The sequence below is a fragment of the Acidovorax sp. NN32 genome, assembly GCF_057597245.1.
Genome location: NZ_CP199679.1, coordinates 5,098,865 through 5,214,207 on the forward strand (window position 1 = coordinate 5,098,865; position 115,343 = coordinate 5,214,207).

The following is a 115,343-nucleotide window of genomic DNA, read 5'->3' on the forward strand; positions in this document are numbered from 1 at the left end:
CTTCAATTCCATCACCGATGACGATGGTGTCGTCCGATCTCTCCCATTGCTGGCGGAGCATCAGGGAAATTACTACGAATCCTTGGCCTTGGCGATGTACCGTACCCTGCTCGACCAGCCGGAAATCCATCCCCACTACGCCCATGCCAATCCAGAAGGGAAGCACGACATACTCCAGAGCATCGTGCTACGCCAGGATGGCCGCGATTTCGCGCTACCGGTGGACACACGGCTTGCAACCTTGATCCCCTTCCGCGGCCCTGGTGATGTAAATGGCGGGTCATTCCGCTACGTGTCCGCGTCAGACGTTCTGGAGGGCAAACTGCCAGCCAACAACCTGCAAGGACAATTGGTTCTGGTGGGCTCGACAACCCCCGGTCTGCTCGACCTGCGCGTAACCCCCGTAGGCCGAACCTATCCCGGCGTGGAAACCCACGCCAATATGCTGTCCGCCTTTCTCGATGGCAAAAGCATCGTGCGACCCGACTACGCGGTGGGCTTTGACGCTGCACAGCTGCTCTGTGCAGGTGTTTTGCTGGCCGTCGCCCTGCCCGCGCTGTCAGCCACCTCCGCGGTGCTTCTCAGCCTGGGGGTGGTTGCAGCGCTGGCAGGCCTCAACCTGTGGCTTTATCTCGCCCAAGGCTTGGCAATGCCACTGGCGACGGTAATCGTGATGGCGGTACTGGCATTCGCGCTCAACATGGTCTACGGCTACTTTGTGGAAAGCCGATCCAAGCGGGAACTGGCTGCGCTGTTTGGCACCTACGTGCCACCCGAGCTGGTGGACGAGATGGTCAAGCAGCCCGAAAACTACAGCATGCAGGCCACCAGCCGCGAACTGACCGTCATGTTCTGCGACATGCGGGGGTTCACCGCCATGTCGGAGCAGATGGAGCCCCTGCAGCTGCAAGCCCTGCTCAACGACGTGTTCAGCCAGCTGACCCACATCATTCGCAGCCACAGAGGCACCATCGACAAGTACATGGGGGACTGCGTCATGGCGTTTTGGGGAGCGCCGGTGCCCACCGCAGAACACGCGCAACTGGCAGTGCAGGCAGCGCTGGACATGGAGCGTGCGGTTGAGCAGATCAACCTGTTGCACCGAGAGCGCGGGCTCCCCGAGATTGGTATCGGGATTGGCCTGAATACCGGCACCATGTGCGTGGGCGACATGGGTTCGGACATCCGACGCAGTTACACGGTCATTGGTGACGCGGTCAACTTGGGATCACGCCTGGAAGGCTTGTCCAAACACTATGGCGTGCGCACCGTGGTGAGTGAATCCACCCATGCCCAGGCACCGGATTTCATCTGGCAAGAGCTGGACCTGGTGCGCGTCAAGGGCAAAGCCCAGGCTGTGGCTATCTATTCGCCAGTTGCCCCGCTACAGACCGGGATGCCGTACAAAGTGGACGAATTGTCCATATGGAAACACTTCCTGGAGGCCTATCGCGCCCAGGACTGGGCACAATGCGGCAAACTGCTGGTGAACTTACAGCAAACTGCCGCGCCCTCCGCCCTCTACGAACTGTATGCCGCCCGAGTACAAACCTTGCAAGGGCAGAGCGTTAACCCCGGATGGGACGGCGCCACCAATTTCGACACCAAATAGACAGGTTGGCCCATGAAGGTTCGTGTGCTGGGTTGCTCCGGAGCCATCGCCAAAGATTGCCGGACCACTTCGTTCCTTATCGACGACAACATTTTGGTCGATGCCGGTACAGGCGTGGGCGACCTCACACTGGACGAGATGCGCAAGATCGACCACGTGTTTCTCACGCATTCACACCTGGACCACATTGCAGCGCTGCCGCTGATGCTCGATGCCGTGTCGTCGCTTCGCCAAGCCCCTGTACACATTCACGCTTTGCCGCCGACCATTGAGGTGCTGCGCACACACATCTTCAACAATATCATCTGGCCCGACTTCTCGTGCATCCCGTCGGCAGACTATCCATTCATGCGGTTTTGTCCGCTCAATGTGGGCGAACAATGCACCACCGCTGGAGTGGTCGTGGAGGCCCTTCCGGCCGTCCACACCGTGCCCGCCGTGGGCTACGCCGTTCAGGGACTCAAAGGATGGTGGGTCTTCAGCGGCGACACTGAACGAAACCCGGCCTTCTGGGAGCGTGTGAACCAGCTGCCCATTTCCATGCTCGTCATGGAAACCGCATTCAGCGAACGTGAAAGCGCACTGGCCCGGCGTAGCTTGCACCTGTCGCCACAGACGCTGCTGGCAGAACTGCGCTTGTGCGAACAGCTGGGCTGTCAGGTGTACATCACCCACACCAAGCCGGCTGAAACGGAAGTCATCATGGGCGAGATACGCAAGCTGCTCGCAGACGAGGCCGCCAAACCTTCGGACGAGAGTTCCCCATTCAGCATTCAGTGGTTACAGGCAGGGCAGGAATTCACCTTGTAGCCAGCGTTGTTCGCGCCACCGCCCTCTCGTGTGCCGCTCTGCATCAATGACAAATCCCGCACAGCTTGCAACCAAATATGCACTTAGCGACAGTCGTGACGGGACAAAAATGTCACTTATGGTCTGCTGCAGCCGGATATTGACGCATGTAACCATACAGCGAGCCGGGTTCATGAAGGGTAGAGACCGGTGCCTGCAGGAGCATCCAGCTGGCACGAGAAATGCTGTATCCAGATCACACCTGGAGAATTCTTCTGCAGGTTGTTAATTGCAATCGACCTCCAAGGAGTTTCTTATGAAGCGTAATCTGCAAAAGGGTTTCACACTCATCGAACTGATGATCGTTGTAGCCATCATCGGTATTCTGGCTGCCGTGGCGCTGCCTGCGTACCAAGACTACACCATCCGCGCCAAGGTTTCTGAAGGCCTGAGCTTGGCATCGGCCGCGAAGACGGCAGTTGCGGAAACATTTGCGAATACCACGCAAGGTACTATTGAAGCCTATGGAGGCGTCGGTCCGATTACCGCTCCCGCGCTTGGCAACACAACGTATGGGTATCAATATACCGCCGGCACCAATGTGGCGACGATTGCGATTGCGGAAACTGCCGTCGCTGCGCCCACAGCAACTTCTGGTCGGATCACCATTACTTATGCCGGCACCCTTGGCACCACTTTGGGCAACCCACTGGTGCTGACCCCCGGCTCTGGCACAGTCACCAATTCCGCCGTGCCGTCTGCCGTTTTGGTATCAGGTGCTCCAGTTGTGTGGGGTTGCGGCATTGCTGCCACCGCATCTTTTAAGTATGTTCCGGCAAACTGCCGCTTTAACAATCTCTAATATTGACGAGATGAGAGAGGCCGCCTTGTGCGGCCTTTTTTTTGGCGAAACACATTTGAATGCCGCTGTACTTTCATTCGTCACTCATTCAAGTCAAGTGCTACTTCGGCTGTATGGAGGAAGAAGGCATGAAAAAGCACCTTCAATCGGGATTCACTTTGATCGAGTTAATGATCGTGGTAGCCATCATCGGCATTTTGGCGGCGGTGGCTCTGCCCATGTATCAAGACTACACCATTCGTGCCCGGGTGACGGAAGGCCTTAGCCTGGCAGGCACGGCCAAGACGGCGGTGGTGGATTCGTTCTTTACAGTGCCGAGCGGTGGCATCTTGCCCTACCCCGGCACGGGTGCCCCGGTGGCGGGCAGTTATGGTTTCCAATACACCCCGGGTACACATGTCACCTCGATTGCCATTGGCGCCATCGCCGATGTCGCCGCGCCCGTATTGCCCGAAGGCCGCATTACGATCAGCTTTGGGGGTGGCGTGGGTTCAGTATTGGGGACTCCGCTGGTTCTGACCCCCGGCAGCGGTACGGTGAGTAACGCGGGGGTCCCTGCTGCGCCGCTAGCCGCAAGAGCTCCTGTAGTGTGGGGTTGTGGAGTGGCCTTGACGTCCGCCTTCCGCTACGTGCCGGCCAATTGCCGCTATCCCCTCTGATATGCGGCTGTGGTTTATAGGGGTTTGCATTCTTTACGTTTGATGTTGGCCTATTTTTCTCCAATGCGTATCCGCTACCGGGCGGCCTTGAAGGCTGCGGCCACACACTTGCTCGTGACCATCTTGGTAGCGACGCTGGCCGCAGTTCTGGTTTTTTATGTTTGGTATCCCTGGCCGTTCTATGAAATCGTGTCAGGCCGTGAACTGTTTTGGTTGGTAATAGGGGTGGACGTGGTGTGCGGACCGTTGCTGACCCTGGTGTTGTGGAATCCAGCTAAGTCGGCAAAAGAACTGACCCTAGACATGTCACTAGTCGGTTTGGTGCAGGTTGCAGCGCTGACCTACGGAATGAGCACCGTGACGGACACCCGGCCAGTACGCTTGGTGTTCGAGGTGGACCGGATCCGCTTGGTTTCGGCGTCGGAAATCAACCCCGCCCAGTTGGAGCTTGCAGTCAAGGGCCTTCATAAGCTCCCCTGGACGGGGCCAGTACTCGTAGGCATCCGGCAACCCAAAGACAATCAGGAGATGATGGAAAGCATCGACCTGTCACTGAAAGGGCTGGAGCCTTCGCTGCGGCCGGACTGGTGGCAAACATATGATCTGTCGGTTCCGGAAGTGCTGAAGGCGGGGCGTTCAATAGCCGTCTTGAGAGCAAATCGTCCAGCAGATGCAGAACGAATAGACGCTGCAGTACGAGCCGCTAAATCCCCTGAGTCCGATCTGCTCTGGCTGCCGCTGACAGCGGGGCGTAGCTCTGATTGGGTAGTTTTGCTTCACAAAGCATCTGCCTTGCCCGTGTCTTACGCCCGCGTTGATGGATTTTTCTGATGGCGCGAATGCCTCGGTAACAACTCAGCCCGCCACGCCAACCACAAAACTCCCCGATTTCCCGCCATGCTTTTCCACCACGCGCACATCGTGGATGGACATGCCCCGGTCAACGGCCTTGCACATGTCATAGATGGTGAGCAAGGCTACCTGGACCGCGGTCAGGGCTTCCATCTCCACGCCGGTGGGACCCACAGTTTCTACCGTAGCAGAGCAAAATATGCCGATAGCGCCCACCTGACGGGTGCTAGTCGCTTCAAATTCAATAGCCACGCGGGTGAGCGCCAACGGATGACACAACGGAATCAAATCACTCGTCCTTTTGGCCGCCATGATTCCTGCAATGCGTGCAATTCCCAGCACGTCGCCTTTTTTGGCAGTCCCAGATTCGATCAAGGCCAAGGTTTCCGGCTGCATCTCTATGCGGCCGGTGGCGACGGCCACGCGGTGGGTGGCGGCCTTGGCGCCAACGTCCACCATGTGGGCTTGGCCTTGGGCATCGAAGTGGGTGAGGGGTGAGGCGGGGGTGGACATGGACAATGGAGCGAAACGTTTTTGGGGCGAAGGCATCATAAGGCGTTAGCCGTACAGGGCAACGCATGTGCATGGCCCTGAGGGTGGACAAAGGACCTTCGTGCAAAAATTTCAACAAAAATGGCTTGTAGCGCTTGTTCAGAAAGCGCTAATAGCTATAATTTTTATAGCAAACAGCATTTTGTACGCACCAGTGGCGAGTGCCCAGACGGCCTTGCCCACCCTCGGCGACCCCAGCGACCTCACCACCAGCGCCGAGCGCCGCCTGGGTGACCGCATCATCCGCGAACTCTACAGAGACCCCGACTACATCGACGACCCTGTCATTGCCGACTATGTGCAAGGTATCTGGCGCCCTTTGATGGCTGCCGCCAAGGCGCGTGGGGAGCTCTCGCCGGAGCTGGATGAGCGCTTCGCGTGGGAGATCCTGCTGGGGCGCGACCGCACGGTGAACGCGTTTGCGTTGCCGGGCGGCTATCTGGGCGTGCACCTTGGCCTGATTGGGGTCGTTACCACCCGCGACGAGCTGGCCTCGGTGCTGGCCCACGAGCTCAGCCACGTCACCCAGCGCCACATCTCGCGCCTCATCACCCAGCAAAGCAAGCAGACGCCCCTGCTGCTGGGGGCGATGATTCTGGGCGCGCTGGCGGCCAGCAAGAATCCGGGCGCTACGCAGGCGCTGGTGGTGGGGGGGCAGGCGCTGGCCATGCAGAACCAGCTGAACTTTTCGCGCGACATGGAGCGCGAGGCGGACCGTATTGGCTATGGCCTGATGGCCCCCGCTGGGTTTGCACCGCAGGGCTTTGTCAGCATGTTCGACAAGCTCCAGCAGGCCAACCGGCTCAACGACAACGGTTCGTGGCCATATCTGCGCAGCCACCCGCTGACCACCGAGCGCATGGCAGACATGCATTCGCGCCTTCCGCCCGGAGAGGCCGCCGCAGCGGCCACAGTGCCATCGACTCTGGAACACGCCATGGTTGCAGCGCGTGCCCGGGTATTGGCCAACCCCGGCGTGGACACCTTGCGCCAGTGGATTGCCGAGCCGCAAGGTTCCGGTTTTGCAGCCCTGCCCGCCTCCCGGCGTGTGGGCGTGCTGTACGCGGCTGCGCTGGGCAGCAACCAGCTTCGGGACGCTGCAGGTGCCCGCACTGCCGCAAAGAAGCTGGCGGACCTGGTGCGCAATGATGCCGCTGCCCACCGGCTTGCAAAGCTGCTCGCCGCGGAGATCGAACTGGCAGCAGGCGACGCTGCGGCCGCAGTCAACGCGCTGGCTGCCGATGCGAACAACACCAGCAGCAGCAACCGGCGCCCTGAACTGGTTTTGCGCTCACAGGCCTTGCTGCGCGCTGGGCGCGCTGGTGAAGGAACCAGCGCCCTGCAAACCTGGGTGGCCACGCACCCCCGGGATGCGACGGCGTGGCAGCTTTTAGCATCCACCTGGCAGGCTCAAGGCCAAGCCCTGCGCGCAGTGCGCGCCGAGGCAGAGGCCCACGCCGCACGCTATGACTATGCGGCTGCGGTAGACCGCTTCAAGGCGGGCCAGGATCTGGCACGGCGGGGTGGACCGCAGGTGGACCACATTGAGGCGTCCATCATCGACACCCGGCTGCGCGCGGTGGAGTCACTTCTTCGCGAACAGGCCGCCGAGCGCTGATTCAATCAGCACACCCAGCAGCGAATAGATCAGCGACCCAAGCAGTGCCGCGCCGAAGCCATTGACGTGGAACCCGTCCAGTACGCTGGCGGCGGCCCAGAACATGAGCGCGTTGATGACGAAGAGAAAAAGGCCGACGGTGACGATGGTGACCGGCAGCGTCAGCACCACCAGCACCGGCCGCAACACCACGTTGAACAGGCCAATGACAAAGGCCGCGATCAGCGCGGAGGTGAAGCTCTGCACTTCCACACCGCTGTAGACATAGGCCACAAACAGCAGCGATGCAGCGCTGAGAAGCCATTTCAGGAGGAGTTTCATGGCCGGAGAATAGCACCGGCCGAGGGAACCAAGAAATGCGCAAAACGGGAGCCAAGCCCCTGGCAGTCAGCCCCCGCGCTGACTGCCTATTCGAAAGCCAGCATCCACAACGCTCCGCAACCCGTGAGCAGGCTGCCCAGCGTTCCTGGCATTGGCGACCAGCCTTTGTCCGGGCGCACAGGCGCAGGCTCCTGTGCCAAATCCGTCTTGGGCCGGCGCGCATCTACCACCTGGGCCACGGAGGCGCCTGCAGCCTGCAACTGATCGGTCAGCTCCGCCAGCGGCCCCTTGGCCAGTACGGTGGTCACTCTGTCCGTGGGCACCCGCAGCACGGGAAGGATCTGGGCAAACAGCTTGTCAGCCCACTTGGCGCGCCAGTTTTCACGGGCGCTGTGGCTCACCCACTTGCTGATGCGATGGGTCATCCGTGGCGCGCAGGCCACCAGCACCCATTGTGTTCTGGCAGCCGCGTCGCGCGCGAACAAAGGTGCCAGCACCTGCTGCGCATAAACCGCGTCGTCCACATACACGATGACTCTGTCCATACCGACTCCCATTGAGGACCAAGGACAAAAGGGGGCATAGAGCCCCCTTTTGCAATGGTCGGTTCCGTATGTCTGCCTTTAGCCCTGCTGCTCGGCAGGTGCCGCCGCCGCGCGGCGCGCAACGATGATCTTGCCAGCCAGCAGAACCAGCAGCGCACCCGCCACGCTGGCACCGTACTTGATCATGTCTGTCTGTGGCAGTTTCAGCATCCACTGCCACTTGTCGGGGTTCGAGAAAGCAGGGTCCGTCACCAGCATACCGCCAGCGATCCAGCCCAGCAGCATGCCGCCCGCCGTGATGATCATCGGGAAACGCTCCATGAGCTTGATGACCAGCTGGCTGCCCCAGACGATGATCGGGATGGAGATCAGAAGGCCCAGTACGACCAGCAGGAACTGGTGCTCGCCCGCGTTCTGCGCAGCGCCCGCAATGGCGATCACGTTGTCCACGCTCATCACCAGGTCGGCCACGATGATGGTCTTGATGGCGGCCAGCAGCTTGTCGCTACCTTGCACGTCGCCGTGGCCCTCTTCATCAGGAGCCAACAGTTTGACGCCAATCCACACCAGCAACAGCGCGCCCACGAACTTGAGGAACGGCAGCGCCAGCAGGGTCATCGCAAAGGCGATCAGGATCACACGCAGAACAATGGCCCCGGCAGTGCCCCAGATGATGCCCTTGGTACGCTGGGCCGGAGGCAGCTTGCGGCAGGCCAGCGCGATGACCACCGCGTTGTCGCCGCCCAGCAAGATGTCGATGATGATGATCTGGCCGAGTGCGAGCCAGAATTCGGGCGAAGCCAAAAAGTCCATAAATTCCTCAGTATCAATACACGCGAAGGGGGAGTTCGCCGCCACTGTAGCGCCGAGTCCACCCAAGGGATAAAGGGCCTGCGGTCGGGGGATCAAGGACTGCCCTGACAGGGCAAGCAACGAAAGGACGGCCTTGATCAGCCCCAGCGGGCCCATCAAAGGTCTTGCTCAGCCCGGCGCCCTTGCGGTATGCGCTGAACCCGGACCGCCGGAAGCGATGTTTCGCTTCGTACTGACGACGGTTCCGATGCCTCGCGCCCCCACGCACCAAAATTTGGCAATGCCGGAATGCAAGTCGGGAGCTACTCCCCTTCGAAGCGTCGATTGGAACATCGCCCGCACGGTCGCGCAAGGGCAGCACGATTGTGGTTATTGCGTACACGCCCCTCTAAGGCTGCCAAAAAGGGGCCGAAGCTCCCTGCAAAACACCTTTGCCAGGGTTGCCTTGTCCACGCGGCTATGATCCAGCCCCTTCGCTCAAACCTCCATGGCCGCCATCCACATCACCGACATCGAAGCTGCCATCAACCACTGGCGCAGCCGGGTGCCTTCGCCCGACGGAGTCTCCCTGGCCCCGGAGATCCGCGCGCTGGCAGAGGTCTATGCGCAGATGGTGTTTCGGCGCGAGGACGTGGTGGAAGAAGACCGCCTGCCCCCGGATGCCCTGGATGCCTGGCATGCCTGGTACGGCACCACGCCCGACACGCCCTGTATCGCCATCTGCTCCACCAGCCAGGGCGACGACCTGTGCAAGGGGTGTGGGCGCACGTTTGACGAAGTGCAGTTCTGGCCCGCGATGGGCCCTGCCGAAAAACGCGCGGTGTGGCGACGCATCACGCTGGAGCACTCTGCGTGGCGGTTCAACCGCTATGCAGAACGGGCGGCCGAAGGGGTTTCCAAAGCGCCGGCGCCAGCGGGCGCGGCGTAACCCGCTCCTTTTCTTTTCAACACGTCGCCCCGCCTCGCAAGCTGCAAACATACGGGGGCTGTACGCCCGGCGGTCAAACGGCTATGGTGGGCCCATGCTGCGCCTCACCCAAGCCCCGAACATCGCCATCGCCACGTTGTGGGCGGACTTGTTGTGCGAAGCGGGCATGACGGCCTCCGTGCAGCGCCAGTATCTGGGTGCCGCGGCGGGGCACCTGCCGCCGGACCAGTGCCTGCCCGAAATCTGGCTGGACTACGACGAACACGCCACCCGCGCACGCGCGCTGCTGCAGGAGCTTCAGGATTTGCCACAGCGCCGCTGGGCATGCCAGTGCGGCGAGACGGTCGAAGGCGGATTCGAGCAGTGCTGGCAGTGTGGCGCGCTCATGCCACGAGACTGAGTCAGAAACTACCAAATTGATAGCTGTTAGCGCTTATCCATCAAGCGCCAGAGGCCATTTTGACCAGTATTCCAGTCACTTCCAGCGCACGGGCTCCACATGCACACTGCCCTGCGTGCTGCTCAGGGTGATCGCGCCTTCCTGCACCGTAGCCTGCAGTTGCATACTGCGCTCGGCCAGCTGCGCCAGTGCCTGGGATGCCTCCGTGGGGATGCGCCAGACCTGCAGCTTTTCCAGGCGTGACAGTTTGGTCTCGATGCCTTTCCACCAGATCTCTGCGGCGTGGTTGAAGCAGTAGACGATCACAGAATCGGCCTTGCTGCAGGCCTTGGTGAGCGGCTTGTCTTCGGGCTGGCCCACCTCAATCCACACGCGCTTGCGGCCGGTAAAGTCGGTGAGCGAGGCATCCGGGTCATCCGGGTCCGACAGACCCGCACCAAATGCCAGCGTGGCGTCGCCGTTGCAGAGGTCGTTGAGCTGGTGCGCCTGGATGGCCAAAGCAGCCAGCCGGACCATCATGCGCTCGTCGGTCTCGCTGGGGTGGCGCGCCAGCGTGAGGGCGTGGTCAGCGTAATAGCCGTGGTCGATGTCGGCGATCTGGAGGTTCGCCTTGAAGATGGTGGATTTGATGGCCATGCAGCCTCACTACTAAATAGATAGCTGCCAGCGCTTTATCTACAAGCGCTGGAGGCCAGAAAGGCTATAAATCTGCAGGCTAGACGCGCCGTGCGAGTTCGGCGGCTTTGCCCACATAGCTGCCGGGCGTCATGGCCAGAAGGCGGTCTTTTTCGGCCTGGGGGATTTCCAGCGAGGCGATCAGGCCGTGCAGCGCCTCGGCCGTCACGGTCTTGCCGCGCGTGACTTCCTTGAGCTTTTCGTAAGCGCCCTGCACACCAAAGCGTCGCATCACCGTCTGGATGGGCTCGGCCAGCACTTCCCACGAAGCATCCAGGTCTTCGGCCAGCGCTTCTTCGTTCAGCTCCAGCTTGTTCAGGCCGGTCAACAGAGAGGCATAGGCCAGCGCCGCGTAGCCCAGGGCCACGCCCATGTTGCGCAGCACGGTGCTGTCGGTCAGATCCCGCTGCCAGCGGCTGATGGGCAGCTTTTCAGACAGGTGCTTGAGCAGCGCGTTGGCCAGGCCCAGATTGCCTTCGGCGTTTTCAAAGTCAATCGGGTTGACCTTGTGCGGCATGGTGCTGGAACCAATCTCGCCCGCCTTCAGGCGCTGCTTGAAGTAGCCCAGGCTCACGTAGCCCCAGATGTCGCGCGAGAGGTCGATCAGGATGGTGTTGGCGCGGGCCACGGCATCGAACAGCTCGGCCATGTAGTCGTGCGGCTCGATCTGGATCGAGTACGGCTGGAAGGTCAGGCCCAGGCCCAGCGGTTCGGGCGTTTCGATGACCTTCTTGCTGAAGGCTTCCCAGTCAAACTCAGGCCAGGCGGACAGGTGGGCGTTGTAGTTGCCCACGGCGCCGTTCATCTTGCCCATGATCTTGACGGCGGCGATCTTCTCGCAGGCCGTTTGCAGGCGCATCACCACGTTGGCCATTTCCTTGCCCACGGTGGTGGGGCTGGCGGTCTGGCCGTGGGTGCGGCTAAGCATGGGCACGTCGGCAAAGGCGTGCGACATTTCGCGCAGCTTGAGCACGATGCGGTCCAGGCCCGGCAGGATGACCTGGTCGCGGCCCGAACGCAGCTGCAGCGCGTGGCTGGTGTTGTTGATGTCTTCGCTGGTGCAGGCAAAGTGCACAAATTCGGAGGCCTTTTCCAGCTCGGGGCGCGCCTCGAACTTGCTCTTGATCCAGTATTCGACGGCTTTGACGTCGTGGTTTGTTGTTTTTTCGATCTCTTTGATGGCGGCGGCGTCAGCTTCGGAGAAGTTCTTGATCAGGCCGAGCAGATAGGCGCGGGCGCCCGTGGTCAGGGGCTTGAACTCGGCAAAACCGGCATCCGACAGGGCAATGAACCAGGCCACTTCCACCTGCACACGGCGGTGCATGTAGCCGTGTTCGCTCATGATGGGGCGCAGGGCGGCAAGTTTGCTGGCGTAACGGCCGTCAAGCGGCGACAGGGCGGTAATGGTGGACAGGCTCATGGCGCGCCATTGTAGGCGTGGTGTGTAAGCGCCACGCAGCCGTCAGCTTGCGGGCGGGCAGCTGCCGATAGAATCAATCTCGAATCGTTCAGCCTATCCCGCGCCCTGGAAGACACACCATGAAATTGATCGGAGCCACCGCCAGCCCCTACGTACGCAAGGTACGTATCGTGATGGCCGAGAAAAAGCTCGACTACCAGTTCGTGCAAGAAAACGTCTGGGCAGACGACACCCATATTTCCACCTCCAACCCCTTGGGCAAAGTGCCCTGCTTGGTAATGGAAGGCGGCGAGGCCGTTTTTGACTCCCGCGTGATCGTCGAATACCTCGACACCCTGTCGCCCGTGGGCAAGCTGATCCCGTCGCAGGGCCGCGAACGCGCCGAGGTCAAGACCTGGGAGGCACTGGCCGATGGTGTGATGGATGCCGCCATCCTGGCCCGCCTGGAAGCCACCTGGGCCCACCGCAAGGACAGCGAGCGCAGCCAGGCCTGGATCGACCGCCAGCTGATCAAGGTGAACGACGGCCTCAAGTCCATGAGCCAGGGCCTGGGCGACAAGCCGTATTGCAGCGGCATCCACCTCAGTCTGTCGGACATCGCCGTGGGCTGCGCCCTGGGCTGGCTGGAATTCCGCTTCCCCGACATCGCCTGGCGCAGCGAGTACCCCAACCTGGGCAAGCTGCTCGACAAGCTGATGCTGCGCCCGAGCTTCGCCGATACCAAGCCGTCCTGAGCGGCCAGCGAGAGCGGGCGTTGGTTTTTTGAACCCCCTGCGCCTGGCTTGCCGTATGCTTGGGCGCTTATGAACGAAATGGTTCAAAACCCTCCGAAACCCGGCGATGTGCGGGCCACCCGCCAGCGCGCGGCGCGCGAGGCCGCCACCACGCCCGGAGCGGACAGGGTGCGCGTCAACGACCCCGACCGCACGATGGCCAACATCCTGCAGGTAGCCACGGCAGAGTTTGCGGACAAGGGCCTGGCCGGGGCACGCATCGACGAGATCGCGGCACTGACCAGCACCAGCAAGCGCATGATCTACTACTACTTCGGTAGCAAGGAAGGTCTGTATGTCGCGGTGCTGGAGGAGGCCTACCGCCGCATCCGGCGCATCGAATCGGAGCTGCACCTGGAAGACCTGGCGCCCGAGCAGGCCCTGCGCACGCTGGTGGGCTTCACGGTGGACTACCAGCTCGCCAACCCCGACTTCATCCGCCTGGTGATGAACGAGAACATGCACCGGGGCGAGTACATCACCAAGTCGGCCACGATCCAGGAACTGAACATCCCCGTCATCCATGCCGTGCGCGATGTGTACCAGCGTGGCGTGGCGGCGGGTGTGTTCCGCCCCGACGTGGACCCGGTGGACCTGCACATGTCCATCTCGGCCCTGTGCTTTTTCAACGAGGCCAACCGCCACACCTTTGGCGCAATTTTCAAGCGCTCCCTCGACACCCCCGCCGCCACGGCGCAACGCCGTGAATCGATCATCGAGATGATCGTGCGCTTTCTGCGGCCCTGACCTTCCCGGCCCTGGCGCGCACACCGGCCCGCGTCAAAAAGCTCCTCATCAGCACCCTGCGCGCGCGCCGTGCATGGCTGCGTGCTGCCATGACAAACCATGCAGGGTTTGCACCTAGATCAAATACTAACCAGTTCGTACAAAATTCTTCCAGCGTTTCAATACAACGACTGGAGACACCATGTTTGCACTGGCCGACCGCGTGCTGCGGGGATACACCCGCGTGCTGGATGTACTGGCTGGCCTGTGCCTGGCGGTGATGGTGGTGCTGGTGTTTGGCAACGTGGTGCTGCGCTACACCCTGAACTCCGGCATCACGGTGTCGGAAGAACTCTCGCGCTGGCTGTTTGTGTGGCTGACCTTCATGGGCGCCGTGGTGGCGCTGCGCGAACACGGCCACCTGGGCACGGATGCGCTGGTGTCGCGCCTGCCCGCTGTGGGCAAGAAGGCCTGCCTGGTGCTGGCGCAGCTCGCCATGCTGTATGTGTCGTGGTTACTGCTCAGTGGCAGCTGGGCCCAGATGCTTATCAACTGGGAGACCGAAGCCCCGGTCACCGGCGCCTCGGTGGGCATCTTCTACGCCAGTGGCGTGCTGATGGGCGGGTCGGGGATTGCCATCCTGCTGCACGACCTGCTGCGCACGCTGTTCGTTCCGCTGGCTGAGCACGAGCTGGTCATGGTGCAGGAGAGCGAAGAACTGGCGGCCCTGGCGCACCGCCCTGCGGGCACCGATGCATCCCACGAAGCGCCCGGCAGCCACCGCCCCTGAACCCTCCGCACAGGCTCTCCACCATGACCGTCACCATCTTCCTCGGCTCCCTGCTGCTCGCCATGGCGATCGGCATTCCCATCGCGTTTGCGCTGCTCATCAGCGGCGTGGCGCTGATGTGGCATTTGGACCTGTTCGACGCGCAGATCCTGGCGCAGAACGTGATCAACGGCGCCGACAGCTTTCCGCTGCTGGCCGTGCCCTTCTTCATGCTGGCGGGCGAGATCATGAATGTGGGCGGCCTGTCCAAGCGCATCGTGAAGCTGGCGCTCACGCTGGTCGGCCATGTGCCCGGCGGCTTGGGTTATGTGGCCATCATGGCGGCGGTGATCCTGGCCGCCGTATCGGGCTCGGCCGTGGCCGATGCTGCAGCGCTGGCCTCCCTGCTGCTGCCCATGATGGTGGCTGCGGGCCACAACAAGGAACGCTCGGCCGGGCTCATTGCGTCGGCCGGCATCATCGCCCCGGTGATCCCGCCGTCCATCGGTTTCGTGATCTTTGGCGTGGCGGCCAACGTGTCTATCAGCAAGCTGTTTCTGGCAGGCATCGTGCCGGGCATCCTGCTGGGCTTGGCGCTGGCCCTCACCTGGTGGTGGCTCGTGCGGCGCGAAGATGTGGCGCCCCCAAAGCGGGCCACCCGTGCCGAACTGGCCGTGGCCCTGCGCGAAGCCGTGTGGGCGCTGGGCCTGCCCATCATCATCCTGGTGGGGCTGCGCATGGGTGTCTTCACCCCCACCGAAGCCGCCGTGGTGGCCGCCGTGTATGCGCTGTTCGTGTCCATGGTGGTCTACCGCGAGCTGAGCTGGCGACAGCTGGCCGACATCTTCCGCGCCTCGGCCCGCACCAGCGCGGTGGTGATGTTCCTGGTGGCTGCCGCCATGGTGTCCGCCTGGCTGATCACGGTGGCCGACCTGCCCTCCAAGGTCATCGGCATGCTGGAGCCCTTCATGGGCAACCCAACGCTGCTGCTGATCGCCATCATGCTGTTGGTCATGGTGGTGGGCACGGCCATGGACATGACGCCCACCATCCTCATCCTTACGCCCGTGCTGATGCCGGTGGTCAAGGCCGCAGGCATCGACCCGGTGTACTTCGGCGTGCTCTTCATCATCAACAACGCCATCGGGCTCATCACCCCACCTGTGGGCACGGTGCTCAACGTGGTGGCTGGGGTGGGGCGCATGTCCATGTCGCAGGTCACACGCGGCGTCACGCCCTTCATGCTGGCCCAGCTGGCCGTGATGTTCCTGCTGGTGCTGTTCCCCTCCATCGTCATGGTGCCGCTGCGCTGGTTGAGTGGTTGACCCCAGTCTGCGCCCCGGCCCTTTTCTTTCCGCTCCGTTTCTGCCCCGCCTAAAACCCAAGGAGACATTTCCATGAAGCTGCTCAAAACCCTGCTCGCCACCGCCCTCGTTGCCGCGTCGCTGCTGCCCGCTGCACACGCCCAGGAGCGCACCATCAAGTTTGCCTTCCAGAACCAGAAGGACCACCCCCAGGCCCAGGGCGCGCAAAAGTTTGCCGACCTCGTGGCGGCCAAGACCAACGGCCGCATTGCCGTCAAGCTCTTCCCCGGTGGCACGCTGGGCGGTGACCTGCAGACCGTGTCGGCCCTGCAGGGCGGCACGGTGGAGATGACCGTGCTCAACGCCGGCATCCTGGCCGCGCAGTCCAAGGAATTCGGCATCTACGACTTCCCGTTCCTGTTCGCGTCCCCGCAAGAGGCCGATGCCGTGACCGATGGCCCCTTCGGCAAGAAGCTGCTCGACAAGCTGCAGGCCAAGAACCTGGTGGGCCTGGGCTACTGGGAGCTGGGTTTCCGCAACCTCACCAACAGCAAGCGCCCAATTACCAAAGCCGAAGACATCGCAGGCCTCAAGATCCGCGTGATCCAGTCGCCGATCTACATCGACCTCTTCAACGCGCTGGGCGCCAATGCCGTGCCCATGCCTTTCCCCGAGCTGTACACCGCCATGGAACAGAAGGCCGTGGACGGCCAGGAGAACCCGTTCTCCACCATCCTGTCGTCCAAGTTTGCCGAGGTGCAGAAGTACCTCACCGTCACGCGCCACATGTACAACCCCCAGGCCGTGATCGTGAGCAAGAAGTTCTGGGACAGCCTGAACCCCGCTGACCAGAAGGCGCTGAACGACGCGATGGCCGAAGCCACCACCTTCCAGCGCGGCGTGTCGCGTGTTCAGGCCAACGTGGCACTTGACGACCTCAAGAAGGCGGGCATGCAGGTGTCCGAGTTCTCGCCTGCCGAGCTGGACAAGCTGCGCGCCAAGGTGAAACCCGTCGTTGAAAAACACAGCGAGAAGGTGGGCGCCGAGACCGTGCAAGAGGTCTATTCCACGCTGGCCAAACTGCGCGGCGGCAAGTAAGCAACCGCTGCAACCCCTGCGCTGCCGTGCGGTGAACACACCACCAACCCGGCAGCGCGCTCACCCCGCATTCCGCCCGCCCCATGAGCCTCCAGCTCCTCGATCCCCCGGTCATCCCCACCACGTCCACCATGTCTTCCACTAGCCCCCGCAAGGTGCTGATCGGGCTGATCGGCGCCGGCATCCAGAAGTCGCTGTCGCCGGCCCTGCACGAGGAAGAGGCGCGCCACCACGGCATGCGTCTGCACTACCAGCTCATCGACCTGGACCGCTCTGCTTCGTCGGCGGAGCATCTGCCCACGCTGTTGTCTGCGGCGCGCATCATGGGCTATGCGGGCTGCAACGTGACCTACCCCTGCAAGCAGGCCGTGATCCCTCACCTCGACAGCCTGTCCGAGGAAGCGCGCGCCATGGGCGCAGTGAACACGGTGGTCATCCGCGACGGACAACTGGTAGGGCACAACACCGATGGATCGGGCTGGGCCTGGGGCTTTACCCGCGCACTGCCCGGCGCTGACCTGCGCCGCGTGGTACTGCTGGGCGCGGGCGGCGCAGGCGCTGCCATTGCACACGCAGTGCTGCGCCTGGGTGCACAGCATCTGAGCATCGTCGATGCACAACCTGAACGCGCCGCACAACTGGCAGCCGACGTGAATGCGCTCTACGGAGCCCGTGCCGAAGCCTCCGACATCCAATCGGCCATGGCGCAGGCCACCGGCCTGATCCACGCGACGCCCACGGGCATGGACAAGCTGCCGGGCCTGCCGCTGGATGTGGGCCTGCTGCGCCCCGCCATGTGGGTGTCCGAAGTCGTGTATTTCCCGCTCGACACCGCCCTGGTGCAGGCCGCGCGCGCGCTGGGCTGCCGGGTATCGGACGGCGGCGGCATGGCCGTGGGCCAGGCCGTGGGGGCGTTTGAGCTGTTCACAGGCGAAACCCCAGACGCTGCCCGCATGGACGCACATTTCCGCCGCCTGGTCAGCGCCCGCTGACCCATTCAGCGCACGACAACACAAGGAGCTGAACCCATGAGCACCCCGATGGTGGCCACCCGCGAAGCGCTAGGCGACATGCCCAACCCCCTGGGCCTGCAGGGCATCGAGTTCATTGAGTACGCCACCAGCCGGCCGCAGGCGCTGGGTCAGGCGCTGGAGCGCATGGGTTTTCAGCCCGTGGCACGCCACCGCTCGCGCGAGGTGCTGCTGTACCGCCAGGGTGACATGAACATCATCGTCAACGCGCACCAGGACACCGAACGCACCGGCGTGCATGCGCCGCCCGCACTCACGGAAACACCGGTGCTGGCCGCCATCGCCTTCCGCGTGGGCAACGCAGCCGCAGCATTTCGCCGCGTGCTGGAACTGGGCGCGTGGGCCGTGCACACCGAGGTCGAGGTGATGGAGCTGAACATCCCCGCCATCCACGGCGTGGGCGCGAGCCGCATCTACTTTGTGGACCGCTGGAAGGAGTTCTCGATCTACGACGTGGACTTTGTGCCCATCCCCACCGTCAACCCGCGCCCGCCCGCGCTGCAGGGCCTGCACCTGTTTGGCGTGGTGCAGTACATCGGCCTGGGCCGCGCAGCAGACTGGATTCACTTCTACGCGGAGTTGTTCGGCTTTGCCGAGCTGGCACCCGACCAGTCGTTTGGCGTGCTCACCCATGGCCGCATCCTGGCCAGCCCCTGCGGCACGCTGCACTGGCAGCTGATTGAACCGCTGGTCGATGCGCTGGATGCCGACCCCGAGGAGCTGCTGCAGCGCGTGGCCTTTGGCACACCCGACGTGCTGGCCACGGTGCAAGCGCTGCGTGCGCGCGGCGTGGAGTTTGTCGAGTCGCCCACGGGCGTGCACACCGGCACGCGCGGTGCATTGACGCGTGCCGATGCGGCCTCGCCCAGCTTCGAGCTGGTGCGCAGCGCCCGCTGAGCCAGGAGACCGCCCATGCGCCAATCCACCATGCAACGCAACGTCGCTGATTTCGGCATGGACACCATCAGCCTGGCGGGCCCACTGGAGGCCAAGCTGGCCGCCGTGAAAGCCGCCGGCTTCGGCCAGATCATGCTGGCCGCGCGCGACATCGTGGGCCACCCTGAGGGCATCGAAGCCGCTGTGGACGCGGTGCGCAACAGCGGCCTGCGCGTGACGGGCTTTCAGGTGTTGCGCGACTTCGAGGGCCTGTCGGGCCACCTGCACAGCTACAAGGTGGACATTGCCAAGCAGATGATCCTGATGGCGCGCGACCTGGGCGCGCCCGTGCTGCTGGCCTGCAGCTCCACCTCATCCCACGCCACGGCCGATGCCGAGGCGATTGCGCGCGACCTGCGCAAGCTTGCGCTGCTGGCGCTGCCCCATGGCATCCGTGTGGCGTTTGAAGGCCTCTCGTGGGGCCGCCACATCAACGAAGTGCACCAGGCCTGGGCCGCAGTGGAGCAGGCCGATTGCCCCAACCTCGGTCTTGCGATCGATTCGTACCACCAGTTCGCCACCAGCACGCCGCTCTCGGCCTTGGAAGATGTGGACCCCGAGAAGATCTATCTGGTGCAGCTGTCAGACTTCATGTGGCAGGAGACCCGCACGGTGCAGGAGCGCATCGACACGGCCCGGCACTTTCGCGTGTTTCCTGGCGAAGGCGTGCACAGCCAGGCGCTGGCCGAGCTGGTGCGCACGCTCGATGGCATGGGCTACCAGGGCGACTACAGCTTCGAGGTCTTCAACGACGACTACCAGCAGCTACCCCTGCCCTATGTGGCACAGCGGGCGTGGAACAGTGCGCTGTGGCTGGCGGAGGGGGTGCTGCAGCGCGCCGTGCCGCTGCCCGGACACCCGCGCATCAAGACCCTGGCGTGACCAACGCGTCAAAGCGTCAGCGGCCAACGATCAGCTGTTGGCGCGTTTCTTGAGCCAGCGCATCAGCGCGCCCACCACGGGCAGTTTTTCGTACAGTTCTTCGGCGGCGTCCCAATAGTCGCGGTGCAAGCTCACCAGGCCTTGTTCGTCCAGCACCAGGTGCGAGGCGCCGCGCACCGTCTGCGTCACGCCCTTGTGGAAGTCCTTGAAGGCGAACAGGAAGTCCCAGGTCAAAAAGCACTGCTGCCCCTGCACCACGCGGCCCGTGACCACAAAACGCGGCTGCTCCAGTGCCTCGAACATGTGGGCAAAGATGCCCTGGATGGCGGTTACGCCCACGACCTCGTTGAACGGATCCTTGAAGCGCGCCTGGGGTGCGTAGAACTGCCCGATGGTCGCCACATCGGCGGGTGAGAGGTTTTCAAAGAACGCAATGACGCGCATAACGGCTTCTTCCGTAGCGATCGTGGTTTCCGGTGGGTGCATACCGTTCAAAGACCTGTGAATTTGCGAACCGCCGGAAAGTACCACCGATACGGCAGCACGCGCAGCAGTTTCATCACCCGCGTGAAGCGCTTGGGAAAGTGGATGTCGAAATGCCCCCGCTCCCAGCCCTGCACGATGGCAGCTGCCGCAGCTTCGGGTGAGATGAGGGCCGGCATGGTGAAGTCGTTGCCCGCCGTGAGCGGCGTGGCCACAAAGCCCGGGTTGATCACGCTCACGCCCATGCCCAGGTCATGCAGGTCCAGGTAGAGCGCCTCGGCCAGGTTGATGAGCGCCGCCTTGGTCGGCCCATAGGCCAGGCTCTTGGGCAGCCCCCGAAAGCCCGCCACGCTGCTGATCAGGCTCACATGGCCCGGGCGCCCGGCCTGCGCTGCGGTCAGCATGGCGGGCAACACGCCAGCCAGCACATGCAGCACGCCGTTGTAGTTGATCTGCTCGTGGCGCAGCATCACGTCCAGGTCGAAGTCGGTGGCGCGCATGTCGCGGTAGTAGCCCGCGCAATAGCACACCATGTCGGGAACACCACCCGCCAGCACCTGCGCGGCGGCGGCCTGCACCTGTGCCGGTTCGGCGGTGTCAAAAGCCAGCGCCGTGCTGCCGGGGTGCTGCCGGGCAAAGGCGTTCAGCGCATCACCACTGCGCGCCGACACGATGACCTGCGCGCCGCGCGCATGCAGCGCAGCCGCTGTGGCCCGGCCAATGCCGCTGCTGGCCCCGATGAGCCAGGCCCGGCGGCCATGCCAGTCGCGCAGGGGTGGGTTGAGGCTCATGGTGCGCGTTTGGTGAAGGACAGGGTGATCTCGCCCAAGCGCACGCCGAACTTGCTCATGGTGGCGCGGTTGAGCATCACGCGGTCGTCAATGAGGTACATCCAGTCGTCCAGGTCCACGTTGTAGACCTTGCCATCCACGGGCAGCGCCAGCGTGTAGTTCCAGCGGAAGGCGTTGCCACGCGTCTGGCCGTTGGCCGTGCCCACCACATCGTCGGCGGTGCCGGTGTAGCGGCCGTCGGCATGCTTCGTCAGCCGCCAGATGCGGCGCTGCGTGGTGCCGTCGGAGTAGGTGAAGGCTTCGTCGAGCACGCCCTCGTTGCCTTTCCAGCTGCAGTCCATGACCACGGTGAAGCGCTTGACGATCTGGCCGCTGCGGTCCTGGAAGATGCCGTAGGCGTCGATCTTGCCGTTGAAATACTGGGCCAGGTCCAGCACCGGTTTTTCGCTGGCGTAGCCATCGAGGTTCTGGCTGGCGCAGCCAGACAGCACCATAGGTGCGGCCACAGCGGCCGAAAGGAGGAGACGTCTTTGCATCATGGTGGTGGGCCTTGGTCGGTTCGAATTCAGACAGTCGCCGCGCCACGCGGGCGGCGCAGGATGAGGAGATAGAGCGCGGCCGCAGCGGTGAACTTGAGCACGCAGGGCAGCACTGCATAGGCCAGGCCGAGGGTCTGCAAACCGTCATCGCTGCGCGTTCCGGGGCTGTAGCCCAGCCATCCCAGCAGGGGCAGCGCCAGGCCTGCCGCCAGTGCCAGGTTGAGCTTGGTGGCAAAGTTCCACCAGCCAAAGTACGCGCCCTCGTGCTGGCCGCTGTCGCCCTCGGCGGCAATCACGCCAGCCAGCAAGGCGCTGGGCAGGGCCAGATCGGTGCCCAGGGCCACGCCGGACAGCGCACAGACGACGAGGAACGGCACCACATCACCCGCGCCCAGAAACGCAGTCCACACAAACACGGCAATCGCCAGCAGCATGCCCGCCAACCAGGTGCGCGCCAGGCCCCAGCGCGCCACGGCACGCAGCCACAGCGGGATGGACAGCGCAGCGCACACGAAATAGGCCGCGAGGAACATGGGCTCCTGCGCGGTTGGGGCCTGCAGCCGGTCCTGAATAAAAAACAGCACCAGCGTGGCCGGTATGGCGCTGGCAATGCCGTTGAGCATGAACACCGCCAGCAGGCGGCGGAAGGCAGGGCGGCCCCAGGGCCGCCACAGGCTGGCGCGCTGCGGGGGGCGGTACACACCGGCCACGGCGACACCCGCATGCGCTGCGGGGCGCGGGGCTCTGGTCCAGGCCCACCAGCCTAGCAGCAGGGTGATGGCAAACACACTGAGCATCACCGGCAGGCCCAGCAGCGCGGGCAGCACCGATGCCAGTACCACGCCGACCAGTGCAGCACCCTCGCGCCAGGCCACGATGCGGCCACGCTGCAGCTCATCACCGCCCAGGCGTGCGCCCCAGGACTGGTGTGCGATGCTGAGCTGGCTGTAGGCGGTGTAAGTGATGAGCAATGCCACCAGCGCCCAGGCGACCAGCGCATCGGCCCCGCGCACCAAGGGAAAGAACAGGCTGCTCAGCCCCAGTGCCAGCACCGCCGCCGACACCGCGCCCACCGCCAGCACGGCGCGCACCGAGCGGCCAAACAGGTGGTCGGCCAGGCGACCCAGCAGCGGGTCGGTGAACGCATCGAACAGCCGCGCGGCCAGTAGCACAGCGCCCAGCGTGGCCAGTGGCATGCCGAACTCGCGCGCGTAGTGGTTGGGCAGCAGCACATACAGCGGCAGCGCCACAAACGCCAGCGGCAAGCCCAGCAGCCCATAGGCCAGGCCTGCGCTGGCGCGGATGGGCTGCGTGGAGGTCATGGTTGGCCTGCAGTGCGGGTGGCGGCCAGCAATTCCTGGCGCAGCCCGGGTTCGGAGGTCTGCGGAGACAGCCAGATGCCAAAGAACAGGCGCGAGAACTCGGCGTCCGGCACCTCACCGACGACACGCCCCGCCATCTTGAACACCGCACCCACGCCCGGCTGGTGAATGCCCAGCAGGCGGTCGCCCGACTTCACATCCGGCAACGCGGCCTGCAGCGCCTGCTGCCAGCGCGTGGCCTGTTGGGGCGTGAAGCTGCCCACGCGGCGCATCTCTTCCAGTGAGCGTTTGGCGATGGCCTCGGCCGTGAAGTCGCGGTGGTAGGTCAGCTCCAGCGCCAGCGGCTGGGCGCCGTAGTTGTCTGCGTCAAAGCCGGGCTGCACCCACAGGCGGGCGCGGTAGATCTCGAAGCCCAGAAACCGGAGCACGCCCTGGCCCGCCAGGCGCACGCCTGACAGGGGCGTGGCGGTGGCCGACTCTGCCGCCTGGGCCATTGGCACGGCCTGCGCGATAGCGGAATTTGAATGAAAAAAGGCTCCAGCGCTTATCCATAAAGCGGTAATAGCTATGTTTTTCATAGCATTCAATCCTTCGCCAGCGTGTACTGCACCAGGTCGATGTTGCTCATCGCAAATGCCGCTTCGCAGTACGCCAGGTAGAACTCCCAGATGTGCAGGAAGCGCTGGTCAAACCCCAGCTGCAGGATTTGCGTGCGCTGCGCCAGAAAGCGCTCGCGCCAGCGCTTGAGGGTTTCGGCGTAGTCCTGGCCAAACGCAAACTCGTCGACCACGCGCAGGCCTGCCGCCTCGGCCTCTCGGCGGAACTCGCGCGGACACGGCAGGCAGCCTCCGGGGAAGATGTACTGCTGGATGAAATCCGTGGAACTGATGTAGCGCTCGAACAGGCTGTCGTCGATCACGATGCTCTGGATGCAGGCCTTGCCACCTGGCTTGAGCAGGCGGTTCACCGACTGGAAGTAGGTGGGCCAGTATTCGCGGCCCACGGCCTCGACCATCTCGATGGAGCAGATGGCGTCGTACGGGCCGTCCTGGATGTCACGGTAGTCCTGCAGGCGCAGGTCGGCGTGCTCGGCCACCCCCTGCTGTGCCATGCGCTTTTGCGCGAATGCGAGCTGCTCGGTGGAGAGTGTCACTCCCGTCAGGTGGGCGCCGAATTCCACGGTCGCCATCTCGGCCAGCGCGCCCCAGCCACAGCCAATTTCCAGCACCCGGGAATTTGGCTGCACCCCCGCCATGCGCAGCGCGCGGCGCACCTTGGCGTGCTGGGCTTTGCGCATGTCGCCGCCTGCATCGCCCTCGAACCAGGCGGACGAATAGTTCATCGTGTCGTCCAGCCAGAGTTCGTAGAACGCGTTGCCCAGGTCGTAGTGGGCGTGGATGTTCTTCTGGCTGTTGGCGCGTGTGTTGCGGTTGAGCAGGTGTTTGATGCGATACAGCAGACGCCCGGCCCAGGTGCCGTAGATCACGCCTTCCACCTGCTGGCGGTTGGCGATGAAGAGCTTGAGCAGGTCGGTGAGGTGCGGCGTGGTCCAGTCGCCCGCGATGTAGCTCTCGGCAAAGCCGATGTCGCCCGACCGGAGTGCGGCACTGCACACGTTCCAGTTCTTGAGCGTGATGGCCGCCGAGGGGCCATCACCGTGGCCGAAGTGCTGCAGCGTGCCGTCGGGCAGCTGCACCGTGAGGTGGCCATGCTGCAGACGCTGCAGCAGCTTGAGCGCCGTGCGGGCGGCAGCGGGGGTGCCTGCGGGCAGGGCCAGGGCGGTGCGGGGGGCGGTGGTGGAGTTCATGGCGGCGTTCTCGTTCGTCATGGAATTCAGCGGGTCACGATGGATGCAGGCGCCTCGGGCTTGCGGTGGAAACGCACGCGCTTGAGCCACAGCTGCAGCGCGTGCCAGTGAATGCGGGCAATGATGGCCAGCGTCATCGCGGGGTAGCCCCAGAGCGCCTGGCGCAGGGTTTGGGGGGTGATGGGCTGGAGGGTGCCGCTCACGCTGGTCTGGATGAGCGGGCCGGTGTCGTCGTCGTGGTCGATGCGCACCACGGTGCGGCCTGCATCCTGTGCGCCGACCTCGGTGCGCATGAAGCGGAAGCGGTAGCCGCCGCTCACCTCACAAAATGGCGACACATGGAACACCTTGCGCGCCTTCTGTTCCACACCGTACTGCGGCGCATCCAGCAGGTAGCAGTGGCGCTCGCCAAAGGTGTTGTTGACCTCCACCACGATGGCGCGCAGGTGGCCGTCGGCACGGTGGCAGTACCAGAAGCTCACGGGCTTGAAGGTGTAGCCCAGCACGCGCGGATAGCAGTGCAACCAGACCTCGCCCGTGGCGTCGGTGACGCCTTCGGTGCGCAGCAGCTCATCGAGCCAAGCCAGCGCACCGCCCTGCGCGGCACTGCGGCCGTCGCCGTGGTCCATGTCATGGAAGCTGATGGCGCCACGCCGGTTCACCGCCAGCGCGCTGCCCAGGCCGGGCAGGCTGCGCATGGGCAGCATCAGAAAAAACGTGGGGTAGGCGAACGCATGCCGCCGGGGCCGCAGCCGCGTGTGGCGCACCTGGCCGAAGCCAATGAGGGGCGCTGCGGGTGGGGCCGGGGCGTGGCTCACGCAGCCTCCGCCAAAGGCGCTGGCAGGGCCGCACACAGTTGCTCGGCCACGGCTAGGCCGGATTTCAGCCCGTCTTCGTGGAAGCCGTAGCCCGTCCAGGCACCGCAGAACCAGGTGTGCTGCTGCCCTTGCAGCTTGCCCACCTGCTGCTGCGCGCGGATGGCGGCCATGTCGAACACCGGGTGGGCGTATTCGTAGCTGCCGATCACTTGTTCGGGTGCAATGTCGCGCACCGGGTTGAGCGACACCACCACCGGCTGGGCAAAGGGCACGGGCTGCAGCTGGTTGATGAGGTAGTGCAGGCACACGCGGGCCGACTCGCGGCTGCGCTGCGGGGCACGTTCGTAGTTCCACGCGGCCCAGGCAGCGCGGCGCTCGGGCAGTACGGACGTATCGGTGTGCAGCACGGCGCGGTTGGCCTGGTAGCGAATGGAACCCAGCACCGCGCGCTCGTGCGGCGTGGGCTGTGCCAGCAGGGCGAGCGACTGGTCCGAATGGGTGGCCAGCACCACCTTGTCAAAGTGTTCGGTGTGGCCTGCGGTCACCACGCGCACCCCGGCGGCGTCACGCTCGATGCGGCGCACGGGGGTGTTCAGGCGCTTGTCGGCGATGCCCGCCACGATCTTGTCCACGTAGTGGCGAGCACCGCCAGACACCGTCCACCACTGCGGGCGGTTGCTCACCTGGATGAGGCCGTGGTTGTGGCAGAACCGGATCATGGTGGCCACGGGGAATTTCAGCATCTGGTCGGTGGGACAGCTCCAGATGCAACCCAGCATGGGCAAGAAGTACCAGTCGCGGAACGCGTCGCCAAAGCGGTGCTCGCGCAAGAAGTCTCCCAGGGGCTGCATCAGCGCGGCCTCGGCCTGCTTTTCGGCAATGCGCGTGCAAAGCTTGTTGAAGCGCAGCAGGTCGCGCAGCATGCCCAGAAAGCGCGGGTTGACCAGGTTGGAGCGCTGGGCAAACACGGTGCTGAGGTTGGTGCCGCTCCATTCCAGCGCGCGGCCGCCGCCAGGGCCGCTCAGGGCGCCCGGCACCTGCACCGAGAACGACATGTCGGATTTGGCGGTCTCCACGCCCAACTCGGCCAGCAGGCGGATCAGGTGCGGGTAGGTGCGCTCGTTGAACACCAGAAAGCCGGTGTCCACCCCGTGGGTGACGGGGGTACCCGAGGCATCGGGTAGCGTGACATCGACGGTGTGGGTGTGCCCGCCGAAGTAGTCGCCAGCCTCAAACAGTGTGATGTCCGCCTGGCCGCGCAGCTGGTGCGCGACCGAGAGCCCCGAGATGCCGGAGCCGATGATGGCGATTTTCATGACCGGCTCCCTCTGGCCGGTGCACGGAATAAAAAGGTTGCGAAGCGTCCCGAAACGAATAAGAGAGGGAGGGAGGAGAAGCGCTCCAGGAGGTCAGTCGGAACCCGGGGGCCCGAAAGGCTTCGCAACGTTAAAACTGTACGCTGCGCAATCGTCTTGCGCAATGGATAGAGTGGGGTCACGCTGGCGAAGTTCCAGAGGCTCACTGTATTTTTTTTCAAGAAATGTAAAGAAGTCATGGCGGTCACCGGGGCACAGGCTGGTTCAGCTGTTGTTCGATGGCCCGCACCAGGCCTTTGTTGTCTGGGGCGGTCAGGCTGGAGTAGCTGTCCACCAGCTTGCCGTCGCGGCCTAGCAGGTATTTATGGAAGTTCCAGCGCGGCGCTGTGCCCGACAGCTGCGCCAGTTGCTGGAACAACGGCGAAGCCTCGGGGCCCTTCACGCTGCTCTTGGCAAACATCGGAAATTTCACGCCGAACGTGTTTTCGCAGAAGTCAGCAATCTCCTTGTTGCTGCCTTTTTCCTGGGCAAAGTCGTTGGACGGGAAGCCCAGCACCACCAGGCCCTTGTCTTTGTAGCGGGCGTACAGCTCCTCCAACCCCTTGTACTGGCCCGTAAAGCCACAGAAGCTGGCCGTGTTCACCACCAGCACCACTTTGCCGCTGTACTGGCACAGCGACTGAGGCTTTTCGTCCTGCAACCTCGCAAACGTGTGCTGCAGCGTGGCCGGGCAGCTTTCGGAACCCGCCGCGCGGACCGGGGGGGCATAGCCGACCGCCACTGCGACCAGCAGCAGAAGGCTGGCGGCCGAAAGAAAGCGTCTGTTAGAGGTGTTCATAGGACTTGGGATCGCAGTGGATATGGGCAATTTAACCATTCCATCATTTTTTGTCCACATGAGTTTTTATTTGGACTGATTGGTTTACGGGAATGCGAACCGCTCGGATTCAAAGTCCTGCAAAAGAAAGGGGTATTGCGGGCGCGCACGGGAACGGGGCGACAGGCGTCGCACGGCTGAAGGTTTGCCGTCGTGGTGGCAAGAGAGGGAGAATTCTGGGCACAAGCTGCCCGCCAGTGGCGCTGGGCGCCGTTGGGTGGCGTGGGCCTGTGCCAGCCCACCCGCTGCAGGTGGGGGGATGCGCCCGCAGCCCGGCGCGGGGTCAGACCAGGTTGAGCAGGCGGTCCAGCGAGAGCTTGACTCTCACGTCCTTGAAAGCCACCACGCCCGTGACCTTCCAGGGGGGCATGCCGGTGTCACGCGGAATGGGCTCGCCCGTGGGCATGCCGTCACGGTTGGTCACCACCGCCACCTTGGGCGTGGTGGCCGTGGTGCCCCGGCGAACGACCACGCCCACCTCCTGGCTGGCCAGCCGCACGAAGGCCCCGGGCGGGTATACACCCAGGGTCTTGACGAGCGCGGCACCAGCCTCGTCCACTTGGTGCTCTTCGTCGTAGTAGCTGGCCTGCATGGCCGCCGTGACGGGCATGGGCAACCGGGCCGCGCGAGGTGCCATGCGGGCGCCAAAAATGTCGGCACGCTGCAGCAGGCGGGCCATTTGCTGGGGTTCCGTCTTCTTGGCCAGCGGGCCGGGGGTGCGGTGGTGGTGGCAGCGCACCGCCTCCAGCCACACCGGGTCGGCCACGCCAAGCGTGCGCAGCAGCGCCTCGGAACGCTCCGCGTGGCTCTCGACCGCCGCAATCTGCTGGGCGGTGAGCGGATGGGTCTGCTGGGCCAGCTGGTCCTGCAGCTCGGACATGGCTATGTTCATGGAGAGCGCCGCGTGGCCCAGCTGCTGCACGCGGGAGGCGGGCCAGCGCAGCATCTCGCGCGCCACCACCATGCACACACAGCACACCAGCATCGAATGCGTGGCGCTGTACATGCGCGTTTCCTGCGCAGACAGGTAAATCAGGCCCAGCAGCGTCGCGTCGGGCGTCTGCTCGCAGTGGCGGGCCAGCTCGTCGTGCAGCGTCTGGAAGCGCCCGCCAAAATCAGCGGGCGAAGGTGCACGCAGCAACTGCGTGGCACGCAACTGCAGTTCGGGCCAGTCAGGCAGCGTCTTGCCAGTGCGGCCCCGCCCTCCTGCGTCGTCGGCCGCCGTCATCTTCATCGCGGCAATTTCACCCAGGTTGGTGTCGGCGATCAGCATGCGCTGCAATTGCGCGAGGTAGGCCCGGTGGCTGTCACCGGACTCATCGGTATCCACACACAGTTGCCGCCCCCGGCCCACCATCTTGGCCAGCTCTTCCCGAGTACGGATGACATAGCCTTTTTGCGCCAGCAACACGCCATCAGCACCCCGCAGCACAAACGGCAGAGGGTGGCCCAGCTGGATGGATTCGATGTTCAGGCTGACGAGGTTCATGGTGGTCGTTACATTATCTAACGGCCACACGCCCGGCTAAGCCGGGGCAACCCCGGGGATTGCCTGCTTTTTCAAGCAACCACCGGTCTCCATCATCCCGCTGGGGGTGTAGCGGGCGCCTCTGGGGCGGGCACGGGGTGGGCACCTCGCAAGCGCCGCAGCATGCGACCAAACCACTGCCCCAGATCATCCACCCCCGTGAACACGGCGGGGATGACCAGCAGGCTCAGCAGCGTGGACGTGATCAGCCCGCCAATCACCGCCACCGCCATGGGCGAGCGAAAGCTGGCATCCGCCGCACCAATGCCCAGCGCAATCGGCATCATCCCCGCGCCCATGGCCAGCGTGGTCATGATGATGGGCCGTGCGCGCTTGTGGCAAGCGTCGATCAGTGCCTCAAAGCGCGTCATGCCATGCTCGCGCCGCGCCAGGATCGCGTATTCCACCAGCAGGATGGAGTTCTTGGTGGCAATGCCCATGAGCATGATCAGCCCGATGAGCGAGGGCATCGAGAAGCTCTTTTGCGCGATCAGCAGGCCCACGAACGCCCCGCCCAGCGACAGCGGCAGCGCCGCCAGGATGGTCACCGGGTGGAGGAAGTCCTTGAACAGCAGCACCAGCACGATGTAGATGCACAACACCCCGGTCAGCATGGCCAGGCCGAAGCTCGCGAACAGCTCGCCCATCATCTCGGCATCGCCAATGGTGATCTGGCGCACGCCCGGCGGCAGGTTCTGGATGGAGGGCAGCGCTTCGACCGCCTTCGTCACGTCGCCCAGCGGCTGGCCTGACAACTCGATCTCAAAGTTGACATTGCGCGCGCGGTCATACCGGTCCACCACGGCCGGTCCGCCGCTGAACTCCAGCGTGGCCACCTGGCCCAGCATCACCGGGCCTTTGCTGCCCGGCACCGACAGGCGCTCCAGCAGCGACAGGTCCTTGCGCGCGTCGTCCTGCAGCTTGACCACGATGGGCACCTGGCGCGAGGCCAGGTTGAGCTTGGGCAGCGACACGTCGTAGTCGCCCACGGTCGCAATGCGCAGCGTTTCGGCAATGGCGCTGCTGGTCACCCCCAGGTCGGCGGCGCGCGCAAAGTCCGGGCGCACCGCGATCTCGGAGCGCACCAGGCTGGCGGTGGAAGAGATGCTGCCCAGGCCCGGGATGGTGCGCAGGTCCTTCTCGACCGCCAGCGCGGCCGAGGTCAGCGCCTGCGGGTCGTCGCCCGAGAGCACCAGCACGTACTTCTCGCCAGAGCCCCCCAGGCCCACCTTGCTGCGCACGCCCGGCAGCGTCTCCAGCGCTGCACGGATCTGGTTCTCGATGCCCTGCTTGCGCGGCCGGTCGCCGCGCTCGGCCAGCAAGATGGTGAGCGTGGCCTTGCGCGTTTCGGCATTGGCGCTGCCCATGAACGGATCGCCACCGGCCGAGCCCCCACCGATGGTGGTGTACACGCTTTGCACATGGTCCACCTTGGCGATGCGCTGGCGCGCATCCTCGGCCACGGCGCGGGTCTGGGCCAGCGTGGCGCCAGGTGGCAGCTCCAGGTAGACCTGGGTCTGCGAGTTGTCATCGGCCGGGATGAAGCCCGTGGGCAGCAGCGGGATCAGCGCCAGCGAACCGATGAAAAACGCTGCCGTGGCAATGAAGGTCATCCAGCGGTGTTTGATGCACCAGGCCGCCCAGCGCAGGTACACCGTCATCCAGCGCGGGTCCTTGTGCGTATCCACGATGGGTTTGAGGATGTAGGCCGCCATCATGGGTGTCAGCACCCGCGCCACCACCAGGCTGGCAAAGACCGCCAGCGACGCCGTCCAGCCGAACTGCTTGAAGAACTTGCCCGCAATGCCGCTCATGAACGCGGTTGGCAAAAACACCGCAATCAGTGTGAACGTGGTGGCCACCACGGCCAGGCCAATTTCGTCGGCCGCCTCCATGGCCGCCTGGTAGGGCGTCTTGCCCATGCGCAGGTGGCGCACGATGTTCTCCACTTCCACGATGGCGTCATCCACCAAAATGCCCACCACCAGCGACAGCGCCAGCAGCGTGATCACGTTGATCGAGAAGCCCAGCCAGTGCATGCCGATGAACGCCGGGATCACCGACAGCGGCAGCGCCACAGCCGACACGAACGTGGCGCGCCAGTCGCGCAAAAAGAGCCACACCACCAGCACGGCCAGCAACGCGCCTTCGTACAGCAGGTGCATGGAGCCGTCGTATTCCTCCTGCACAGGCTGCACAAAGTTGAAAGCTTCGGTGATCTCCAGATCGGGGTGCTGTGCGCGAATTTCCTTGAGGGCCGCCTGCACCGCAGAGCCGACTTCCACCTCGCTCGCGCCCTTGCTGCGCGCAACCTCGAAGCCCACCACGGGCTTACCGTTGAGCAGGGCCAGTGCGCGCGGCTCGGCAATCGTGTCTGTCACCGTGGCCACCTGATCGAGCCGCACATGGCGGCCGTCGGACAGTGCCAGCGTGAGCCCTGCGAGCTCCTGCGCCGACTGCACCGTGGCCAGGGTGCGTACAGGCTGTTCGCTGCCGCCCAGGTCGGTGCGGCCACCGGCACTTTCGGTCTGCACCAGCCGCAGCTGGCGCGAGACATCGGCCGCCGTAGCGTTCAACGCCTGCAGCTTGACCGGGTCCAGCAACACATGCACCTCACGCTGCACACCGCCCACGCGGTTGACCGCGCCCACACCCCGCACCGTGAGCAGCTTCTTGGCCACGGCATCGTCCACAAACCAGGACAGCGCCTCGTCGTCCATGCGGGTGGAGGCGATGGTGAACGCGAGCACCGGCTGCGCGGCCAGGTCCATCTTGGTCACGATGGGGTCGCGCACGTCGCCAGGCAGGTCACCGCGCACGCGGGCCACGGCAGAGCGCACGTCGTCAAGCGCTTCCTGCGTGGGCTTTTCCAGGCGGAACTCGGCCGTGATGGTGGCGCCACCGTCCTGCACCTTGGTGTAGATGTGCTTCAGGTCTTGCAGCGTGGCGATGCTGTTTTCAATCTTGCGCGCCACATCGTTTTCGAGCTGCGCGGGCGAGGCGCCGGGCAGCGCCACGGTCACGGAGATCGTGGGCAGGTCAATGTCCGGAAAGTTCTGCACCTTCATGGCGTTGAACGACAGCAGGCCGCCGAAGGTCAGCAGCACAAACAGCATCAGCGCCGGTATGGGGTTCTTGATCGACCAGGTGGATACATTCATGTCGAATGCTCCTCAATTGATAGCTGCTTGCGCTTTATTGGTAAGCGCTAGAGCCATTTTTTGCTTGAAATCCGGAGCTTGCGAGGTGCTGCTGGCGGGCGGCGTGCTCACCACCCGCACCAGGTCACCGTCGTTCAGGAAGCCAGCGCCACGCACCGCTACCGAGGCATTCGCGTCCAGACCCGAGAGCACCTCGACCCGGTCAGCCACGCGGCGGCCCGTCTGCACCTTGCGCATTTGCACACGCTGCTCGGCACCCACCACAAACACGTACGAGAAGCCGTCGCGCACCACCAGCGCCTCTTGTGGCACGGTGAGTGCATCGCTGGCGCCCAGCGCGAACTCACCACGCGCGAACATGCCCGCACGGAAGTCTGTGTTCAGGGGTAGATCAACGTACACCAGCGCATTACGCGTCTGCGGGTCCACCGTCGGCGCAATCATGCGCACCGTGCCTTCTGCCACCGCACCACTGGCCGCCGTCACGCTGACCTTGGCGCCCGGCGCAATCCGGCGCAGCTCGGTAGACGTGACTTCGGCGCGCCATTCGAGGCGCCCCTTGCGCACCATGCGGAACAGCTCGGTGCCCGCGCCCACCACCGCGCCCACGGTGGCCGTGCGGGCCGAGATCACGCCGCTGTCGGGCGCCACCACCTGGGTGTACTTGAGACGCAACTGCTGTGCGTTCAGCGTGGCCTTGGCCGCCTCCACGCGAGCCTGCGCGGTCTTCTCGGCCGTTGTGTACTGCTGGATCTGCTGCTGGCTCAAGGCGCCCGTGGCCTGCAGCGAGCGGGCCCGGTCGGCATTGGCAGCGGCTTCGGCCGCATTGGCCTGGGCTTCGAGCAGGCTGGCTCGGACCTGGGCCACATCGGCCTGTACGGTTTCGGCAGAGAAAGTTGCCAGCACCTGGCCGGCCTTGACCACGTCGCCCACATTCACACGCACGTCGGTCAGGCGCAGACCGTTGCTCTCGGCGCCAATGCTGGCCTCCTGCCAGGCGGCGACGTTGCCATTGGCCGCCAGGCGCAGCGGCACCGAGGTGCGCTGGGGTTGGGCCGTGCTCACGGTGAGCGCGGGGCGGGGCTGGCTGGCCTTGGGCTCATCGGCGGCGCGCGATGCGCTGGAGAACACCAGGGCGCCACCGGTGGCCAGTGCGCAGGCAGCGATGACGGCGAAGGCCGTGAGAGAAATCTTGAAACCTTGCGTTTGCATTGTGTGTATCCGTTCATCCAGTCGGTGTCAGGAGAAAGGGTGAGCGATCAGCCCACCCCCCCGGTTTTTCATTCAGCGTGCGGCGGTAGCCGCAGCAGAAGGGGAGGCTGCCGTGGTGGTGGTCTGCCCGTCCCATCCACCGCCAGCGGCGCGGTACAGCGCAACCCAGGCGGCCTGGCGTTCATGCTGCAGCGCGATCAGCGCGTTCTCGGCCGCCAAGGACGTGCGCCGCGCGTCTTCCAGCTCCACCAGACTCGCCAGGCCGCCGCGCCAGCGCGCTTCGGTGGCATCGAAAGATGTGCGATAGCCCGCAGCCGCCGTTCGCGCGCTGGTGCTGCGCTCGGCCGTGCTCTGCAGCCGCACCAGCGCCTGTTCGACCTCGCTCACGGCCTGGCGCACCTTGGCGCGGTAGAGCGCGGCGGCTTCGTCATAGCGCGCCTGCGCCGAGTCCACCTGCGCGCCGCGCCGGCCACCATCGAACAGCGGCACGCTGAGCGCCAGCGGGCCGATGGTCCAGGTGTTCAGGTCGGTGGTCACGCCACCGCTGCGCACCCACGCCGTGCCCACCGAGCCGCTGAGAGACAGGCGCGGGTAACGCTGGGCCTGGGCGCTGCCCACTTCGGCACTGGCAGCGGCGACTTCGCGCTCGGCGTTGTACACATCAGGGCGCTGGGCCAGCACCTGGGCGGGTAGCGTGGCGACGGCGAACAGGGTGTCGGGGGCTGCGGCGGCAGGCGTGGACAGGCGCGACCGCAGCGCCGACTCCTCCCACCCGGTCAGTGCCACCAGGGTCTTGACCTCCACGTCGCACTGCATGCGCTGCTGCGATGCACGCGCCTGCGCTTCGGCGGCACTGGCACGGGCCAGGGCAGCCGTGGCGGGCGCCGTGAAGCCGGCGCGTTCGCTAAGACCTGACAGGCGCGAGGTTTCGCCACGCGACTGCGCATCGCGCTCGGCCACGCGCAGCTGCTCCAGGCAGGTGCGCAGGCTGCTCGTCTGCTGCGCCACCTCGGCGGCCACGCTCACGCGCGCCTCGTGCCACAGCGCCTGTGCGCCCGCCAGCCGCTCATCGGCAGCGGTCTTGGTCGCGCGGTTCGCACCAAAAAGGTCAATCTCCCAGCTCGCCTGCAGCCCGGCCTGCGCCGTGGTCGCGATGCCTGCAAGCTGTTCGTTGAAACCCCGGCTGGCGCTGGCCTGCGCATCGAGCGACGGCAGCAGGGCGGCGCGGCTGGCCACCTGCGTGGCCCGGGCCTGCGCAATGCGGGATTGGGCCTGCGCCACACCGGGGCTGACGGCCTGGGCCGCGTCGATCAACTCCACAAGCAGCGGGTCGCCCAGCTGCGTCCACCATCGGGTCAGATCCCCCAGCGAGCCCTGGTGCGGCAAGGGCGCCTGCCACGCCACAGGCGGAGTGGTGGGCACTTGGGCGGGGGGCGCTGTGATGGCACAGGCGCCCAGGGCCAGGGGCAGGCAGGTGGCCCAGAAGAATCGGGTCTTGCTCAAAGTCATGCGTTGGATTCCTTGTGCGAATTCCGTGAAGTACTGCGGCGCGCGGGCTGTTGTACGGCCTGCCGCCTGGCGATCTCGCCCTGCACCATGCTCAGGGCGTAACCGGTCAGCCGGTCCACCCATTCGTCCACAGCCCCAGACCCCGCCAGCTGCGGTGCAATAGCCTGCAGCGGGTCGCGCTGGGTCCACATCTGCATAACCAGCCCGGCCAGCGAGAAGGCGAGGCGATGCATGTCGTCGTCCGCTGCGGCCACGCCCATGTGGCGGCACAGCACCTGGACCAGCGCCAGATGGGGGGCCCGGCACTCGCGCTCGATGAGCTCGGGCCACACATGGGTGGGGTCCAGCAGCTCGCGCACATGCAAGCGCAGCGACTGGGTCACAAGGTCATCGTGCTTGAGCGGCTCCAGAAAGCCACCGAAGTAGGCGGCCAGCGCCTGCTGCAAGGTCAGCGCAGGGTCGGCAAACACCGGGATGAGGTCGCTGCCGCTGCCGAAGGGCTCGTAGAACGTGGCTGTGTAGAGGCGCGCCTTGTCGCCAAAATGGTAGGCGATCGCCGCCACGTTGGTGCCGGCGGCTTCGGCAATGGCACGCACCGAGGTCTGCGCAAAGCCCCGCTCGGAAAACAGCTGCAGCGCGGCGCGCAGCAGGCGCACGCGCGTGTCTTCTCCGTCACTGCGGGCGGTGCGCTGGGCTGCGGGAATGAAATGGGCGCCGAAACTCATGGCACCGGATTACACACCAGAATTCAAACAATCGTTTGAATTAGCGATGCCACGCGGAAAATTCAGCCCGCAAAAATGCAACAAAACGTCACACCTTGGTGCGACTCAACCGAACACGGACCTCCACAGGGCCAGCACCGCATCGCGCTCGGCCTGCAGTGCGGGGGGGGCAACCTGGGTGGGCGCCTCGTCCAGGCGCGCCACGTGTTGCACGCGCCGCAGTTCGCGGTACGCATCCGCAGCCGCCACACCCACGCCAGGGGGCAACAGCCCCACCTGCTCGGCGCGCTGCAGCAGCGCGATGTTGCCCACATTGCCCACCAGCTCCGGGTGGTTTGCAGACTGCGAGAGCACCAGGTATTGAACGGCAAACTCCGCATCCACCATGCCGCCCGGACTGTGTTTCACATCGAACTGCCCGTCGCGCGTGGGGTGCGCTGCGCGCACACGCTCGCGCATGGCCACGATCTCCTCACGCAGGGCGGCAGCGTCGCGTTCGGAGGTGATGACAGCCTCGCGCACGGCATCGAAGCGCGCCTGCAAGGCCTCGCTGCCCATCACAAACCGCGCGCGTGTCATGGCCTGGTGCTCCCAGGTCCACGCGGTGTTGCTGCCCCGGCGCTGCTGGTAGTTGGCGTAGGCCTCGAAGCTCGTGACCAGCAGACCTGAGCTGCCATTGGGCCGCAACGCAGTGTCGATCTCGTACAGATCGCCTTCACCCGTCTTCACGGTGAGCCAGTTGATGAGCTTGCGCACAAAGGCCGCGTAGACCTCGGGGGCGCGTTCGTCGTCGTCATCGAACACAAAGACGATGTCCAGATCGCTGCCGTAGCCCAGTTCCTTGCCGCCCAGCTTGCCGTAGCCAATGATGGCGAATTGCGGGCTCTCGCGGTGGCGCGTCTTGAGCCGGCTCCAGCACCACTGGGCCGTGATGCGCAGCACGCTGTCGGCCAGGGCGGACAGGTCATCCGCCACCTGCTCGACGGTGATGCGCCGCTCCACGTCGCGCGCGAGGGTGCGGAAGGTTTCCGCGTGCTGGGCACGGCGCAGCAGGTTGAGCAAGGTTTCGTCATCGTCCTCGCCCGTGGACTGCAGCGACGCGAGCCGCACGGCCAGTTCGCGCTCGAAGTCGGCCACCACAAAACGTTCGGCGAGCAGCGAATCCCCCACCAGTTCATCGATGACACCGGGGTGCTGCAGCAGGTAGCGGGCGGGCCACTTGGCCGCGCCCAGCAAGTGCAGCAATTGCTCGTGCACAGAGGGGCGCTCCAGCAGCAGCGCCAGATAGCTCTCGCGGCGCAGCAGCGGCTCCAGCCAGTTGGCAAGGCGCAGGGCGGCCTCTTCGGTGACGCGGCCTTCCTTGAGCCACTGTGCGGTGCGTTGCACCAGCCGGAACAGGCGGGCACGGGCTTCGTCGCGCAGCCCCGCCACGCGCGGGTGGTTGCGCCATTCGGCAACGCGCTCGCGAAATCCGGGCGGCAACTGCTCCAGCAGCGTGTCGAATTCGGGGGGGGCTGCTGCCGCAGCGCGGGGGCCGCCACAGCCTCCGCCATTGCACTGCTTCTTGCCCGCCCCGCCCAGCAGGGTGTCGAATTCCTGGGCCACCAGTTCACGGTGTGCGTCCAGCTCGTGCAGGAAGGCGCAGCAATCGGGATACCCCAGGGTGTGCGCGATCCACGCAAGATCGTCATCGCGCGTGGGCAGCACATGGGTCTGCTGGTCATCCAGGTACTGGATGCGGTGCTCCACACGGCGCAAGAAGACGTAGGCCCGCGCGAGCGCATCAGCCGTTTCCTGCGGCATCAGACCCGCCTGGGACAGGCGTGTGAGCGCATCAAGCGTGGGGCGGCGGCGCAACTCGGGGAACTGGCCGCCCCGCACCACCTGCAGCAGCTGAACCGTGAACTCGATCTCACGAATGCCGCCGCGCGAGAGCTTGACGTCGTTGGCGCGCTCCGGGTGGCCCGCGCTGCGCTTGGCGGCATGGTCCCGGATCTGGCGGTGCAGCACCCGCAGCGCATCGAACACGCTGTAGTCCAGGTAGCGGCGGAACACAAAGGGCAGCACCACACCGCGCAGCGCCTGAACCTCAGGACTGGCAATGCAATCACGCGGTGCCACCACCCGGCTCTTGAGCCAGGCAAAACGCTCCCACTCGCGCCCATGCAGCTGCAGGTATTCCTCCAGCGCCGACAACGAGACCGAAGGCGGGCCAGAGTTGCCATTGGGCCGCAGCGCCAGGTCCACGCGGAACACAAATCCGTGTTCGGTGGTGTCGCCCACCAGGCTGTAGATGGCCTTGACCGCACGTGCAAAGTATTCGTGGTTCGAGATGCGCCCCCGGCCATCAGCCGTGCCCGCCGTTTCGCCATCGTGCTCGTACACGTAGATCAGGTCGATGTCGCTGGAGACGTTCAGTTCGCGGGCACCGAGCTTGCCCATACCGATGATCCACAGCTGCACGGGCTGGCCGTCCGGCCCGCGCGGCGCGCCGTGGCGCTCGTCCAGCTCCTGGCGGGCGTGTTGGCAGGCCCTGTCCAGCGCCAGCTCGGCCAGCTCGGTGACCGCGCTGGTAATGTCCGCCAGCGGCGCCTGCGCCTCGCAGTCCATCTGGATCAGCCGCTCCATGACCAGCTGGCGCAGCATCCGGAGCGCGGTGCCCGTGTCACAACCGCGTGCGCGCAGCGCGTCGTAGGCCTGCTCCATGCTGGGCCACCGGGGAACACCGGGCGGCAGGAGCAGCAGGTCAGCCTCGTAGCGGCGATGCAGGCGCTGATAGAAACGCGAGTGCGCGGCCCCGTGAACAAAGGTCGCGGAGGGATTGCAGGGGGATTCAGGATACTGGATCGACATGGCAGCCGCAGCGCAACGCTGCGTACATAAGAACACTGGTTTGTAGTGAACCCGCGCTAAGCCTGCGGGTCATAATTCCTGCCACATTCAATCCCACCATGATCGATCCCACCACGCACCCCACCCGCCTGCTGAAAATTGTGGCAGGTCTCGCGCGGTGGTCACTGGGCTTGCTGCTGGCCTTCTGGCTGCTGCTGACCATCGCGTGGGGGGCCCTTCATGGCTGGATTGTGCCGCGAATCGGTGATTTCCGCCCACAGCTGGAGGCGCATGCCGCACGGGCGCTGGGGGTTCCTGTCCAGATCGGTGCCATCGCGGCGCACACCGAAGGCCTGATCCCTTCCATTGAACTCTCGGATGTCACCCTGCTGGACGCTGCCGGCCGCTCTGCCCTGCGCCTTCCACGGGTGGTGGTGGCGCTGTCGCCGCGCTCCCTGCTCAAGGGCGGGTTCGAGCAGCTGTACATCGAAGAGCCCGAGCTGGATGTGCGCCGCACTGCGGACGGCCGCATCCAGGTGGCGGGTCTGGATTTCTCCCAGCAGCAGGGCGAGGACAACGCCGCCGCCGACTGGCTGTTTTCACAGGGCGAGGTGTTCATCCGGGGTGGCACGGTGCGCTGGACGGATGAGCAGCGCGGCGCCCCGGAGCTTGCGCTGGAGAAGGTGGACCTGCTCTTGCGCAACGGCAACTGGCACCATCACATGCGGCTGGATGCCACGCCGCCCGAAGCCTGGGGAGACCGCTTCACGGTGACGGGGCTGTTCCGCGCCCCCTTGCTGCGCGCGCGCGACGGCAACTGGAAACACTGGAATGGGCAGGTCTTCGCCGACTTTTCCCGGGTGGACGTCTCGCGGCTGCGCCACCATGCCGATGTGGGCGTGGAGATCGCACAGGGCCGGGGCGCGCTGCGAGCCTGGGCCGATGTGCAGCGCGGGCAGATTGTGGGCGGCACAGCCGACCTGGCGCTGGCCGATGTCAATGCCACACTGGGTGCAGGCTTACAGGCGCTGGTGCTGCCGTCCATTCAGGGGCGGCTGGGTGGACGCCGACTGAACGGGGGGTTCGAATTCTCGACCCAGGCGCTGCAATTCAAGACGGACGATGGTCTCACCTGGCCCGGAGGCAACGTCCGGCTTGTGCACACGGCAGCGGCCGGCAAGGCACCCGCGCAAGGCGAGTTCCGCGCCGACCGCCTGGACCTGGCTGCCCTGGCGCAGGTCGCCAGCCGCCTGCCCCTGGGCGCCACGGCACATGAGGCCGTGCGCACCTATTCACCCCACGGGCTCGTGGACGAGATCCAGGCCACCTGGAAAGGCCCTCTCGAAAACCTGCAGCAGTATCAAGTACGCGGGCGCATTCGCGGATTGGCGCTGGCAGGCGACACCCCCGCCAGCGCTTCCACCCAACTGGGCCTGCGGGGTGCCACGGTGGACATCGACATGACCCAGGCGGGCGGCAAGGCAGCGCTGACCATTGCCTCCGGCGCGCTGGTGCTGCCCGGCGTGTTCGAAGACCCGGTGCTGCCGCTGGACCGGCTCAGCGCCGATGTGCGCTGGCAACTCGATGGCGACCGCATCGCCGTGCAGGCCACCGACGTGCAGTTTGCCAATGCCGACGCCCAGGGCGAGGCCCGGGCCACTTGGCATACCAGCGATGCGGGCAAGGTGGCACACCGCTCTCGCTTTCCGGGGGTGCTGGACCTCACAGGCACCCTGAACCGGGCGGACGGGACCCGTGTGCACCGCTACCTGCCGCTGTCCATCCCCCAGGAGTCGCGCCACTATGTGCGCGACGCCGTGGTGGCGGGCAGCGCGAGCAACGTGCAGTTCCGCGTCAAGGGGGATCTGCACCACCTGCCTTTCGACGACCCCAAACAAGGCGAATTTCGCATCGCAGCCCGCGTGAAGGATGTCACCTACGCCTACGTCCCCACGCAGCTGCAACCGGCCAATACGTTGCCGTGGCCTGCATTGACGGAGCTGGCGGGAGAGCTGATCTTTGAACGCTCCTCCATGCAGGTGCGCGGCGCCAGTGGCAGTTTTGCGGGACGCCCGGGCCTGCGCCTGTCGAAGGTGGATGCCAAGATTCCAGACCTCTCCCATACCGTGGTGGGTGTCAGTGCCGATGCCCGGGGGCCGCTGACCGAGCTGCTCACGCTCATGAACACGTCGCCTTTGGGCCGGATGACCGGCAATGCACTGGAGCAGGCCAGCGGCACCGGCAACGCAGATTTCAAGTTGCGCCTGACTTTGCCGATCAGCGACATCGAAAAATCCAAGGTCCAGGGCAGCGTCACGCTGGCGGGCAACGAACTGCGCATTACCCCCGACACCCCGACGCTGAGCCGGGTGCGGGGCGTGGTGCAGTTCACCGAAGGCGGTTTTTCGCTCAATACCGTGCAGGCCCAGGCACTGGGCGGCGCTGTCCGGCTGGAGGGCGGCATGCGCGCTCTGCCCTCCAATGCCCCGGCCACCGAATCGGCTGTGCAGCTTCGCGCACAGGGCACCGCCACGGCCGAAGGGCTGCAGCAGGCACCACAGCTGGGCATGCTCTCGCAGCTGGCGCGCCGCGCCACGGGCAGCACCGCGTATTCCATGGCGCTCGCGTTTCGCCGTGGCGTGCCGGAGGTGCAGGTCACCACCAGCCTGCAGGGGCTGGCGCTGGCGCTGCCCGCCCCGCTGGGCAAGACGGCCGAAGGCAGCCTGCCACTGCGGTTTGAAACCCAGGTGGCCCGCGAATCGCTGGTGGGCCTTACGCAGGCTGGAAATGGCACCGAAGCCCCGCCTTTGCGCGATCAGATCACGCTGGACCTGGGCGCACTGGGCTCGGCCACTTACATTCGGGATCTGGGCGGGCCCCAGGCCCGGGTGCTGCGCGGTGCCATCGGCATCGGCCTGTCGGGCGGGGAATCCGCCCCGGTGCCCGCGCAGGGTGTGGCGGCCAACATCAGCCAGGGCAAGCTCGATGTGGATGCCTGGGAAGACGTGCTGACCCAGGCAACCGGCAGCGAACCCGCTGCACGCCCCGCAACCGCACCCGGATCGCAAGGCTCAACGGGGACGCCCAGCACGGCGCAGGACTACCTGCCCACCACACTGGCCTTGCGCGCCCGCGAACTCACGTTGCAGGGTCGCACCCTGCACAACATCGTGGCCGGCGCGCTGCGGGACGGCACCACCTGGCGTGCCAACCTCGACGCCACGGAACTCAACGGCTATCTGGAATACCGCCAGCCAGGCGGCGCCGAACACCCCAATGGGCGCTTGTTTGCGCGGCTCTCGCGCGTGAACATGCCCCAGAGCGACGTCACCCAGGTCGAGGCCCTGCTGGACGAGCAGCCCGGCGCCCTGCCCGCGCTGGACATCGTGGTGGATGACTTTGAACTGCGCGGCAAACGCCTCGGGCGTGTGGAGATAGAAGCGCAGAACCGGGGCGGAGATGGCACGCAGCGCGAATGGCGCCTCTCCAAATTCAATATCCTCGCGCCCGAGGCGAACTTCACAGCCAACGGCAACTGGGCGGTGCTGAACGCCGCAGGTGTGGGGCCCCGCACGCCGGAGCGGCGCACGGTGCTCAACTTCAAGCTGGACATCCGCGACTCGGGCGACCTGCTGGGCCGCATGGGCATGGCCAATGTGGTCCGGCGTGGCAAGGGCCGCATGGAAGGGCAGGTGGCCTGGATCGGCGCGCCGTTCAGCCCTGACTACCGCAGCATGACCGGGCAGATCAACCTGAACGTGGAGTCCGGCCAGTTCCTCAAGGCCGACCCGGGCCTGGCCAAGCTGCTGGGCGTGCTGAGCCTGCAATCGCTGCCACGCCGCCTGACGCTCGACTTCCGCGACGTGTTCAGCGAGGGTTTTGCGTTCGACTTTGTCCGGGGCGATGTGCGCATCGAGCAGGGCGTGGCCACCACGAACAATCTGCAGATGAAGGGCGTCAACGCCGCCGTGCTGATGGAGGGCAGCGCCAACATCGACCAGGAAACCCAGGACCTGCGCGTGGTGGTGGTGCCCGAGATCAACGCCATGACCGCGTCCCTGGTGGCCACAGCCATCAACCCGGTCATTGGGCTGGGCAGCTTCCTGGCCCAGGTATTTCTGCGCGGCCCGCTGATCGAGGCGGCCACGCAGGAGTTCCGCATCGATGGCACCTGGACGGACCCCCGCGTGGTGCGCGTGGCCCGCCGCAACCGCGAGGCAGGCCCTGCAACCGGCACGCCCACACGCCCCAGCGCACCCCGCACCGGAGAACCGTTATGATGAAAGTTGCTGCGATCCAGATGGTGTCCTGCACCCGGCTCGACGACAATCTGCGCGCTGCACGCGCCCTGCTGGAGCAGGCCGCCAGCGCAGGTGCCGAGCTGGCCGTGCTGCCCGAATACTTCTGCGTGATGGGCCACAAGGACACCGACAAGCTCGCCCTGCGCGAAGCACCGGGCGAGGGCCGTATCCAGCACTTTCTGGCCAGCGCGGCACGCGAGCTGCAGATGTGGATTGTGGGGGGCACCTTGCCGCTGGTGGCCACCACACCCGACCGCGTGCGCAACACCACCCTGGTGTTCAACCCCGCTGGCGACTGCGTGGCACGCTACGACAAGATTCACCTTTTCTACTTTGACAACGGGCGCGAGCAGTTCCACGAAGGCCGGGTCATCGAAGCGGGCAACACCCCCGTGCAGTTCGAGTTGCCATCGCGCGACGGCCACTGCTGGCGCGTGGGCCTCTCGGTGTGCTACGACCTGCGCTTTCCCGAGCTGTACCGCGCCCACGCCAGCGCGGGTGCAGACCTGCTGCTCGTGCCCAGCGCGTTCACCCACACCACCGGTCAGGCGCACTGGGAGCTGCTGCTGCGCGCCCGCGCCGTGGAAAACCTGGCGTATGTGCTGGCGCCGGCACAGGGCGGTGTGCACGAAAATGGGCGGCACACCTGGGGCCACAGCATGCTGGTGGACCCGTGGGGCACCGTGCTCGCCCAGCAGGAGCAGCTGGCGGGCGTGGTGTCGGGTGTGGTTGACCCGCAGCGTCTGCGCGACGTTCGCCTTCAGTTGCCCGCCTTGTCGCACCGCGTCCTGTGAAGATCCCGCAGCAGCGCACACTCTTCAGACGCTGGCGCGGCGCATGGCGGCGCTGGTCGCTGTGGACCCTGCTGGTAGCCCTGGTTATCTCCATGCTCGCCACCATGGTGTGGCTTGCGGGGCGCTACGAGGCCAGTCAGGTGCAGTCGCGCCTGGAGCGTGACACGGCCGACGCGGTGTCCGACATCCGCGTGGCGCTTACGCGCAACCTGCAAAGCCTGCAGGCCCTGCACGCGGGCGACCCGGGCCAGCTGGCCTGGGAGGTCGATGCAGCCGAGCTGCTGCGCAACCGGCGGGAGCTGGTGCGCATCGAGTGGCGCGATGCCGACCTGCGGGTACGCACCCATGCCCAGTCGCCCTACCGCCCCGTGGCCTGGGACGCCCGGCTGCGCGAGGGTAACCAGTCCGACGCCGCCATTGCCTGTGCCAACGCACGCCGCCTGAGCAGCCCAGCCTATTCAAGCAGCTACTTTCAGCCCCACGGCGACGGGCTGGGCTCGGAGATGATGGAGCTGTGCCTGCCGCTCACCTCGGGCGGGCGCAGCACGGGTTTCCTGGTGGTCACGTATTCGCTGCAGGACGTGCTGATCAACCTAGTGGCGCACAACCTCACCCGCAGCCAGGAGGCCTCGTTCACCGAGGCCGACGGCACCCGGCTGGCCGTGCTGGGCGCCGCGCGCCGCGGCTCGCGCATGTTCACGGCCACGCACCTGCTGGATCTACCTGGCAGCACCCTGGTGCTGCGCATGGACACCTGGCACAGCGCGCCCAGCCTGTTCCCCAATGTGCTGACCGCGCTGGTCACCGCCATGTCGATTGCGCTGGTCACCGTGATGGTGGTGCTGGTGCGCGACAACCGCAGGCGCCTGCGCGCCGAGCGCGACCTGGCCGACGCGCTGGCGTTTCGCAAGGCCATGGAGGACTCGCTGGTCACAGGCCTGCGCGCCCGCGATCTGGAAGGCCGCATCACCTATGTCAACCCGGCCTTCTGCGCCATGGTGGGGTTCAGCGCCCCGGAGCTGCTGGGCCAAAGCGTGACCGCGCCCTACTGGCCCCCCGAGCGGGTGGAGGAGTATCGCCAGCGCCAGGCCATCCGCTTTGCGGGCACTATGCCGCCGCGCGAGGGTTTCGAGTCCGAATTCATGCGCAAGGACGGCACCCGCTTCCCTGTGCTGATCATCGAGGCCCCGCTCATCAACGCCCAGGGTCTGCACACGGGCTGGATGAGCGCGTTCCTCGACATCAGCGAGCAGCGGCGGGTGGAAGAGCTGTCGCGGGCGTCACAAGAGCGGCTGCAGGCCACCGCCCGCCTGGCCACCGTGGGCGAAATGGCCTCGCTGCTGAGCCACGAACTCAATCAGCCCCTGGCCGCCATTTCCAGCTATGCCACCGGCTCCATCAACCTGCTGGAGGCGCCCACACCGGCAGAGCAGGGCGCAGGCGCCGCTGCCCATGCCGAGCAGCTGCAGGATGTGCGCATGGCCATGCAACATATTGCGCGGCAAGCCGAGCGCGCAGGCAAGGTGATCAAGAGCGTCCACGACTTTGTGCGCCGCCGCGACCAGGCGCGCGAAGCGGTGTACGCGCAGCAGTTGCTTGATGCCATCCTGCCACTGGTGAGCCTGCAGGCACGCAAGCTGGGGGTGCGCGTGAACACCTCGCTGGAGCCCCACCTGCCCCCCGTGTTGTGCGACCGCACCATGGTCGAGCAGGTGCTGCTCAACCTGGCGCGCAATGCCATGCAGGCCATGGACGACCCCGCCCTACCCGCGCGCATTCTGGACATTCGGGTGCGGCGTGCGGCGTCAAACCAGCACAGCGGCTGGATCGAGTTTGCGGTGACCGACCTGGGATCGGGCATTCCCCAGGACGTAGCCGAAAGGCTTTTCACCCCGTTTTTCACCACCCGCCCCGAGGGCATGGGTCTGGGGCTGAGCATGTGCCGCACGGTGATCGAGCAGCATGGCGGTTTTCTCGGATTTGTGCCCCATGAACCGCGTGGTACGGTGTTTACCTTCACGCTACCAGCAACAAGCCCCTGAACGGCTACGCGCAGGAAGGGGAACGCCGCCAGCGCGGCGGGGCGGCCCTTGCTCGGCGGCCCCCGCCCAGGCCGTGCCAGTTGCCGCGACTGCGCGTAACCGACAATCCACCAGATAACCGAGTTGAACCATGGAGCCCACCACCAACGCCACCGTGTACATCGTGGACGACGACGCCAGCGTGCGCGAAGCGCTGGCGTGGCTGTTGCGTTCGCGCAGGCTATTCAGCGAGTCCTTTGAGAGTGCCGAGGCCTTTGACGCCATGCTCTCAAGCCGGCCCGCGCAGCGCCAGCCCTGCTGCCTGCTGCTGGACGTGCGCATGCCCGGCATGAGCGGCCTGGCGCTGTTCGACCTGCTGGCGGTGCGCGGTGACCTGGCCACCATGCCGGTGATCTTCCTGACCGGCCACGCGGACGTGCCCACTGCCGTGGACACCGTCAAGCGGGGCGCGTTTGATTTCTGCGAAAAGCCGTTTTCCGACAACGCGCTGGTAGACCGTGTTGAGCAGGCGCTGGCCAAATCGGCCGAGCGCCTGGCGCAACTGCGTGAGCGCAGCGACCTGCAGGTGCGCCTGCGCGATCTGACGGACCGCGAGCGCGATGTGATGGACCTTGTGGTAGCGGGCCTGCCCAACAAGCTGATTGCTGACCAACTCGATATCAGCGTACGCACGGTGGAGGTGCACCGCTCACGCGTGTTCGACAAGATGCAGGTCAAGTCGGCCGTGGAGCTGGCCAACCTGCTGCGCACAGAGAAGTAGGGCTCTGCGCGCCCACCCCACGCCCTCTCGGGCGTGGTTGCTTACCCGCGTGGGCGCTCGCCCACAAAGATCTCCACGCGCCGATTGCGCGCCCGGCCGTCGGCCGACTCGTTCGTGGCGATGGGATACCGCTCCCCCATTCCATCGATGGCGATGCGGCGCCCGTCCACGCCCCGCCCCGTGAGATAGCTGCGCGTGCTGGCAGCCCGGTCCATCGAGAGCGGGTTGTTGATGGCGTCGCTGCCGGTGTTGTCGGTGTGGCCGACGATGCGGACATCAGTGTTGGGGTTGTTGCGCAGCCCGGCAGCGAACTGGTCGAGCACGGGCGCGAAATTGGGCTGGATGTCCGAACGGCCCACGGCAAACGAAATGTCGCTGGGGATGTTGAGCATGAGCTGGTTGTCGGCGGTCTGCGTCACGCCGATGCCGGTGCCTCGCGTGGCCTGCTCCATCTCGCGCTTCTGGCGCTCCATGTTCTGCGACCAGATGTAGGTGCCCAGGGCCCCCACACCGGCACCTACCACTGCCCCGGTGCCAGCGCTGCCGCCGGTGGCCGAACCGATGACGGCGCCTGCCAGCGCGCCCACGCCGGCCCCGGTGGCGGTACGGCGCTGGGTGTCGTCCATGCTGGCACAGCCAGTGGCCAGAACGATGACGGCGGTGGCGCCGAGAAGAATGTGTTTGCGCATGGTGGTGCTCCTTGAAAGATTCAACGGAGCTGGGCGCTTCGGGACTTCCGATCGCGTGCCGCATGGCCTGTGGTGGGCCTAGGCCTCGGGTGCGCCCAGCTCATCGCCATCGTGGCTGCAGCCGGGCCGGGGCACCATCGGCACAGCGGCACCCTGGCTGTAGGACGAAGCCGCCTGGGCACGCTGCACGCGCGCAGGCAAGGTCATTGCGCCGGAGGTGGTGGGGGAGCTGCCTCGGGGGATGCCGCTGGCGGTAGAGGCAAAGGCTCCTGCGGCGGCGGCTGCAGCTCGCCACCCTTGCGGCCCGAGAACATCGTCCACCAGACGATGGCCACCAGCAACACCAGCGCCAGCAGCGCTTCAAGCAAAATCAGCCCCATGAAATTGACACTCCTGCGCGTTGCTTTGACGGCGCTGATTGTAGGAACGCTGGCCGCCTGCTCCACGCCCCCTGCCCCAAGCCCCTCCCGCCCAGGGGCCATCCCCGCGCCACCACCGCCCAGCACCGTGGTGCTGCCCGGCGACACCGGCCCGCTGCCGCCACCGATGTCACAGCCCAAAAGCCGCTGGATTCCCGTGCGCTGGGCCGAGCTGCCGGGCTTTGCCGACGATGCGTTGCACGAGGCCTGGAACGCCTGGATCAAGAGCTGCGAACGCCCCCAGCCCCCCTTCACCGCGCTGTGCAGCGAAGTGCGCCAGCTCAGCATTGCCACCGCCGACGAGCAACGCGCGTGGCTCATCGCCCGCATGCAGCCCTACCGCGTTGAAGCAACCGACGGCAACCCCGAAGGCCTGCTCACCGCGTACTACGAGCCGATGATGGAGGCCACCCGCCAGCCAGGCAATGGGTTTACCGTGCCCATCTACCGCGTACCAACCAGCCTTGGGGCCCGCAAGCCCTGGTACACGCGCCAGCAGATCGAGACCCTGCCGGAAGCGCAGGCCGCGCTCGCGGGCCGCGCCATCGCCTGGCTGCGCGACCCGGTGGAATCGATGGTGCTGCACATCCAGGGCTCGGGCCGCCTGCGCATCGCCGAGGCAGACGGCACGGTGTCGCTGGTGCGCGTGGCTTACGCGGGCACCAACGACCAGCCCTACCAGAGCATCGGCCGCTGGCTGCTCGACCAGGGCTACACCCGCGACGCCACCTGGCCCGGCATCCGCGCCTGGCTGGCCGCCAACCCCCAGCGCACCAATGAGCTGATGTGGACCAACCCGCGCTACGTGTTCTTTCGCGAGGAGCCTCTGAACCCGCTGGACGCAGGCTTCGGCCCGCGCGGCGCCCAGGGTGTACCGCTCACCCCCGGCCGCTCCATCGCCGTGGACCGCCAGAGCATCCCGTACGGCACACCCGTCTGGCTGGCCTCCAGCGGCCCGCAGGTACAGCTCAACCGCATGGTGCTGGCGCAGGACACGGGCAGCGCCATCCTGGGGGCGGTGCGTGCAGACTTCTTCACGGGCTGGGGCCCGGAAGCGGGCGACATCGCCGGGCGCCTGAAGCAGAACCTGCGGCTTTGGGCGTTATGGCCCCGATGATTTTGAATTATTTTGGGCTCTTCTAGCGAATGCTAGTGATGACCCTTTAATCGCGCCCCATGGCCCTGATCTTTAAGGTACGACGCCTTTGCGTCTGCCCCAGGAGAAGGCCATGCGACAGCAGCAAATGACGCGCTTGATCCACAGCTTGCCCCAGCTGACGCACCACCAGCGCCAGCAACTGGCAAGCTCCCTGCAGGTGCTGCTCGATCACAGTCAAGCCATCGCCGTTGTAGAAGCGCACAGCGGCGTTTCCCGGGCTTGCCCGCATTGCAACAGTTCCCTGCTCGTCAAGAACGGCTCGGCCAATGGGCTTCAACGCTTCAAGTGCCGCCATTGCGCGCGCACCTTCAACGCCTTGACTGGCACACCGCTGGCGCGTTTGCATCTGCGGAACAAGTGGATGGGTCAGACACAAGCTTTGGGCGAAGGCCTCTCGCTCAATCAGGTGGCCCAGCGCCTGGGCGTGGCACAAAGCACCGCTTTTTGCTGGCGTCACCGCTTCCTGGCCTGCCCAAGCAACCAGCAGGCTCGCCAGCTTGTGGGCATTGCCGAGACCGATGAGTCCTACTTCCTGGTCTCCTGCAAGGGTCAAAGAGGCTTGCTGCGCCGCCCTCGCCGACGGGGCGGTAAGGCGCTGGCTGGCTGCAAGGGTTCGGAGTACACACCCGTACTGATGGCGCGAGACCGTGCAGGAGCAACGGTCAACCTCGTCCTGGAGACGAACCAAGCTGTGAGTGTGCAAGCCGCACTCAAGCCCTTGTTGCCGCTGGACACCATCCTGTGCACTGATGGCAGCGTCACTCTGGCCAGCGCAGCGCGGGCACTGGGCGTGCAGCACCAGGCGGTGAACGTAAGCCGAGGTAGACGAGTGAGAGGGCCCTGGCACGTGCAGAACGTCAATGCCTATGTCAGCAGGCTGCGCGGGTGGATGCAGCGCTTCAAGGGAGTGGCAACGAAATACCTCGATTCGTACCTGGGGTGGTTCAGGTTGTTAGACCGATCAGGCCCGATGGGTCCACAACCCGCCCTGGTGCTGGGTGCGGCCATGGGGAATCAAGACGTCGCTAGAAGAGCCTTATTTTGGCTGCTAGCGCTTATTGAATAAGCGCTAGCAGCTATTAAATTAATAGCAACTTTACCAAATGCAACTGCACTCGGGCGCCCAGTGGTTGGCCGCCGGGTTCACGGGCATGGCACCCTCGCCGCTTCGGTTTCTACCCGCTGGGCCGCAGCCGCCGCCGCGAACGCCATGGCCGGGGGCACGGTCACGGTGCGCAGCTGATCGCCCGTGATGCGGTACTCGTACTCGCGCGTCGAGCCCACCATCTCCGTCCTGAAAGTGCTGCCCGCCATGGTGGCCGCATACACCTGGGGGCGAACTACCTGGTAGCGGTAGGTGGTGGTGGCTGTCCCTCTGGCGGTCTTGCAGGTCGATTCGAACTGATCTTCCTTGAACTGCAGGGTGCAGCGGCCGGAAGTGTCTTCGGCCTTTTCGCCATCGGGGGTGGTCAACACGATTTTGGCGGCGCGCCAGCAGCCGAGCAGGGAAGGGTCGGCAACAGCGGCACGGGCCCATGGGGCTGCGAGGGCGAGGCAAAGGCACAAGGAACGTATGAGGCGATTCATGCGAAGTCTCCACGGGCTGCGGTGTTCGCACCCTCAGCAAGGTACGCCCCCATGTCGGACATCGCGCTGTGCTCCAGAATCCCAATGGACACATCCACACCAGCCGCCTTCAGAATTTCAATTCCTGCGCCAGCATTGCGCGTGTCGGGGTCCTGCATGGCCACAACGACACGCTTGACACCACGAGACACCAGCGCCTTGGCGCAAGAAGGAGTACGGCCGTGAAACGAACACGGCTCCAGCGTGACATAGGCTGTCACGCTGGCCAGATTGCCAGGCACCTGGGACAGTGCCATGGCCTCGGCGTGGTGCTGCCCGGGTGGCTGGGTAAACCCGCTCGCAATCACCGCACCGTCCCTCACGAACACACAGCCTACAGGCGGATTGGGTAGACACGCGGGCAGCGCCTTGCGCCCCTCTGCCAGGGCGAGGCGCATGAAATCTTCGTCGGATGCGGACATGGTGAGCATGTGTTCGATAGGGGGCGCTACCCTTGGCATCGGGGCGATGCCGCATATTGTGATTCATGCATGCTGCAATGCGCGTTCATGGGGGCTCAGGGGTGCCCCCGCTTTCAGCGCATGGCGATGAGGCCGGGAATGTCGAATCGCACTGCGTTTTTCTAGAAATTCCCGGGACGGTGCAGTTGTGGATGGCGTGGCCACGCTGGCATGTGACATCTGACCCTTTATCCGAAGACCTTTCCCCAACAGCAATCGCTATACGCCACGGTGGGATGACCGCCAAAGCAAGGGCGCACACAGGCTGTACCACGATCAGGTTTTTGTGACGCGTTGTAAGAGGCAGTAGTGGAGCGAAGCGACGTCGCCACCCACATCGCCCCGCGCGCGAACGTTGCAAACCCACATCTGAACGGCCATCCCTGCGGCCAAGTGCATTTACAGATGACTACAAAGTCAACGGCACCACTACCAGATTGGCCCTTGAGAATCTGCGCTCGTCTTCGGCAGGTAGTGGCTCACTGGGCGACCAAGGGCCTATCGCCGCCGTAACACTTCAGCCGGCCAAGAACCGCGCGAAGCGCACGGATGGCACAAAGCCGCCGCTTTTGACAGCGGAGTGCAGGGGCGCCGAACCTGCCAGGCCTGCGTCGGCATGGGCTTCATTGCGGTGCCATGGTGGCGCCATGGCGAGGGCAGTTGTTCTGTTCCAGCGCCGAAGACAGGGAGGAAGGTCTGTGCCCCGGCGCAGATCGTATTTTTTATTCACATAGAGAGGATCGCAGCATGCGACACAGTATTTTGAAGAGCGTTTTGGGGATGAGCTTGGGTTTGGTGATGGCTGCTGGTGCGCATGCTGAACTGCTCAATATCAGCACGAACGCAGTGCAATCGCAGAACACGCCGACAGCAGCGTGCACGATTGTGGGCAAGGGTGGCAAGACGATGCCCGATGGCCGCAAAGTGTTTGTCGTCCTGGCAGAAGGAAAAGCCGTCGATTCCAACCCCACGCTGGTGATCCGATTCAGTGATGGCGGCGTGGTGAGCAATGATGATTGGAATTCCACGTCTATTAACGTCGACGGCAAACCCTTCAACGCGCAGGTTGCAGGATGGTTGGGCCGCAATGCTGGGCGCGAAAGCGATGCCGGCACGGTGATAGTGGCTCCCGCGGGAGTGTGGTTTTGCGTCACTTCGCGTGAAGTTTCTGGCGGCGATGCGCTGCGCCCGGTGTCAGTCTCCGTGACCGACGTCACGGAAAGGGATGTGAACGCGAAGTCGAATGCCGTGGATGCAGATGCTGGTTTGCGCTCGGGGGGCTGGGCAGGCTCGTCCCGCCAATAGAGCTACTGCTGAGGGCGGGTTTCGGAGCCATTGATGCTCCACTTCGAAGGGAACGCCGTGGTGCGTTCCCTTTTTTTTAGGTGCAGCGATGACTGCGCAAGCTTATGTGGACTGGCTGCAAAGGGAGGTCCCTCATTGCTCCACCGACCACCGCGTCACGCGCGGCGGTGCATCGCCCACATGGAAGGCCAGCTTGCGGTCGCGCAGCGCCACGTCGGACGCCGTCACGCGGTCGAAGCGCCGCAGGTGCTCCGTCCACGACTCGTCCTCGATGCGCTCCACGTAACGCGCAGGCTGGGCGATGTCGTGCAGCAGCTGCCAGCCCAGGGCGCCCTGGCGCAGGCGGCTCCTGCGGCTTTCCTGCATCACGGCGCGGAATTCAGCGGCGCGGGCGGGGTCGATGAAGTATTCGATGGTGACCACCAGGTGCCCTGATCCGGGCGGTGTGTCGGCCACGGGCGCCTTGAAGGCGCGCGAGGGGCTCAGGTCCTCCTCCATGCTGCGGTCGGCCACCAGGCGCTGCACCAGCAGCATGGCCACCACGCCGGTGGCAGCGGCAATGCCCAGGCTCACATGCACATCGGTGACCGTGGCCACCTGGCCCCACACGGCGGCGCCCAGCGCGGTGGAGCCCATGATGGCCATCTGGTAGATGGACATGCCGCGCGCGCGCACCCAGTTGGGCAGCGCGAGCTGGGCCGACACCGACAGCGAGTTGGCCGTGGTGATCCACGCCATGCCCGCCACGAACATCGCGGGCACGGCCACGTACACATTGGGCGCCACGGCCATCACGCCTGTGGCGGCGGCCTGCAGCGCCGTGCCGCGTATCACCAGCACATCGCGCGCCATGGCCTGGCGCAGGCGCGGCAAGAACATGGCCGCCGTGATGGCGCCCGCGCCCATGCTGGCCAGCAGCAGCGTGAAGGTGCCCGCGCCGCCGCCTTCGAGCCCCTTGGCCAGCAGCGGCAGCAGGGCCAGCAGCGCGGTGGCGTGCAGAAAGAAGATGGAGATGCGCCACAGCACGGCCCGCATGCGCGGCGACTGGCGCACGAACTGCAGGCCCACGCGCATGGCGCTGGTCAGCTTTTCGCGCCCCAGCGGGCTGGGCGTGTGCACCCGCTTCCAGCGCATGATGACCAGGCCCGAGACGATGGACAGCACGGCGTTGAGCACAAACACCCAGGCGCTGCCCGCGCTGGCGATGATGGCGCCCGCCAGCAGCGGACCGATGATGCGCGAGGCGTTCATAGCCACGCCGTTGAGGGCCAGCGCGGCCGGCAGCTGCGGGCGGCTGACCAGTTCGGGCACGATGGCCGCAAACACCGGCCAGCGCATGGCCAGGCCGATGCCGTTGGCAAAGGTGAGCGCCAGCAGCAGCGGCGCCGTCATGCCTCCGGCCAGGATGGCCACACACAGCACCAGCGCCACGACCGCGACCCAGAACTGCGTGGCGATGAAGTAACGGCGCCGGTCCAGGATGTCGGCCAGCGCACCGCTGGGCAGGCCCAGCAGGAACACGGGCAGCGTGGAAGCGGTCTGCACCAGCGCCACCAGCACGGGCGAGGTGGTTAGCGTGGTCATGAGCCAGGCGGCCGCCACGTCGTTCATCCACATGCAGGTGTTGGCCGCCACCCAGGTGAGCCAGAGCATGCGGAACACGGGCACCGACAAGGGCGCAAACGGTGAGAGCGAAGCCGCCTGGTTCAGCGCTGCGCTGTCCCCCAACTGGGCGGCGACGGACTCTTCGGTGCCATGCGCCAGATCCGCACGCGCGGCACGGTCTGCAGCCGCATCGCTTTGCGGCGGGGCGCCCGGGCTCAGGTCCGGGGCATCAGGGGAGGGCGGGGGCGCAACGCTGCGCGTGCTTTCGTGGGACGGCAATGGCGGCATGTCTGCGCATTGTGCGACGGTTGGCGCGGCTGTGGTGGCTCAGCGCCAAATAGCCCACTGCGGGCCTGCGCCAAACGGGCCATCACCGGCGCCGCGCTTCGTCATGGGGCATCGGTCGGCGCAGCCGGGGCCTGGTGGCCCGCCTGTTTGGTTTGCCGCAGCAACAGCCAGGCCATGAGCCCGAGTGCCGCAACGCCCACCAGCAGCACACCCCACAACACGGCGCTGCGCGTGGAGATGCCGCCGCTGGCCGCCGCAGCGGGCACCAGCGCGCCGTCTGCGGGCTTGCCGCCGGTGATGTCGGCCCGGGCCACATCTGCCAGCGCCACGGGCAGCTGGTTCTCTTGCGCGGGCTGGTAGCCCGGCACCAGGCTGGCCAGGGGCAGGAAGGCGCTGGCCGCCGCCGTGGCCCCGGGCAGCCCCGCCGCCAGCGTGAAGGGCCCCTGCCCGCTGGCCAGGAACACCAGCTGCGCGGGCTCGAACTGCAGCGCCAAAGCGGGCGCGACAGCAAAACCGGGGGTCTTGGGGTCGGCTTCGATCTTGATCTCGCGCACCGAGGCGCCGCCCAGCTCCACGGGCCCGCTGGACTGTTCCTTGCCGCCGGTTGCCATCTTGTAGACCACGGCACTGGCCAGTGGCGACCAGGGCTGCTCGCGGTGGTTGCGGCCCAGCACGCGCACCGGAATCAGCACATTGCTGCCGGGCGGCGTGATGGCGAGCGCGGCGACCGGTGTGGCAAACGGCAGCGCAAACACCAGTTCACGCGGGTTGGCCAGGGCGGGCGTGACCATGCTGGCGCTGACGCGCTCGCGCGGGCCCGTGCTGCGCGAAGTGGCCAGCGTGGCGCCGCGCAGGGTCACAGCAGCGTCGCCCCAGGTCACGCGCAGGTAGTGGCCCTTCAGGTCGGCGCGCTGCAGGTCGACCTGCTCGTTGCCCAGGCGGCCCGGTGCCGTGGGCGCCGCCGCAGCGTCGGCACGGTAAAGCACGGTCTCGGCCAGTGGCTGCCAATGTTTGAGGTCCTTGCTGGCCTGCACCCGGAACGTCACGGGCTGGCCCGCAGGCAGATCCACGTCCAGGGCCATGCGGGCCACGGGCAGCTGCACATTCCGCGCGTCGAGCAGCGCGCCGCGCACGGCTTGCGGAGTGGCGGGGCCTGCCGTGGTGGTCGTGACGGCCGTGTCGATCTGCACCACACGCTGGCCCTGGCGCTCCTCGATGCGCAGCGACAGGCCTTCCAGCCCGGCCGTGCCTGTGCTCGCGGCGCCCAGGATGGGATAGGCGGGCAAGGTCACCGACTCCTCGGGCGCGCTGGCCGCCGCCACACCGGCCAGTGCCATGGGCACAGGCTGGCCCGCGCCGTTGAAGAGGCGCACATCGGCATAGCCCGGGCTTTGCAGGCGCACCAGCACCTCGGCGGGCAGCATCACGCGCTGCAGCGGCGCATCGGCCGCGAGCGTGACGGGAATGCGGATGGCGTAGGCCGCAGGGCTGTTGGCATCGGCCGCCGCCTGGGCCACGCCGGTGCACAGGGACAGGGCGGCAGCGGCCAGCACCAGGGGCAGGTTCATGGCGACAGGCTTCTTCATGGCAGTGTTTCTGGTTGCGATGGCGCCAGCGGTGGCGCGGCAGGCTCCGCAGGGGCGTCCGCCTTGGGTAGCGATTTGGGTGGCGACTTCGGAGGTAAAGGCGCAAAGTAGCCCACCACCAGCATCAGCACACCCACGGCGATGAAGGCAATGATGCGCTCGGCCCCCCCCGCGTTGGACAGATCGATCAGCAGCAGCTTGACCACCACCACGCCCAGCAGGCCCGCGCCCACCAGCCACAGCGGCCGCTGCACGCGGCGGTGTGCCAGCACCATCAGGCTGAGCGCCAGCAGCGTCCACAGGATGGCGTAGCCGGTCTGCACCACAAAGCTGTTGAACAGCGCAGAAGCATCCCAGCGCACGCCAAAGAAGTGGTGGGCCACGCGCAGCCACACGGTGTTGATCACGATGAACGCGAGCAGCGCCAAGGCCACCAGCGCATGGCGCCCGGTGACCCCGCCCGAGCGGGCCGGGGGCGGCAGCGCTGCGAGCAGCACCCGGCGCCAGAACACCAGGCCGCCCAGCGCAAGCGCCAGGGTCAGGTCGGTGGGGTTGAGCAGCGGGATGTAAGGCAGCGGCGCCGTGTGTCCGGACGAATGCACGGCGGCCAGCAGCGCGCCCCCGAACACCAGCACCGCAAGGGGCAGGGCCGCCAACCAGTAGTAAGCCTCGGCATGGGGGTTCAGCGGCCAGGGCAGCGCCGCGCGTGCCTCAGGCTGGTTGCCACGGCCCGCCCACAGCGCGAGCAGCATCAGCACCGCAATCGCGCTGACCAGCAGGACCACACCGGCCCACGAGGTGCGCCACAGCTCGGCCTTGCCGATGCCGGACCACAGGCAGTCGGCCAGCAGCAAGGTCACCAGCCAGGCCGTGGCGGCGTGGAACCAGCCGAAGCGCGACGCGCTTTGGGCGGACGGGCCCTCAGCGTCCGCCGCCTGCCAGCGATCGGTCTGCCACAGCATCCACCCATGCAGCGCCAGCACGATGGGCCACACGGCCCAGGCGGGGGTGCTCAACACACGGTGGCCGTCCACCACCTGCGCCACGAACCCCAGCGCCAGCACGCCGATGGTGGCGCGCGCAGGCCAGGTGGCCACGGCCCAGCGCGTGCGCAGGCCAAGCACCATCGACAGCGCGGCGCTCAGCACCACGGCCAGCATGCCCAGCAGTTCGGCAACGCGGTCCGAGAACACCGGGACGGGCCACTGATTCGCCTCGGTGGCGGGCACGCTGCGCGTGATCTCCAGCCACCAGGCCAGACACCAGAAGACAAAGCCGTAGAGGTAGGCCGGGTTGGGCAGCAGCACCTCCACCCTGGCATAGCCCTGGGCCCAGGCCGATCCGCTGTGTGGCAGCGGCTGGCGCAGCCTCCAGGCCAGCAGCAGCGCAGGCAGCGCAATCAGCATCGCACCCAGGAAGGCCGGGTTGGCCAGCGGCAGGGGCGAGACCTGCAGGCCACCACCGTCCACGCCGCCCATGAACGCCAGCATGGCCACGACCTGCAGCACCAGGCCGAAGGCACGCGGCATCCAGCGGGCCTGGCGCGTGCCGACCCAGAAGGCGCCCGCGCCTTCGAGCGCCCACACCGCCGAGGTCCACTGCACATCCAGCGCGAGCGGCACGGCCAGCGTGGCAAAGCCCACGCCGATGGCGATGAAACATTCGGTGAGCAGGCGCCAGCTCGCTTGCGCGCGGCGCACCAGCACGGTCGCGGTCAGCAGGTAAACCGCCGCAAAGGCCAGCGCCGAGAACGCCGCACCCAGCTCAAACGGCTGCACCAGCCCGGCCTGCAGGCCAAAGCCCACGAGCGGCGTGCCGAAGACCAGCATGCTGTCCACCGTCTTGCCCAGCTTCGTCGGCGTGTTGCGGGCATAGAGGATGGCGGTGACGAGGTAGATCAGCACAAAGCCAGCGAGGAAGGGCTGTGTGCTGGCGTAGTGATCGGGCACATATTTGAGCGCCCCCCAGGCCGTGGCCACGCCAAAGGTGGCGACAAAACCCACCACGTTGAGCACGCGCCAGGAGCGCTTGTGGGCGATGAAAAGAATGGCCAGATTGAGCAACGTGTAGTAGCTGAACAGGCCCACGTGGCTGCCCTGGCCGGTGGACAGCAGGATGGGTGCCGCAAAGCCCCCGGCGAACGCCGCCACCGCGAGCGCGCGCGAATCCTGCAGCAGCGCCAGCGCACAACTGGCGGCGCAGACCGCGATCATCAGCCCGAAGGCCCAGAGCGGCGGCAGCAGCCCATAGAGCCGGAAGGCCGCAAACACGGTGAGGTACATCACCGCCACACCGCCGCCCTGCAGGGCCAGCGCAAAGCCGGGCTTGTCGGTGCGCTTGCGGAAACCCACCCCCAGCAGCGCAATGCCCACCGCTGCCACCGCCGCCAGGCGGAACTCGACCGGCAGCAGCCCGGCCGAGGCGGCGTAGCGTGCGAGGAAGGACAGGCCGATGAAAAGGATCACCAGGCCCACACGCACGATGGTGTTGCCGCCCAGGAGCCAGTTCTTGGCCGCGAGCACGGCCAGCTCGATGGGGTTGGGCTGCGCGGGCTGGGCTGTTGTCTTGCGGGGCGCGGCAGGCGCGTCCGTGCGGTTGGCCACCGGGGCCGACGAAGGGACGCGCGGCAGGCCTTGGGGCGTGAGTTCGCCGGCCCAAAAAGCGTCGTCCGCATCCCGAGGATCGTCGCTGGTGGTGGGTGGTGGAGGGGGTGCGTGTGGCACAGGCCGTTGCGGCACGGGCGCTGCCGCCACAGGCTGGTCTTCGGCAACCGCCGCCGCCTGCGGTGCCCGCGTGGGCTGGGCAGTGGCCTTGGTGGCGTGCGCCTGCAGCTCGGTGCGGATGGCAGAGCGGATCGCCCAGCGCAGCGACAGCCCGGCGAAAAAGCCCAGAATGCCGCCCACAAACGGCCCGAAGTCGCCGTAGCCGCCGAACCACGAGCCCAGCACCGCGCCCCAGAAAATGCCCCAGATGATCATGCCGCCCTCGCCCTCTTTTTTGGGCTCCGGTCGACAGGCCATGGGGCTGTGCGCGAAAGGAGCCGTCGTATTGGTAGACCCACCGGCAACCGCTCGCGCAGCGACCTTGCGAACCAACACCCCGGTCAGGGACACGAGGTGCAGGGCCTTGCAGGCGCGTGGCGGAGAGGGTGCGTGCGGCAGCTTGGCAGCCCCGCTGTGGTTCCGCAGGCTTATACAGCACACCCTGCGCAGGAACCATTCCCTAACGCCTTGTTACCTCGCAGGGCGCCCAGCCACATCAAGCCCCTCGCCCCGGGGCGGGGGGTTGTGCTGCCCGGATTTGAGGCAAAAACAGGCCTCTGCGCCCGTCCATCAATCCATAGCAGCTATTAATTTAGTAGCAATTATCCTTTGACCCGCGCCAGGTGCGTGAGCGGCAGCGCCCCGCTGGCCTTCACCTCGCCCAGCGAGAAGCTGGTGTGCATGTCTTTCACATTAGGCAAGTTCAGCAGCACATCGCGCGCAAACTGCGAAAAGCTGTCCAGGTCGCGCGCCACCACCTGCAGCTCGAAGGTGCCGGTGCCGCTGATGTAGTGGCAGGACACGACCTCGGGGATCTGGCGGATGGCCTCTTCCATCTTGCGCGTGAGGTTGCCCGTGCTGCGGTCGGCATCGAGCCGCACAAAGGCCAGCACCCCCAGGCCAATCTTGTGCCGGTCGATCTCGGCACGGTAGCCCTTGATGAAGCCTTGCTCTTCCAGCGCCCGCACGCGGCGCCAGCAGGGCGCGGCCGACAGGCCCACGCGCTGGGCCAGCTCGGCGTTCGTCAGGCGGGCGTCAGCCTGCAGTTCGTTGAGGATGGCGATATCGAATTTGTCGAGAGTGTTCACAAAATGGCAGCAATGAGAAAGATCCTTTCTCAGAATAGCCTAAACACGGCACAGAACGCAAAGACATATCAGCGGCGCAGACATACACTTCTCTCCACACTGGAGTCGCGGCCCTAAACGGGCGGATGGACTCTGCCCCCCACCGGCCCACAAGGCGCGGACCCCACAAAAAAGCCATTGGAGACATAGCCATGAATGCCCCACTCCCAGAATCCGTCCGCAAGGCGCTGGAAACCGTCACGCTTGACGACAAGTATTCCCTGGACCACGGCCGGGCCTTCATGAGCGGGGTGCAGGCCCTGGTGCGCCTGCCCATGCTGCAGCGCCAGCGCGACGCGGCGGCGGGGCTGAATACGGCGGGTTTCATCAGCGGCTACCGGGGCTCCCCGCTGGGCACGTATGACCAGGCGCTGTGGGCAGCCAAGAAGCACCTGGCGGCCAACAACATCGTCTTCCAACCCGGTGTGAACGAAGAGCTGGGCGCCACGGCCGTCTGGGGCACGCAGCAGCTGGACCTGTACCCGCAGAGCAAGAAGTTCGACGGCGTCTTCGGCATCTGGTACGGCAAGGGCCCGGGCGTGGACCGCTGCTCGGACGTGTTCAAGCACGCCAACATGGCGGGCACCGCCAAGCACGGCGGCGTGATTGCGATTGCGGGCGACGACCACATCAGCAAGAGCAGCACGGCCGCGCACCAGAGCGACCACATCTTCAAGGCCTGCGGCACGCCGGTGTTTTTCCCGAGCAGCGTGCAAGAGATCCTGGACATGGGCCTGCACGCCTTTGCCATGAGCCGCTTCTCGGGCGTGTGGTCGGGCATGAAGACCATCCAGGAGGTGGTGGAGTCCTCCAGCAGCATCAACATCGACCCGGACCGCGTGAAGATCGTGATGCCCGAGGACTTCGTGATGCCGCCCGGCGGCCTGCATATCCGCTGGCCCGATGCGCCGCTGGAGCAGGAAGCGCGTCTCATGGACTACAAGTGGTACGCGGCCCTGGCCTATGTGCGCGCCAACAAGCTCAACTACAACGTCATCGAAGGCCCGAACGACCGCTTCGGCATCATCGCCAGCGGCAAGGCCTACAACGACACGCGCCAGGCCCTGGTGGACCTGGGTCTGGACGACGACACCTGCCGCCAGCTCGGCATCCGCGTGCACAAGGTCAACGTGGTCTGGCCGCTCGAAGCCACCATCACGCGCGACTTCGCGCAGGGCCTGCAAGAGATCCTGGTGGTGGAAGAAAAACGCCAGGTCATCGAATACCAGCTGAAAGAAGAGCTGTACAACTGGCGCGCCGACGTGCGTCCCAACGTGCTGGGCAAGTTCGACGAGCCCGAGGGCGATGCGACGGGCGGCGAATGGTCCATGCCCAACCCCAGCCAGAACTGGCTGCTGCGCGCCAAGGCCGACCTGACGCCGGCCATCATCGCCAAGGCCATCGCCAAGCGCCTCAAGAAGCTCGGTGTGCCCAGCGACATCATTGCGCGCATGGAAACCCGCATCGCCGTCATCGAGGCCAGCGAGCGCGGCATGGCCGAGCTCAAGGTGGACACCGGCGAGCGTGCCCCGTGGTTCTGCAGCGGCTGCCCGCACAACACCAGCACCCGCGTGCCCGAGGGTTCGCGCGCCGTGGCCGGCATCGGTTGCCACTACATGGCCAACTGGATGCCCGACCGCAACACCTCCACCTTCACGCAGATGGGCGGCGAGGGCGTGACCTGGGTGGGCCAGGCACCGTTCACCACCGACCAGCACGTGTTTGCCAACCTGGGCGACGGCACCTACTTCCACAGCGGGCTGCTGGCCATCCGCCAGAGCATTGCGGCGGGCACCAGCATCACCTACAAGGTGCTCTACAACGACGCCGTGGCCATGACCGGCGGCCAGCAGGTGGGCGAGCGGCCTGAGGGCCATTCGGTGCTGCAGATCATGAACAGCCTGAAGTCCGAGGGCGTGGTCAAGCTCATCATCGTGACCGACGAGCCGCAGAAGTACGACGGAGTACCGCTGGCCGAGGGCGTGACGGTGCACCACCGCGACGAGCTCGACACGCTGCAGCGCCAGTTCCGCGAGATCAAGGGCTGCACGGTCATCATCTACGACCAGACCTGCGCGACCGAAAAGCGCCGCCGCCGCAAGCGCGGCACCCTGGCCACGCCCGACAAGACCGTGGTCATCAACGAGCTGGTGTGCGAGGGCTGCGGCGATTGCTCGACCAAGTCCAACTGCCTCTCCGTCGAGCCCGTGGAGACGGAATTTGGCCGCAAGCGCCGCATCAACCAGAGCACCTGCAACAAGGACTACTCGTGCGTCAACGGCTTCTGCCCCAGTTTCGTCACGGTGGAGGGCGGCAAGCTCAAGAAGCCCAAGAAGGAAAAGAAAGGCGACCTGTCGGCGCTGCCGTCCATTCCTGAACCCGTGCTGCCGGTGGCGGAAGCGGCCTGGGGCATCGTGGTCGGCGGCGTGGGCGGCACGGGCGTGATCACCATCGGCTCGCTGCTGGGCATGGCGGCGCACCTGGATGGCAAGGGCGTCATCACGCAGGACGCTGGCGGCCTGGCACAAAAGGGTGGCGCCACCTGGAGCCACATCCAGATCGCCAACCGCCCCGAAGCCATCTACACCACCAAGGTCGATACGGCCAAGGCGGACCTGGTGATCGGCTGCGACTCCATCGTGGCGGCGCACAAGTACACACTGGCTGTGATGCAACCGGGTCGCACCTTCGTGGCGCTGAACACGCACGGCACGCCCACGGCGGCCTTCGTGACCAACCCGGACTGGCAGTTCCCCGGTGCCAATTGCGACAGCGCGATTGCTGCGGCGGTCGGCGCAGGCGGTGTGGGCAGCTTTGACGCCGAGCAGGTGGCCACCCAGCTGCTGGGCGACAGCATCTACACCAACCCGCTGATGCTGGGCTACGCCTGGCAAAAGGGCCGCGTGCCGCTGACGTTGGCATCGCTGATGCGCGCCATGGAACTCAACGGCGTGCAGGTGGACAACAACAAGGCCGCGTTTGAATGGGGCCGCCGCTGCGCGCACGATCTGGCGTCGGTGCAGGCGCTGTTCCAGGCTGCGCAGGTGATCCAGTTTGTGAAGAAGCCCTCGCTGACCGAGATGATCGCCAAGCGTGTCGAATTCCTCACTGGCTACCAGAACACGGCCTACGCGGCCGAGTACCACGCGTTTGTCGAAAAGGTGAAGGCGACCGAATCGCGGCTGGACGTCGGCACCCGCCTGAGCGAAGCCGTGGCCCGCTACCTGTTCAAGCTCATGGCGTACAAGGACGAGTACGAAGTGGCGCGCCTGCACACCGACCAGGCTTTCACGGACAAGATCGCCAACATGTTCGAAGGCGACTACAAGCTGGTGCACCACCTGGCACCACCCATGACGGCCAAGAAGAACGACAAGGGCGAACTCGTCAAGCAGCCCTTCGGCCCCTGGATGCGCAGCGCTTTTGGCCTGCTGGCCAAGATGAAGGGCCTGCGCGGCACGGCGCTGGACGTGTTCGGCAAGACCGAGGAGCGCCGCATGGAGCGCGCGCTGATCGTGGAATACCGCGCCTGCATCGACGAACTGCTGGCCACGCTGAATGCGGACAACCTGGCCCTGGCCGTGGAGATCGCCCGCATCCCCGAAGAGATCCGGGGCTATGGCCACGTGAAGGAGCGCCACCTGAAAGCGGCACGCCCCAAATGGGACGGCCTGATGGCCCAGTGGCGCAGCGGCAAGGCGACCGAGCCCCGGCGCCAAGCGGCCTGACACACGGCCCGCAGCGGCCGTTTGGGGCGGAGAGCCCGCGCCTGGCGCGGGCTTTTTGCTATTAATTGATGAGCTATAAATGCATAACCATCAAGCCCTAGCAGCCATTTTTACCCAAATAACTGTCAATCCATCCCCTGCGCCGCCTGGCGCGGCAAACACCCGCTGCCGCCTTGGGTCTTCCTCCTGGGGACACAGGCGGGGCGCCGCATACAATGCCCTGTTCTGCCCTGACAGGCGCTTTGGCGCTTGCCTCTGGCGGGTTGTGTGAATTTTGAACATCCGTTGTGGAGTCCAGTCCGTGTTTATTTCTTCCGCTTTTGCCCAAACCGCACCCGCAGCAGCCGCTGGCGGCGGCGACATGATGTCCACGCTCACGGGCATGCTGCCCCTGGTGCTGATGTTTGTGGTGCTGTACTTCGTCATGATCCGCCCCCAGATGAAGCGCCAGAAGGAACACCGCGCCATGATCGAAGCCATTGCCAAGGGCGATGAAGTGGCCACCGCAGGCGGCATCGTCGGCAAGGTCACGCGCCTGTCCGAAGGTTTCCTGCACATCGAGATCGCCAGCGGCGTGGAAGTGCAGCTGCAGCGCAGCGCCGTGGTTCAGGTGCTTCCCAAGGGTTCGGTGAAGTGAGGATCAACCCCCTGAGCGGCTGCGCCGCTTCCCCTTTCTCTCGCGCTGCGCGCGGGAAGGGGGACGACGCCAGTGGCCTGGCAACGCCAGTTCCACGGTGTCCGCTGGCATGAGGGGATCGGCGCACACAGCGCCTGAAATACTGAGATAAGAGCGCGATCATGAACCGTTATCCGGTCTGGAAGTACGCGATCCTGGTGATCGTGCTGCTGGTGGGGGTGTTGTACACCCTGCCCAATTTCTTCGGCGAGGCACCTGCCGTGCAGGTTTCGTCGGCCAAAGCCACCGTCAAGGTGGACACCGCCGTGCAGCAGCGGGTGGAAGAGGCGCTCAAGGCGGCTGGCGTCACGCCAGACTTCGTGGAACTGGAAGGCAACTCGGTGCGCGCGCGTTTCGATGCGCCCGACACGCAGCTCAAGGCCAAGGACGCGATCCAGAAGGCCCTGGTACCCGACGCCAGCGATCCCTCGTACATCGTGGCGCTGAACCTGGTGTCCCGCTCGCCCGTCTGGCTCAAATCCCTGCACGCCAACCCCATGTACCTGGGCCTGGACCTGCGCGGCGGCGTGCACTTCATGCTGCAGGTGGACATGCAGGCGGCCTTGACCAAAAAAGCCGAGTCGTACGCAGGCGACATCCGCACCGCACTGCGCGACAAGAGCATTCGCCACGGTGGCATCAGCCGCGAAGGGCAGAACATCGACATCAAGGTGCGCGACGAAGCCACGATGACTGCAGCCCGCAACCTGATTGCGGACCAGTTCCCCGACCTCCAGGTCACCGGCACGCCCGAGGGCACTGAGTTCAAGCTGCGCGTTGCCATCAAGCCCGAAGCCACGCGCAAGGTGCAGGAGCAGGCGCTCAAGCAGAACATGGTCACGCTGCACAACCGGATCAACGAACTGGGCGTGGCCGAACCCGTGATCCAGCAGCAGGGTCTGGACCGCATCGTGGTGCAGCTGCCCGGTGTGCAGGACACGGCCAAGGCCAAGGACATCCTGGGCCGCACCGCCACGCTGGAAGTTCGCCTGGTGGACGAGGGCACCGAAGCCCGCGCCGCCGAGACTGGCCGTGGCCCCGTGCCGTTCGGCTCGGAACGCTATCTGGAACGCAGCGGCCAGCCGGTCATCGTCAAGAAACAGGTGATCTTGACCGGTGAGAACCTGACCGATGCCCAGCCGGGCTTTGACGGCCAGACGCAGGAACCCACTGTGAACCTCACGCTGGACGCCAAGGGTGCGCGCATCTTCAAGGACATCACGCGCGAGAACGTCGGCAAGCGCATGGCCATCGTGCTGTTTGAAAAGGGCAAGGGCGAAGTGGTGACCGCGCCAGTGATCCGCACCGAAATCGGCGGTGGGCGCGTGCAGATTTCGGGCCGCATGACCACGGCCGAAGCCAACGACACCGCGCTGCTGCTGCGCGCCGGTTCGCTGGCGGCGCCCATGGAAATCATCGAAGAATTCACCATCGGCCCCAGCCTGGGCGCCGACAACATCGAGCGCGGCATCAACAGCGTGGTCTGGGGCCTGATCGCGATCGCCATCTTCATGTGCGCCTATTACATGCTGTTTGGCGTGTTCTCCAGCATTGCGCTGGGCGTGAACGTGCTGCTGCTGGTGGCGGTTCTGTCGATGCTGCAAGCCACACTCACATTGCCGGGCATTGCCGCCATGGCCCTCGCGATTGGGGTGGCCATTGACTCGAACGTGCTGATCAATGAACGCATCCGCGAGGAGCTGCGCTCGGGTGTCTCGCCACAGGCGGCCATCCATACGGGCTACGAGCGTGCCTGGGCGACGATTCTCGACTCCAACGTGACGACGCTGATTGCAGGCCTGGCCCTGCTGGCCTTTGGCTCCGGCCCGGTGCGCGGTTTTGCCGTGGTGCATTGCATCGGCATCCTGACCAGCATGTTCTCGGCCGTGTTTTTCTCGCGGGGCCTGGTGAACCTGTGGTACGGCCGCCAGAAGAAGCTCAAGAGCGTGTCGATCGGTACGGTCTGGAAGCCAGATACCGACACCGCCGTGGCCAAGACGAACTAAAGGACAACGGCCATGGAATTCTTCCGCATCAAAAAAGATATCCCCTTCATGAAGCACGCGTTGATCTTCAACGCGATCTCCTTCATCACCTTTGCCCTCGCAGTGTTCTTCTTGCTGACCCGTGGCCTGCACCTGTCGGTGGAGTTCACCGGCGGTACGGTCATGGAAGTGGCCTACAGCCAGCCCGCCGAACTGGCCAAGGTCCGCGAGACGGTTTCCGGCCTGGGCTATCCGGACGTGCAGGTGCAGAACTTCGGCACCGCCCGCGACGTGATGATCCGGCTGCCCGTGCAAAAGGGCGTCACATCCGCGCAGCAAAGCGAGCAGGTACTGGGCGCGCTCAAGGCCGCTGACCCCGAGGTCACGCTGCGCCGCACCGAGTTCGTCGGCCCGCAGGTGGGTGAGGAACTGGTGCACGGCGGCCTTATGGCGCTGGCCATGGTGGTCGTGGGCATCGTGATCTACCTGGCCTTCCGCTTCGAGTGGAAGTTCGGGGTCGCCGCCATCATTGCCAACCTGCATGACGTGGTGATCATCCTGGGCTTCTTCGCGTTCTTTCAGTGGGAGTTCTCGCTGTCGGTGCTGGCTGCTGTGCTGGCCGTGCTGGGATACTCGGTCAACGAGTCGGTCGTGATCTTCGACCGGATCCGCGAGGCCTTCCGCAAGTACCGCAAGATGAGCACGCACGAGGTGATCGACCACGCCATCACGAGCACGATGAGCCGCACCATCATCACCCACGCTTCGACCGAGGCCATGGTGCTGTCGATGTTCTTCTTTGGCGGCCCCAGCCTGCACTACTTTGCGCTGGCGCTGACGATCGGCATCCTGTTCGGCATCTACTCGTCCGTGTTCGTGGCAGCCGCCATCGCCATGTGGCTGGGCGTAAAACGCGAGGACCTTGTCAAGCCCGTCAGAAAAGATGGGGATCCGAATGATCCCCATGCCGGAGCCACCGTCTGACCCGCTAATATCTGCCCATGCAGCCCACGCCCTCTTCCGTTCCGCAGCGCCGCCTGGCCCGCCAGGCGCGCCAGCGGTTCGTAGAGGGCATCTGTGCAGGGCTCCCGGACCTGGACAAGACGGTCCTGGACCTCCTGACAACGCTGATGACCCAGACGGGCACGGCGCGCGAAATGCAGTCGCACCGCGATGCCTGGATGCGGTATCAACAGCACCACGCAGCCTGGACAGATCGCACTGGCAAGGCCTGGCGCGATGCGTTGGCCCCCCATAGCAGCACCACCCGGGGTGCCCTGGCAGCCAATGGCGCAAACCCCCAGTTCGAACTGTTGAGCGACGACGTGGTGGAAAACAAGATCCTGGCTTCACGCATGGCCCTGACGGTCAGCGAACAGGTGAGCCAGCAGTTCGACACACTGCGCCAGCGCACCCAGTCGCTGGAAGGCCAGGAACTCGACAGCAGCGATATCCTCCGTCCGGAAGCCGTGTGCCTGCTGCTGGTCGAGCAGTGGGTGGAGGCCGGACTGCCCCGCACCGACCTGCAGACCGTGGTGGACCCGCTGCAGCGGGAACTGGCCAACTTGCTCCAGAAACAGTACCAGGCCGTCAACGTGTTCTATGTGGAACAGGGTGTGACGCCACAGGCGGACCTGAAGTCCCGCGTGCGGCGCACGGCAGGGGGGGCGATCACCGGCAGCGGTGGGAGCAACGACTCCGGGGCCGGAGGCCTGGCCTCCCAGGCCCTGGCCCAGACCCGGGATGCCATGGCGGCAGCGCGCGGGGGCATGATGCCCCCCCAAGGCGGTCGGCCCATGCCCCAGCATCCGTCCCGCATGCCCCCGCCGGGCTACCCGCAGCACGGAATGCCCACTGCGTTTGCCACCGGCATGACTCCGCTGGCACGCGCCCGCCAGCGCGCCCACGGTGTGATGGGGCAACTGCGCAGGCTGCTCACACAGCCCGCCACCGGCTTCGACATGGTCAATGCCCCACCAGCGTCTGCGGCGCTGGCCCATGCACTGACCGCCCACCGTGTGCACGCCGACACGTACTACAGCGGTGTCGCCACCCTGATGGAAGACTACAGCCCTGCGGCCGTGGTCCAGTTGGCAGGGGCCGTGCGCGAACGCTCGACCGAACTCAAGAAAAAGGCCTCGACGGCCGGTGAAAAAGCCATCATCGAGGTGGTGGCCCTGATGTTCCAGAGCATCCTGGCCGAGGACCGCATCCCGCCAGCCGTGCGCGTGTGGTTTGCGCGACTTCAGGTGCCTGTGCTGCGCGTGGCACTGGCCGAGCCAGAGTTTTTCAGCAACCTCAACCACCCAGCGCGCCAGCTGATCGACCGCATGGGCGCCTGCGTAATGGGCTTTGATGCGACCAGCATCAATGGCAGCGCACTGGAGGCGGAAATCCGCCGCGTGGTACAGGTGATTGAGCAGTACCCTGAAACCGGCCGTCGGGTGTTCCAGCTCGTCTACGACGAGTTCGAGAAATTCCTGTCCAAGTTCCTCACCGAAAAACAGGCTACGTCGCGCTTGGTTACGGTGGCTCAACAGGTGGAACAAAGGGAGACGCTGGCGATCCAGTACACCATCGAGCTGCGCACCATGCTGCGCGACATGCCGGTGCGCGACGAGATCCGCGAGTTTCTGTTCAAGACCTGGGCCGAAGTCCTGGCCCTCTCGGCCGTGCGCGACGGCCCCCAGCACGCAGACACCATCTCGCTCAAGCGCACAGCCGCCGACCTCGTCTGGGCCGCCAGTGCCAAGCCCAACCGCAGCGACCGCGCGCAGGTCATCCAGAATCTTCCTGGCCTGCTGCAGCGACTGCGCCAGGGGCTGGCCCTCATGGGCGTGAACGGCGCGCCGCAGGACGCCCAGATCAAGATCCTCACCGACACCCTGGCCGATGCCTTCCTGTCCAAGACGGCCTCCATCCCGCAGGCCCACATTGACGCCATGGCCAAGCGCCTGGCCAATCTGGAGGACTTTATTAGCGACGCCACGCTGGGCGACATGCCGCTCAATGCCGACAACATCGAAATGATGCTGGGTATCGACGCTTCGTCCATTCACGTGGTCGCCGACAACGGCGCCCCGGTGGAAGACGCCATGGTGGCCTGGGCCCAGGAACTGCAGCCTGGCACCTGGTACACACTGGACCACAACGGCGCATCGGCCCAGGTGCAGTACGCGTGGCAAAGCCAGCGCAAGCAGCTGCACCTGTTCGCAGCCGTGGATGGCAGCAGTTACCTGATTCAGCTGCGCAGGCTGGCTGCGTACTTGCAAGCGGGCTTGCTCGTAGCCCAGGACGAAGAAGGCCTGACCTTGCGCGCCACGCGCGATGCACTGGCCAAGCTGGACGCAAACCCCGAGCGGCTGCTGGACTGACGCGGTTTCAGGGGCATCAAGACGATGCCTGTGCCACCGGGCAACGAGAGGTCACCGCCAGCGTCAGGCGCTGCCCAGCCGCTGGTACAGGCCGCCGGGCAGACGCGCCACCTGGCCATCCAACTCCAGCTCCAGCAATTCCACCTGCAGCGACGCCGCATCCATGCCCGTGCGGGCCACCAGGGCATCCACCCCCATGGGGTCAAAACCCAGCGCCTGCAACAGGGGGCTTTCAGTCTGGCGAGTGTCGATATCCCTGCTGCCTTCTTCGTCAAGCACGGCAGCGCCAGAAGAGGCGCTCTGCTTGCCTGCCGCAGGGGGCATGCGCAGTTCTTCCAGTACATCCTGCGCGGACTCCACCAGCTTGGCGCCCTGGCGTATGAGCGCATGGCAACCCCGCGATTGCGGTGCGTGAATGGAGCCGGGGATGGCAAAAACCTCGCGGCCCTGTTCCGCCGCCATTCGGGCGGTGATCAGCGAACCAGACGCCAACGCCGCCTCGACCACGAGAGTGCCTTGAGAGAGGCCGGAGATGATACGGTTGCGCTTGGGGAAATTGGCGGCCAGCGGTGGCGTGCCCAGGGGGTATTCGCTGACCAACACCCCGTGGGCTGCGATGCGGTGGGCCAGGTCAAGGTTCTTGCGGGGGTAGACGCGATCCAACCCGGTGCCCACGACCGCAATGGTGGCGGGTGTTGCCTCCGCAAAGGGGTCGGAAGACACATCCAGCGCACCTTCATGGGCTGCCGCATCCACACCCAGCGCGAGCCCCGAGACGATGGTGAAGCCCGCCCCCCGCAGTGCGCGCGAAAAAAGCCGCGCGTTGTCCGCGCCCTGTGCCGTGGGGTTGCGGCTTCCGACCACGGCCAGGCACCGGCCGGTCGGGAACGGGTTTTGCGCCACCAGCCGGGCCGCCCCCATCAGGTACATGAGCAGCGGGGGATCTTCGGTGTCCAACAGCGACTGGGGATACCGGGCATCCCCCAATGTGATCACCGCACGGGCAGGTCCTTGTGGGTCTGCTCCCTCCAGCCAATGCCAGGTGGTCTCCAGCAACGCCTCCCATCCGCTGGGTACGGTACACAGCGCCTTGGCCTGGGCCAAGGTCACACAGTGCTGCAAGGCAGATTCGGGTTGGCGGAAGATGTCCTGCGGCAGCCCAAAACGGGCCAGCAGGCGCCGCGCGGCGCCATTACCCACGCCCTGGGAAAGCGTGAGGCGCAACCAAGCGCCCAGCTCGTCGCGGTCCATGGAGGCAGTTGATAGAAGAACCACGGCAACGCCAGCCCCGCCGCCGCGCCACCAACAGGCAGCCGCGCGGCTTCAGCCAGTCCGCCGTTATTCCTGAGGATTGATCAGGCGGTCGCCCACGCGCACGCCGCTGCGGATTTCCAGCAGCAGCGCGTACGAGACGCGGTCGAAGGTTCGGAACACCATGGCCGTCCCGTTGCTCTCGCTGGGTAGCTTGATCATGGTCTTCCCCTCGCCAGTCACATCCTTGATGCGGTCGCCCTGGGTCAGCAGCGACAGGACATGACCTGGCTCAATGCCGTCTTGCGAACCCATGTTGATCGCAACCACCTGGTTCTGGGCGGCATAGGCTGCCGAGAAGCTGCCGTAGATGGAGACGATGCGCGCGTCCACATCGATGTGGGGCGCTCGTGGGGTGTAGCTGGTGAAGACCCGGGCAGGCGCTGGCAGGATGCGATCCCCTGCGCGTATCTCTTCCTTGGTGCCGGACAGATCCACAGTGGCAGGCACATATTCAGAGACATAGCCGCCCTTGCCGTTGGGAATCTCTTCAAAAGACTCGCCACGCACCAGCTCGGCCTTGCCCAGGTACTGTGCTTCGTACCCCAGGATTTCACCCGTCACCGGATCCTTCATGGCCACGGCATCGCGGAAAACACGGAAAAAGCGGGGCTCGCCAGGTTCTGCACGGACGGGGGCGGATGCATCGCCGCGCACATAGGCGCGGTCGCCGCTGGCCATGAGCACGCGATCTTCGGTGGTGGCCACAATGCGGGGAGCCCGTTGCAACACGTCGGCATCCACCACCAGAGGCTCCACGAGGAAGGGCTCGATCAGGTGAGACTTGAGTGTGGGGAGCGCCGTGCTGGCCAGACTGTCGCTGCGGGTGCGGGGCGACACGCGCACCGTCTGAGGCTCTGAATCCGACACGCCAGGGGGTGTCGTCCGCAGGCGGGCGTAGCTGCCATCCTTGTCCAGGTAAAGCGTCTGGCCCGGATAAATCAGGTGCGGGTTTGCAATGGCCTTGAGGTTCATGCCCCACAGTTCGGGCCAGCGCCAGGGCCGCTTGAGGTACAGACCCGAAATACCCCACAACGTGTCGCCGCGCTGCACCGTGTAGGTGTCCGGAGCGTTAGGCGCCAGCTCGGACAGCGGGATGCCACGCTCCGACACTTGCTGTGCCGTGGCGCGCTGACCGCTGGAGATGGGAGGGGTCTGGGCCTGAGCCGGTGCGACCAGCAAAGCGCCAGCGATGATGGTGAGCGCGCCCAGGGCGGTCCGCCGCACGCTGGTGAATGCTGTCATGTTGTTCCTTTTCTCATGCATTGGGAAACGCCCCCTCGCTGGCACCTCGACGCACGGAGCAACCGCGCAGCCGGGCAAATACGTTACAAAGCTTCTTAGATTCTCTGCTCAAGCCCTTGATTCGGCAACGATTATTGGCTGGCGGCGCTGCAGCAGGCCTTAAAAGTGGCGAAAATAGCGACATCTCTTGGCAGCTTTCATGGCAATCCTTCCCATTCTCTGTTACCCGGCCCCCCGGCTTCACAAGGTTGCACGCCCCATTGCGGCGGTGGACGACCGCATCCGGACGCTGGTCTCCGACATGCTGGCCACCATGTACGACGCCCATGGCATTGGCCTGGCCGCCACCCAGGTGGACGTGCACGAGCGCCTGGTGGTCATCGACGTTTCTGAGGAACGCAACCAGCCGCTGGTGCTCATCAACCCCGAACTGGTCTGGACCAGTGCCGAAAAGCACCTCAACGAAGAAGGTTGCCTCTCGGTACCCGGCATCTATGACGGCGTTGAACGCTTCGATGCCGTGCATGTGCGGGCACTGGACGCCCAGGGCCAGTCCCGCGTCATTGAGGCCGATGGCCTTCTGGCGGTGTGCATCCAGCACGAGATGGACCATCTCATGGGCAAGGTGTTTGTGGAATACCTCTCCCCACTCAAGCGCAACCGCATCAAGACCAAGATGGTCAAGCAGCAGCGGGGGGCGCGCGAGTGACCGGTCCAGCGCTCTGCACCCGCAGGGGTGGCGGAGTGCTGGCGCGCCTGGCGCTTCTTGTGCTGGCGGTGCAAATTTCGGGCTGTGCGCTGCCGGCCCGCGAAAAAACCGGCGCGCTGCGCGCCGAGGTGGTTGCCCGTCTCGGGCCGCCCACCGCCTCCTTCCCTTTGCCAAGCGGCGAGCGGCTCCTGTACTCCGAGCTGCCCGCGGGGTTTGCGGCCTACAACCTGGATTTCGACGCCAGCGGCAGGCTGGTGCGCAACGAGCAGGTGCTGACGCAGGCGCGCTTTGAGAACCTTCCCGTGGGCATATGGACCACCGCCGATGTGCAGCGCACCTTTGGTGCGCCTTTGCGCGTGGAGCGTGTGGCACGGTTTGAGGGCGACATCTGGACCTACCGCTTCCGCCAGAACTCCGACCCGCGCCTTGCCCACGTCCACCTGGACCGCCAGGGCGTGGTACGGCAGGTGCTATTCACGGACGAGCTTCCCCATTTTGACAACGCGCGCGACTGAGTGCGTACTTACCTCCTGACAACGGTTTCCCATGAGAGTCATTTTTGCAGGCACGCCCGAATTTGCCCGCGTGGCGCTGGAGCGGCTGCTGGCCGCAGGGTTCACGGTGCCCCTGGTCCTGACCCAGCCCGACCGCCCCGCGGGGCGCGGCATGAAGTTGCAAGCCTCCCCCGTCAAGCAATGCGCGCTGGAACACGGCATCCCGGTGGTGCAGCCCCGCAGCCTGCGCCTTGACGGCAAATACCCCGACGATGCAGCCGCCGCGCGCGATGCGCTGGTGGCTGCGCAGGCCGATGTGATGGTGGTGGCCGCCTATGGACTCATCCTGCCACAGTGGGTATTGGATCTCCCGGCCCAAGGCTGCCTGAACATCCACGCCAGCCTGCTGCCTCGCTGGCGGGGCGCCGCGCCCATCCACCGCGCCATCGAGGCAGGGGATGCCGAAACCGGCATCACCATCATGCAGATGGATGCTGGCCTAGACACCGGCGACATGCTGCTGATGGAGCGGCTGGCCATTGCGCCCACAGACACCACCGCCACCCTGCACGACCGGCTGGCCGCGCTCGGGGGCCGCATGATCGTGGAGGCTCTGGAACTGGCCGCCTGTGGAGGGCTGAAGGCCGTGCCCCAGCCCGCCGAGGGCATCACCTACGCCCACAAGATCGAGAAGGCCGAGAGCACCATCGACTGGTCGCTGCCCGCCACGGTGATCGGCCAGCGTATTCGAGCGTTTGACCCGTTCCCCGGAGCCAGCACCGAATGCGCAGGGGAAACGATCAAAGTGTGGAGTTATGAAATTGATAGCAATAAATCGAATACAGATAAGCGCCAGGGCCAAATTTTGTCGGTGAATGGCGACGGGGTGACGGTCACCTGCGGCGAAGGCACGCTGCGCCTGACGACCTTGCAGCGCGCGGGGGGCAAGCGGCTCGCAGCGGCCGATTTCTTGCGGGGCTTTGACCTGCAGCCCGGCATGGTGCTGGGCGCTGCGCCCACTACCGCCGCGACACCGGCATGAGCCGCCGGGCCGCCATCGGCAACACACTGCGCCACCCCTCCTTTCGCGTGGCCGCTGTCGACATGGCGGGCACGGCCGTGGGCATCGGGGCCTGGGGCCTGGTCACCGGAGTGGTCATGGTCAAGAGCGGGCTGCCCGTTGGGATGGCCATCTTCATGTCGCTGGTGGTGTATGCCGGCAGCGCGCAGCTGGCGGTCATCCCTTTGATGGCGGTGGGCGCGCCGCTGTGGGTGGTCTGGCTCACGGCGAGCTGTGTGAATCTGCGTTTTGTGATCTTCAGCAGCATGTGGCGCAGCTACTTCGCGCACCTGCCGCTGCGCCAGCGCCTGGCGGTGGGCTATTTCAGCGGCGATGTGATCTACGTGGCCTTCATGAAGCGCTTTCCGGAGCCGCGCCCCCAACCCGAGCAGGTGCCGTATTTCTGGGGTGCTGCCAGCACCAACTGGCTGGCCTGGCAGGTGCCGTCCATCGCCGGCATCCTGCTGGCCAATGCCGTGCCGCTGTCCTGGGGCCTGGGGTTTGCGGGCGTGCTAGCGCTGCTGGGTGTGCTGCTGTCACTGCTGTTCGACCGGGCCACCTGGCTGGCCACCGGTGTCGCCGCCACGGCTGCGATTGCCGCGTTTGCACTGCCGCTCAAGCTCAACATCCTCGTGGCCATTGCGGCAGCGGTGGCTGCGGGCCTCTTGATGGAAGCAGTGGACCGCCGCCGCCACAAGCCCGAACTGGTCCTGTTGCCCGCCGACAGCGTGCTGCCCCCTGAAGAACGCGAGCAGGTCGAGGCGGGCGACGTGGTGCCACTGCGCGAGGAGCGCCATCCGTGATGAACGACTGGTCCTGGATCGAACCCGCCATCGCCATCTTCGGCCTGGCCGTGATCACGGTGGTGTCGCGCTCGTTCTTCATGATCCCCGAGCGCGAGCTGCCGCTGCCCGACTGGCTCAAGCGCGGGCTCAAGTACGCACCGCTGGCCGCCCTCACCGCCGTGATCGCTCCCGAGATCCTGATGACCCAGGGCGAACTCATCGGCACCTTCATGGACGCGCGCATCCCTGCCGTCCTGTGTGCCACTGCCTACTACTTCTGGCGGCGCGGCATCCTGGGCACCATCGTGGTGGGCATGGTGGTGTACCTGCCGCTGCACATCGGCTGGAATTGGTAGAGAAGCACCTCCTGAGCCGTGTGCGTCAGTGCCGCCGCCAGAGGCGGTGGCTCTTCGGTGCAGTCCAAGCCTGCGCAGGCAGGCTTGGAGCCGCTGCCCCTCAGCCCCCAGGGGGACGACGCCAGGGGCCTGGCAGAGCCAGTCCCAAGGGTGCAATGGCACGGGCGCGGGAGCCGCATGGGCTTCGCTCACTAAAATGGCAGCCCTCAAGAGCCCGATTCAATCCACCCCTCCCGCCATGAACATCCTCCGCTTTTCCGATCTGTGCGCCCAAGGCAAGGCCCAAGGCCAGCGCGTCTTCATCCGTGCCGACCTGAACGTTCCCCAGGACGATGCTGGCCGCATCACCGAAGACACCCGCATCCGCGCATCGATCCCCTGCATCCGCATGGCGCTGGACGCCGGAGCGGCCGTCATGGTGACCAGCCACCTGGGCCGCCCGACCGAGGGTGAGTTCAAGCCCGAGGACTCGCTGGCCCCCGTGGCCGCACGCCTGTCCGAGCTGCTGGGCCGCGATGTTCCGCTGGTCTCGAACTGGGTGGACGGCGTCACCGTTGCCCCAGGCCAGGTCGTGCTGCTGGAAAATTGCCGCCTGAACGTGGGCGAGAAAAAGAACAAGGAAGACCTGGCCCGCAAGATGGCTGCGCTGTGCGACATCTTCGTGAACGACGCCTTTGGCACCGCCCACCGCGCCGAAGGCACGACCTACGGCATCGCACAATTCGCCCCCATTGCCTGCGCCGGCCCGCTGCTGTCGGCCGAGATCGACGCCCTGACCAAAGCCCTGGCCCATCCCCAGCGCCCGCTGGCCGCCATCGTGGCGGGCTCCAAGGTCTCGACCAAGCTCACCATCTTGAAGAGCCTGGCCGACAAGGTGGACCAGCTCATCGTGGGCGGCGGCATTGCCAACACCTTCATGCTGGCGGCGGGCCTGCCCATCGGCAAAAGCCTGGCCGAACCCGACCTGCTGGACGAAGCGCGCGCCGTGATCGCCGCCATGAAAGCGCGCGGCGCCGAAGTGCCGATCCCCACCGATGTGGTCACCGCCAAGGCCTTTGCCGCCGATGCCCCAGCGACCGTGAAGGCAGCCAAGGACGTGGCCGAGGACGATCTGATCCTGGACATCGGCCCCGAAACCGCCGCCCGCCTGGCCACCCAGCTCAAGTCCGCAGGCACCATCGTCTGGAACGGCCCGGTGGGCGTGTTTGAATTCGCGGCCTTTGAAAACGGCACCCGCGAGATTGCCAAGGCCATCGCCGAATCACCCGCGTTCAGCATTGCTGGCGGTGGCGACACCCTGGCGGCCATCGCCAAATACGGCATCGAAAAACAGGTGGGTTATATCTCCACCGGCGGCGGCGCCTTTCTGGAAGTGCTGGAAGGCAAGACGCTGCCCGCGTTCGAAATCCTTGAAAAACGCTTCGTTACCATCGTTTGAAATTTGTTACACGCACCGGTACAAGCAAATGCAGCCACGCGTAAGCAAGCACGCCAATCTGTGACCAAAAACAACGAATTGCGTGTGTCTGGGCGCAGTTACCTCAATTTTTTCTTGTTTTTGTTGAGTATCGCGCCCAGAATTATTTTTCAATCGCGTGGGATGTATCTGTTCATGTCCCCGCCTCTCAAAGTCCGTAGGAGGGAATCATGAAATTTTCAAAGGCAGTCAGCTTGGCGGTATTGGCCGGCGCTGTGGCTACTTTGGCGGGATGTGCTTATCGTTCGCCCATTCCCCTGGCGGAGAACTTTGAGCTGACGGTACAACCCAAGGTCCGCTCGGCGGGCCACTGGGAACTGGTCTCGAACGACGTGGTGGCGCAAACCCTCAGCACGCTCGACAAGACCGGCATGGCCCCTGGCACGCAATTGCATGTAGCGCTGCCCCCCAACCCGAGCGCATTCGATCTGGCATTCCGTGATTTCCTGATCACCAAGCTCGTGCAAAGCGGTGCGCCTGTTTTGCAGGATCCTGGCCAGGCACTCAACGTGACGTACAACACGCAGGTGGTTCGTCACAACAGCCCCCGCCCCCACTTCATTCCTGGCCAGTTCACGATGATCGCTGCGGGCCTGATGGCAGCCTACGGCCTACGTCACGAGCACCTGGATCTGCAACTGCTGGCCGCGCTGGGTGCCACCTCGCTGGCTGACTACGGCGCCAGCATCAACTCGGGCGGCCCCACCAACACCGAGCTGATCCTGACCACCACGGTCACACGCGGCGGCCAGTATGTGGCCCGCAAGACCGATGTGTACTACCTCGAGAACGCGGACACGCCGCTGTTCATGCGTCCGTCGTACTACAAGAACGTCAATATGAAGGTAGTTTCGCAATGAAAACCGCAGCACTCCTGACCGCGCTGGCCGCAGCAGCTTTGCTGGCCGGCTGTGCCAACAATGGCGCGCCCACGCGCACCGATCCGACCTACCAGGAAGCCGCCAACAACCAGTTCCTGACCAGCAGCCGCGATGCTGTGGCCAAGCTGACCGCCGGTTTCGACCTGAGCGCTGCAGGCAGCGGCCCCGTCCTGGTGGCCACCGTGGTCAACGTGAACGACCTGAGCCGCTCGGCCCCTCTGGGCCGCACGCTGTCCGAGCAATACGCCTCGCACATGGCGGCCAGCGGTTTCAACGTGAAGGAAATCAAGCTGCGCGGCGACGTGTTCGTGCGCGAAGGTGCTGGCGAGTTGCTGCTGTCCCGCGAAATCAAGGATATCGCCCGCAGCCACAATGCCTCGCTGGTGCTGGTGGGTACCTACTCGGCCGCTGCCAATTTCACCTACGTGAGCCTCAAGCTCGTGCGCACGGAAGACAGCCGCATCATCCGCGGCCACGACTACGCACTGCCCAACGACCGTGATGTGCAGCGCCTGCTGGCGGTACCGCGCTGAGGAAATGCGAATTCGGTAGGGGTGCTCCCGCTGCGTACGGGGACTCCCGAACCACCCCCTAAAAGGCCGTCTCGACGGCCTTTTTTGTTGCCCACTGCGGTCTCGTGACCACACCCCGGAGTCCTCTGCGCCGCAGCGGCGGGCAGAAAACCGTGCGGCGGTGCTTGTCACCCCACCTAAAATCAGGCCCCATGACCTTCACCGACATGCTGCGCGACGCCACGGCGCAAAACAACTCCCTGCTGTGCGTGGGCCTGGACCCGGAGCCCACGCGGTTTCCTGCGGGAATGCAGGGCGATGCGCACAAGATCTATGACTTCTGCGCCGCCATCGTGGACGCCACGGCCGACCTGGTGTGTGCCTTCAAGCCGCAGATCGCCTACTTTGCCGCCCACAGCGCCGAAGACCAGCTCGAACGTCTGATGCAGCACATGCGCGCCAACGCGCCGCATGTGCCGGTGATCCTGGATGCCAAGCGCGGCGACATTGGCTCCACGGCCGAGCAGTACGCCAAGGAGGCCTTCGAGCGCTACGGTGCCGATGCGGTCACGCTGTCGCCCTTCATGGGCTTCGACTCCATCGAGCCCTACCTGGCCTACCACGGCAAGGGCGCCTTTTTGCTGTGCCGCACCTCCAACCCGGGCGGCGACGACCTGCAGACCCAGCGCCTGGCCAGCGTCGAGGGCCAGCCGCTCATGTATGAGCATGTGGCACGGCTGGCGCAAGGCCCCTGGAACAAGAACGGCCAGCTGGGCTTGGTGGTGGGTGCCACCTACCCACAGGAGATCGAGCGCGTGCGTGCCATTGCGCCCACACTGCCGCTGCTGATCCCTGGCGTGGGCGCCCAGGGTGGCGACGCCGCTGCCACCGTGCGCGCCGGGCTGCGCGATGGCGGGCCGATCATCGTGAACTCGTCGCGGTCCATCCTGTACGCATCCAAGGGCGACGACTTTGCAGCGGCGGCGCGCACCGAGGCCCAGCGCACCCGCGCGGTGCTCGAAGCAGCCCGCGCGCGCTGACACCCCACTTTCAGCTCCGACAACCTTCGCGCCCCAGCTGCACCCGGATCACACCCATGCAGCTCAAGTGGCTCGAAGACTTCATCGTGCTGGCGCAGGAGCGCAGCTACACGCGGGCAGCCGAGCTGCGGCATGTCACGCACCCCGCCTTTGGCCGCCGCATCCGCGCGCTGGAGGCCTGGGCGGGTACGCCGCTGGTGGAGCGCGATGGCGGCCCCGTCACCCTGACGCCTGCCGGGCAGAGCTTTCTGGAAACTGCGGGCCACATGGCGCGCAGCCTGGCGCAGTCGCACGAGGAGCTGCAGAGCCTGGCCGGGCGGCAGGCCCGCACCGTGACGCTGGCCACCGGCCGCACGCTGGCGCGCACGGTGGTGGCCGACTGGCTGGTGCGGCTGCAGCCCATTTTGCAAAACGCCGAGCTGTGCATACGCACCCGCGCCCTGGCAGACACCGTGGCGCTGCTCGAAAGGGGCGAAGCCGACTTCTCGCTCGTGTACCACCACCCGGCGCTGGCGATACGGCTGGATGCGCGCCAGTTCATGCATGTCACCGTGGCGTCCGACCGGCTGGTGCCCATTTCGCGGGCGACGGCGCAAGGGCAGGCGCTGCACCGCTTCGGGCAGGACCACCTGCCCGTGCCCTACCTGGCCTATGCCCCCCAGCTCGCGCTGGGGCGGCTGGTGGAAGACCATCTGTCCCAGAACCCGCATGCGCCCCGGCTGCAGCGGGTGGTGGAGTGCGACTCGGCCGACGCGCACTACGAATACGTGCAAAAAGGCCTGGGCGTGGCGTGGCTGCCCTGGTCCATGGTGCACGCCGATTGCCAGGCCAAACGGCTTGCGCCTGCGGGCGATGCGCGCATGGAAGTGCGTTTCGACGTGCGCCTGTACCGACCCAAACGCCGACTCGGGCCCGTGGCCGAAGCGCTCTGGAAAGCCCTGGCACAGCGCTGACACCCCAGGGTTTGCCCGGGGGGGCAGAACCCATTTGGCACACCCCGGTGCCATTTCAGCACCACAGACGTGTGCCCGCCTTTTCACAATGGCTCCACCCACAAGAACTTCACTGGAGCCCCGCATGCAAAACACTCCCTCCCTGCGCCGCACCGCCTTGCTGTGTGGCATGGCCCTCCTGGCGGCCCCAGCGTTCGCACAGGATGTGTATCCCTCCAAACCCATCACCATTGTGGTGGGCTACCCACCCGGGGGCAGCACCGACCTGACCGGCCGCACCGTGGCCACGGAATTGAGCGCCAAGCTGGGCGTGCCGGTGGTGATTGAAAACATTGGGGGCGCAGGCGGCGCGATTGGTGCACAGAAGGTGGCGAGCAGCGCACCCGACGGCTACACCTTTCTGGTGGGCGCCAGCAACGAGATCGCCATCAACAAGCTGGTGACCAAGAAGGTGAAGTACGACGTGAAGGACTTCACCGCCATCGGCCTCATCGCCTCGCAACCGCTGGTGCTGGTGGCATCCACCGGCGCGGGCGTTAAGAACCTGGCCGAGTTCACGCAGAAGGTGTCCAAGAACCCGGGCAAGTTCAGCTACGGCAGTTCGGGCGTGGGCACCTCGCTGCACCTGGCGGGCGAGATGGTCAAGGAGCAGGGCAAGCTCTTCATGACGCACATCCCTTACCGGGGCGTCGCGCCGCTCACCAACGACCTCATGGGCAACAACCTGGAATATGGCGTGTTCGTGCTCTCCAGCGGCCTGCCACACATCAAGAGCGGCAAGGTGATCGCCCTGGGCACCACCGAAGCCAAACGCTCCGCCGCCACACCGGACATCCCGGCCCTGGCCGAAACCCCGCAGTACAAGAACGTGGACATTGGCGTGTGGTTTGCGCTGATGGGCCCGGCCAACCTGCCCAAGCCGGTGTTCGACAAGGTGAAGAAGGCGCTGAACGACACCCTGCAGTCGCCCGATTTCAAGAAGAAGATGGAAGCCAGCGGCTCCACCGTGGCTGCGACCACGGTCAACATCGACCAGTTCCTGGCGGCCGAAGTCGCCAAGTACAAGAAGATTGTGGAATTCGCCAAGATCGAAGAATGAGCAGCAGCACCGCCCCCCAAAACACGGCCGTTCCACCGCTGGCCTTCGAGCTGCCCGCGCCCGACATCACCGCCTGGCGCGTTGGCAACACCGGCACCGAAGGCGTCTGGCATTTCGACTCGGGCGAACCCGGCCGCCACGTGATGGTCAGCGCGCTGGTGCATGGCAACGAGCTGTGCGGCGCCTGGGCCTTGAAGGGCCTGCTCGAAGCGGGCGTGCGGCCGCAGCAGGGCACGCTCACGCTGGCGTTCTGCAACCTCGATGCGTTCGACCGGTTTGACGCGAGCAACCACGATGCCTCGCGCTTCACCGACGAAGACCTCAACCGCCAATGGCTGGAGGAGCGCATCAACGCAGCCGATACCAACGAGCGCCGCCGCGCCGCCGCGCTGCGCCCGTTTGTGGCGCAGGCCGACTGGCTGCTCGACATCCACTCGATGCACGAGCCCTCGGCCCCACTGCTGCTCACCGGCATCCAGCCGCGCAACCTGGAACTGGCGCGCGCCATGCGCTCGCCCGAGCACATCGTGGTGGACGCGGGCCACAAGGACGGCGTGCGCATGCGCGACTACGGCCGGTTTGGCGCGCTGGAGGACCACAACGGCAACAGCACCCGTTCGCTGCTCATCGAATGTGGCTTCCATGGCGACCCGGCCAGCCGCTCCGTGGCGCAGGACCAGTGCGTGCGCTTCATCGAACAGTCCGGCGCCCTGAGCGCCGACGCCCTGGCGCAGCAACTGCCCGGCTGGCGCCTGCCCGATGCGCCCCGCCAGTGGGCGCTGGAGGTGACCGGCCCCGTGGTGGCCACCAGCAGCGCCTTCCGCTTTGTGGCGCCCTACACGGGGCTGGAGCTGTTTGAAAAGGCTGGCACCGTGATTGGCGACAACGACGGTGTGCCGGTGACCACGCCGTATGACAACTGCGTGCTCGTGATGCCGTCGGTGCGCCAGGCGCGCGCAGGCGTGACGGTGGTGCGGTTCGCGCGGCGCAGGGCGCTGTAAGCGCGCAGTAACAGCTCAGTAGCGGCGCAACAGGCGCACTGCAGAGGCGGTAGGAGGCAGGAGCCTCCCGCCTCTTCCCATTCAAATACTATAAATTTAATAGCTGTTAGCACTTATCCATCAAGCGCCAGGTGCCATTTTTGCTTGTATTTTTGGCCCCAGCACCACACAGGCCAGAGCTGCCACCACCAGCACAATCCCCGCCCACTGCCAGGGCGCCACGCCCTCATCCAGCAGCAGCCAGCCTGCGGTGAGCCCCACCACCGGCACCGCCAGGCTGAAGGGGGCCACGCGGTTGGCGGGGTAGCGCTGCAGCAGGTTGGTCCACAGCGCATAGCCAACAATGGTGGCCGCCCAGCCCAGGTAGGCCACAGCCGCCCACGACAGCAAGGGCACGTCCGCCAGCGTTTGCCACTGCAGCCAGCGTGCGGCGTCAGGGTCGAACACGGCAGACAGCGCCACAAAAGGCAGCACCGGCACCAGGCTGCTCCAGATCACAAACGCCAGCGGATCAAACCCCGGGCTTTGCTGCTGCGCCAGGCGCGCCACGATGTTGGACGAGGCCCACATGGCAGCGCCGCACAGCGTCAGCAGCAAACCGGCCAGCGTGGTGGCCGCCGCCACACCCACCCCGGAGCCCGGCCCCACGTAGTTCATCGCAAAACACACCAGCCCCAGCGCGGCCAGCACCATGCCCCACCGCAAGGGCAACCCCGGCCGCTCGCGCAGCAGTGCAAAGCCGAACAGCGCGGTGAAGAACACCTGCGTCTGCAGCAGCACACTGGCCAGCCCGGCCGTCATGCCCACCTTGAGCCCGACAAACAGAAAACCGAACTGCCCCACGCCCTGGAACAGCCCGAACAACAGCACCCAGCGCCAGTGCATGCGCGGCGGGCGCACCAGCAGCACCAGCGGCAAGGCGGCACACAGGTAGCGCGCGGCGCCCAGCTGGAAGGGGCTGAAGCTGCGCAGCCCCCATTTCATCGCAACGAAGTTGACGCCCCACAGAACCACCACCACCAGGGCGGCCAGCAGGTCGCGCGCACGGAGCGGGCCACCTACCGGGCCTGGAGGGCCGGATACAGGCGCCGTCACTGCGCAGCCCGCGCAGCGTCAATATGTGCCTTCACCCGCTGGGCCAGGGCCATGTCGCCGGGGGTTTCCGGGCTCCATTTGTCGATGGCACGGGGCTGCTCGTCGGCATCCACGGCGGTGTAGACCGCCACACAGTGCAGCACCTCTTGCAGCGGCTCGCCATGGATGCCACCGCTGCGCACCTCCACGGCCAGGTGCATGGCGGTGTCGGTGGTGGACGCCAGGCGCGCATGCACCTCCACCAGATCCCCCGGGCGAATGGGGTGCACAAAATGCGCGCCGCCCACAAACTCGGTGATGCACGGCCCCTTGGCCCAGGCGCTGGCGCAGGCAAAGCCGGCCTCGTCCACCCAGCGCAGCACGGTGCCACCGGGCACACGGCCGGCCTGGGGCAGGGTGCTTTGCGACGCCAGGAAACGCAGGGTGATCGATTGCATGCCAGGTGCTCCAAGGGGCGGATGTTGGGGCCATTATTCTCCAGCGCGCCCTCTGCTGCCGCCCCGCCTGCATGCCTCCAAAGACGCCCCGCAGGTCGGCGAAAATTGACCTGAGTCAAAACCCTACTCAAAACAGCCCCCTACATTGCGTTACATCCCGCGCGGCCTGATGGAGGGCCGCATCCCAGTCGGCGGGTGCCGACACCCCGCCCCCTGAGGTCTACCCTTTTGCGCACACACCCACCGTGCGCCTACTGCTATGTCCCTTCTTCACCGCTTGAACCTGCTCGCAAAATTCCTCATCCTGGGAACCCTCGGGCTCATGATGAGTGCGCTGCCCACCTACCTGACGGTGCGCGATGCGCTGCACGCCATTGGCCATGCGCGCCACGAGGCGCAGGGCATGGTCCCTGCGCAGGCACTCACCCGCCTCGTGCAGCAGATGCAGGTGCACCGGGGCCTGTCGGTGGGCATGCTGGGCGGCGACGAAACCCTGGCGGCACGCCGCCCCGCTGCGCGCGATGCCGTCAATGCAGCGCTGGACGATGCCACCACCCGCTTTGCGGCCGCCAAGGTGCCCGCCGCCCAGATGGCCGCCTGGACCCAGGCCCAGCAGACCTGGCGCACGCTGGAGCAGGCCGTGGCCGCACGCAGCATCGAGCAGGCCCAGAGCACGGCGCAGCACACGCAACTCATCGCGTCGCTGCTGCAGCTCAACGAATCCTTGCTGCATGCCTATGGCCTGCAGATCGACCCTGACGCCGACACCCACGCGCTGATCCAGGCCTCGCTGGTGCAGGCGCCCATGCTGGGCGAAAAGCTGGGCATGCTGCGCGCCCAAGGCGCCAGCGCACTGGGCAAGCACGAGCTGACGCCCCAGGGCAAGGGCCAGCTGCTGGTGCTGCAGCAGCGTGTGGCCGAGCTGCAGGCCGACACCTTCCGCGGGCTGGACCGCGCCCTGCAGGGCAACCCCGATCTGCAGCGCGCCCTGGGCAGCAGCGCACAGGCGGTGCAGGGCCAGATCCAGCAATCGCTGCAGATGGCCGAGCGCGACGTGATCAACGCCAGCGAACTCCAGCTGCCCTCCAAGGACTATTTCGACGCGTTCACCCGCACCATCGAAGCGCTGAACGCACTCAACAACCTGTCCATGGCCAGCCTGGACCAGGCCCTGCAGGCCCGGGTGTCCGACCTGCAGCGGGGGCTGCTGTGGGTGGCTTTGGCGCTGGTCGTCACGCTCTCGGCCACCAGCGGCATGGCGCTGGTGTTTGTGCGCTCGATGACGGTGCCGCTGTCGCAGGCCGTGGAGCTGTCACGCGCCGTGGCGCAGGGTGACCTGAGCGGCGCCCCGCTGGCCCACGGCACCAACGAAGTCGGCCAGCTGCTGCAAGCGCTGCAGCAGATGCGCAGCCAGCTCACGCAGGTGGTCCGCCAGGTGCGCAACGGTTCTGAAAACGTGGCCACGGCCAGCGTGCAGATTGCCCAGGGCAATACCGACCTCTCGGCCCGCACCGAAAGCCAGGCCAGTGCGCTCGAAGAAACCGCCGCCTCGATGGAGCAGCTCAACGCCACCGTGCGCCAGAACGCCGACAGCGCCCAGCAGGCCAGCCAGCTGGCCGCGAGCGCGAGCACCGTGGCCACCCAGGGCGGCGAGGTCGTGGCCCAGGTGGTCAACACCATGCAGGGCATCAACGCCGCGTCGCAGAAGATCTCGGACATCATCGGCGTGATCGATTCCATCGCCTTCCAGACCAACATCCTCGCGCTCAACGCGGCCGTGGAAGCCGCCCGCGCGGGCGAGCAGGGCCGGGGCTTTGCGGTGGTGGCCAGCGAAGTGCGCAGCCTGGCCGGACGCAGTGCCGAGGCCGCGCGCGAGATCAAGGCCCTCATCAGCGCCAGCGTGGAGCGCGTGGAGCAAGGTACGGCCCTGGTGGACCGGGCGGGCAGCACCATGACCGAGGTGGTGGCGTCCATCCGCCGCGTGACCGACATCGTGGGCGAGATCAGCGCGGCCAGCCACGAACAATCGCTGGGCGTGGCCCAGGTGGGCGAGGCCGTGACGCAGATGGACCAGGTCACGCAGCAAAACGCCGCCCTGGTCGAGGAAATGGCCGCCGCCGCCAGCAGCCTGCAGAACCAGGCCGAAGACCTGGTGCAGGTGGTGTCGGTGTTCCGTCTGGGGGACGAAGGCCAGGGCCAGCACAGGGCACCACGCCCCACAAATTCGCTACAAATTCAATAGCTATCAGCGCTTATCCAACAAGCGCTAGTGGCCATTTTTATTCAAATTCTGCGCCCCCGTAGCTCCGCGGCGCTGCGCGGAGCGGTGGATGGACCGGGCAGCCCGCTCGCTCCACCGTTGCGCATCCGTTCACGCCGTCGCAGGCTCACCACCCGGCCCCGTCTGCGGTAGCACCAGCCGCGCGCGCAGCCCCTGGCCGGGTGCGCTGTGCAACTCCAGCGCACCCCCCTGGGCGCGCGCCACGCGCTCGGCAATCGCCAGCCCGAGCCCGGCCCCCGGTGCGCCCGCACGCGCCGTGCCGCCGCCACGTGCAAAAGGCTGGCGCATGCGGTGGATCTCTTCGGCGGTGATGCCGGGACCCTGGTCCTGCACCTCCAGCCATACCTGGGTGGCGTCTGCCCCTGTGTGCAGCACCACCGGCGGCGCACCGTGGCGCCAGGCGTTTTCCACCAGGTTGTCCAGCGCGCGGCGCAGGGCCTGGGGGCGCACGGGCACGTCGGGCAGGGCCCCCAGTTCCAGCACCAGCGCGCGGCCATGGTCGGCCTGCGCCTCGGCCACGGCCTGGGCCAGGTCGTTGAGCGATGCGGTGGTGGGCGCCTCGGCCTCACCGCTGCGTGCGAACTGCAGGAACTGGCCCACGATGCCATCCATCTCGTCGATGCTGCGCGCCATGCTGGCCGCCAGCGGCGCATCGACCTGCGGACCCGCAATCTCTACCCCCAGGCGCAGCTTGGTCAGCGGCGTGCGCAGGTCGTGCGACACACCGGCCAGCATCAGTGCGCGCTCGTGGTCGGCGGCGGCCAGACTCTGTGCCATCTGGTTGAAGCTGCGCGCAACGGTGGCGATTTCTTCGGGCCCATCATCCGGCAGGGTTGCGGGCGACTGGCCGTGCGCCAGTTGCTGCGCCGCGCCCACCACCTGCACCAGCGGGCGGTTGATGTGGCGCTGCAGCCACCACGCGCCCAGCAGCGCCAGCAGCATGCTGGCCAGCGTGGCGGCCAGCCAGGCGCCGGTGAACTCACGGCTGGGGAATACGCTGGGAAGGTTGAGCCAGTAGTCAGTGCCCTCGTGCACCATGCGCAAGGCCAGCACCCCGGTGCTGTCGCGGCGCCACACAGGTTGCGGGGGTTGTGTTTCAGCATCGCCCGCCCCCAGGCGGCGCGACACCGCCTGCACAAACTGCCGCTCCAAGGGCGACAGCAGACCGCGCCGCGCTGCGCTTTCTGGCAGAGCGGGCGGTGTGGCCTGCGCGGCCTGCCGGTTGAACGCCTCCACAAACGCCACGCGCTGCGCCGGAGGCAGCGCCTGCAGCCCGGCCCGCAGCGCAGTCACGTTGCGCGCCACGCCATCGGCCACCTGCGCCACACGGGGCTTGAAGATCATCTGCCGCACCAACACCGCCGCCACCAGCTGCCCCAGCACGATGAGCACGGCCATCAGCAGCAGGTTGCGCCCGAGCAGGCTGCGCGGCCAGAGCCCCCAGCGGCGGGTGGTTGCGAAGGCCATCATGGCTGGCGCCCCCCGCCCGGCGCAGTGCCATCGGGCACAAACACATAGCCCACGCCCCATACGGTGCGGATGTGGCGCGGCTGCGCCGGGTCGGCCTCGATGAGCTTGCGCAGGCGCATCACCTGCACGTCGATGCTGCGGTCGGTGGCGGTGTGGTCGGGCCCATAGGCCAGCGCGATAAGCCGGTCGCGCCCGAGCGGTCGGTGTGGCTGCTGGGCCAACGCCTGCAGCAGCGCGAATTCGCCGGTGGTCAGGGGCACGTCCTGCGCACCGTGGCCGTCGTTCCCGTCGTTGCGCTCCAGCCGGCGCGCGTCCAGCCACAGCGTGAACGCGCCAAACACAATGCGCCCACCCGCCTGGCGCGGCCCGGTGTGGGCGCCCAGCACACGCTGGCGCCGCACCATGGCCTGGATGCGGGCCAGCAGCTCGCGCGGGTTGAAGGGCTTGGGCAGGTAGTCGTCGGCGCCCATCTCCAGGCCGATGATGCGGTCCACCGGGTCGCCGCGTGCGGTGAGCATGAGGATGGGAATGGTCTCGCCCTGCGCACGCAGGCGGCGGCAGATGGCCAGGCCGTCCTCGCCCGGCATCATCACGTCGAGCACCAGCACATCAAAGCGCTCGCGCTGCAGCAGCACATCCAGCGGGCCCGCGCCATCGACCGTGCGCACGGTGTAGCCCTGGTCGCTGAGGTAGCGCTGCAGCAGGGCACGCAGGTCGGGCTCGTCATCGGCGACCAGGATTTTGGCCAGGGGGTCGGTCATGGGCAGGGAGCAACGTGGCAAGTGAAGGCGGCGTGGTGGCAATGGTAGGCGCTACTTGGACGGCACGGCGGGCCATGCACCCCCAGCCATGACAAGGCATGACGGAGCCGCAGTCGTTTGTCATGGTTTGTCATACATCGGCGGATTTCTGCCATCAATGGCTCACACCCGGGACCCACAGTACAGCCATGCCACACCCCAAGGCAAACCCCAAGGAGTTGACCACAATGCCTTTGCTGCCCCACCCCGCTGACAACGACCTGCTGCACCGCCCCGCGCTGGCAGCGGGTGTGCTCGTGTTACCCGCCCTCGCCACCCTGGGGCTGAGCGCCGTGCTGGCGCTGGCCGCCCCCACCGAAGCGCAGGCCCGCACCCGCCGGAGCGTGGAACACAACGCCGATGGCAGTACCACCGCCCACACCGGCGTGGCGCGCAGCGGCCCGAATGGTGCGATGCTGCGCGGCCGCACCGCCACCACCGATGGGCAGGGCAACGGCAGCGTGACCCGCCGCGGCGCCGCCGTGGGCGCGCAGGGCGGGGTGGCCGCACGCCAGGGCAGCACCACCCGCAGTGTTGACGGCAGTGCCAGCCACAGCGGCACGGTGTCCGCCCAGAATGCCCAGGGCAGTCTGCACAGCAGCGGCGGGGCGAGCCGCAATGCCGACGGTAGCGTGGAGCAGGCCCGCAGCACCACCGCCACCAGTGCGGCCACCGGCAACAGCGTGCAGACACAAAGCAGCTACAGCAAGGACAGCGGCTTGAGCCGCAGCGCCACCTGCTATGACGCGAGCGGCACGGCCATGGCTTGTCCGACGCGGCCTTAACACCGTCTGGACCCAGCCATCGATTGCCGCCCTCTGAACTCAGGAGCCTTGCCATGTCCCTGCGCCGCACCCTCACCTTGACCACCCTCGCCGCGCTCACGCTGGCCACCGCCAGCGTGCAGGCCCAGACCACCGCGCACAACGGTGGCCGCCTGCGTGCCCTCATCGCAAAAAAGCAGGCCGCCGCCGCACCGGCCGTCCTGGCCGCCGGCGTGCAGCGCATCGCCGATGTGCCCTACGGCGCCGACCCGGCGCAGCGCATGGATGTGTATGTACCCACCAGCCCCACCACAGGCACCAACAGCCTGGTAGCCAGCGCGGTGCGCGCGCCGGTCATCTTCATGGTGCATGGCGGCGGCTGGCGGCATGGCGACAAGGCCATGGGCCGCGTGGTCCAGGAGAAGGTGAACCGCTGGGTGCCCAAGGGCTTCATCCTCATCTCCATCAATTACCGCATGCTGCCCGACGCGCCCGTGGCCGTGCAGGAGCGCGATGTGCAGGCCGCCCTCATGGCCGCGCAGCAGCGCGCGGGCACCTGGGGGGGAGACCCGAGCCGCTTCATCCTCATGGGCCACTCGGCCGGTGCCCACCTGGTGGCCCTGCTCAATGCCCGCGCCCCGCAGGCACTGCGCGAAGGCGCCTGGCCGTGGCTGGGCACGGTCTCGCTGGACAGCGCCATGATGAACGTGCCCGCCCGCATGCGCGCCCCGCACTTGCCGCTGTACGACGACGCATTTGGCACTGACCCGGCTTATTGGGTGGCCATGTCGCCCTTCCACCAGTGGACGGCGGGCGCTCCGCCGATGCAGATGGTGTGCTCGGCACAGCGGGCGGACGACCCCTGCCAGCAATCCGATGCCATGGCCCGCCACGTGCGCAACCAGGGCGGCCGCGCCGAGGTATTGCCGCAGGACCTGGACCATGGCGAAATCAACGCCCAACTGGGCCTGGACAGCGATTACACCCGCGCGGTGGAGGCCTTCATGGGATCGCTGGACGCTGAGGTGGCCCGGCGGCTGCAGTGATGCAGTGGCAATTTGCTACCAAATCAATAGCTATTAACGCTTGATAGATAAGCGCTAGCAGCCATTTTCATTCAGATTTCGCCTGCAGGTAGGGCGCCAGATACCGCCCCGTATGGCTGGCCGGGTTGGCTGCCAGCTCCTCCGGCGTGCCAACGCCCACCACGGTGCCACCGCCCGCACCACCCTCCGGCCCCATGTCGATGAGCCAATCGGCGGTTTTGATCACGTCGAGGTTGTGTTCGATGATGACGATGGTGTTGCCCGCGTCGCGCAGCTGGTGCAGCACCTTGAGCAGCAGGTCAATGTCGGCAAAGTGCAGGCCCGTGGTGGGCTCGTCCAGGATGTAGAGCGTGCGGCCCGTGTCGCGCTTGGAAAGCTCCTGCGCCAGCTTCACGCGCTGCGCCTCGCCGCCCGAGAGCGTGGTGGCTGCCTGGCCCAGGCGGATGTACGACAGGCCCACGTCCAGCAGCGTCTGCAGCTTGCGCGCTATTGTTGGAACGTCCTTGAAGAAGGCCGCAGCGTCCTCCACCGTCAACTCCAGAATCTGCGCGATGTTCTTGCCCTTCCACAGCACTTCCAGCGTCTCGCGGTTGTAGCGCTGGCCGTGGCAGATGTCGCAGGGCACGTACACGTCGGGCAGGAAGTGCATCTCCACCTTCACCACACCGTCGCCCTGGCAGGCCTCGCAGCGGCCACCGGCCACGTTGAAGCTGAAACGCCCGGGGCCATAGCCACGCTCCTTGGCGGTGTTCACCTCGGCCATCAGCTCGCGGATGGGGGTGAACAGGCCGGTGTAGGTGGCGGGGTTGCTGCGCGGCGTGCGGCCAATGGGGCTCTGGTCGACGTTGATGACCTTGTCGAAGTACTCGATGCCCACGATCTCGTCGTGCGCGGCTGGCTCTTCGTGCGCGCGGTACAGCTGGCGGGCCACGGCGGCGTACAGCGTGTCGTTGACCAGCGTGCTCTTGCCCGAGCCCGACACACCCGTCACGCAGGTGAGCAGGCCCACGGGGAAGTCCACCGTCACACCCTTCAGGTTGTTGCCCGTGGCGCCTGCCACCCGCAGCGCCTGCAGGGCGCCCTGGCGTGCGTGGTGCTCGGCCATGCGTTCGGCGCGGCGTTTGCTGGCCTCGGTTTGCGGAAAGCGCGACTTGGCCTTGGCCTCGACCACGGGAGCAGTCTGCTCCAGCACCGGCAGCCAGGGCGTGCGGCGCTGGGGCACGGCAATCGAGCGCACGCCCGACAGGTACTGGCCCGTGAGCGACTGCGTGTTGCCACGCACTTCGTCGTACGTGCCCTGCGCCATCACGCGCCCGCCGTGCACACCCGCGCCGGGGCCCATGTCGATCACATGGTCGGCGGCGCGCATCATGTCTTCGTCGTGCTCGACCACGATCACGCTGTTGCCAATGTCGCGCAGGTGTTTGAGCGTGGCGATCAGGCGGTCGTTGTCGCGCTGGTGCAGGCCGATGCTGGGCTCGTCCAGCACGTACATCACGCCCGTCAGGCCCGATCCAATTTGCGAGGCCAGGCGGATGCGCTGCGCCTCGCCGCCGGAGAGGGTCTCGGCGCTGCGGTCCAGGCTCAGGTAGCTCAGGCCCACGTCGTTCAGGAACTGCAGGCGCGTGGCGATCTCGCGCACCACCTTGTCGGCGATCTCGGCCTTGGCGCCGGTGAGCTTCAGGTCGTTGAACCAGGTGTGGGCGGTGTTCAGTGTGGCGTGGCTCACTTCAAAGATGGCGCGGGCCTGCTCGCCCTCGCCCAGCCGCACGTGGCGGGCTTCACGGCGCAGGCGGGTGCCGTGGCACTCGGGGCAGGGCTGGGTGCTGCGAAAGCGCGCCAGGTCTTCGCGCACCACCACCGAATCGGTCTCGCGGTAGCGCCGCGACATGTTGGGGATGATGCCCTCGAAGGGGTGCTTCTTGGCATACACCTTGCCCTTGGAGGCACCGCTGTCCATGATGTAGCTGAAGGCGATTTCTTCCTCGCCCGAGCCGTGCAGGATGGCGTGCTGCACCGGTGCGGGCAGCGATTCAAACGGCGCCTCGATGTCAAACGCGTAGTGCTTGGCCAGGCTCTCGAGCATCGCAAAGTAGTAGCCGTTGCGCCGGTCCCAGCCCTTGATGGCGCCGCTGGCCAGGCTCAGCGTGGGGAAGGCCACCACACGCGCCGGGTCGAACACATCGCGCTGGCCGATACCGTCGCACGCGGGGCACGCGCCCATGGGCGAATTGAACGAGAACAGGCGTGGCTCCAGCTCCGGCAGCGAATAGCTGCAGACGGGGCAGGCGAACTTGCTGCTGAACAGGTGCTCTTGCCCCGTGTCCATCTCCAGCGCCAGCACGCGGCCATTGCCCTCATGCCCGCCCACGCGCAGCACCGCCTCGATGCTCTCGGCCAGGCGCTGCTGCAGGTCGGACCGCACCTTGATGCGGTCGATCACCACGTCGATGTTGTGCTTCTCGGTTTTCTTGAGCGCGGGCAGGTTCTCGTGCTCGTAGATCTGGCCATCCACCCGAAAGCGGACGTAGCCCAGCGCCTGCATCTGTGCGAACAGCTCGGTGAACTCGCCTTTTTTCTCGCGCGCCACGGGGGCCAGCAGCATGAGCTTGGTGTCTTCGGGCAGGGCCAGCACGGCATCCACCATCTGGCTCACCGTTTGCGCGGCCAGCGGCAGGTTGTGGTCGGGGCAATACGGCGTGCCAGCGCGGGCGTACAGCAGACGCAGGTAGTCGTGGATCTCGGTCACCGTGCCCACGGTGGAGCGCGGGTTGTGGCTGGTGGCCTTCTGCTCGATGGAAATCGCGGGCGAAAGGCCTTCGATCAAGTCGACATCGGGCTTGTCCAGCCGCCCCAGAAACTGCCGCGCATAGGCCGACAGGCTCTCCACATAGCGCCGCTGGCCCTCGGCATACAGCGTGTCGAACGCCAGGCTGGACTTGCCCGAGCCCGACAGCCCGGTGATCACCACCAGCTGGTTGCGCGGGATGTCGAGGTCGATGTTCTTGAGGTTGTGCGTGCGCGCCCCCCGGATGCTGATGCGCTGCTCGCGCAGGGCGCGGGCGAGGTAAAGACCGCTGCTGTCGGCAGCTTGGGCATCGGTGGGGGAATGGGAGTCGGTCACGGAGTGGGGAAACAGCAGGGAAACCGACCATGATAGGTCAAGCCCCATGCCCTGTGTTGCAGCTGCTGCCATGCCAGTACCATTGCACGCCACATTCATTTGCCAACGCCAAAGTGACCGACCCCACACCACCCCACGTCCCCCATGTCCATGCCCAGGCGCTGACCGTGACCCGTGCGGAGCGCGAGCAGCTGGGTGGCCACCCCGGCAGGGTGGTCTGGCTCACCGGCCTGTCGGGTGCGGGCAAATCGACCATTGCCAATGCGCTGGAGCGGGAACTGAATCGCCAGGGCAAACGCACCTACATCCTGGACGGCGACAACATCCGCCAGGGGCTGAACCGGGATCTGGGGTTTTCGGACGCGGACCGGGCAGAGAACATCCGGCGTGTCGCACAAGTGGCCCGCCTGTTTGTGGACGCGGGCGTGATCGTGGTGGTGGCTTTCATTTCGCCCTTTCGTGCTGAACGCCAGGCGGCCCGGGAACTGTTTGCCCCGGGCGACTTCCTGGAAGTGTTTGTCGATGTGCCCCTGGCACTCGCCGAAGAGCGCGACCCCAAAGGCCTGTACCGCAAGGCCCGCACGGGCGAGTTGCGCCAGTTCACCGGTATTGATTCGCCCTACGAGCCACCGCTGGCCGCCGAGCTGGTGCTGCCCACAGCCCAGCTCACGCCCCAGGAATGCGTGCAGCGGATCTGCGCTTTGCTGTGAGCCTTTGGGCCGGTCAGCCATGCCTTGCTGGCCGTGTCACGCCCCGCACATGCCCACGCGAATCACAACTCCTGCCCAATGGGCGAAAATCCCTGCTTTACCTGCCCCATAGGGCACCACCGTGCCGGATTCTCCTTCTTCACTTGCGGGCGCTGCCCCGCCGCCCCTGTCACCATCGCCTTCCGGCAACGCCATGACCCCGCAGGAGCGCCGCTCCAGCCTCAGCCTGGCGCTGATCTTTGCGCTGCGCATGCTGGGCCTGTTCCTGGTTCTGCCCGTGTTTGCGCTGGAGGCCCGCAAATACCCCGGTGGGGATGACCCCGCGCTGGTGGGGCTTGCCATGGGCATCTACGGCCTGACGCAAGCCGTGCTGCAGTTGCCGCTGGGCATGGCGTCCGACCGGTTTGGGCGCAAGCGCGTGATCGTGCTGGGCCTGCTGGTGTTTGCGGCGGGCAGCCTACTGGCCGCGCTGGCCGATTCGCTCACGGGACTGCTGGTGGGCCGCGCGCTGCAGGGCGCCGGTGCCGTGTCGGCCGCCGTCACCGCCCTGCTGGCTGACCAGACGCGTGATGCCGTACGCACCAAGGCCATGGCCCTGGTGGGTGGCAGCATCGGGCTGATGTTTGCCGTCGCGCTGGTGGCCGCACCGGTGCTGGCGGCCCACATCGGGCTGGCGGGCTTGTTCGGGCTGACCTGCGCCCTGGCTCTGGCAGGCGTGGCGGTGGTGATCTGGTGGGTGCCCGCAGAAACCGCGCAGCACCAGAATGCGCCCCGGGGCCGCCTGGCAGATGTGTGGGCCCACCCCGACCTGCTGCGCCTGAACCTGGGGGTTTTCGTTCTGCACACCGTGCAGTTGTCCATGTGGGTGGCCGTGCCGGCCATGCTGGTGCAGGCGGGCCTTAGCAAAGACCACCACTGGCAGGTCTACCTGCCTGCGGTGGTGCTCTCGTTTGCGGCCATGGGCGGGCTGTTTGCGCTGGAGCGTGCGGGCAGGCTGCGCGCCGCGCTGCTGGGTGCCATTGCACTGGTGCTGCTGGTGCAGGCAGGCCTGGGCCTGCTGGCGGGCAGCGGCAGCACACCCACACTGTGGGTGCTGGGGCCGTTGCTGTTTGTGTTTTTCTGTGGATTCAACGCGCTGGAGGCCAGCCAGCCCAGCCTGGTGTCGCGCATGGCGCCGCCGCAGCTGCGCGGTGCGGCGCTGGGCAGCTACAACACGCTGCAATCGCTGGGCCTGTTTGCGGGCGGCGCGCTGGGCGGCGCCCTGGTGAAATGGGCCGGCGCGCCGGGCCTGTTTGCCGCCACCACCGTGCTCACGGCCCTGTGGCTGGTACTGACCTGGCCCCTGCGGCCCGTGGGGCGCGGCGGCCACTGAGTGGTGGATCGCGCCATGCCGCCAGAGCTTCCATTGCGAGCCGGTTGCGGCACAATGGCGCGTTTGGCGCCCGGAATCCTTCTCCAAATCCGGCGCTTCTTTCATCCCTTTAAGGCAAAAACAGCACCATGGCATCCGTAAACAAAGTCATCATCGTCGGCAACCTGGGCCGCGACCCTGAAATGCGCACTTTCCCCAGTGGCGATCAGGTGGCCAACGTGACGATTGCCACCACCGACAAGTGGAAAGACAAGCAGTCTGGCGAAATGAAGGAAGCCACCGAGTGGCACCGCGTGGTCTTCAACGGCCGCCTCGCCGAGATCGCTGGCCAGTACCTGCGCAAGGGCTCGCAGGTGTACGTGGAAGGCAGCCTGCGCACCCGCAAGTGGACTGACCAGAGCGGCGTGGAAAAGTACAGCACCGAGATCCGTGCTGACCAGATGCAGATGCTGGGCAGCCGCCAGGGCATGGGCGGCGGCCAGGGTGGTGGCCAGCAAGGCGGCGGTTACGACGATGGCGGCTACGGTGGTGGCGACCAGGGCGGCGGCTACGACCAGGCCCCCCGCCGCGCCGCGCCCCCACCACGCCCCATGGCGGCCCCTGCCCAGCGCCCTGCGCCTGCGCCCGTGGCACAGCCACCCCGCGCAGCTTCGGGGTTTGACGACATGGATGACGACATCCCGTTCTAGAAGCCGCGCTTTCCAGTTTTGTAAAAAGGCCCGCAGCACAGACGCTGCGGGCCTTTTTTTGCGCCCGCATGATGGTCAAGAAGCGCTGAGAGGCTGAGGCAACGGCACGCGGCGCCTCTTCTACAACGGCCAGCGCCCTCACCACCCCCTCAGTTTGTCCAGTGCGGCACGGGGACAACGGCGCCAACACTTTCTTACACCGGTTGCGCCCAACTCGAAGATCATCGGGCGCTTGTTGGCGGCTGGCCCGCGGTGCCGCCAGCAAATTCTGGTTAGTCACAACAACATTCAACAGCACAAGAGAGGGATAGCCATGCCAGGCTTTGTTCGCAAGATTTTGATTTTCATCACCGGTTACGCGTGGCTGCTGCTACTGGCCGGGCCTGGCCTGATCGGCCTGTCGCTGTACAGCGGCTGGAAGGCCGATGGCGACCATGCCTACGCAGCGCGGGAAAGCCTGCAGACCGTGGCAGGCACGGTGACGCAGGCTTCGGAGGTCACCGTCAAGCGCAAGCGCCGCGCTACCAAGCAGTTCTACGAAATCAGCGTCCAGCCCGAAGGAGCAGGCGCCGAGGCCCGCAAACTGCGCATCGACTACAGCACACCCCAGGAACTGGTGGGCAACCTGATCGACGAAAAGATCACCGCTTTGGTGGACAAGAGCGACAACGACCTGGTGTACGAAGTGGCGGTCGATGGAAAGCCCGTGATCAGCTATGAGACCACCAGGCAGCGCCTGCAGGCCGAGGCAGCGTCCTCCGCCCGGTCCTTCAGCGGCGCTGGCACCTGGATCTTCGCGATCCTGCTGACGCTGATCGGCGCCGCCGGTGTGTGGTCCAACCGCAGGCTGCGTGCAGCGGACTCCAGCCAGCAGCTCAGCGCGGCCTGAGAAATTTTCACAGAGAGGGAGGGAGGAGGCGCCTGGTGCGCCCCTCCCGTGATTTCACAACCAACACACAGAGCGAGGAATACGCCATGAATCCCAATGTCCTGACCCCTTCGACGCCGGAAGGCGCACCGTTTGAACGGCGCGATTTCATCGTTGCTACCTACAAGCACCTCGGTGTGGCCATGCTGGCCTTCGTGGTGCTTTCCGCCGTCCTGATGGCGACCGGATTTTCCGGCACAGCGGCCAAGATGCTGCTGGCCAGCGGCAACAAGTTCCTGTGGCTGGGCGTCATGGGCGCGTTCATGCTGGTGGGCTGGCTGGCCTCGTACATGGCCGACAACGCAGAGAGCCCGCAAACACAGCTGATGGGCCTGGGCCTGTATGTGCTGGCCGAAGGCCTGATCTTCGCGCCGATGTTCGGCATCGCCCAGATCGTGGCCCCCGGTGCCATTGGCGCTGCGGCCTTCATCACGCTGCTGCTGGTGGGCGCGCTCACCTGGACGGCGTTCACCACCAAGACCAACTTCTCGTTCCTTGGGGGCATCCTGAAGGTGGGTGGCCTGGTGGCCCTGGGCACCATCATTGCTGGCGCCATCTTTGGCTTCAAGCTGGGCATCTGGTTCTCGGGGATCATGGTGCTGTTTGCCGGCGCCTGCGTGCTGTACGACACCTCGCGCATCATCCACGACTACCCCGCCGACCGCCCTGCGGGCGCTGCGCTGCACCTGTTTGCATCGATCGCGCTGATGCTCTGGTACGTGCTGCGCATCCTGATCAGCCTGGCGACCAACGACGACTGAGCCGCCATCCTCGAAGCCCCGCGCGGTGGCAAGGGCCGGCTCCTGCAAAGGGGTCGGCCCTTTTCTTTGCAGCAGGCTGAAATCCAAGAAAAAACAGGCTCTAGCGCTTGATGAACAAGCGGGAATAGCTATATTATTGATAGCAAATGATCGCAAATGCATTCAGGTGCACCTGACAGGCGTGGCCCAGCCGACATCCGAGCTCGCATTCCCCGTGGGCGCACCGCAGCCCCACAGCCTGCCGCCCAACTCTGGCATGCCATTTTCCTGTCGTCCCTTGCGCCCGCTGCTGGCACAATTAGAAACAGCAAGACAGCCAGCATGCACCAGTGCGCGCTCGCTGGCCCGTCGATAACGCCTCGCGCGCCACGGCGGCATCTCGACGACTCCCCATTACCCACTGATCCTCTTTCTGTCCATCATGCGCAAATACTTCTGGCTATCCTTGACCTGTGCGGCCCTGCTCGCCAGTTGCGGCGGCGGCTCGTCCGACGGCGAAGACGTGGGCCCCGCCCCTGGCGTACAGCAATACCCCGGCGGCGTGTGGGAGGGCACGGTGGGCACCGGCGCTGCGCAGCGGCAGGTGGTGGGCTACATCGATCCCGGCCCGCTGGGCACCGGGGGCGAGTTCTACATGGCACGCGAGGCCCCGGGCGCAGCGGGCTTTGATGCGATTTACGGGCGTTTGAATGTCAACGTCACGGCAGTGCTGGCCACTGGCGTCACGTACTACTCGGTCCAGGACGGCAAATTTGCCACGGGCCTGACGCTGCGTGGCACGGCATCGAACAGCGGCAAGATCGGCCGCACCGACGGCATCAGTGGCAATTACTCCGACCCGGTGCAGACGGCCGCTGCGTCCGGCGCGGTGGTGCCGATCAAGCTCTCGTACAGCAGCCTGAACTTCCACCCCGCACGCGCGAGCCTGGTCGAGGGCACCTACCGGGGCACCGGCCTGTTTGGCGGCGGATGGGTGCTCACCGTCACCCCACAGGGCCAGCTCTCGGGCCGCATCGGCGGCTGTCTGGTCACGGGCACGGCCACGCCACGCGCCGCAGACTCCCCGCTGTATTCGATGACGCTCAATCTCTCGGGCGACACCACCTCCTGCGAGGCCAGCGGCACGCAGCAATCCGGCATCGCCGTGCTGCGTTTTGATGCGGCAGGGGTGCCCAACGGCATCTGGGTGTTCACGCGCAATGCGACGGGCCCGAACAACACCTTCACCCTCAACGGCATTGCCGACCCCCGCATCACAGTGCCGCCTTCCACCACGCCGTTGTCGGTGGCGGGCAACTGGCAGGGCTCCTTCACGCTGCCTGCAGGCGTGATTGGCGATACGACCGTCTGGGGCAGCGTGCTGCCGGACGGCGGCCTGTTCTTCTACACCAACAGCAGCCTGGACCACAACGCGCTGTATGGCCGCCTTATCCGCTACGAGAACAACGTCACGAACAACCGTTTTGTGACGGCCAACGATGGCGTGTTCTTCAACCGCCTGCTGGCCAACACGGGCGCCTACAACGAGTCCGTGCTGATCGACGGCACGCTCCAAAGTGGCGATGGCACCAGCACCGCCGGCCTGTTCAGCGGCAGCTTCAGCTACCCAACGCAGCCAGGCGGTTTCCCCACCCGCTTCAGCGTGACGCCCGACCCGCTGTACGCCCTGCCCTCCGGCAAGGTGCCCAACGCGGCTCTGATCGTTGGTACCTACAAGATGGCTGGCACGGGTTTTGGTGGCGACACCACAACGCTGACGGTGTTTGCCGATGGCGCCATCACGGGCCTGACCACCAGCGGCTGTGAAGTGGCGGGCAAGCTCCTGGGCGAACTGGGCAGTGGTCTGAACCTGTACCGCGTCGAGGCATTCGGCTACCTCAACAGCCCCAACGCACCCATCACCTGCGGCCTGTCCTCGGGCCCGCCGCAGTCCGGCTCGGCATCGGCACAGTTCGATGCGAATGGCAAGGTCATTGGCCTGCGCATTCTGACTGCCGGGTTGTCCGTGGCTGGTACACGTGCCCACACCGTGTTTGTGGGCGCCAAGCAGACCACGCCGTAACGGCAGGGAGCACCCCTCGCGCTAGGCGGGGGGCGCTGCAATCGGGCAATCACTGCGGTGCCCGTGTGATCTGTGGTCGGCCCATGGGCCTGGGCTTACAGCGCCTTCACCCCGCGCAAGCGCCATGTGGCACGCAGACAGTGCTCCCGCCACAAGCGGGTTGCCCATAAAAAAGGCCCGTCGCACGTGAAGTGCGACGGGCCTTTTTTGTGGCTTGCAGAGAGCGGGTGAGCGCCCTGGAAAAGTTCAGTAGCTATACGGTGACCGCAGCGGGTTGACCGGAAACGCCTGCAGGCCGTTGTAGGGCTGGAAGGCATAGCGCACATACAGGCCACCCGCGAACTCGCGGTAGTTGCGTGCGTTGTTGAGCGACAGGTGCCCACCCACGAACACCTGCGGATGCATCTGGTATTCCATGGCCGCACCCAGGTTGTAGCCCAGGCCCGTGCGGGACTGGCCGGGGTAGATGGCCGTGGCGCCCGTTTCGCCAAAGGCCAGCGCGTCGGCCGCAGCCTGGACGGCCGATACCTGCCGCGATGGGCTGTTGGGGAAATACGGCGCCGCATCTTCCTTGAAATACTGCACGCCCACCGAGCCCTTGAGCTGGTAGGACAGGCGGCCATTGCGCTGCGCCCATTCGACCGGAATGCCAAATGACACGAACTGCTGGGGACTGAAATAGCCACCGTGGCCCACCGTGAAGTAGCGCAGGTTGCGCTGGTACGACAGCCCCGTAAAGCTCAGGCCCGCCGTGAGGTCGGCGTTCGATGTGCGGTGCACATGCCAGTACATCCCGCCACCCAGCTCGGCCCGCGCATTGCTGCGCACGCGGGTACCGGTCAGGCCATGCAGCGAACCGTACCCATAGATCCCCAGTTCACCATCGTCCCAGGTCAGATCAACGCGGCCCCCCGAAGCGGACACGCCGCCCCAGCGGTCGCCGGTCCGGGCATCACGGACACCGGCAAACGACAGCAGGCTGTCGGTCACCGGGCGGCGCGAGAGGTCCACGGCCACGGTCAGGTCGTCGGTGAGGGCTGTGCGGTATCTCGCGCCTGCCGTCACATCGGACTGGCCGAAGCCCAGCGGCGTGCTGCCGATGTCTGCCCGGAAGCCTCCGCTTTCATAGCCTACGCTCAGGCCGACGCCGCTGTCGCTTTGCGAGCCCGCACCGCGTTCGGGCATGGCCAGGGCCGTGACCGGGCCACCACCAAAGCGGCTGATGGTGCCGTAGGGCGAGCCGGGCGAACCTGCGCTGGCGCCCGTGGGCGTTACGCCCAGCAGCAGGTGACCGTCACCCACGCTCATCTTGAGCTGCACGGGCGCTTCGATCTCGGATAGCTGGCTCATGCCCGCCTCGCCCTGCCGTGCGCGCGCAACTGCGCCCACGGAGAACGAAGAAATCTGGCTTTGCTGCACTTCGCGCAGCTCGTCGCGGGCCGTGCGGGGCCGCGTGGGGTCGGGCACGTTGCCCAGCCCCGCCGTGGACCAGGCAGAAGGTGCTGCAGGAGCAGGCATTGCGCGTTGCGCAGGCAAGGACTGGGCGCCGCCCGCATACCCACCACCGTAGGCCTGTGCAGGCGTGTAGTAGCCCGCCGCAGCCGGGGCCGGAGCGCCCATCGGCTGCATGGGTTGTGCAGGCGGCACGTACACAGGTGCCATGGCCGGCGCCGCCGCAGAGGCACCCACCGACCGTGGGGTCGAAGAAGGCAGTGCCGCAGCGTTGCGCCGCGCAGCGCTGGTCGAAGCCGCCGTGTCAGCCGCCGCCACCGGGCTGGACGCTTCGGGGTAGTAACTGGCGGGCGTCATGGGAGCGGCCTGCGCATAGGCCTGCGGCGCCGTGCCAAAGCGGCTTGCACCGGCCGGGTCGGGAATGTAGAGGCCTGCAGGTGCGTTGTTGCTGCGCGCTACTGGCTGGGGCGCGTACTGCTGGGGGGTGTAGCCCACCGGCGACCGTGCGACGGCTGCGGCACCAGGCACTGACAGGCCGCCCCCGGCACGCTGCTGCAACGCCGCGCGCTGGGCAAATGGATTGCCCGAACGGGCAGGCCCCGCCGCCACGCCACTGGCCGCCAGCACGGCATCGCGCTGCGCGTTTTCGGCAGCAACGGCAGCCGTGAAGAACTCGGTGGCCTTGGAATTCTTGCCCTGCGCCCGGTACAACCGACCAGCGGCCGTCAGCACTTCGGGATCACGCGGAGCGCGCGCAAGCGCCACGGACAGCAGCGACTCCGCATAGCCGTAGTCCTTGGCGCCCGTGGCCATGGCTGCGGTCTGCAGGATGAGGGGCACGTCATTGGGAGACTTTTCCAGCAGCCGCGCATACAGCGCCTGCGCCTGGGCATAGTCGTTGTTGGCCGCGTACATGCGGGCCAGTGCCGCCATGGCCAGGGGCTCGTCGGGCTGCTCGGCCAGCAAGGGAACGAGCGTGTCGTAGGCCGCGACCAGGTCGCCCGCCTCGCGCAGGCCATCGGCCTGGCGCACGATGTAGGCGCGGCGGATGTCGCTGAAACTCTTGCGCTCGCGGTCATTCATCGGGGCCGTCTGCAGCTGCCGCAGGATGCCCGCCAGCTCCACATCCTGCTGGGTCTTGAGCAAGGTGGCTGCGTACTGCAGGCGCAGGCCGACATCGGGGCGGGGGGTGCGCGCCAGCACCTGGCGCACCATGCCGAGTGCGCGCTGCGGATCGCCAGCGTCCGCGTAGGCCAAGGCCATGGCGCCCAGCAATTCGGGGTCTTGGGTGGCAAAGGACTCGGCCTGGGCCAGGGTGGCCAGGGCTTCCGTCTGGCGACCTTCGGCCGCCAACGCCGACGCAGCCGATGCCTGCACATGCACCCACACCCGCTTTTGCAGCGCGGCGATGTCACGGGTGCGGTGCTTTTCTGGAACGCGGTCCAGCAGCGCCAAGGCGCTGGGCCAGTCACCAGCCTCCGAGGCCAGCAGGGCGCTGGCATACAGGGCCTCGGGCATATTGGGGTTGGACAGCAACAACCCGTCCATCACGCCCCGCGCCTCGGCCACCGCGCCCATGCGCAGGTACAGGCGGGCCAGGTCCAGCCGCACCCAGGGGCTGGCCGGATCGTTCAGCAGGGCATCTTCCAGCGCTGCGCGGGCGGCGGCGGTATCGCCACGCTCCGTCGCTGCGCGGGCCTGGCCCAATGCCTGCGCAGCACGCAGGCGCCCCAGGGCTCCCACCTTTTCTTGCTGCGAGGGTGACAGCTTCTCCACCAGCGCCAGGGCTTCGGCCGCCTTGTTGTTCTGCGCCAGCACGCCCACGAGGCCCCGCACCGCGTCGGGGTTGTCGGCCTGGCGCGCGAGCACACGGCGGTAGGCCGCCTCGGCGGCGTCGTACTGGCCATCTTCGACCAACAGGTCTGCCAGGTCGGTTTCGGCCGTGACTTCGGCCGGATTCAGCCGCACAGCCTGCTCCAGCGAACGCCGTGCTGCCGCTGCCTCACCGCGTTCGCGTTCGGAGGTGGCCTGCTCGACCAGGCTCCAGTAGGTGGCACTGTCGAGCGCCTGTTTCCACCGGCTGGCCGAGCCCGCACGCGAGGCCCGCTCCAGCAGCCCGCGCGCGTCGGCAAACCGTTCCTGGCGCAAACGCAGGATGCCCAGGCCACCCAGCGCATCGCCGTCGGTGGGTCGGGATTCGAGCACGTTCAGAAATGCGGCCTCTGCAGCATCCAACTCGCCATCGTCCAGGGCCTGGAACCCTGCTGTCGTCCGCTGGCGCAGCGGGTCGGCCGTCCGGACGGAAGCTGCCTGGGACTGTTTTTGCAGGTTCTGGGCCTGCACCAGGCGCGTCTGCACGGCCGTGTCTCCGGGATTGGCGCGCAGGAATTCCTGGTACAGCGGGATGTCGGCCGAACGATTGCCCGTCCAGGCCAGCGCCTTGCGCCAGCTTTCCGTCGCCGCCTTGCCCACATCGGGGCGCCCGGCCAGCCGCGCCAGCTGGGCGATGCCTTCGCGGCGTGTGGATTCGCGGTAGGTCAGGTGTTGCGCCAGGGCCAGCGCAATCTGCGGGTCTTCGGGCGATTCCTGCGCCAGGCGGTTCAGACCCCGGCGGGCCTCGTCCCAGCCGCCTGCTGTGGCGCCCAGCGTCTGGTAGTACTCCAGCGCCAGGGGCCCGGTAGGAGCGCGGTCTCCCAGTGCCGCCTGGTACGTGCTCAAGGCCTGGCTGGCCTGCCCGCTGCGGGCCTGCTGGCGCGCAGTTTCGATCTGGGGTGCGCTGCGGCCCGTGCGGATGGATTCCTGCAACCGGCTGACCAGCGGGCTGCGCGGATGGGCTGCCTGCAACTGGTTCAGGTAGCGCTGGGCGCCCTCGGGGCGGCGGGCGTTGAGCTCCACCAACGCCATCCCATAGAGGGCCTGGGCGTTCTGGGGGTTGATGCGCAACAGCTTCTGCCACGCCTCACCCGCGCGTTCCGTGTCGCCGCGCTCCTGCCAGTACTGCCCCTGGTCCAGCAGGGTCTGCTCGGCCCCGGTCTGCGCCCAGGCAACGGGGGCCATCAGCGAGGCCAGCAGCCCCATGGCAAGTGTTTGATGACGACGACGTTTGGAGGACATGCCTTCCTTCTCCCTGCGAGGCTCCCGGCCACCGAGGTGCCGGGAATGTGTTGCGTGATTCAGAAACAGCCGGGCGTGCTTTGCACCGCCTCAGCCTTTTTGCTTCAGCCGGGCCCGTGCGCGCGCTCTCAGCGACAGGTACATGATGATCGCTATCAGCACCGCCGCCGACACGCCCAGGACAATCAGCAACAGCGGATTGCGCGAAAGAAACCACTGGGTATGCAGCAAGGGGCCCAACTGACCCACATGGTAGTTTTTCTCGGCCACCAGGCTGTCCACCTGCTTGCCCCGGATGACCGTGGTGCTGCCCTGCACGTGTTTGAGCATTTCGGCATCCAGCAGTGCATCCATCACTTGCGACAGACCTGCAGGCTGGTTGCTGGCAACGAGCACCACACTGCGGCCACCGCGCAAAGGCGATTCAAAACCTGCCACCAGAGCATCGGTGCTGTCGCTGGAAAACGCAACCTGGCTGCGCCGTGCGTGCACGCTGGAGTCCTCGCCAAAGCCCCACCAGCGCAGCAGGCGGTTGGCGAAATCCGACATCTGGAAACTCTTGGTTTCGCCCTGCAGGAGGGCCGGAATGGAACTGGCCCATTGCTTGAGCAGGGGCTGGTTGCCGCCGGAGGCAATGACCAGCAGGTCCTTGTCGGCAAGCCGCTCCACCTGCTGGGCCTGCGCCACGGTCACGCCCAGGGCAGGGTATCCCGTGACGCGCCCCATGACACCCATCAGGCCCAGATAGGCCGCGTATTCCTGCGCTCCCGGCTTGTCCGGCATCACCACCGCAGATTCAGAAAGGTCTGCCATGCGTGTGAACGGGAACCCTGCATTGCCAAAGGCCGCCAGATCCGGCATGGCGATGAAATGCGGAAAACCGGAGATGTCGATGGTCGAGTCGGCCTCGACAGAGCCCCGGACGTTGTCGAGTGGTACGTCCTTGCAGGCGCCCTGCTTGACCACGTCGTAGTAGTAATGCATCTGCAGCTGCGACTGGGCCGGCAGCTTGAACAGCGGGATGTGGAACGTCTCGCGCTCCGGCGCCATCTCGCCCTTGGGCACCACCTTGGTCAGCAGGCGGTCCAGAGCGCCGGGTTCTTCATGATTCACTGCGTGCAGGGGCAACGAACGCAGGAACTGCTGGTTCACATTGATGTTGAGGGTGGACTTGTCCGGGTTCGGGCGCGGGGTATAGCGATACCGCAGGTCCACCGGGATGCCCTTCTGGCGCCATGCGAACAGGTCGGGCGGCAGGAAGAAGTTCAGGCGGATCAGGTCTGGCGAGTAGCCGGACACGTTGAGCGCATCGGCCTCGACCAGTTCACCAAATTTCACGGGCCGGTCATTGGAAAGCCAGTTGGGCGCGTCGTACGGCTTGCGGGGCTTGAGTTCCGTGACCTCGGTGATCCGTGCCAGCGGGCCGGACAGGGCCGAGGAACCGATGGCCAGTGCCTTAGCGGCAACGCCAAGCTCGGCTTCGTCCCGCCCCATGACCAGCAGCAGCTTGCCATGGCGGTCTGCCGGGTGGCTCACCACGGCCACGGTGGGGCCCTGGATGTCTGGCAGGCTCAGCCCGGCGGGCGCTTGCGCCTTGCCCGCGATCATCACCACCGCGTTGCCGCGCGCGGGGAGTTCGCCCACCAGTGACGGGAACCTCGCTCCCCGGAAACCCGCCAGCGCGCCAAACCAGGACGACATCGTGCCTGCGGCCTGCAAGGTGCCCGTGTTGGGCACTGCGCCGAACACCATCGGCAGCTCCAGCGGGCGCACATCGCGGCGATCAAAGAAAGGCTGCGGCAGCAGCGCCAGATCGTTTGTCTGGGCAACGGGCGCCACCGTCAGTTCCAGCACGCTGTCGTTGCCGACGTTGGCCCACAGGCTGGAGTGCAGCGGGTCTTCGCACTCCATCGTGTAGTGGCCGATCAGCTGCAGGTTGAGCCGGTTGAACTCGGTGATGAGGCGCGGCGGGATGACGATCTCGCGCTGCAGGTTTTCGCCCGCCTGCTGCGTGGTCACCGGAATGGTGGCGGCCACCTGCTCGTTCACCAGCACCTTGATATGGGACAGGTTGGGGAGCAGGGCGGGCGAGTAGGAGTAGTTCAGCTTCAGTCGCGCGCCTGTGACCACTTCGTCGTTGCGCACGCTGAACGCCACACCGCTCGTGCCGTCCACACCCCGCAATTGCAGCGGAAACAGGGCCCCCAGGTCCTTGAAACTGGTGCGGTGTACACGCACTCCACTCTCGGTCGGTTGCGCCGCAGCCAGCATTTCCGCCCCAGCCAAGCCCGCTGGTGCAGGGGCCGCAGCAAGTTGGGATACGGGCACGGCCGTCCCTGTCAGTACCAAGGCCAGCATGGCAGGCAGCATGCGCTTGCGCGGCAGCCGCGCTGTCGGATGTCTTTTGGGAATCATGGTGTCGAGTCTTTGGAAACAGGGAAAGGCTTAACGGGGCTTGAGGGACTTGACGGCGGAGACGGTCAGTTGTCCCATGCCGCGCACTCCGATCGCAATCACGCTCCAGAGCGAGCGCAGCGGCTTGTCGCGCTGGCCCGTGCCCCAAGTGGCAATCCAGGCATCCGCCCGTGCAAAGGTCAGCGATGCCAGTTCGGCCTGCTGGCGCAGACTGAGGTTGTCGAACTTCACGCCCAGACGCCCCTTGCCACTGAACGTGACAACGGCCGGAAAAACACCTTCTTCGTCGGACCGGAACAGCGACACGGAAAGGCGGCTGCCCATGGGAATGTCGCTGTCCGCCGGAACGGACAGGCCCAGCCCGTGCTGCGAGAAATCTTCGGTCTTGCAAACCAGCGTGCGGCCGTTATCGAAGCGGATGACAGCGGGCAGGGCAGCCGCCACGCGCGGTGTGCCACGGATCTGGCGCGTCTCGCTGGCCACCGCCACACTGGCGCCCAGCAGGATGACGTTGTAGGTGGTCCAGACCATGTTGATGACCAGCGTGGTGGTTTCGTCGCCTGCGGAGGAGAACAGCTTCCAGATCCCCACCGCAAAACCCACCAGATTGATCACCAACAGCACCACATAAGGCCGTGCAATGGTCCAGTCGAAATAGGCTTTCTCGATCACGCCCCCCTTGGCCGTCACGTTGAACTTGCCCAGCTTGGGGTTGATGAAGGCAACGATCACCGGGCGCATGATGTACCAGGCCAGCACTGACTCGTACACCTCATTCCAGAACGAGTGGCGAAAGCGCCCCTGGATGCGGGAGTTGGTCACGCTGGCATGGGCCAGGTGGGGCAGCGCATAGGCGGTGATCATCAGCGCCGTGGCCTGGAACACGTGGGCCCCGAAGAACAGGTAGGCCAGCGGTGCAGTCAGAAACACCAGGCGCGGCAGTCCGTAGAAGAAATGCAGCATCGCATTCAGGTAGCACAGCCGCTGGCCGAACTTGAGACCCTTGCCAAAGAGCGGGTTGTCGGTGCGCGCGATCTGCGCCATGCCCCGCGCCCAGCGAATGCGCTGGCCTACGTGGCCGGAAAGGCTCTCGGTGGCCAGGCCCGCAGCCTGAGGCACTTCGAGGTAAGCCGTGTTGTAGCCCAGGCGGCTGAGCTTGAGCGCCGTGTGGGCGTCCTCGGTCACGGTTTCTACCGCAATGCCACCCACTTCCAGCAATTCCTTGCGGCGGATGATGGCGCAAGAACCGCAGAAGAACGACGCGTTCCAGAGGTCGTTGCCGTCCTGGACGATGCCGTAGAACAACTCGCCCTCGTTGGGCATCCGGTGGAACGTGTCCAGGTTGCGCTCAAACGGATCGGGTGAGAAGAACACGTGCGGCGTCTGCAGCATGACCAGGTTGGTGTCCTTGAAGAACCAGCCCATGCAGACCTGCAGGAAGGAACGCGTGGGGATGTGGTCGCAGTCAAAGATGGCGATGTATTCGGAACTCGTGACTTTGAGCGCCGCGTTGATGTTGCCCGCCTTGGCGTGGTGGTTGTTGTCGCGGATCAGGTAGCCGACGCCCAGCTCTTCGCAGAACTCACGGAACTCGGGACGGCGGCCGTCGTCGAGCACATACACGTGCAGGCGATCGGCGGGCCAGTCCAGGCTCATGGCCGAGAACACCGTCTGGCGCACCACTTCAAGCGGCTCGTTGTAGGTCGGAATGAACACATCCACGCTGGGCCAGGTGCTGATGTCCTGGGGCATGGGAACCGGGCGGCGCTGCAGGGGCCACGCCGTCTGGAAGTAGCCAATGAGCAGCACCGCAAAGGCATACAGCTCTGCCAGCACCAGGCCATAGCCGAATGCCGCATCCAGCCAGTTGGTAAAGCCGATGGTGTCGGTAAAACGCCAGTAGATGTAACGCGACGAGGCCGAGATCGACAGCACGATCATTGCCAGCGTGGACAGGCGGCCGGGGGTCCTGCTCAGCAGCAAGGCCGCACCAAACGAACCCACCGAAAAGAGAATCTGCCCCTGGAGATCCAGCGGTACGCTGATGACCAACCCCATCAGCAAGGCACTGAACACCACAGCCGCGACACGCGCTACGGGGTGCTGCCACAGATCCCACCCGGTGATGGCATGCACCACGGTGCGCCAGTGTGCCTGGGGACTGTGGGAATCGGCGTCAGCTACCTCGTCGGCCTGCGGGCGTTGGTCGATACTCATTGCGCGGCTCCAGCCAGTGGCAGTCGCAGGCGCTGCGCAAGGACGCGCGCGCACTTGCGCAGGTCATCGGCCGCCTGGCCTTGGGGGTCATACTCCAGCACGCTCTGGTCGTAGGCGAGCGCCTCGCGCACCGCCTGGTCTTCGTGGACCACGCCCACCAGGCGCTCACCCAGGTTGTCCTGCATCACACGCGTGATGTCTTTGGACAACTGGCGCGCGCCGTCCACCTGATTGAGCACGTACAGCGTTTCGGAAAAATCAGGGCGCGGTGTGCAGTAGGTGTGCACCAGCCGCTGCATCAGGGCCAGCGCCGCATAAGACGCCGCATCCGGCAGGCTGACCACCACCACCACCTGGGCCGCCGACAGCGCCTGCTGCATATAAACAGAAGGACCGGGCGGCGTGTCGATCAGCACCACGGCATCCTCCGGCAGTTCCAGGCCCTGCAATTGCTGCTCCAGCCAGTTCGGGTGTGCGTCCAGGTGCCGCTCGAAAGCCACGCGGTCAGACTCGTTCACCACGCCATAGGGCAGCACATGCACACCCGATGGGCTTTGCACGCAGACCGAGCCCCAGTCTTCGCCTGCCAGGCTGGCGCGGGATACGCCGGCCAGAGAACGGGGATCGGCGCCGAAATGCAAGCCCAGCGCATTCTGGGGGTCCATGTCCACCACCAGCAACGTCGCAACACCTTCGCGCTGCAGTGCGGTGGCCAGGTTGGCCGTCAGGGTCGTCTTGCCCACGCCACCTTTGGCAGAAACGATGGCAATCACTTTCATAGGTGGCCCTTGCGAGTCTGCCAGGCGGGCGCTGGCGCAGCGCCGGCGGCCACGGGAGCACCCGCCAGACGCGCAAAAACCGATGGGAGGTCCACCGGCAAGGACTCCTGGTGCACGGCCTGCTCTTCAGCAACAGTCGGCGCAGCCTGTCCACGCAGGCCCGCAAGACCCGCCAGGGGGGAACGCGAGGCCAGCGCAGCCGCTGGCGGCAGACGGTCTGCCGCTACTGCTGCGGGCGCGGCCACCGGGCGGGGCAACTCGGCGGCGACGGGTGCAGTGCGCTGCACTGCCACAACGGGCTCTGGTCGCGCCGAAACGGAAGCCTGAGCCTGCTGGGGAAGCGGCGCCGCAGCGGTACCGGCGCTTCGGTCTACCGAGGGCACATCATCGGCCACGGCATTGCGCACGGCGGAGACAAGGGGCCAGCGCTCGTTGGAGAGTTGGTGCTCCTGCTTGCGGGCCAGCTCATGGTAGGGGTCTGCCTTGGCCCCAAACTGCTGAAAGAGGTTCACGATGTCGTCTGAGTGTTTCATGGGTCACCGCCAATGCCGCAACATATAGATCCGAAACCCGGTGCTCAGCGCGACAGCTGAAGGTGTACACACCCCCAGGCATCTGCAGGTGCGCACTGCACCACCTTGAGTTGCCCGGCACCCGCTTGGTCGAACCAGCTTTGGTAGACCCCTTCGAGGAAACCACCCGACCAATGCACGTGGTCCGGCCCGAATGCAGCAGATACGGGCGAGAGGCTGTGGTGGATGTTCAACTGCGCAACTTCCTGCGTCAAATCGACCCAGCCCCAGTCGATGCTCGTCCAGACCGCCGTCATGCTGCGCTGCAGGTCTTCCACAGTGGCACACGCTGGCAAAGGATGGTCTGCCGCAAACCGCGCACCCACCCGGAACATCAGCGCGCGAAGGTCTTCCGGTGGCAGGGCCGCGACAAATTCCGCTGCAAGAGCCTGGAAAAACCCTCGCCATTGCACCGAACACTGCTGCCGGACCAGGTGCGCGGCGATGTCGGGGCTCGAAGGCATGGAAACAATTTGAGACATGGTGCAAGCACGAGCAAGCTTCGGGCCCGTTTTTGACGGCCGTCAGCAAGATGAACTAAGGGTTTACCACGTGCATTTTTTGATACATGTGGTTTCAAACAGCGTTTTCGGGAATTCTAGAAGCCACGCCGTGACAAATGACGCTTGTGGCGACGAACCAAAGGTCAACTTAGTTCAACTGGCGGTAACTACGTAGAAGTTTGTGGGTGTCACGCCACAAGAATTAATTATTTACTATTTGGATTATTCAATCCATAGTCTTAATTAATTAGAAAACCCCATTTGTGGGGGTGCACCACAATCGGCTAGAGGGCGAATGTTCCCCAGATGTTTCAGTCTGTCGCACCAAAAATGACCCCGCCCCCGAGGCAGACCTCCCCGTCGTACAAGACCGCACTCTGTCCCGGCGTCACCGCCCACTGCGCCTGTGGGAAACGCAGCTGAAAACCCGCGCCGTCCGCGCTGACGATGGTGCACGCGGCGTCCTGCTGCCGGTAGCGGGTCTTGGCGGCATAGTTCCCCGGCACAGGGGGGTGGCCGGACGTCCAGCTGGCATCTTGCGCCTCCAGGGCGGAGGAGAGCAGCCAGGGGTGGTCGTGCCCCTGCACCACGCGCAGCGTGTTCCTGGCCAGGTCCTTGCGGGCCACAAACCAGGGCGCATGCTCGCCGCCGCCACGTTGTGCGCCCTTCTCCTTGATTCCGCCGATGCCCAGGCCCTGGCGCTGGCCCAAGGTGTAGAACGACAAGCCCACGTGCTGGCCCAGCTTGCGGCCCCGGTCGTCCAGGATGGGGCCGGGCTCATGGCTGATGTAACGGTTCAGGAACTCGCGGAACGGCCGCTCGCCAATGAAGCAGATGCCCGTGGAATCCTTCTTCTTGGCATTGGGCAGGCCAATCTCCTCGGCGATCCGGCGCACCTCGGTCTTGTGCAACTCGCCCACCGGGAACAGCGTCTTGGACAGCTGCGCCTGGTTCAGGCGGTGCAGAAAGTAGCTCTGGTCCTTGGAGGGATCCAGCCCCTTGAGCAGCTCGAACAGGCTGGACGATGGGTTCTGACGCACGCGGGCGTAGTGCCCCGTGGCGATCTTCTCCGCGCCCAGGCGCATGGCATGGTCCAGAAAAGCCTTGAACTTGATCTCGGCGTTGCACAACACGTCTGGGTTGGGCGTGCGGCCCGCCTGGTACTCACGCAAGAACTCGGCAAACACACGGTCCTTGTAGTCGGCTGCGAAGTTGACGTGTTCGATCTCGATGCCGATCACATCAGCCACGGCGGCGGCGTCCACGAAGTCGATGTTGGACGAGCAGTATTCGCTGTCGTCGTCATCTTCCCAGTTCTTCATGAAGATGCCGACGACTTCGTGGCCCTGTTGCTTGAGCAGGTGGGCAGTCACGGCAGAGTCCACTCCGCCCGAAAGGCCCACGACAACACGTTGTTTGGGCGGTTTGGTATTGGCAGTCATTGCCCCGATTGTATTTTTTGCGCCGTGGCAGCACTGCGTGGGCGCACAGAACGCGTAGCCACCAGCAGGTCATAGAGCTGCTGCGCAGCGGGCGACAGCGATTTGCCCCTGCGTTTGATCAGCCCCATCTGGCGCGTCACCACGGGCTCGATCAGCGGAATGCTCACCAGCGTGGGATGGTCCTTGCCCGGCATGGCCAGGCTGGGCACGGCAGCCACGCCCAGGCCCGCCTCCACCAGGCCGAGCAGCGTGGTCACGTGCTTGGCCTCGTACAGGCACTGGGGGCGGTCGGGCACGTTGGCCAGCGCCAGGTCCATCAACAGACGGTTTCCCGAGGTCTTGCCCACCGACATGAAGTCGTGCTGGCCCAGCTCTGCCCAGGTGACCTTCTTGCGCCGCGCCAGCACATGGTCGCGCCGACAGGCGGCTACGAAGCGCTCGGCCAGCACGGGCTTGAACTCGATCTCGGCCTCCTGGCTGCCGATGAAATTGAGGCCAAAGTCGGCATCGCCCTGCGCCACGGCCACCAGCACCTCGTTGGCGCTGGCGTCGTGCACCTTGACGCGGATTTTCGGAAACCGCTCGTGGTAGCGCTTGACCACCTGCGGCAAGAAGTAATACACGGCCGACGGCACGCAGGCAATCGTCACCTCGCCCATGCGGCGCGCGGCCACGTCGCCCAGGCCCATGAGCATGCCGTCCAGGTCATCCAGCCACACGCGGGTCTTGCGCGCAAAGTCACGGCCCACGGCCGTGAGCGTGACACGGCGGGTGGTGCGGTCAAGCAGGCGCACGCCCAGGGCTTCTTCGAGCTTGTCGATGCGACGGCTGAAGGCAGGCTGCGACAAGTGGATCGCCTCGGCCGCAGCACGAAAGCTCTGCAACTCAGCCACCGCGGCAAAGGCCTGAATGTCAGCAAGATCGAATTTGTTGTTCATGGGCATGGGCTTTCAAGACGTTTCGCTGTTGCGCAGCACGCATCAAACGATCAGAACATTGCAATTCACGAACGTGATTTCACCATGTACAAGAGCTCATAGCCTATTGCACTGCATGCATCAATCATTGTCAACAATGCAATTCACAGAACAGATGAAGCGTCGCACCATGCCGACCCATGAGCTACAACCTTCCTTGCGTTCTGATGCGTGGCGGCACTTCCCGGGGGCCGTTCTTCCTGGCCGACTGGCTGCCGCAAGACCCTGCGGCGCGCGACCGCACCCTGATCGCCGCGCTGGGCTCGCCGCATGAATTGCAGATTGACGGCCTGGGCGGAGGAAACTCGCTGACCAGCAAGGTGGCGATCGTTTCCAGGTCGGTACATGCCGACTGCGATGTGGACTACCTCTTCGCCCAAGTCAGTGTGGAAGAGGCCCGCGTGGACACGCGGCCCAACTGCGGCAACATGCTGGCGGGCGTGGGGCCCTTTGCCATCGAGCAGGGGCTGGTGCCCGCTTCCGGCCATGGAAACACCACCAGGGTACGGGTCTACAACGTCAACACCCGTTCACGCATTGATGTGCAGGTGTGTACCGCTGGCGGACGGGTGCACTACGACGGCGATGTGCATATTGACGGCGTGCAGGGCACTGCGGCACCGGTGCTGATGAACTTCCTGGACGCCTGGGGCGCCGTCACGGGCCAGATTTTCCCGACCGGCCAGCGCATCGACACCATCCACGGCCTGCAGGTCACCTGTATCGATGCAGCACAGGTCATGGTGCTGGTGCGCGCAGCCGACCTGGACCTGCGTGGCAACGAGAGCCCTGCGGAGCTGGATGCCAATGCCGAGCTGCTGTCCAGGCTGGAAGCCCTGCGATGCGAAGCCGGTCTGCGCATGGGCATGGGCGACGTATCGAACAGCGTGCTGCCCAAGCCCGTGATCGTGTCTGCGGGCGATCAACCGGGCAGCGTCGTCTCGCGCTATTTCACACCCCACCGCTGCCACCGCTCACACGCCGTGACCGGTGCGATTGGCGTGGCTGCTGCCCACGTGCTGCCAGGCACGGTGATCACCGACTCCCTGCAGCACGCCATTGCAGGCACACGCCGTGTGGAAGTGCTGCACCCCGCCGGCCGCATTCATGTGGACGTGGAACTCACCGAAGTGGACGGCCAATTCAAGCTGGTGCAGGCCGCGCTGGTCCGCACCGCGCGAAAGATTCTGGAGGGCACGCTGTTCGTTTCAGAAAACGCATTCACCCACTGATTTCACACCCCAACCCTTTGGATGACAGGAGACAAAAAAATGATTCGCCAACACTTTGCGCCATCGCGCGCACGCCGCACCCTGCTCACCGTGGCGGCCCTCGCTGCCGCTGTGCAAATGATCCCCTCCCTGGCACATGCGGCCTATCCCGACAAGCCCATCACGCTCGTGGTGCCGACCGCCGCTGGCGGTGGCAACGACGGCATGGCGCGCGTGGTGGCGCTCAAACTGTCCACCCTGCTGGGGCAACAGGTCATTGTGGAGAACAAGGCGGGCGCCAACGGTGCCATTGCGGCGGAGTTTGTGGCCCGCGCGGCGCCCGATGGTCACACGATTCTTTTTGGCTACATCGGCACCCACGGCATGAGCCCTGCGCTGCAAAAGCTGCGCTACGACCCCATCACGCAGTTCGAGCCCATTGGCATGGTGAGCTACTCGCCCACGCTCATGGTGGTTCACCCCAAGGTGCCAGCCAAGTCGGTGGGCGAGCTGGTGGCGTTGACCAAAGCCAAGCCCCAGGACTTCAACTACGCCTCGGCCGGCAACGGCACAGCCCCGCACTTCTCCGCCGAAATCTTCAAGCTGGAAAGCGGTGCGCAAATGGCCCACGTCCCCTACCGGGGTGCCGCGCCCGCGATGAATGACACCATGGCCGGGCAGACCCAGGTCATGTTCCCCAGCCTGTTCTCAGCCTACCCCCACGTCAAGAACGGCAAGCTACGCGCCCTGGCGCTGGCAGGCCCCAAGCGTTCATCGCTGTTGCCCGATGTGCCCACGCTGGAAGAGGCGGGCGTGAAAGGCGTCGAGATCACGCAGTGGTATGCCCTGTTTGCGCCCGGCAAAACGCCCAAGCCCGTCGTCGATCAGCTCAACAAAGCGCTCAACACCGCCCTGGCGGACAAGGACGTGGCACGGCGCATTGAAGAACAAGGCGCCGTGGTGGACCCCAGCACGCCCGAGCAATTGGCCCTGACCGTACGCCAGGAGATCGCCAAGTGGAAGGGCG

General features: G+C 65.8%; 96 protein-coding genes (2 of these 96 running past the window's edge). 51 read left to right on the top strand and 45 right to left on the bottom strand.

Annotation, left to right across the window (positions count from 1 at the left end; translation table 11 throughout):
• From ACT89O_RS23625 to tfpZ, 5 genes are all read left to right on the top strand, one after another.
• Positions 1-1,612, top strand: the 3' portion of a protein-coding gene (locus tag ACT89O_RS23625; RefSeq protein WP_487261358.1) for a CHASE2 domain-containing protein. 650 nt of this gene lie to the left of the window's left edge; only the last 1,612 of its 2,262 coding nucleotides appear in the window; its start codon lies beyond the left edge, outside the window; its stop codon occupies positions 1,610-1,612.
• A 12-nt stretch (positions 1,613-1,624) separates the two neighbouring features.
• Positions 1,625-2,422 carry a 3',5'-cyclic-nucleotide phosphodiesterase gene (locus ACT89O_RS23630; protein ID WP_176887511.1) on the top strand — a complete coding sequence of 266 codons (798 nt, stop codon included), beginning with the start codon at positions 1,625-1,627 and terminating at the stop codon, positions 2,420-2,422.
• Between the two features lie 295 nt (positions 2,423-2,717).
• Positions 2,718-3,263, top strand: a complete 546-nt coding sequence (locus ACT89O_RS23635; RefSeq protein ID WP_487261359.1) for a pilin — start codon at positions 2,718-2,720, stop codon at positions 3,261-3,263.
• 128 nt (positions 3,264-3,391) lie between these two features.
• On the top strand, positions 3,392-3,922 hold the full coding sequence (locus tag ACT89O_RS23640; protein WP_487261360.1) for a pilin: 531 nt from the start codon (positions 3,392-3,394) through the stop codon (positions 3,920-3,922).
• Between the two features lie 42 nt (positions 3,923-3,964).
• The gene (gene tfpZ, locus ACT89O_RS23645) at positions 3,965-4,753 is read left to right on the top strand and encodes a TfpX/TfpZ family type IV pilin accessory protein (RefSeq protein ID WP_255577799.1); all 789 of its coding nucleotides are present in this window, start codon (positions 3,965-3,967) and stop codon (positions 4,751-4,753) included.
• Between the two features lie 24 nt (positions 4,754-4,777).
• Here the strand turns inward: tfpZ and moaC are convergent, their stop codons facing one another.
• Complete coding sequence (gene moaC / locus ACT89O_RS23650) at positions 4,778-5,287, bottom strand: cyclic pyranopterin monophosphate synthase MoaC (protein ID WP_218300853.1); 510 nt, start codon at positions 5,285-5,287, stop codon at positions 4,778-4,780.
• A 100-nt stretch (positions 5,288-5,387) separates the two neighbouring features.
• Here moaC and ACT89O_RS23655 point away from each other — a divergent pair, with 100 nt between their 5' ends.
• The gene (locus tag ACT89O_RS23655; RefSeq protein ID WP_487261361.1) at positions 5,388-6,944 is read left to right on the top strand and encodes a M48 family metalloprotease; all 1,557 of its coding nucleotides are present in this window, start codon (positions 5,388-5,390) and stop codon (positions 6,942-6,944) included.
• Here ACT89O_RS23655 and ACT89O_RS23660 read toward each other — a convergent pair.
• The 3 genes from ACT89O_RS23660 to ACT89O_RS23670 all read right to left on the bottom strand — a co-directional run bounded on the left by ACT89O_RS23660 (position 6,912) and on the right by ACT89O_RS23670 (position 8,623).
• Positions 6,912-7,265 (bottom strand): phage holin family protein, encoded by a 354-nt coding sequence (locus ACT89O_RS23660; protein WP_055394559.1) that lies wholly within the window; start codon positions 7,263-7,265, stop codon positions 6,912-6,914. The two genes, ACT89O_RS23655 and ACT89O_RS23660, sit on opposite strands and share 33 nt — an antisense overlap.
• An 86-nt stretch (positions 7,266-7,351) precedes the next feature.
• Positions 7,352-7,810, bottom strand: a complete 459-nt coding sequence (locus ACT89O_RS23665; protein WP_218300852.1) for a hypothetical protein — start codon at positions 7,808-7,810, stop codon at positions 7,352-7,354.
• A gap of 78 nt (positions 7,811-7,888) precedes the next feature.
• Positions 7,889-8,623, bottom strand: a complete 735-nt coding sequence (locus ACT89O_RS23670) for a TerC family protein (protein ID WP_055394555.1) — start codon at positions 8,621-8,623, stop codon at positions 7,889-7,891.
• Between the two features lie 487 nt (positions 8,624-9,110).
• Between ACT89O_RS23670 and ACT89O_RS23675 the strand changes: the two genes are divergently transcribed.
• Positions 9,111-9,551, top strand: a complete 441-nt coding sequence (locus tag ACT89O_RS23675; protein WP_055394553.1) for a DUF3717 domain-containing protein — start codon at positions 9,111-9,113, stop codon at positions 9,549-9,551.
• A 94-nt stretch (positions 9,552-9,645) separates the two neighbouring features.
• Positions 9,646-9,951 (top strand): putative signal transducing protein, encoded by a 306-nt coding sequence (locus ACT89O_RS23680; protein ID WP_055394551.1) that lies wholly within the window; start codon positions 9,646-9,648, stop codon positions 9,949-9,951.
• 75 nt (positions 9,952-10,026) lie between these two features.
• On the opposite strand, the gene ACT89O_RS23685 is transcribed toward ACT89O_RS23680, so the two are convergent.
• Positions 10,027-10,587, bottom strand: coding sequence for a YaeQ family protein (locus ACT89O_RS23685; RefSeq protein WP_008903834.1), 561 nt, complete (start codon positions 10,585-10,587; stop codon positions 10,027-10,029).
• A 79-nt stretch (positions 10,588-10,666) separates the two neighbouring features.
• A complete protein-coding gene (gene purB / locus ACT89O_RS23690; protein WP_121421591.1) occupies positions 10,667-12,046 on the bottom strand; it encodes an adenylosuccinate lyase in 1,380 nt (459 codons plus the stop codon).
• 119 nt (positions 12,047-12,165) lie between these two features.
• On the opposite strand from purB, the gene ACT89O_RS23695 reads away from it, so the two are divergent.
• The 8 genes from ACT89O_RS23695 (at position 12,166) to ACT89O_RS23730 (ending at position 19,565) form a co-directional block, all read left to right on the top strand.
• Positions 12,166-12,780: a glutathione S-transferase N-terminal domain-containing protein gene (locus tag ACT89O_RS23695; RefSeq protein ID WP_055394547.1), complete on the top strand. Its 615-nt coding sequence runs from the start codon at positions 12,166-12,168 to the stop codon at positions 12,778-12,780.
• A 69-nt stretch (positions 12,781-12,849) separates the two neighbouring features.
• Positions 12,850-13,566 carry a TetR/AcrR family transcriptional regulator gene (locus ACT89O_RS23700; protein ID WP_228897191.1) on the top strand — a complete coding sequence of 239 codons (717 nt, stop codon included), beginning with the start codon at positions 12,850-12,852 and terminating at the stop codon, positions 13,564-13,566.
• A gap of 181 nt (positions 13,567-13,747) precedes the next feature.
• Complete coding sequence (locus ACT89O_RS23705) at positions 13,748-14,335, top strand: TRAP transporter small permease (protein WP_487261362.1); 588 nt, start codon at positions 13,748-13,750, stop codon at positions 14,333-14,335.
• Between the two features lie 23 nt (positions 14,336-14,358).
• On the top strand, positions 14,359-15,639 hold the full coding sequence (locus tag ACT89O_RS23710) for a TRAP transporter large permease subunit (protein ID WP_487261363.1): 1,281 nt from the start codon (positions 14,359-14,361) through the stop codon (positions 15,637-15,639).
• 72 nt (positions 15,640-15,711) lie between these two features.
• Complete coding sequence (locus ACT89O_RS23715) at positions 15,712-16,716, top strand: TRAP transporter substrate-binding protein (protein WP_487261364.1); 1,005 nt, start codon at positions 15,712-15,714, stop codon at positions 16,714-16,716.
• Between the two features lie 131 nt (positions 16,717-16,847).
• On the top strand, positions 16,848-17,708 hold the full coding sequence (locus ACT89O_RS23720) for a shikimate dehydrogenase (RefSeq protein WP_487261365.1): 861 nt from the start codon (positions 16,848-16,850) through the stop codon (positions 17,706-17,708).
• 36 nt (positions 17,709-17,744) lie between these two features.
• Positions 17,745-18,644 (top strand): VOC family protein, encoded by a 900-nt coding sequence (locus ACT89O_RS23725; protein WP_487261366.1) that lies wholly within the window; start codon positions 17,745-17,747, stop codon positions 18,642-18,644.
• A 15-nt stretch (positions 18,645-18,659) separates the two neighbouring features.
• Positions 18,660-19,565 carry a sugar phosphate isomerase/epimerase family protein gene (locus ACT89O_RS23730; protein ID WP_487261367.1) on the top strand — a complete coding sequence of 302 codons (906 nt, stop codon included), beginning with the start codon at positions 18,660-18,662 and terminating at the stop codon, positions 19,563-19,565.
• A 30-nt stretch (positions 19,566-19,595) separates the two neighbouring features.
• Here ACT89O_RS23730 and ACT89O_RS23735 read toward each other — a convergent pair whose 3' ends face one another.
• The 15 genes from ACT89O_RS23735 to glnE form a co-directional block, all read right to left on the bottom strand.
• Positions 19,596-20,051, bottom strand: a complete 456-nt coding sequence (locus ACT89O_RS23735) for a nuclear transport factor 2 family protein (RefSeq protein ID WP_487261368.1) — start codon at positions 20,049-20,051, stop codon at positions 19,596-19,598.
• Between the two features lie 5 nt (positions 20,052-20,056).
• Positions 20,057-20,839 (bottom strand): SDR family NAD(P)-dependent oxidoreductase, encoded by a 783-nt coding sequence (locus ACT89O_RS23740; protein WP_121508179.1) that lies wholly within the window; start codon positions 20,837-20,839, stop codon positions 20,057-20,059.
• Positions 20,836-21,378: a DUF3833 domain-containing protein gene (locus tag ACT89O_RS23745; RefSeq protein ID WP_228897185.1), complete on the bottom strand. Its 543-nt coding sequence runs from the start codon at positions 21,376-21,378 to the stop codon at positions 20,836-20,838. Before ACT89O_RS23745 ends, ACT89O_RS23740 begins: the two co-directional genes overlap by 4 nt.
• Positions 21,379-21,404: 26 nt before the next feature.
• Positions 21,405-22,700 (bottom strand): MFS transporter, encoded by a 1,296-nt coding sequence (locus ACT89O_RS23750; protein ID WP_487261369.1) that lies wholly within the window; start codon positions 22,698-22,700, stop codon positions 21,405-21,407.
• On the bottom strand, positions 22,697-23,194 hold the full coding sequence (locus tag ACT89O_RS23755; protein WP_121421602.1) for a chalcone isomerase family protein: 498 nt from the start codon (positions 23,192-23,194) through the stop codon (positions 22,697-22,699). Before ACT89O_RS23755 ends, ACT89O_RS23750 begins: the two co-directional genes overlap by 4 nt.
• Before the next feature lie 89 nt (positions 23,195-23,283).
• A complete protein-coding gene (locus tag ACT89O_RS23760) occupies positions 23,284-24,507 on the bottom strand; it encodes an SAM-dependent methyltransferase (RefSeq protein ID WP_121422937.1) in 1,224 nt (407 codons plus the stop codon).
• Positions 24,508-24,533: 26 nt separating this feature from the next.
• Positions 24,534-25,325, bottom strand: coding sequence for a DUF1365 domain-containing protein (locus ACT89O_RS23765; RefSeq protein WP_487261370.1), 792 nt, complete (start codon positions 25,323-25,325; stop codon positions 24,534-24,536).
• A complete protein-coding gene (locus ACT89O_RS23770; protein ID WP_487261371.1) occupies positions 25,322-26,641 on the bottom strand; it encodes an NAD(P)/FAD-dependent oxidoreductase in 1,320 nt (439 codons plus the stop codon). Before ACT89O_RS23770 ends, ACT89O_RS23765 begins: the two co-directional genes overlap by 4 nt.
• Positions 26,642-26,885: 244 nt before the next feature.
• Positions 26,886-27,479, bottom strand: coding sequence for a glutathione peroxidase (locus ACT89O_RS23775; RefSeq protein ID WP_228897181.1), 594 nt, complete (start codon positions 27,477-27,479; stop codon positions 26,886-26,888).
• Between the two features lie 322 nt (positions 27,480-27,801).
• Positions 27,802-29,007, bottom strand: a complete 1,206-nt coding sequence (locus ACT89O_RS23780) for an HD-GYP domain-containing protein (protein WP_176887530.1) — start codon at positions 29,005-29,007, stop codon at positions 27,802-27,804.
• Positions 29,008-29,099: 92 nt separating this feature from the next.
• Positions 29,100-32,207 carry an efflux RND transporter permease subunit gene (locus ACT89O_RS23785; RefSeq protein ID WP_228897179.1) on the bottom strand — a complete coding sequence of 1,036 codons (3,108 nt, stop codon included), beginning with the start codon at positions 32,205-32,207 and terminating at the stop codon, positions 29,100-29,102.
• A 12-nt stretch (positions 32,208-32,219) separates the two neighbouring features.
• Positions 32,220-33,419 (bottom strand): efflux RND transporter periplasmic adaptor subunit, encoded by a 1,200-nt coding sequence (locus tag ACT89O_RS23790; RefSeq protein ID WP_487261372.1) that lies wholly within the window; start codon positions 33,417-33,419, stop codon positions 32,220-32,222.
• Positions 33,420-33,491: 72 nt separating this feature from the next.
• Entirely contained in the window at positions 33,492-34,928 is a 1,437-nt protein-coding gene (locus tag ACT89O_RS23795; protein WP_487261373.1) for an efflux transporter outer membrane subunit, read from the bottom strand.
• Positions 34,925-35,653 (bottom strand): TetR/AcrR family transcriptional regulator, encoded by a 729-nt coding sequence (locus tag ACT89O_RS23800; protein WP_176887534.1) that lies wholly within the window; start codon positions 35,651-35,653, stop codon positions 34,925-34,927. The genes ACT89O_RS23795 and ACT89O_RS23800 overlap by 4 nt, the downstream gene beginning before the upstream one ends.
• A gap of 105 nt (positions 35,654-35,758) precedes the next feature.
• Entirely contained in the window at positions 35,759-38,506 is a 2,748-nt protein-coding gene (gene glnE / locus ACT89O_RS23805) for a bifunctional [glutamate--ammonia ligase]-adenylyl-L-tyrosine phosphorylase/[glutamate--ammonia-ligase] adenylyltransferase (RefSeq protein ID WP_487261374.1), read from the bottom strand.
• Positions 38,507-38,604: 98 nt separating this feature from the next.
• On the opposite strand from glnE, the gene ACT89O_RS23810 reads away from it, so the two are divergent.
• The 4 genes from ACT89O_RS23810 (at position 38,605) to ACT89O_RS23825 (ending at position 46,382) form a co-directional block, all read left to right on the top strand.
• A complete protein-coding gene (locus ACT89O_RS23810; RefSeq protein ID WP_487261375.1) occupies positions 38,605-42,765 on the top strand; it encodes a YhdP family protein in 4,161 nt (1,386 codons plus the stop codon).
• Complete coding sequence (locus tag ACT89O_RS23815) at positions 42,765-43,580, top strand: carbon-nitrogen hydrolase family protein (protein ID WP_487262902.1); 816 nt, start codon at positions 42,765-42,767, stop codon at positions 43,578-43,580. The genes ACT89O_RS23810 and ACT89O_RS23815 overlap by 1 nt, the downstream gene beginning before the upstream one ends.
• Before the next feature lie 92 nt (positions 43,581-43,672).
• Positions 43,673-45,622: a two-component system sensor histidine kinase NtrB gene (locus ACT89O_RS23820; RefSeq protein ID WP_487261376.1), complete on the top strand. Its 1,950-nt coding sequence runs from the start codon at positions 43,673-43,675 to the stop codon at positions 45,620-45,622.
• Positions 45,623-45,752: 130 nt separating this feature from the next.
• Positions 45,753-46,382: a response regulator transcription factor gene (locus tag ACT89O_RS23825; protein WP_055394714.1), complete on the top strand. Its 630-nt coding sequence runs from the start codon at positions 45,753-45,755 to the stop codon at positions 46,380-46,382.
• A gap of 41 nt (positions 46,383-46,423) precedes the next feature.
• Here the strand turns inward: ACT89O_RS23825 and ACT89O_RS23830 are convergent, their stop codons facing one another.
• The 3 genes from ACT89O_RS23830 to ACT89O_RS23840 form a co-directional block, all read right to left on the bottom strand.
• Positions 46,424-47,071, bottom strand: coding sequence for a YiaD family glycine zipper/OmpA-like lipoprotein (locus tag ACT89O_RS23830; RefSeq protein WP_055394716.1), 648 nt, complete (start codon positions 47,069-47,071; stop codon positions 46,424-46,426).
• 78 nt (positions 47,072-47,149) lie between these two features.
• Positions 47,150-47,278, bottom strand: a complete 129-nt coding sequence (locus tag ACT89O_RS23835; protein WP_255669686.1) for a hypothetical protein — start codon at positions 47,276-47,278, stop codon at positions 47,150-47,152.
• A complete protein-coding gene (locus ACT89O_RS23840; protein WP_487261377.1) occupies positions 47,275-47,451 on the bottom strand; it encodes a hypothetical protein in 177 nt (58 codons plus the stop codon). The genes ACT89O_RS23835 and ACT89O_RS23840 overlap by 4 nt, the downstream gene beginning before the upstream one ends.
• Here ACT89O_RS23840 and mltA point away from each other — a divergent pair.
• Positions 47,384-48,607 carry a murein transglycosylase A gene (gene mltA / locus ACT89O_RS23845; protein ID WP_487262903.1) on the top strand — a complete coding sequence of 408 codons (1,224 nt, stop codon included), beginning with the start codon at positions 47,384-47,386 and terminating at the stop codon, positions 48,605-48,607. The genes ACT89O_RS23840 and mltA overlap by 68 nt on opposite strands.
• A 112-nt stretch (positions 48,608-48,719) precedes the next feature.
• Complete coding sequence (locus ACT89O_RS23850) at positions 48,720-49,715, top strand: IS1595 family transposase (RefSeq protein WP_487261378.1); 996 nt, start codon at positions 48,720-48,722, stop codon at positions 49,713-49,715.
• A 77-nt stretch (positions 49,716-49,792) separates the two neighbouring features.
• Here ACT89O_RS23850 and ACT89O_RS23855 read toward each other — a convergent pair whose 3' ends face one another.
• Positions 49,793-50,236, bottom strand: coding sequence for a hypothetical protein (locus ACT89O_RS23855; RefSeq protein WP_487261379.1), 444 nt, complete (start codon positions 50,234-50,236; stop codon positions 49,793-49,795).
• On the bottom strand, positions 50,233-50,697 hold the full coding sequence (locus tag ACT89O_RS23860; RefSeq protein ID WP_487261380.1) for a bifunctional diaminohydroxyphosphoribosylaminopyrimidine deaminase/5-amino-6-(5-phosphoribosylamino)uracil reductase RibD: 465 nt from the start codon (positions 50,695-50,697) through the stop codon (positions 50,233-50,235). The genes ACT89O_RS23855 and ACT89O_RS23860 overlap by 4 nt, the downstream gene beginning before the upstream one ends.
• 786 nt (positions 50,698-51,483) lie before the next feature.
• Here ACT89O_RS23860 and ACT89O_RS23865 point away from each other — a divergent pair.
• Positions 51,484-52,041 carry a hypothetical protein gene (locus ACT89O_RS23865; RefSeq protein WP_487261381.1) on the top strand — a complete coding sequence of 186 codons (558 nt, stop codon included), beginning with the start codon at positions 51,484-51,486 and terminating at the stop codon, positions 52,039-52,041.
• Between the two features lie 132 nt (positions 52,042-52,173).
• On the opposite strand, the gene ACT89O_RS23870 is transcribed toward ACT89O_RS23865, so the two are convergent.
• From ACT89O_RS23870 to ACT89O_RS23885, 4 genes are all read right to left on the bottom strand, one after another.
• Entirely contained in the window at positions 52,174-53,934 is a 1,761-nt protein-coding gene (locus ACT89O_RS23870; RefSeq protein WP_487261382.1) for an MFS transporter, read from the bottom strand.
• A gap of 101 nt (positions 53,935-54,035) precedes the next feature.
• Positions 54,036-55,520: a DUF3999 domain-containing protein gene (locus ACT89O_RS23875; protein ID WP_487261383.1), complete on the bottom strand. Its 1,485-nt coding sequence runs from the start codon at positions 55,518-55,520 to the stop codon at positions 54,036-54,038.
• Positions 55,517-58,498 carry a DUF2339 domain-containing protein gene (locus ACT89O_RS23880; protein WP_487262904.1) on the bottom strand — a complete coding sequence of 994 codons (2,982 nt, stop codon included), beginning with the start codon at positions 58,496-58,498 and terminating at the stop codon, positions 55,517-55,519. Before ACT89O_RS23880 ends, ACT89O_RS23875 begins: the two co-directional genes overlap by 4 nt.
• A 386-nt stretch (positions 58,499-58,884) precedes the next feature.
• Entirely contained in the window at positions 58,885-59,370 is a 486-nt protein-coding gene (locus tag ACT89O_RS23885; RefSeq protein ID WP_094289647.1) for an Lrp/AsnC family transcriptional regulator, read from the bottom strand.
• 191 nt (positions 59,371-59,561) lie between these two features.
• Between ACT89O_RS23885 and ACT89O_RS23890 the strand changes: the two genes are divergently transcribed.
• The 5 genes from ACT89O_RS23890 to ACT89O_RS23910 all read left to right on the top strand — a co-directional run bounded on the left by ACT89O_RS23890 (position 59,562) and on the right by ACT89O_RS23910 (position 69,172).
• Positions 59,562-63,137 (top strand): indolepyruvate ferredoxin oxidoreductase family protein, encoded by a 3,576-nt coding sequence (locus ACT89O_RS23890; RefSeq protein WP_487261384.1) that lies wholly within the window; start codon positions 59,562-59,564, stop codon positions 63,135-63,137.
• Between the two features lie 301 nt (positions 63,138-63,438).
• Positions 63,439-63,774: a preprotein translocase subunit YajC gene (yajC, locus tag ACT89O_RS23895; protein WP_055400362.1), complete on the top strand. Its 336-nt coding sequence runs from the start codon at positions 63,439-63,441 to the stop codon at positions 63,772-63,774.
• 161 nt (positions 63,775-63,935) lie between these two features.
• Positions 63,936-65,819, top strand: a complete 1,884-nt coding sequence (gene secD / locus ACT89O_RS23900; protein ID WP_487261385.1) for a protein translocase subunit SecD — start codon at positions 63,936-63,938, stop codon at positions 65,817-65,819.
• Positions 65,820-65,831: 12 nt separating this feature from the next.
• Positions 65,832-66,782 (top strand): protein translocase subunit SecF, encoded by a 951-nt coding sequence (secF, locus tag ACT89O_RS23905; protein ID WP_121421621.1) that lies wholly within the window; start codon positions 65,832-65,834, stop codon positions 66,780-66,782.
• A 17-nt stretch (positions 66,783-66,799) separates the two neighbouring features.
• Positions 66,800-69,172 carry a DUF1631 domain-containing protein gene (locus ACT89O_RS23910; protein WP_121421622.1) on the top strand — a complete coding sequence of 791 codons (2,373 nt, stop codon included), beginning with the start codon at positions 66,800-66,802 and terminating at the stop codon, positions 69,170-69,172.
• A 63-nt stretch (positions 69,173-69,235) separates the two neighbouring features.
• Here the strand turns inward: ACT89O_RS23910 and dprA are convergent, their stop codons facing one another.
• Both dprA and ACT89O_RS23920 read right to left on the bottom strand, forming a co-directional pair.
• On the bottom strand, positions 69,236-70,423 hold the full coding sequence (dprA, locus tag ACT89O_RS23915; RefSeq protein WP_487261386.1) for a DNA-processing protein DprA: 1,188 nt from the start codon (positions 70,421-70,423) through the stop codon (positions 69,236-69,238).
• Between the two features lie 87 nt (positions 70,424-70,510).
• Positions 70,511-71,728: a LysM peptidoglycan-binding domain-containing protein gene (locus ACT89O_RS23920; protein ID WP_218300823.1), complete on the bottom strand. Its 1,218-nt coding sequence runs from the start codon at positions 71,726-71,728 to the stop codon at positions 70,511-70,513.
• Positions 71,729-71,927: 199 nt separating this feature from the next.
• On the opposite strand from ACT89O_RS23920, the gene def reads away from it, so the two are divergent.
• The 12 genes from def (at position 71,928) to ACT89O_RS23980 (ending at position 82,095) form a co-directional block, all read left to right on the top strand.
• Complete coding sequence (gene def / locus ACT89O_RS23925) at positions 71,928-72,437, top strand: peptide deformylase (RefSeq protein ID WP_487261387.1); 510 nt, start codon at positions 71,928-71,930, stop codon at positions 72,435-72,437.
• 35 nt (positions 72,438-72,472) lie between these two features.
• Positions 72,473-72,952, top strand: coding sequence for a hypothetical protein (locus ACT89O_RS23930; protein ID WP_487261388.1), 480 nt, complete (start codon positions 72,473-72,475; stop codon positions 72,950-72,952).
• A gap of 31 nt (positions 72,953-72,983) precedes the next feature.
• A complete protein-coding gene (gene fmt, locus ACT89O_RS23935; RefSeq protein WP_487261389.1) occupies positions 72,984-73,973 on the top strand; it encodes a methionyl-tRNA formyltransferase in 990 nt (329 codons plus the stop codon).
• Entirely contained in the window at positions 73,970-74,794 is an 825-nt protein-coding gene (locus ACT89O_RS23940) for an AzlC family ABC transporter permease (protein ID WP_055400344.1), read from the top strand. Before fmt ends, ACT89O_RS23940 begins: the two co-directional genes overlap by 4 nt.
• Positions 74,794-75,132: an AzlD domain-containing protein gene (locus tag ACT89O_RS23945; protein ID WP_121421627.1), complete on the top strand. Its 339-nt coding sequence runs from the start codon at positions 74,794-74,796 to the stop codon at positions 75,130-75,132. The genes ACT89O_RS23940 and ACT89O_RS23945 overlap by 1 nt, the downstream gene beginning before the upstream one ends.
• Positions 75,133-75,370: 238 nt before the next feature.
• Positions 75,371-76,570, top strand: coding sequence for a phosphoglycerate kinase (locus ACT89O_RS23950; protein ID WP_121508157.1), 1,200 nt, complete (start codon positions 75,371-75,373; stop codon positions 76,568-76,570).
• Between the two features lie 209 nt (positions 76,571-76,779).
• Positions 76,780-77,469 carry a hypothetical protein gene (locus ACT89O_RS23955; RefSeq protein ID WP_055400342.1) on the top strand — a complete coding sequence of 230 codons (690 nt, stop codon included), beginning with the start codon at positions 76,780-76,782 and terminating at the stop codon, positions 77,467-77,469.
• A complete protein-coding gene (locus tag ACT89O_RS23960; RefSeq protein WP_055400340.1) occupies positions 77,466-78,023 on the top strand; it encodes a FlgO family outer membrane protein in 558 nt (185 codons plus the stop codon). The genes ACT89O_RS23955 and ACT89O_RS23960 overlap by 4 nt, the downstream gene beginning before the upstream one ends.
• Before the next feature lie 191 nt (positions 78,024-78,214).
• Entirely contained in the window at positions 78,215-79,042 is an 828-nt protein-coding gene (gene pyrF, locus ACT89O_RS23965; RefSeq protein ID WP_121508156.1) for an orotidine-5'-phosphate decarboxylase, read from the top strand.
• A gap of 56 nt (positions 79,043-79,098) precedes the next feature.
• A complete protein-coding gene (locus ACT89O_RS23970; protein ID WP_487256028.1) occupies positions 79,099-79,995 on the top strand; it encodes a LysR family transcriptional regulator in 897 nt (298 codons plus the stop codon).
• A gap of 124 nt (positions 79,996-80,119) precedes the next feature.
• On the top strand, positions 80,120-81,094 hold the full coding sequence (locus tag ACT89O_RS23975; RefSeq protein WP_228897159.1) for a Bug family tripartite tricarboxylate transporter substrate binding protein: 975 nt from the start codon (positions 80,120-80,122) through the stop codon (positions 81,092-81,094).
• Positions 81,091-82,095, top strand: a complete 1,005-nt coding sequence (locus ACT89O_RS23980; RefSeq protein WP_487261390.1) for a M14 family metallopeptidase — start codon at positions 81,091-81,093, stop codon at positions 82,093-82,095. The genes ACT89O_RS23975 and ACT89O_RS23980 overlap by 4 nt, the downstream gene beginning before the upstream one ends.
• A 120-nt stretch (positions 82,096-82,215) precedes the next feature.
• On the opposite strand, the gene ACT89O_RS23985 is transcribed toward ACT89O_RS23980, so the two are convergent.
• Positions 82,216-83,190 carry an EamA family transporter gene (locus ACT89O_RS23985; protein WP_487261391.1) on the bottom strand — a complete coding sequence of 325 codons (975 nt, stop codon included), beginning with the start codon at positions 83,188-83,190 and terminating at the stop codon, positions 82,216-82,218.
• On the bottom strand, positions 83,187-83,627 hold the full coding sequence (locus ACT89O_RS23990) for an acyl-CoA thioesterase (RefSeq protein ID WP_055400328.1): 441 nt from the start codon (positions 83,625-83,627) through the stop codon (positions 83,187-83,189). Before ACT89O_RS23990 ends, ACT89O_RS23985 begins: the two co-directional genes overlap by 4 nt.
• Before the next feature lie 259 nt (positions 83,628-83,886).
• Here ACT89O_RS23990 and ACT89O_RS23995 point away from each other — a divergent pair, with 259 nt between their 5' ends.
• Positions 83,887-85,869, top strand: a complete 1,983-nt coding sequence (locus ACT89O_RS23995) for a methyl-accepting chemotaxis protein (RefSeq protein WP_487261392.1) — start codon at positions 83,887-83,889, stop codon at positions 85,867-85,869.
• 129 nt (positions 85,870-85,998) lie between these two features.
• Here the strand turns inward: ACT89O_RS23995 and ACT89O_RS24000 are convergent, their stop codons facing one another.
• Both ACT89O_RS24000 and ompR read right to left on the bottom strand, forming a co-directional pair.
• Positions 85,999-87,378 carry an ATP-binding protein gene (locus ACT89O_RS24000; RefSeq protein WP_487261393.1) on the bottom strand — a complete coding sequence of 460 codons (1,380 nt, stop codon included), beginning with the start codon at positions 87,376-87,378 and terminating at the stop codon, positions 85,999-86,001.
• Positions 87,375-88,139, bottom strand: a complete 765-nt coding sequence (ompR, locus tag ACT89O_RS24005; protein WP_487261394.1) for an osmolarity response regulator transcription factor OmpR — start codon at positions 88,137-88,139, stop codon at positions 87,375-87,377. The genes ACT89O_RS24000 and ompR overlap by 4 nt, the downstream gene beginning before the upstream one ends.
• A 227-nt stretch (positions 88,140-88,366) precedes the next feature.
• On the opposite strand from ompR, the gene ACT89O_RS24010 reads away from it, so the two are divergent.
• Positions 88,367-88,963 (top strand): hypothetical protein, encoded by a 597-nt coding sequence (locus ACT89O_RS24010; protein WP_487261395.1) that lies wholly within the window; start codon positions 88,367-88,369, stop codon positions 88,961-88,963.
• A 53-nt stretch (positions 88,964-89,016) separates the two neighbouring features.
• Positions 89,017-89,988, top strand: coding sequence for an alpha/beta hydrolase (locus tag ACT89O_RS24015; protein ID WP_487261396.1), 972 nt, complete (start codon positions 89,017-89,019; stop codon positions 89,986-89,988).
• A 67-nt stretch (positions 89,989-90,055) separates the two neighbouring features.
• On the opposite strand, the gene uvrA is transcribed toward ACT89O_RS24015, so the two are convergent.
• Positions 90,056-93,112, bottom strand: coding sequence for an excinuclease ABC subunit UvrA (gene uvrA, locus ACT89O_RS24020; protein ID WP_487261397.1), 3,057 nt, complete (start codon positions 93,110-93,112; stop codon positions 90,056-90,058).
• Positions 93,113-93,225: 113 nt separating this feature from the next.
• Between uvrA and cysC the strand changes: the two genes are divergently transcribed.
• From cysC to ACT89O_RS24050, 6 genes are all read left to right on the top strand, one after another.
• A complete protein-coding gene (cysC, locus tag ACT89O_RS24025) occupies positions 93,226-93,822 on the top strand; it encodes an adenylyl-sulfate kinase (RefSeq protein ID WP_055400369.1) in 597 nt (198 codons plus the stop codon).
• Positions 93,823-94,015: 193 nt separating this feature from the next.
• The gene (locus tag ACT89O_RS24030; protein WP_487261398.1) at positions 94,016-95,194 is read left to right on the top strand and encodes an MFS transporter; all 1,179 of its coding nucleotides are present in this window, start codon (positions 94,016-94,018) and stop codon (positions 95,192-95,194) included.
• Between the two features lie 128 nt (positions 95,195-95,322).
• The gene (ssb, locus tag ACT89O_RS24035; protein ID WP_055400317.1) at positions 95,323-95,883 is read left to right on the top strand and encodes a single-stranded DNA-binding protein; all 561 of its coding nucleotides are present in this window, start codon (positions 95,323-95,325) and stop codon (positions 95,881-95,883) included.
• Between the two features lie 313 nt (positions 95,884-96,196).
• Positions 96,197-96,772: a hypothetical protein gene (locus ACT89O_RS24040; protein WP_228897150.1), complete on the top strand. Its 576-nt coding sequence runs from the start codon at positions 96,197-96,199 to the stop codon at positions 96,770-96,772.
• Positions 96,773-96,858: 86 nt separating this feature from the next.
• Complete coding sequence (locus ACT89O_RS24045; RefSeq protein WP_121421645.1) at positions 96,859-97,572, top strand: Bax inhibitor-1/YccA family protein; 714 nt, start codon at positions 96,859-96,861, stop codon at positions 97,570-97,572.
• A gap of 421 nt (positions 97,573-97,993) precedes the next feature.
• The gene (locus ACT89O_RS24050) at positions 97,994-99,634 is read left to right on the top strand and encodes a hypothetical protein (protein WP_487261399.1); all 1,641 of its coding nucleotides are present in this window, start codon (positions 97,994-97,996) and stop codon (positions 99,632-99,634) included.
• Between the two features lie 246 nt (positions 99,635-99,880).
• Here the strand turns inward: ACT89O_RS24050 and ACT89O_RS24055 are convergent, their stop codons facing one another.
• From ACT89O_RS24055 to ACT89O_RS24090, 8 genes are all read right to left on the bottom strand, one after another.
• Positions 99,881-104,200 carry a cellulose synthase subunit BcsC-related outer membrane protein gene (locus tag ACT89O_RS24055; protein ID WP_487261400.1) on the bottom strand — a complete coding sequence of 1,440 codons (4,320 nt, stop codon included), beginning with the start codon at positions 104,198-104,200 and terminating at the stop codon, positions 99,881-99,883.
• 90 nt (positions 104,201-104,290) lie between these two features.
• A complete protein-coding gene (gene bcsB, locus ACT89O_RS24060; RefSeq protein WP_487261401.1) occupies positions 104,291-106,615 on the bottom strand; it encodes a cellulose biosynthesis cyclic di-GMP-binding regulatory protein BcsB in 2,325 nt (774 codons plus the stop codon).
• A gap of 30 nt (positions 106,616-106,645) precedes the next feature.
• A complete protein-coding gene (gene bcsA / locus ACT89O_RS24065) occupies positions 106,646-108,832 on the bottom strand; it encodes a UDP-forming cellulose synthase catalytic subunit (RefSeq protein ID WP_055400303.1) in 2,187 nt (728 codons plus the stop codon).
• Positions 108,829-109,611 (bottom strand): cellulose biosynthesis protein BcsQ, encoded by a 783-nt coding sequence (bcsQ, locus tag ACT89O_RS24070; protein WP_055400301.1) that lies wholly within the window; start codon positions 109,609-109,611, stop codon positions 108,829-108,831. Before bcsQ ends, bcsA begins: the two co-directional genes overlap by 4 nt.
• Complete coding sequence (bcsP, locus tag ACT89O_RS24075) at positions 109,608-110,144, bottom strand: cellulose biosynthesis protein BcsP (protein ID WP_487261402.1); 537 nt, start codon at positions 110,142-110,144, stop codon at positions 109,608-109,610. The genes bcsQ and bcsP overlap by 4 nt, the downstream gene beginning before the upstream one ends.
• Before the next feature lie 44 nt (positions 110,145-110,188).
• Positions 110,189-110,647, bottom strand: a complete 459-nt coding sequence (gene bcsD / locus ACT89O_RS24080) for a cellulose biosynthesis protein BcsD (protein WP_431151249.1) — start codon at positions 110,645-110,647, stop codon at positions 110,189-110,191.
• A 350-nt stretch (positions 110,648-110,997) separates the two neighbouring features.
• The gene (mnmA, locus tag ACT89O_RS24085; RefSeq protein WP_487261403.1) at positions 110,998-112,128 is read right to left on the bottom strand and encodes a tRNA 2-thiouridine(34) synthase MnmA; all 1,131 of its coding nucleotides are present in this window, start codon (positions 112,126-112,128) and stop codon (positions 110,998-111,000) included.
• Positions 112,125-113,066 carry a LysR family transcriptional regulator gene (locus ACT89O_RS24090; protein WP_055398073.1) on the bottom strand — a complete coding sequence of 314 codons (942 nt, stop codon included), beginning with the start codon at positions 113,064-113,066 and terminating at the stop codon, positions 112,125-112,127. The genes mnmA and ACT89O_RS24090 overlap by 4 nt, the downstream gene beginning before the upstream one ends.
• 179 nt (positions 113,067-113,245) lie before the next feature.
• On the opposite strand from ACT89O_RS24090, the gene ACT89O_RS24095 reads away from it, so the two are divergent.
• A complete protein-coding gene (locus ACT89O_RS24095) occupies positions 113,246-114,337 on the top strand; it encodes a 4-oxalomesaconate tautomerase (protein ID WP_487261404.1) in 1,092 nt (363 codons plus the stop codon).
• Between the two features lie 39 nt (positions 114,338-114,376).
• Positions 114,377-115,343: the 5' portion of a Bug family tripartite tricarboxylate transporter substrate binding protein gene (locus ACT89O_RS24100; RefSeq protein WP_487261405.1), read on the top strand. It continues 32 nt past the right edge of the window; only the first 967 of its 999 coding nucleotides appear in the window; its start codon is at positions 114,377-114,379; its stop codon lies beyond the right edge, outside the window.

What these genes read in the sequence shown, in the direction of transcription:
- ACT89O_RS23955 (WP_055400342.1), top strand. Translation starts at nt 76,780, where the DNA reads ATGAAATTTTCAAAGGCAGTCAGCTTGGCGGTATTGGCCGGCGCTGTG.
- ACT89O_RS23880 (WP_487262904.1), bottom strand. Translation starts at nt 58,498, where the DNA reads ATGATCATCTGGGGCATTTTCTGGGGCGCGGTGCTGGGCTCGTGGTTC.
- ACT89O_RS23940 (WP_055400344.1), top strand. Translation starts at nt 73,970, where the DNA reads ATGAGCCGCCGGGCCGCCATCGGCAACACACTGCGCCACCCCTCCTTT.
- ACT89O_RS23640 (WP_487261360.1), top strand. Translation starts at nt 3,392, where the DNA reads ATGAAAAAGCACCTTCAATCGGGATTCACTTTGATCGAGTTAATGATC.
- ACT89O_RS23810 (WP_487261375.1), top strand. Translation starts at nt 38,605, where the DNA reads ATGATCGATCCCACCACGCACCCCACCCGCCTGCTGAAAATTGTGGCA.
- ACT89O_RS23980 (WP_487261390.1), top strand. Translation starts at nt 81,091, where the DNA reads ATGAGCAGCAGCACCGCCCCCCAAAACACGGCCGTTCCACCGCTGGCC.
- glnE (WP_487261374.1), bottom strand. Translation starts at nt 38,506, where the DNA reads ATGTCGATCCAGTATCCTGAATCCCCCTGCAATCCCTCCGCGACCTTT.
- ACT89O_RS23790 (WP_487261372.1), bottom strand. Translation starts at nt 33,419, where the DNA reads ATGCAAACGCAAGGTTTCAAGATTTCTCTCACGGCCTTCGCCGTCATC.
- ACT89O_RS23630 (WP_176887511.1), top strand. Translation starts at nt 1,625, where the DNA reads ATGAAGGTTCGTGTGCTGGGTTGCTCCGGAGCCATCGCCAAAGATTGC.
- ACT89O_RS24040 (WP_228897150.1), top strand. Translation starts at nt 96,197, where the DNA reads ATGCCAGGCTTTGTTCGCAAGATTTTGATTTTCATCACCGGTTACGCG.
- ACT89O_RS23995 (WP_487261392.1), top strand. Translation starts at nt 83,887, where the DNA reads ATGTCCCTTCTTCACCGCTTGAACCTGCTCGCAAAATTCCTCATCCTG.
- ACT89O_RS23875 (WP_487261383.1), bottom strand. Translation starts at nt 55,520, where the DNA reads ATGAAGAAGCCTGTCGCCATGAACCTGCCCCTGGTGCTGGCCGCTGCC.
- ACT89O_RS23715 (WP_487261364.1), top strand. Translation starts at nt 15,712, where the DNA reads ATGAAGCTGCTCAAAACCCTGCTCGCCACCGCCCTCGTTGCCGCGTCG.
- ACT89O_RS23665 (WP_218300852.1), bottom strand. Translation starts at nt 7,810, where the DNA reads ATGGACAGAGTCATCGTGTATGTGGACGACGCGGTTTATGCGCAGCAG.
- ACT89O_RS23670 (WP_055394555.1), bottom strand. Translation starts at nt 8,623, where the DNA reads ATGGACTTTTTGGCTTCGCCCGAATTCTGGCTCGCACTCGGCCAGATC.
- ACT89O_RS24045 (WP_121421645.1), top strand. Translation starts at nt 96,859, where the DNA reads ATGAATCCCAATGTCCTGACCCCTTCGACGCCGGAAGGCGCACCGTTT.
- bcsD (WP_431151249.1), bottom strand. Translation starts at nt 110,647, where the DNA reads ATGCCTTCGAGCCCCGACATCGCCGCGCACCTGGTCCGGCAGCAGTGT.
- mnmA (WP_487261403.1), bottom strand. Translation starts at nt 112,128, where the DNA reads ATGACTGCCAATACCAAACCGCCCAAACAACGTGTTGTCGTGGGCCTT.
- ACT89O_RS23815 (WP_487262902.1), top strand. Translation starts at nt 42,765, where the DNA reads ATGAAAGTTGCTGCGATCCAGATGGTGTCCTGCACCCGGCTCGACGAC.
- bcsA (WP_055400303.1), bottom strand. Translation starts at nt 108,832, where the DNA reads ATGAGTATCGACCAACGCCCGCAGGCCGACGAGGTAGCTGACGCCGAT.
- bcsQ (WP_055400301.1), bottom strand. Translation starts at nt 109,611, where the DNA reads ATGAAAGTGATTGCCATCGTTTCTGCCAAAGGTGGCGTGGGCAAGACG.
- ACT89O_RS23920 (WP_218300823.1), bottom strand. Translation starts at nt 71,728, where the DNA reads ATGACAGCATTCACCAGCGTGCGGCGGACCGCCCTGGGCGCGCTCACC.
- secF (WP_121421621.1), top strand. Translation starts at nt 65,832, where the DNA reads ATGGAATTCTTCCGCATCAAAAAAGATATCCCCTTCATGAAGCACGCG.
- ACT89O_RS24095 (WP_487261404.1), top strand. Translation starts at nt 113,246, where the DNA reads ATGAGCTACAACCTTCCTTGCGTTCTGATGCGTGGCGGCACTTCCCGG.
- ACT89O_RS23660 (WP_055394559.1), bottom strand. Translation starts at nt 7,265, where the DNA reads ATGAAACTCCTCCTGAAATGGCTTCTCAGCGCTGCATCGCTGCTGTTT.
- ACT89O_RS23975 (WP_228897159.1), top strand. Translation starts at nt 80,120, where the DNA reads ATGCAAAACACTCCCTCCCTGCGCCGCACCGCCTTGCTGTGTGGCATG.
- ACT89O_RS23785 (WP_228897179.1), bottom strand. Translation starts at nt 32,207, where the DNA reads ATGAATGTATCCACCTGGTCGATCAAGAACCCCATACCGGCGCTGATG.
- ACT89O_RS23735 (WP_487261368.1), bottom strand. Translation starts at nt 20,051, where the DNA reads ATGCACCCACCGGAAACCACGATCGCTACGGAAGAAGCCGTTATGCGC.
- ssb (WP_055400317.1), top strand. Translation starts at nt 95,323, where the DNA reads ATGGCATCCGTAAACAAAGTCATCATCGTCGGCAACCTGGGCCGCGAC.
- ompR (WP_487261394.1), bottom strand. Translation starts at nt 88,139, where the DNA reads ATGACCGACCCCCTGGCCAAAATCCTGGTCGCCGATGACGAGCCCGAC.
- ACT89O_RS23680 (WP_055394551.1), top strand. Translation starts at nt 9,646, where the DNA reads ATGCTGCGCCTCACCCAAGCCCCGAACATCGCCATCGCCACGTTGTGG.
- ACT89O_RS23850 (WP_487261378.1), top strand. Translation starts at nt 48,720, where the DNA reads ATGCGACAGCAGCAAATGACGCGCTTGATCCACAGCTTGCCCCAGCTG.
- ACT89O_RS24000 (WP_487261393.1), bottom strand. Translation starts at nt 87,378, where the DNA reads ATGATGGCCTTCGCAACCACCCGCCGCTGGGGGCTCTGGCCGCGCAGC.
- ACT89O_RS23945 (WP_121421627.1), top strand. Translation starts at nt 74,794, where the DNA reads ATGAACGACTGGTCCTGGATCGAACCCGCCATCGCCATCTTCGGCCTG.
- ACT89O_RS23635 (WP_487261359.1), top strand. Translation starts at nt 2,718, where the DNA reads ATGAAGCGTAATCTGCAAAAGGGTTTCACACTCATCGAACTGATGATC.
- secD (WP_487261385.1), top strand. Translation starts at nt 63,936, where the DNA reads ATGAACCGTTATCCGGTCTGGAAGTACGCGATCCTGGTGATCGTGCTG.
- ACT89O_RS23835 (WP_255669686.1), bottom strand. Translation starts at nt 47,278, where the DNA reads ATGACCTTGCCTGCGCGCGTGCAGCGTGCCCAGGCGGCTTCGTCCTAC.
- ACT89O_RS23685 (WP_008903834.1), bottom strand. Translation starts at nt 10,587, where the DNA reads ATGGCCATCAAATCCACCATCTTCAAGGCGAACCTCCAGATCGCCGAC.
- ACT89O_RS23675 (WP_055394553.1), top strand. Translation starts at nt 9,111, where the DNA reads ATGGCCGCCATCCACATCACCGACATCGAAGCTGCCATCAACCACTGG.
- ACT89O_RS23830 (WP_055394716.1), bottom strand. Translation starts at nt 47,071, where the DNA reads ATGCGCAAACACATTCTTCTCGGCGCCACCGCCGTCATCGTTCTGGCC.
- purB (WP_121421591.1), bottom strand. Translation starts at nt 12,046, where the DNA reads ATGAGCCTGTCCACCATTACCGCCCTGTCGCCGCTTGACGGCCGTTAC.
- ACT89O_RS23870 (WP_487261382.1), bottom strand. Translation starts at nt 53,934, where the DNA reads ATGCCGCCATTGCCGTCCCACGAAAGCACGCGCAGCGTTGCGCCCCCG.
- fmt (WP_487261389.1), top strand. Translation starts at nt 72,984, where the DNA reads ATGAGAGTCATTTTTGCAGGCACGCCCGAATTTGCCCGCGTGGCGCTG.
- ACT89O_RS23990 (WP_055400328.1), bottom strand. Translation starts at nt 83,627, where the DNA reads ATGCAATCGATCACCCTGCGTTTCCTGGCGTCGCAAAGCACCCTGCCC.
- ACT89O_RS23890 (WP_487261384.1), top strand. Translation starts at nt 59,562, where the DNA reads ATGAATGCCCCACTCCCAGAATCCGTCCGCAAGGCGCTGGAAACCGTC.
- ACT89O_RS23780 (WP_176887530.1), bottom strand. Translation starts at nt 29,007, where the DNA reads ATGAACCTCGTCAGCCTGAACATCGAATCCATCCAGCTGGGCCACCCT.
- ACT89O_RS24050 (WP_487261399.1), top strand. Translation starts at nt 97,994, where the DNA reads ATGCGCAAATACTTCTGGCTATCCTTGACCTGTGCGGCCCTGCTCGCC.
- ACT89O_RS23970 (WP_487256028.1), top strand. Translation starts at nt 79,099, where the DNA reads ATGCAGCTCAAGTGGCTCGAAGACTTCATCGTGCTGGCGCAGGAGCGC.
- ACT89O_RS24015 (WP_487261396.1), top strand. Translation starts at nt 89,017, where the DNA reads ATGTCCCTGCGCCGCACCCTCACCTTGACCACCCTCGCCGCGCTCACG.
- ACT89O_RS23800 (WP_176887534.1), bottom strand. Translation starts at nt 35,653, where the DNA reads ATGAGTTTCGGCGCCCATTTCATTCCCGCAGCCCAGCGCACCGCCCGC.
- ACT89O_RS23745 (WP_228897185.1), bottom strand. Translation starts at nt 21,378, where the DNA reads ATGATGCAAAGACGTCTCCTCCTTTCGGCCGCTGTGGCCGCACCTATG.
- ACT89O_RS24010 (WP_487261395.1), top strand. Translation starts at nt 88,367, where the DNA reads ATGCCTTTGCTGCCCCACCCCGCTGACAACGACCTGCTGCACCGCCCC.
- ACT89O_RS23755 (WP_121421602.1), bottom strand. Translation starts at nt 23,194, where the DNA reads ATGGCCCAGGCGGCAGAGTCGGCCACCGCCACGCCCCTGTCAGGCGTG.
- ACT89O_RS23770 (WP_487261371.1), bottom strand. Translation starts at nt 26,641, where the DNA reads ATGAAAATCGCCATCATCGGCTCCGGCATCTCGGGGCTCTCGGTCGCG.
- ACT89O_RS23855 (WP_487261379.1), bottom strand. Translation starts at nt 50,236, where the DNA reads ATGAATCGCCTCATACGTTCCTTGTGCCTTTGCCTCGCCCTCGCAGCC.
- ACT89O_RS23960 (WP_055400340.1), top strand. Translation starts at nt 77,466, where the DNA reads ATGAAAACCGCAGCACTCCTGACCGCGCTGGCCGCAGCAGCTTTGCTG.
- ACT89O_RS23950 (WP_121508157.1), top strand. Translation starts at nt 75,371, where the DNA reads ATGAACATCCTCCGCTTTTCCGATCTGTGCGCCCAAGGCAAGGCCCAA.
- ACT89O_RS23865 (WP_487261381.1), top strand. Translation starts at nt 51,484, where the DNA reads ATGCGACACAGTATTTTGAAGAGCGTTTTGGGGATGAGCTTGGGTTTG.
- ACT89O_RS23725 (WP_487261366.1), top strand. Translation starts at nt 17,745, where the DNA reads ATGAGCACCCCGATGGTGGCCACCCGCGAAGCGCTAGGCGACATGCCC.
- ACT89O_RS23775 (WP_228897181.1), bottom strand. Translation starts at nt 27,479, where the DNA reads ATGAACACCTCTAACAGACGCTTTCTTTCGGCCGCCAGCCTTCTGCTG.
- ACT89O_RS23825 (WP_055394714.1), top strand. Translation starts at nt 45,753, where the DNA reads ATGGAGCCCACCACCAACGCCACCGTGTACATCGTGGACGACGACGCC.
- ACT89O_RS23795 (WP_487261373.1), bottom strand. Translation starts at nt 34,928, where the DNA reads ATGACTTTGAGCAAGACCCGATTCTTCTGGGCCACCTGCCTGCCCCTG.
- ACT89O_RS24090 (WP_055398073.1), bottom strand. Translation starts at nt 113,066, where the DNA reads ATGAACAACAAATTCGATCTTGCTGACATTCAGGCCTTTGCCGCGGTG.
- ACT89O_RS23720 (WP_487261365.1), top strand. Translation starts at nt 16,848, where the DNA reads ATGTCTTCCACTAGCCCCCGCAAGGTGCTGATCGGGCTGATCGGCGCC.
- dprA (WP_487261386.1), bottom strand. Translation starts at nt 70,423, where the DNA reads ATGGACCGCGACGAGCTGGGCGCTTGGTTGCGCCTCACGCTTTCCCAG.
- ACT89O_RS23860 (WP_487261380.1), bottom strand. Translation starts at nt 50,697, where the DNA reads ATGTCCGCATCCGACGAAGATTTCATGCGCCTCGCCCTGGCAGAGGGG.
- pyrF (WP_121508156.1), top strand. Translation starts at nt 78,215, where the DNA reads ATGACCTTCACCGACATGCTGCGCGACGCCACGGCGCAAAACAACTCC.
- ACT89O_RS23750 (WP_487261369.1), bottom strand. Translation starts at nt 22,700, where the DNA reads ATGACCTCCACGCAGCCCATCCGCGCCAGCGCAGGCCTGGCCTATGGG.
- moaC (WP_218300853.1), bottom strand. Translation starts at nt 5,287, where the DNA reads ATGTCCACCCCCGCCTCACCCCTCACCCACTTCGATGCCCAAGGCCAA.
- ACT89O_RS23695 (WP_055394547.1), top strand. Translation starts at nt 12,166, where the DNA reads ATGAAATTGATCGGAGCCACCGCCAGCCCCTACGTACGCAAGGTACGT.
- ACT89O_RS23700 (WP_228897191.1), top strand. Translation starts at nt 12,850, where the DNA reads ATGAACGAAATGGTTCAAAACCCTCCGAAACCCGGCGATGTGCGGGCC.
- ACT89O_RS23705 (WP_487261362.1), top strand. Translation starts at nt 13,748, where the DNA reads ATGTTTGCACTGGCCGACCGCGTGCTGCGGGGATACACCCGCGTGCTG.
- ACT89O_RS23910 (WP_121421622.1), top strand. Translation starts at nt 66,800, where the DNA reads ATGCAGCCCACGCCCTCTTCCGTTCCGCAGCGCCGCCTGGCCCGCCAG.
- ACT89O_RS23760 (WP_121422937.1), bottom strand. Translation starts at nt 24,507, where the DNA reads ATGAACTCCACCACCGCCCCCCGCACCGCCCTGGCCCTGCCCGCAGGC.
- ACT89O_RS23740 (WP_121508179.1), bottom strand. Translation starts at nt 20,839, where the DNA reads ATGAGCCTCAACCCACCCCTGCGCGACTGGCATGGCCGCCGGGCCTGG.
- bcsP (WP_487261402.1), bottom strand. Translation starts at nt 110,144, where the DNA reads ATGAAACACTCAGACGACATCGTGAACCTCTTTCAGCAGTTTGGGGCC.
- tfpZ (WP_255577799.1), top strand. Translation starts at nt 3,965, where the DNA reads ATGTTGGCCTATTTTTCTCCAATGCGTATCCGCTACCGGGCGGCCTTG.
- ACT89O_RS23730 (WP_487261367.1), top strand. Translation starts at nt 18,660, where the DNA reads ATGCGCCAATCCACCATGCAACGCAACGTCGCTGATTTCGGCATGGAC.
- ACT89O_RS24030 (WP_487261398.1), top strand. Translation starts at nt 94,016, where the DNA reads ATGACCCCGCAGGAGCGCCGCTCCAGCCTCAGCCTGGCGCTGATCTTT.
- def (WP_487261387.1), top strand. Translation starts at nt 71,928, where the DNA reads ATGGCAATCCTTCCCATTCTCTGTTACCCGGCCCCCCGGCTTCACAAG.
- ACT89O_RS23820 (WP_487261376.1), top strand. Translation starts at nt 43,673, where the DNA reads ATGCTCGCCACCATGGTGTGGCTTGCGGGGCGCTACGAGGCCAGTCAG.
- ACT89O_RS23710 (WP_487261363.1), top strand. Translation starts at nt 14,359, where the DNA reads ATGACCGTCACCATCTTCCTCGGCTCCCTGCTGCTCGCCATGGCGATC.
- bcsB (WP_487261401.1), bottom strand. Translation starts at nt 106,615, where the DNA reads ATGATTCCCAAAAGACATCCGACAGCGCGGCTGCCGCGCAAGCGCATG.
- ACT89O_RS23840 (WP_487261377.1), bottom strand. Translation starts at nt 47,451, where the DNA reads ATGGGGCTGATTTTGCTTGAAGCGCTGCTGGCGCTGGTGTTGCTGGTG.
- ACT89O_RS24055 (WP_487261400.1), bottom strand. Translation starts at nt 104,200, where the DNA reads ATGTCCTCCAAACGTCGTCGTCATCAAACACTTGCCATGGGGCTGCTG.